Source organism: Bacillus sp. PAMC26543, from assembly GCF_014250375.1.
In the GTDB taxonomy this organism is placed as follows: domain Bacteria; phylum Bacillota; class Bacilli; order Bacillales; family Bacillaceae; genus Bacillus; species Bacillus halotolerans.
Genome location: NZ_CP060193.1, coordinates 3515655 through 3630997 on the forward strand (window position 1 = coordinate 3515655; position 115343 = coordinate 3630997).

Sequence of the window (115343 nt, forward strand, 5' to 3'; positions counted from 1 at the left end):
ACGTAGTTAGCCGTGGCTTTCTGGTTAGGTACCGTCAAGGTACCGCCCTATTCGAACGGTACTTGTTCTTCCCTAACAACAGAGCTTTACGATCCGAAAACCTTCATCACTCACGCGGCGTTGCTCCGTCAGACTTTCGTCCATTGCGGAAGATTCCCTACTGCTGCCTCCCGTAGGAGTCTGGGCCGTGTCTCAGTCCCAGTGTGGCCGATCACCCTCTCAGGTCGGCTACGCATCGTTGCCTTGGTGAGCCGTTACCTCACCAACTAGCTAATGCGCCGCGGGTCCATCTGTAAGTGGTAGCCGAAGCCACCTTTTATGTTTGAACCATGCGGTTCAAACAAGCATCCGGTATTAGCCCCGGTTTCCCGGAGTTATCCCAGTCTTACAGGCAGGTTACCCACGTGTTACTCACCCGTCCGCCGCTAACATCAGGGAGCAAGCTCCCATCTGTCCGCTCGACTTGCATGTATTAGGCACGCCGCCAGCGTTCGTCCTGAGCCAGGATCAAACTCTCCGATAAAGTAGTTTGACTGACTACGCACATCGCTGTGCGATTTATAATAAAACTTGAATTAACAGGTACGTTTTGTCTTGTTTAGTTTTCAAAGATCATTCAAGGAATAATGGAGCGGGTGATGAGAATCGAACTCACGACATCAGCTTGGAAGGCTGAGGTTTTACCACTAAACTACACCCGCATGTATATTATATTGGCGCGCCCGAGAGGAGTCGAACCCCTAACCTTTTGATCCGTAGTCAAACGCTCTATCCAATTGAGCTACGGGCGCTTATCGAGCGACTTAACTATCATACTATTAATTGATGTTAAAGTCAAGATGTTTTTTCGAATGTTTTTTCAAATCTTTTTGATTCGACTTTATCTATTATACACATTCTGAAGTGTTTGTAAACACCTTCGAAAAACTTTTTTGTTTTTCATTTTGTTCTGTGCTGTTCATCAGCGACGTTTAATAATATACCATGTGTTTTTTTATCGGTCAACACTTTTCTATGTTTTTGTTTCATTTTTCTCATTTTCTTTTCAGCTGTTGGTTAGTCCGTATAGTTTATCTGATTGTACAGATGATATAAAAAACAAAATAAATAAGAAAAGAGGCGTGTTATGTTTTACTACAAAGAAGAACTAATCAATATCATTAAACCCGATAAGCCAGATCCGGCCGCAGCTAAAGTACTGCAGGAAATATTAGGCGGACATTACGGAGAAATGCGTACAATGATGCAATATTTCTTTCAAAGCTCCAATTTCAGAGGAAAGCAGAAACAATATCGTGATTTGCTGCGCGGTATCTTCTTAGAAGAAATTGCCCATGTAGAGCTTGTGCAAAATACAATCAATGCTTTATTGGATGAATCAGGCGGTGCTGGAGTCGGCAGCCAGGGTATAGACCACGCCCCCCTTGATGAAGCAGTTAAACACGCTAACCCTCATCATTACATTATTGGCGCACAGAGTTCACTCCCGGTTGATGCGGGCGGCAATCCTTGGAACGCATCCTGGGTTTATAATCACGGAAACTTAATCACTGACCTGTTGGATAACTTGTTGCTTGAGTCTACTGGCGTTCTCCAAAAAACAAGAATTTATGAAATGAGCTCTAATCAGACGTTCCGGGAAACACTCGCTTTTCTTATTGTTCGTGACAATGCTCATCAAAATGCTTTCGCTAAAGCGCTTGAGACTTTGGGTGTTGACTGGGCTAAGCTTTTTCCAGTACCGAATTACGACATTAATAAATATCCAGAGTGCAGAAAGTATGTTGAATTAGGCTACCATAATGTACAGTTTAACTTTAGATTAGATGAAACAAGAATTGCAGAGATCTTTCAAGGGAAATCTCCAAGCAGAAATGGCGGCGAGCTGCAAGTAACTGAACCTCCGGCTGGATTTCCTGTTCCGGTTCTTCCGGACATGCCGAATGAACATAGTCCCGGCTTAGGGGATATGAACGCCTGATGAGCAAAAGGTTCTCAAGGATATCCTTGAGAACCTTTTATTAATGTAAAACGTTTTTTATTCAACTATAGGTGTTAGCGTATCACCGTTCCATACTTCTCCCTTATTTAATGTCCAGCTATCATTGTAGAGAGCAGAAGCGCCTCTGTTCACAGCCGGGCTCCATTCATCATTCCAGGCCAGAAAATAAGTGGTTTTAGGGTATTTTTGTTTTATCGCACTCATAAACAGGCTGTAATCAAAGCTGCCGTTTGCTGTTTGCGGACCAACTTCTGTGAAGGCAAATGGTTTATTAAGTGCTGTCAGCTGGTCGTATCCGCTTATCGAATATGGATCTTGAAAGTATGCATCTAACCCAACTATATCTACGTATGAAGCTCCAGGGTAAAAATCTGTTTTAAAATCTCGATTAGCGTCGGGAGAGTAAACCCACAATAAATGATCCAATCCTCTTTCGTCAGTCATATAATGATAGATTTTGATGTAGAGCTGTTTATATAAGCAGATTCTTTCATCATCCTTTTGATTATATGACGTAAGGCCCCACCAAAACCACTCGCCGTTCATCTCATGCAGCGGCCTGAACAGAACGGGCACGCCTTGCTTTTCCAGCTCTTGAAGTCCGTCAGCAATTTTGCTGAGCATGGCGTCCAGCCGCTTCCCCTCTGTTGTAGAAGAGTCTAACAGTTTTTTATACTGATCGTTGGTAATCGGTGTTTTATAGTGTCCTGACTGATAAGCAGGATTCGCTAGATGCAGACTGATCTGCGGAATCCCTCCGCTTTTCCAATACGAAATTAAATCACTGTTGCAGCTTACGTCTATAGAATCTTCAATGTTTGAGGTTTCAAGCCATCCCCTCGCGTAATCACAGCCGTAAATGGCAGGTGATTGTCCGGCTGAGCTTCGGATTCTTTCTGCTTCGGCCATGGAGAATGTGTCATGACTGTAACCGCCAAACGCACCGGAAAGCACTCTGTTTTCAGAACGATTCGGCAGGTGGACGAGCCAATTCATCACATCTTTTGTTGTCTGCTGTGCTTTAGGATTAACAGGTGACACAGTATGTGCTCGGATCGGCTCAGCCAAAACGGCAGGCGCAAATAAAAATAAGATGAACAAACAGATGATAGGTTTCTTTAACACAGAAATTCCTCCGTTCTTATTAAGGATGAGATATGATCAGCTCGCAAGTTCCTTCTATTGAAAAATCGCCAAAATGGGCAGGCAAAATAAAGTGTGAGCCTTTATTGCATTCATACTGCACACCGTTGTTTTCTATTATCCCTGAGCCTTCGACAACACTGCATAGCAAATAGGTTTGAGGAGAAGGAAAAACCGGCTTGCCGCTGACATTCCATTTGTAAACTGAGAAATAATCTGACTGAACATAAGACGTAATCACGGCATCCTTCATTTCTTTCACCGCCGGTATTGGTTCAGAATCCGCATGCGGTATGTTTACGACTTCCATAGCTTTTTCTATATGGAGATCCCTTTTTTGGCCATGGTCATTACAGCGATCATAATCGTATACTCGATATGTGGTATCAGAATTTTGCTGAATTTCAAGGACGAGGGTGCCCTCACACAATGCATGCAGCGTGCCGCTTGGAACATAAAAGAAATCTCCTGGCTTTATGTTGATGCGCCTAAGCAGTCCGTTCCAGTCACCGCTTTCTATAAGCTGTTTGAATTCTTCCTTCGTGCTTGCGTGATGTCCCAAAATCAGTTCTGCCCCTTCTTTGCAATCAATAATATACCAGCACTCTGTTTTTCCGAGGTCTCCGTTTTCGTGCACCATGGCATAATGATCATCAGGATGCACTTGTACAGAGAGGTCCATGTTGGCATCAAGTACTTTCACCAATAATGGAAACACGCTTCTTTGCGGAAAGCCGAAAAACTCCGGGCATTCTTTCCACACTTGATCTAGGGTTTTTCCTGCCAACCGGCCATTTTGAACAGTCGATGATCCATTGGCATGGGCCGAGACAGCCCAGCATTCACCAGTTTTTTCTGAAGGGATGCTATAGCCGAATCTATCACGAAGCGCTGTGCCGCCCCATATCCTTTCTTTAAAAATCGGCTCTAAAAATAAAGGATGCTTCATGATGGAACCTCCCCAGATGCTTCTTCTGCTTTTAATGCCTGATCGGCTAAAACAAACGTTCCGATGATTCCGGCATTTCTGCCTAAATGGGGAGCTACAATATACTCATTTATAATTTCTGATAATTCAGAAAAATTAAAGTAGCTTTTCATTATTTTAGGTACATATTGATATATATAAGGGAACAGCTGACTCTGATTCATGACGCCGCCGCCAAGAATCATTTTTTTTGGTGCCAGGATGAGGATATATTGTGCCAGCGCCTGCGCAATGTAATATCCTTCAAGTTCCCAGACCTCATTAACATGTGATAAATCTGCGGCCTTTTTTCCCCATCGTGACTCTATAGCAGGACCGGAAGCCAGACCCTCGAAGCAATCCTTATGATAAGGGCACTTTCCTTGATACGTGTCATCCGGATGGCGGCGAATATAGATATGGCCCATTTCAGGATGTGATAATCCTTGCAGAAGCCGCCCTTCTATAATCGCGCCTGCACCAATGCCAGTGCCGACCGTGATATATAAGCAGCTGTCGAAGTCTTTAGCTGCGCCGAAAAGAGATTCACTGAGCGCCGCAGCGTTTACATCCGTACTGAATCCGACAGGAATATTCATTTCTTCTTTTATTGTTTTCAAGAATGGATAGTGCCTCCAGCCTGGTTTAGGCGTGGCAGTAATGGTTCCATATGTTTTACTGTTTACATCTAAATCAACGGGACCAAAGGAGCCGATGCCGATTGCCTGTAGCGAGAATTGGCGAAAATATTGAATGACTTTCTCTATCGTTTCATCCGGCATCGCTGTTGGTATTTCTATTCTGTCAATGATCGTTCCATCTTCTGTTCCGACGGCACATACAAATTTTGTGCCGCCTGCTTCAATACCGCCAAGCATGCAGATGGCCTCCTTGTTATCTCCGCGATCAGCGCCTTACATTTACCGAAGTGACGACAAATTTGTCATGCCGATGACGTGAAAAGGAATATTCAAATGGAATACCGTTATCTAAAAAGCCCACGTGCTCAACTTCAAGAATGGGATCATCCTGTTTGCAGCCCAGATGCTGCTGATCCATCTCATCAGATTTACAGGCTCTGATTTTCCGGTGCGTTCCGGCAATCTTTAGCTGAAGCCCGTTTGTAATGTGTTCATAAATAGAGTGGTGCAGCACCTCATCATTAATGCCGGGTATTAAGTGTGTCGGCATATATGTTTTTTCCAATACATATGGCTCGCCTTCCACAATCCGCAGCCGTACAACATAATAAACCGGCGTTTTCTGATCAATTGATAAATGGGCAGCCACTTCCTCAGTGGGAAATTGCACCTCGAACTGAATGACCTTGCTTTTGATTTTTTTGTCTTTTAACAAATTGGTCAGTCCGAGGATTTCATTGCTGACGACATGGACATGTTCATCCTGTATCGCAGATTGGATGATAAAGGTTCCGTGACCGCGTTTTCTGAATAACAGTCCTTCAGCAACTAAATTATCTAGAGCTCTTTTCATCGTCATGCGGCTTGAATTGAACTCTTTTGCAAGAGATACTTCATCGGGAATCGGCTGATCGATGGGATATACATTATTTTTGATTCGTTTTCTCATTTCATTTGCAATGATTTCGTATTTATTCATTGGTATCCTCCGGCAGCTGTAAAAGTAAAAATTTTGATATCGAATAAACTTCTTTACGGATATCATAAGTTCTTTTCCCTGTTTCATCAATGTTATGGCTATTTGTTGTTTCTGTTAGGAATTTTGACCGCCGGAAGACCTTTTAGCTATAGCAACCTAAAAACCATTTTTCTCAGCAAGCTTTTTGAACCATTTTCCGCTCTTTTTGACGGTTCTTTCTCCGTCTTTCTTCAGATTGACTGAAACAAATCCGTATCGGTTTTTATAAGCGTTTGTCCATGACCAATTGTCCATAAACGTCCATAAGTGATAGCCTTTTACGTTTGATCCTTCCTGTATAGCGCGGTGAATCCATTTTAAGTGCTCTTTGATAAATTCAATTCGATAGTCATCTTGAATCATACCCTGCTCGTCTCTGAAACGCTCTTCCCCTTCAACCCCCATGCCGTTTTCAGAAATAAAGCACTCGATATTCCCGTAATTTTCTTTTAAATTGATCAGGATATCATAAACGCCTTTTTCGTAAATCTCCCAGCCTCGGTGAGGATTCATTTTGCGGCCCGGCATGACGTAAGGATCGAAATACCTGTCAGGCAAAAACGGCGCATCCGGATTTGGCAGGTGCTCTTTGGCTTTTACACGTCTCGGCTGATAATAATTCACACCTAATAAGTCAACCGTATGCTGTTTAATGATCTCAAGATCCTCTTTCTCATATTCAGGCATAAAGCCTTCAGTTTTTAAAATGTGTATTAGTTCCTTTGGAAACTCGCCTTTTACAGAAGGGTCTAAAAAAGATCGGTTAAAGAACGCATCTGCTATTTCACCCGCTTTTACATCCGCCGGGTGGCTGCTTCTCGGATAGGATGGGGTTAAATTTAAGATGATGCCGATTTTTCCATCCTGCTTCATCTCTCTGTAAGTCCGAATGGCCCGGGCGCTCGATAACATGGTGTGAAACCCGACTTGAACGGCTTCTTTAAAATCTACCTTGTTCGGATAATGAAAATCATATAAATATCCGCCTTCTACCGGTACGATCGGCTCGTTATGCGTGAACCATTTTTTCACGCGATCGCCAAACAAACGAAAGCACGTTCCCGCATAGTTTTCATAAGCATCCACCGTTTCTCTGTTTGCCCAGCCGCCGATGTTTTGAAGTTCCATCGGCATATCGAAATGAAACAAATTGACAAAGGGTTCAATTCCATTAGCTATGAACTCATCAATGACGCTGTTATAAAAGTCCGCTGCTTTAGGGTTGATCTCGCCTGTTCCGCCCGGTATTAAACGTGACCATGAAATCGACATACGGAACGAGTTGTGGCCAAGCTCCTTCATCAGCCTGATATCCTCTTTATAGTTATCGTAAAATTGCGATGTGGATGCAGGCCCTACATGATCAAAAAAGCGATGAGGCTCTTTTTCAAACCAGTAATCCCAAATATTCTTCCCTTTTCCGTCTCGATCGGAGGCACCCTCCGTTTGTGTCGCTGAAGCGGATGATCCCCACCAAAAATCTTTCGGAAAACGATACTGTTCTGTTTGAGTCAAGTTCTCTCTCTCCTTATGTCACATTTTGATGCTGTTATCATTTTGCTGTGCTGTTTCCTGAACAGCCTGTTCTTTTTCTTTTGCGAGATTTAATTTATCCATTGCTTTTAGGAACGGAAACCATATCACGAAGACAATTAATAGATTAACAAGCTGCATGACGCCACCCATGATTGAGTTCGTCGCCATAATGCCATTAATGAATAATGGAACCGTCCACGGCACCGTCACACCGGTCGGCGGCGGAACGAGCCCTGCTGACATGGCCAGATAGGTGACGAGCGTAACAACCATCGGTGCCAGCACCCAAGGCACGATAATGATTGGATTCATCACAATCGGAAGTCCGAAGATAATCGGTTCGTTTACGTTAAAAATCCCTGGAGCAAGGCCGAGTTTTGATACTTGCTTCATCTGCCTGCTTTTCATGAATATAAGAATCGTAAATACAATCGCCAGCGTCATCCCGGTTCCGCCCATCCCCACTGTATAAATCTCCATAAACGGTTTTGAGATGATGTGCGGCACTTCTTTCCCCGCTGTGTAGGCTGCCAGGTTTTCCACCTGAAGTGTATTCCAAATCGGGTCCATCACAGAGTTGATAATGATTTGCCCATGCAATCCGAAAAACCAAAGAATTTGAATAAAAAATACAGCAATCAGCGTCGGAATGATACCGCTTCCAAGTCCGACAAGCGGAGCCTGAATCGCATGATAAATGACATCATGCATGTTGGTTTTGAAAAGCTGGGTGACCAGAACGTTAATCAGCAAAAACACAGTCAGTGTGATAAAAGCCGGAATAAGTGCGGCAAATGATTTTGCTACAGCCGGCGGAACCCCGGCAGGCATTTTGATCGTCAGATTTTTTTGAACGATTCTTCTGTAGATTTCACCAGAAAGAAATGCCGTGATCATACCCAGAAACATTCCTTTGGCACCGAGGCGGTCTACCGGAATGACTCCGGTTATGGCATCTCCTGTTTCCGGCTGAACGATAAAAGGCGTCAGCAGCAAAAAGGAAACCAAAGCGATCGCACCGCCAAACACAGCTTCAACCTGATAGCTTTTTGAGAGATAATAGCCTATACCAAACACGACGAAGACAGACATAATCCCCATGGTCGCCGTAGACGCAATGCCAAAATTGGACTGAAACGATGTGAGCATTGAAGCATTCATGATTTTATTTAAAAACGGCAGGTTCGTTAACACCACAAAAATGGACCCGAATATCGTAAGCGGGAAGGCCAGCATAAACGCATCGCGCAACACCTGCAAATAACGGTTATTATTTAACCTCCCTGCAATTGGAACAAGGAACTGGCTGATTTTCTCGAACACCCTATCCACCCCGATTTTTATATATTCTTTGTTTTAAAGATGCCAAGCAGCTCTTTTACCAATTCTTTCATAGTCAATGTTGACATCAGATGATCTTCCGCGTGCATAAGCAGCAATGAGAAATTGGCTGCCTCGCCGCTTGATTCTTTCTGTATCATTTGAAAGTGAATGTCATGGGCTGCAGATAGAGCATCCTCAGCCTGGGCAATAAGGGCATCTGCCTCCCCCCTGATTCCTTCCTTGTAGGCGCGCAGTGATTGAATGATGCAGCTTCGGGCATTGCCGCTGTGGAGAATAAGCTGAAAGCTGATTTGTTCGTCTGTTAAATCGGTGATTTTTATCTGCTCCATCATTGTTGCCCCATTAATGACAAAGCCTGTTCATAAGCTTTTTTGCCATCAGCCATTCCGTAAGCCATCATGTCAATGACCTCAACCCGAATGTTGTATTGGTCGGCTTCTTTTTGCAGTTCGCTTTTCAGAAAGCTCATTTGCGGGCCGATTAAAACCGCATCTGCCTTTTGCATATCTTCTTTCGCTTTATCCTGGCCGACTGCCCAGATCTCCGCTTCCTCTCCAATTGATTGCGCGTATTCTTTCATTTTTGTCACCAACAAACTCGTGGACATTCCCGAACTGCACGCCAGTAAAATTTTCTTCAATGGATGACCCCCTCTTTTATTTAAAACGCTTACAAAATTTATTATAGTCATTTAATTTAAATTGTCTATACTTTTGTAAAAATAAATATACTCATATTTTTTCAGTTCAACTATTTATCAAAATTTTCTATGGAAGATTCGCTCACAATATGTTAAACTCATCCTCGGAAACTAAATCAATTCAATAGCTATTTTTACTTGTATAACCTCAATAATATGGATTGAGGGTGTCTACCAGGAACCGTAAAATCCTGATTACAAAAATTGTGTATCACTTTTTTTGTAATCAGGATTTTTTTATTTGTCAAAAAATTTATGTAAAGGAGTTTGTTATGAATTTTAAAGTTTTTCTGCTTGCAGCTTCTACGATTGCAGTCGGATTGGTTGAGTTAATTGTGGGTGGGATTCTTCCTCAAATCGCAAATGATTTACACATTTCCATTGTTTCGGCCGGACAGCTGATCAGTGTGTTTGCGCTGGGATATGCTGTTTCAGGGCCGCTGCTTTTGGCAATGACCGCGAGGGTTGAACGGAAGCGTTTATATTTAATTGCGTTATTTGTTTTCTTTTTAAGTAACCTTGTCGCCTATTTCAGCCCTAACTTTGCGATGCTGATGGTATCAAGGGTATTGGCGGCGATGAGCACAGGACTGATTGTGGTCCTTTCCTTGACAATTGCGCCGAAAATTGTGGCGCCTGAATACAGAGCCCGCGCAATCGGCATCATTTTTATGGGATTCAGTTCTGCCATCGCATTAGGTGTGCCGCTTGGAATATTGATCAGTAATTCCTTCGGATGGCGCATTTTGTTCCTTGGCATCGGCCTGTTGGCGCTGATCTCCATGCTGATTATTTCAATCTTCTTTGAAAGAATACCAGCGGAGAAAATGATTCCTTTCCGGGAACAACTCAAGACAGTCGGTAATCTGAAAATCGCGAGTTCACACCTCGTCACGATGTTTACATTAGCTGGCCATTACACGCTTTACGCTTACTTTGCGCCGTTTTTAGAAGAGACTCTTCACCTGAGCTCTTTCTGGGTCAGCATTTGTTATTTCCTTTTCGGGATATCTGCTGTATGCGGAGGTCCTTTCGGAGGAGCGCTATCTGACCGGCTTGGTTCCTTTAAGAGCATTTTGCTGGTGACCGGTTCCTTTGCCATCATTATGTTCTTACTGCCGCTGTCTACATCGTCTATGATTTTCTTTTTGCCTGTTATGGTGATTTGGGGTCTTCTGAGCTGGAGCCTCGCCCCGGCTCAGCAAAGCTATTTAATTGAAATTGCACCTGATTCGTCTGACATTCAGCAAAGCTTTAACACGTCGGCCCTCCAAGTCGGAATTGCCCTTGGCTCAGCCATTGGCGGTGTTGTTTTGGATCAGACGGGTACTGTGGTGTCAACAGCATGGTGCGGCGGGTCGATTGTGATCATCGCTGTCCTGTTTGCTTTAATTTCTTTAACAAGACCTGTTCAGACAGCAAAAAAATCCTCCTTGTAAAAGGAGGATTTTTTTATGATTTAGCTGAAAGCTCGTCTTCGGTGACCCATTTGTGGTTTTTCACTTTTTCTCCGCTTGTTTTCGATGTATAGTCCACCATGTATACCGTTGTTTTTTCTGCAGAGTCGATTTCAGCAGTTGCTCCCTTCATGCCTTTCATGTGAGAGGCCTCTAAGATCGCCTGATCTCCGGGGTTGAGGGGTTTATCTCCTGCATCTTTTATCTCTTCTTGGATCACCCATTTGTGATGATCAACTCGCTGTCCTCCGGTTGTCGGTGTATAAGAAACAACATATGCCGTAGTATCGTATGCGCCTGTAACTGTTGCTTCGGCGCCCTTCATACCTTTCATATGAGAAGCATTGATGATGACCTGGCTGCCTATCTTATATTTAGGATGTTTCGATTCCGTTAATCCCTCTGGAACTTCAGCAGATCCGGAATGATCCATTTCTTCGTGTGAGCCGGAGTCCGAATGACTTTCATGAGTGCTTTCTTTTTTGCTGTCGCTATTGCCGCATGCTGATAAAACAAAAATAAGTGACATCAATAAAATTCCAAGTGCCTTTTTCGAAATCTTCATGTTCATTCTCCTTTGCTTCATTTTTTGGTGTGAACCACATCTGCCTGTCATACATGATCTTTTCAATAATACTGTACCCCCGAACGGTATGTAAATGCGCTGATATTCTCATAAAATATGCTGCTGTTTGTCCTATTCCCCGTGATCCGCAGAATAAAACGCGGTGGATAAAAGCCGCGGTTGCGCGGCTTCGGTTAGTTTTCGATTACTTTGATATACACGCCTTTTTTTGCTTTCTGATAAGCGGTCTCTCCCATTTTTCTGATGTTTTCAGATACTGATGAGGATGTGATCCATTCATTATGATGGAAAACAGAAGGGTCGATGAGACGCATTTTCTTTTTTCGATGAAAATCGTAATGAAAGTCATCCTCTTTTACTTGTATGTGAGGATGTATTTTTTCAAGCAGTCTCAGTACTTCTTCATTTTCTGATGAATGCAGGATGTCTAACACCTCTTGGTCTGTTTTCAGCAAATCTTCGGCGGCAATGACATTGTGCTGCAGCGCAGCCTTCAGCGTTTGCGCTAAGTATTCATACCCATATACATTCACTGGGTTCATAAAGAAATCGATTACTTCCTTGTAATACACTCGCACGAACCATTCGGCTGTTCCGATACTATCTGGAAACACCCTTCCGTTTCTCACAATGAGGCAATCTAAAAAGATTTCTGCTTCGCGGAGCGTGATTTGTCCATATTGATACATGTCACGCAGCGTGTAGTCTATGCGATCAGCACACAGCTCCGGTGCGGGCTGTTCGAGCAGTGTCCATCTTGTATCATTTAATAAAAGATCGTCGGCATCATAACCGTGTTTTTTTAGAATTCCAGGGATCTCGGACTGGTCAATGACTTGTTGAAAAATGTTTTCATGATAATCTTCCGCTTCATTTTCAAATACAAAATCGATTACATGAGAAAATGCTGTGTGCGACACATCGTGGAGAAGACCCGCGATCTGCTCTTCTATGGTTCCCCCCAGCCTTTTGATTAGAAGCATAACGCCAATGGAGTGCTCATACCGGGTCACATTCCACTTTGGATTGACTAAAAAGCTGGCGCCGCCTTGATAAACCCCTTTTAATCTTTGCACGGGTGCGCTTTTTATGAGTTCTTCCAGTACTCCGTCTATTTGATGCCTGCCGTAAAGCACATCGTTTATTTCCATACTGTCACCTCAAAATCTATTTTCTTCTTTCTATTTTTTGTATATATTGTTAGTAAACAAAAGAAAGAGGTCAAGTTGAAGATCATCCCAAGTAAAGAATTAGCCAAGCAAAAAGGACTGATTTCTTTGTCGCGCATTGGGGTACGCCTCAGATGAAAATGTCCAGCGATACATTTCAATGTGATGAATTGGACGGTTATGATGCTTTAGATGAGGATGGTACATCATCGGTTGATTACATACATCATAAATGGAAAAGACTTCAATATTTTTTCATTGGACTGATTGAAAAGAAAGGAATTGCACAGCTTTGCTGAGAAAGGCTGAAGAAACAGCCAAGCAATGGCTGTGTAAACAGATAAAGCTCATCACAACAAATGATAACATACACGCGATGGCATTTTACCAAAAGCGAGGCTATCAATTCACCGCATTGTTTCAAAACACAGTTGAAAAAGCAAGGCGGATTGAACCAGAAATTCCCGAAAAAGCTGAAAACGGGATTTTGATTCGGGATAAAAATCTTTTTTTCAAAGGAAATTGATTTAGGATAGGAGTTTTTTATGTTTCATCATTATAAATACTCGCTCATTTTTACGGTTCCATATTATGCGCTTTTTGCGTGATATATTTTGCCTATCAATTCATTCATCAGGCCAGATTAGAATACTCAAATTACCTAGGAGAAAGCGAGGACAAACATTGGAGGCTGTTTTTACTAAGAACGAAGAAGCACCAATTGAATACAGCGGCAATCTTTATTGGATTAGTGATCAAGCTAAAGCAGATAACACTTATTTGAAATCGCTCATTGTGAAGAAAGATGATGAGGTGCTGCTCCATTCTAATACAGAAACACCGGTAAGAGATTTTTCCGGCGGCAGTTTTCGTGACGGAAGCAGGGTAAGCAACATTTTGATACCGTATTTTCGCTTGATGAAAAAACTTTATTTCATCATTAAAGATTCACAATCCGGAGTCCAGCCTGAGCCGTAATGGTTGCTGGTTAAAAATAGTCAACAATATATTTAGCTAGGGCTAAGAAAGCACCTGTAAAATCAGGGAAGGCAGTTGCATCGAGTACACTTTCAAACGTCTCATTGGCTGTTTCCATCCTCTTTCAAATACCAATAATAGGTATTCAGTTTTATTTTTTCGGCAGAAATGACTCCTTCTGTATAAAAACGATTTTCTCGAAATATCTTATTGTATACAAATCATTCCATACTTTTGCGAAACCGCGCTAATCGAAAGCATCTGATTAATCCTCTCTGAATTAAAAACAGTTCACTCAAAATCAAGGGAAGAAGAAAAATAGAAAGAACCTGTCTCAAATTCCTTTTTGGCTTTCCAATTGATAAACAATAATCAACTTCTTACAGTTCACTTTTCCACCATCACCATAGTTAGTCATCTTGTAAACTCAATCTTTAAAATCGATTAATACTAGCTTAACACTTTAAAAATATAATGGGTTTGTCATTGAGGATCATATTTTTAGGAGGTTATTCAGTTGAAAAAATTCCCGAAGAAGCTGCTGCCTATTGCGGTGTTATCATCTATTGCGTTCAGCAGCCTAGTCAGCGGCAGCGTGCCTGAAGCCAGCGCCCAGGAAAAGAAAAAGGGGAATCAAAACGAAATTAAGAATGTCATCGTCCTGATCGGTGATGGGATGGGGGTGTCTTATACGTCCGCTCATCGTTACTTAAAGGATAATAAAAAGACTAAGGTTGTTGAGCCTACAGCTTTTGACCAGTACCTTGTCGGACAGCAGACCACTTACCCTGAAGACCCTGAACAAAATGTAACGGATTCCGCTTCTGCCGCAACGGCTATGTCAGCTGGGGTTAAAACATATAATAATGCAATTGCAGTGGATAATGACGGTTCAGAGGTCAAAACAGTTCTTGAAGCGGCAAAAGAAAAAGGAAAATCGACCGGCCTTGTCGCCACTTCAGAGATTACTCACGCCACTCCGGCTTCTTTCGGCTCACATGATCACAGCCGGAAAAACATGAATTCTATTGCAGACGACTATTATGATGAAATGGTGAACGGCAAGCACAAAATCGATGTCCTTCTAGGCGGTGGAAAAAGCAATTTTGACCGCAAGGACCGTAATTTGGTAAAGGAATTCAAAAAAGCGGGATACAGCTATGTGGATAACCGCAAGGACATGCTGAAAAACAAGGACAGCCAAGTTCTCGGCCTGTTCGCTGACGGCGGCCTGCCTAAAAAGATCGACCGCACGAAGGATATTCCTTCATTAAAAGACATGACAAACACAGCTCTCAAAAAATTAAGCAAGGACAAAGACGGTTTCTTCCTCATGGTTGAAGGAAGCCAGATTGACTGGGCGGGGCATGACAATGATATTGTCGGCGCCATGAGTGAGATGGAAGACTTTGAACAAGCCTACAAGGCAGCGATCGATTTCGCTAAAAAAGACAAGCATACATTGGTTGTCGCAACGGCTGACCACTCAACCGGCGGGTACTCCATCGGTGCGGACGGCATTTACAACTGGTTCAGTGAGCCAATTAAAGCGGCAAAACGCACGCCTGACTTTATGGCAGAAAAAATCGCCGGCGGCGCAGATGTTGAAAAAACATTAAAAACGTATATTGATCAAAAGAAATTAGCTTTAACTGCATCTGAAATTCAATCTGTTGAAAAAGCGGCAAAATCGAAGGAAGTCCTTGATATCGATAATGCGATTGAGGAGATTTTCAATAAACGCTCCCACACAGGATGGACAACAGGCGGACATACCGGCGAGGATGTTCCTGTCTATGCGTACGGACCGTCCAGTGAGAAGTTTTCCGGCCAAATCGATAATACTGAAATCGCCAAAAATGTTTTCGACGCTTTACAATACAACATTAAGATTAAAGATAAGTAAGAGAATACAAGATGTCCCGTTGCTTGTATAAGGAACGGGCTCTCTTTTTAATGGAGGACTCATGATGAAAAAGATTCTATCGATCTTATTTTTTATCGTCATGCTTGCGGGCTGTTCATCAAACGCCGATTCTGAAAAACAAAATACAGCCGGAGAGCAAACAGCAAAAGCCACACCGCAAAGCACTTCGTCTCAAAAGGACAGTATAGATGAGTATCAGCCTAATGCACAGGTAACAGATGACCGGTCATTGCAGAAGGTAAATCAAACGTTTTCTGATGACAAAGGTGAAGCCGTCTTAAAAGATATCAAACAAGTCAATCAAACTTATAAGGTTGGAAACGTAGAGTTAACGGTAAAAGAAATGAAGCTGATCCACTTACGTCCGGATTACAGCATGATTGATTATTTTCATGTATTAACACACGATGAAGAGTTTGATTTCGTTAAAGTTTTCGTTGATATCAAAAACACTTCTTCCGAGAAAGTGAATTTTGCCCCGATTGCATTGATGAAAACAAATACAGGTGAAACCTTTGATTGGAATAAAGATATGTACCTCGAAGAGTTGAATGGTGAATTAGAAGGCGGCGCCGAAAAATCCGGCAATCTCGGCTTTATTGTAAACGCAGCAAGCGGACATGCTCATGATGAACCATCAGCTGAGAAGAAGAAAAAAGAGATCAAATGGATTGAAATCACAACAAGTGACGTTTTTGACCAAAACCATAAGAAAATCACTGATTCTCAAAAGATCAAAATTGCATTTTAATAATTGCCTTCCAACACGGAAGGTTTTTGTATATCGGAGAAGTTAAACAGTCACCTTGTATGCCAATTTGATATGATCTTATTTTTTGCGAAAACAGAATACTTTATCTGTCGTCAAACCCTAACTTTTGAGCTGGTTTTACCGATGATAAATTGTTAATATCACTAGCCCACCTTGGTGATGGCATACCCAAAACCTTTAGTTGCCACCGAATATACACCATTAAATAACGAGCTGTTTGTAATCGTTTCTTCGTTAATTCTTTAGATGCTGCAACCCTCCGAAGAATCGTTTAACCGATAAAATAAGGTATGTCTGCTCATTTGTACGATATCGTTTTTTTGTTTTACACATCCTATCCCAGTTATCCCATACAAAATAAATATCTGAGATAAAAAGAACTTGGAGCGTTTGTATGATCACATAAATAGGTCAAAAAAAGCACTGCTGAAATATAAGTACTAGTAAGATCAATAGAGTACTTTTTGTTTGTTCATGACACAGTGCTAATTGTTAATCTAATTTTTTAATTACAATTGAAGCGTTTACGTTAGGTTGTGTGCCTCCTGCCAAAGTCTGGAGAGTCACTGCGGCAGCGGACGTATGATTTCGAAGAGTTAGAACATCGCCGGCTGCTATGGCTATAATAGCCTGACCGTTGTTTTGCTGAGTACCTGCACCTGAACCGTAGACTGTATTCGTAATCGGCGCACCATTTAAAAATAGTGTGAATTGGTTAGGCTCTACTCCCGAAACAGAAAAAGTGACCTCATAGTCTCCCGGAGTGGTAATTGCAATTTGAGAAGTTCCGGGGGCATGTGTAATTCCAGGGGTGGTTATCCCTGTTGAATCAAAAATGACATCAGCCTCTATAGCTACCGTTTGAGCGCTTAAGTTATAAATATACCCGTATTCGGATAACCCAGCTGCTCCTGTTCCTGTGGCTCCCGTTGCTCCCGTTGCTCCCGTCGCTCCGGTGGCTCCGGCGTCCCCGGTTGCTCCTGTGGCTCCCGTGGCTCCTGTGGCTCCGGTGGCCCCTGTTGCTCCCGTGGCTCCTGTGGCTCCGGCTGGTCCGGCGTCTCCTGTGGCTCCGGTGGCCCCTGTTGCTCCCGTGGCTCCCGTGGCTCCGGCTGGTCCGGCGTCTCCTGTTGCTCCCGTGGCTCCTGTGGCTCCCGTGGCTCCGGCGTCCCCGGTGGCTCCTGTGGCTCCCGTGGCTCCTGTAGCTCCCGTCGCTCCGATTGCTCCGGCTGGTCCGACGTCCCCTGTTGCTCCCGTGGCTCCTGTGGCTCCCGTGGCTCCTGTGGCTCCAGCTGGTCCGGCGTCTCCTGTGGCTCCCGTTGCTCCCGTGGCTCCGGCTGGTCCGGCGTCCCCTGTAGCTCCCGTCGCTCCCGTCGCTCCGGCTGGTCCGGCATCCCCGGTAGCTCCGGTGGCTCCCGTGGCTCCTGTGGCTCCAGCTGGTCCGGCGTCTCCTGTTGCTCCCGTGGCTCCGGCTGGTCCGGCGTCCCCTGTTGCTCCCGTCGCTCCCGTGGCTCCGGCTGGTCCGGCGTCTCCTGTTGCTCCCGTGACTCCTGTTGCTCCGGCCGGCCCTTGTGGTCCTGTGGCTCCCGTAGCCCCGGCCAGTCCTGGTGGTCCTGTGGCCCCTGTTGCTCCGGGCAGCCCTGGCAGCCCCGGTGGTCCTTGTGGTCCTTGTGGTCCTTGTGGTCCTGTGGCTCCAATACTGCCTGGAATACCGCGTAATCCGCGTGGTCCCTGCGGCCCTCTTACTCCCCTTACGCAGCAGCAGCACATACATGAATGTTTAGGCTCAGGATTTTTTTTAGGGCCTACTCTACAACTGGGGCTTGAAGAGTTAGATCCACAGTAAGGGCACCTATGTGACGGCTTTCGAGACATAATTTATATCCACATCCTTTCGATTCATAATTTTCCATACACTTATTCATAATATGAAAAATGATTTTGAGTGTGAATGAATGCGAAAGTATTCCTCCTGCTGCCCTGCCGTTCCCAGAAAATGAGCCCTTACAAATTTATAATCCTTTTGCTAAAATCTCTGATCCCGCAAAATGAATCCGGTTATTGTCACAATGCCTGTAAGACCCTATCAGTAAAAAAGAGTGAGACCATTTTCATCTCACTCTTTTCTCTTATATCATCCGAATGTATTTTTTGCTGTTTATTTTCTCTGATCTATAAATTGATCAATCCGCTCCATTACCTCTTCCATATTCATGCAATCCTGAAAGCTTTGATTGATTTTTTGAATCCCTTCCTTATACCGGTCGTTATTCAACACTTCTTCCACTGCATGTTTTAAAGACTGCGCGGTTACATGATCTTTAGATACTGTATAACCTGATTGTAATTCAGTCAGCCGCTGGGCCACCATTGGCTGGTCCTTATCGTGCGGCATTACAACTAGAGGAACGTTAAAATGAATGCCTTCATTTACACTGTTCATTCCTCCGTGAGTGATGAAAACATCTGATTGTTCCAGCACTTCCAATTGAGGCACATATGAAGCAATGATAAAGTTCTCTGGCGCTTGCTTTAATCTTGTCAGATCAGCTTTTTCTCCCGCAGCTATCACGACCTTGCCCTCGACATCAGAAAAAGCATCTATACATAAGTTGAAAAACTCTTCAGTTTCGTCTAATACAGTCCCCATTGAAATATAGATGACTTTCTCATCTTTCAATTTCTCAATTGGGAAATCAGTTTTTTCCGCTCTCTTTGGAAAGCTTGGACCGATAAACAGAAATTCATTGCCGAAACGATGGCTTTCAGGCTGAAAATATCGGCTTGTGTACACTACATTTAATTCACCTTTATTATTCATGAATTGAACCATATTTTCAGGTGATACACCATAATTTTGTTTCATCTCTAATAATAGATCTTCACACTCTTTATCCAATTGTAAAGGCACTTCTGAATCCGGATGCAGAGGCAATACCTTTAAATGCTCTTCATCGAATAAGAAGGAAGCAGATGAAGAGATGCCCGGGATGTTGAGATAATCTCTGACCAGCTCTCCCGCACCGAATTTATCATAATAAACAAAGTCAAATTGGATGCTTTTTGACAACTCCTTTACGACATGTAAAATGTCCAGTGAGGTTTTGATATGTATTTTCAGGAAATCAAGAATGCCATTTGGCGAAGCGACATGAATAGGTGTTGTTCTCAGCAAATCCTGATGAAGGTGGACAGTCGCTCCCACCGCTTCTAATCTTTCTTTATATTTTTCAGTGGATATATAGTGGACATCATATCCTCGATCGGCAAAGGCTTTCGTAATGCCTAATGTAGGATTTACATGGCCTTCAGCTGGGAAATTCAGGATCAATACTTTTTTCATTCTGACAACTTCCTCTCACTCATATTCCGTAAGCGTTCATAAGATGATATGCAATTTGTGCCTGATTAGACTGATGATAGTTCTCACTATCGATCATAATGGGGGAGACTGACGCCATGCAAGTGACAAATGATCGAATTATTCTGCCGCTTTAGGCTGATGCGATTTTACGGCTATCAATCCGTTACGATAAAGGATATCACCAGCGCTGCCAGCCAGTGAAATGACAATATGTCGGGAACTCAGGGCTGCTCGAAGCACCGCAGTCAAAAAATACGCCTATATCCTCCTTTTTGTGAGAATGGCATTTATCTGCTTCTTATATTTCAACACCGTTAACGATTATCATCTGACTTTAACAAAGCAGCTTAGAGATAATGCACGATGCGAGAAACAACGCAAGGCAGGCTGAGACGGTAAAAGCATTCAGCAGCCGCTTAAAACATCACTAAAAAGACACCGTGCCCGGTGCCCTTAAACCTTTCTGATCGTAAAAAATTTCCGCAGAAGCCACGGAGCTGGTGTGAATCCGAGTGTTAACTGCCAGGCGCCTATTGCTTGTAATCCATATTCGCGGACGATCAGCATCTTTTGGCTCATGCTCCTGACATCTTCAAACCATACCTCATGCGTCCGTCCCTGCTCATCTCTGTAGCGAAAAAACGGCGATTGATATTCGTTTGAATATTGAATAGGGGCTTGGTACCTCATCGCTGTTTCAATTGATTTTTGATTTGAGATAGCTGAAGCCACTGTTCCCGGCTGGTAAGGGATAATCCAATTGTAGCCGTAGAGCGGGACTCCGATGATGATTTTTCTCCGCGGCACCTGGGCAATCGCAAATTCAATTGTTCTTCTTATTTCAGTAATCGGCGCAACAGGCCCCGGCTCGCTTCCCGCATGATGCCAGTCATACGCCATGATAAACATATAATTGACAACCGCTCCGATCCCTCCGTAATCATAGCCCCTAAGCCACGGAATATCATCGCTTGTTTTTGCCGGAACCGCTATGGTCAGCACATACCCTCCCGGCTGCAGACGATCTCTCAGCTGACGCAAAAATCCTGTGAACAGATCCCGATCTGCGGCGCTCACTTGTTCAAAATCGATCGTCACGCCGCCATATCCCCTTGTGGATACCAAGTTATAAATATTGTTAACCAGATTGGTTCTTGCAGTTGGATTGTTTAACACTTGGTGTACGAGTTCCGTGCTGAAGCCTGCTGAGGTCAGATTTGTTATTGTAGCAAGCGGCGTCACCCGTCTTCTCCATGTGGTTTCAATAGCGGCTGCGTCATTCAATTGATTTGCAATGTCGCCATTAGGCGCAATATGGTATTCGAAAATGGAAATCGAAGACGAATACGGGGCGTAATCATTGATTAAATCGCGATCTAGATCCGGATTGCGGAGCACGTAAAAGCTTAACGTTCCCGCAATATAGTTTGAGATATTAGGAATCGTCAGTCTCATTCCTGCTTGCAAGGCATTTGGATTTATAGCGGGATTTGCGGCTCTTAGCCGTTCTGCCGGAACAAACGCTTTTGCTGCAATAGCTCCGAGCGTGTCTCCCGGCTGTACTGTATATACATAAAGAGGGATGAGCAGAGCCTGCCCCGGCACGATATTCGTTTCTTCTAAACCATTCACACCACGTATTTGATCAACAGAAGCACCGTATCTTCTGCCTATGGAAAACAAAGAATCACCCGGCCGGACGATATGGATAAACATGTCTAACCCCCATTATTCGTTAGTCAATCATCATAGAATCTTATTAATGGGCTTCCTTATATATGATTTTCAATTTATTAAAGTAATGAGAGCAATAAAAAATACCAAGGACTCATCCTCGGTATCTGTACATGTCATTTAATTTTCTTTTCCTTCTTCAAGCACACGCTTCAAATGTTCTGAATCATGATTGAAATGAGCCATCATATATTCTTTGGCTGCTTCTTTGTTTCTCTTTTTTACTTCTTCAAATATGCTGCGGTGTTCACGCAGGATCGTTTCAGGGCGGTTGTCCCCTTTATAATTAAGGATTCTGCAAAAGTGAATCAGATCGTTTACATGCTCAAGCAAGTTTTTTAAATGTCTGTTATGGCTAAAATCGACAAGCAACTGGTGAAACTTTTGGTTTAAGCTGATCATTTCAGTTTCTTCCGCTCCGTTACGAATAGCGTTTTCTGTTTCTTCAAGCTGTTTTTCAAGCGTTTGAAGCTCTTCGTCATTCGCTTCGTCTATGACCAATTCGACAGCAAGCAGTTCGAGAGGAATTCTGATTTTATAAATTTCATCTACATCTTTAGCCGTTAAAGAAGCGATTAAAAATCCATTCCGGTCATCTGCTCTTAACAAGCCGTCTTTCTCAAGCAGCCGCATAGCTTCCCGTATCGGAGAGCGGCTGACGCCGAAACTTTTAGCCAGCTGTGTTTCATTGATCCGTTCCCCCGGCTTAAAAGTCCCGTTAAAAATCATTTTTTTCAGCTGGAAATAAAATTGCAGGTAATAAGGAGTCGGCTTGTCTAATTTAAAATCATCCATATAAATAATACCTCTTTTGAATAGATTCAGGGGCTGTTCTTCATCAAAATCATATAACAGATGATAAAGGGAAGCAACAAACTGCCTTGTCAAATTCCAAAATTTGCGGTACGATATTTTTACTAAACGACGGTCGACAGACTACTGTAAACCAGTGAGATAATCCTCTCATCGGCTGCCGGACACTTCGCCTCAGCTACAATCACTCAGATTCATTACATTTACAGCTCAGAATATAATGGAGGAAAAAATATGCTCATTATTCTTGTTATGTTTCTTCTCGGAATCATTTTAGGCTTTATTGGTGCCGGGGGAGCCGGCTTTGTTATTGCTCTTTTAACTCTTGTTTTCCATATTCCGATTCATACAGCTTTAGGCACTTCCCTCGCCGGCATGGCTTTCACCAGTTTATCAGGGGCCTACAGCCATTACCGAGAAGGCAACATCCAATTAAAAATCGGTTTAACGGTCGGATGCTTTGCTGCCGTCGGGTCATTTTTCGGGGCAAAGCTGACATCTTTTATTCCCGCCGATTTGCTTCATTATTTGACAGCGGGAATGTTATTTTTATCAGCGATTCTCATTTTAATCAGATTATTTATTTTAAAAGAAAAGCCTCAAGGGAATCAAAGCAATGTTTCAATGTACACAAAAGCCGTGATTTTAGGAATCGTATCAGGCATACTTTCCGGCACATTCGGCATCGGTTCTGCTCCTTTTATCCAGATCGGTTTAATGATTATGCTGAACCTTTCCATCCGTCATTCTGTCGGAACAACGATGCTTGTCATTATCCCTCTTGCTGCAGGAGGAGGCATAGGGTATATCACGGAAGGATTTGTTGATTATGTATTGCTGGTCAAAGTCTTGATCGGAACCATGTGCGGTGCGTATGTCGGCGCGAAATTCACCAATCTCATGCCAAAGGCCGTCTTGAAATCCGCAATCTTTTTGACTCCGGCCATCGCCGGCCTGCTTTTGCTATTTTAATAAAATCAAAAAAACCTGACATGCCGTCAGGTTTTTTTTTGATTAATTCTGCTTCACGCTCTCTTTAGTTAATCTAAAAAAGGCGAGCGAACCGATAACTGCTGTAACAAACATGATCGCTCCCATCGGAACAGCTGTCGTCTCATCAATGCCCACAAGCGGCGAAACAATGGAGCCAAGGAGCAGCGGGAGCATTCCCAGCAGCGCACTTGCACTTCCGGCGCGGTGCCCCTGTTTTTCCATGGCCAGCGTAAATGTGCTCGTCAGAACCATGCCGATCGTAATCATATAGACAAAAATAGAGATGACCAATGCAGCGAGAGGACCGTGAATCATCGTCATCGTTAAAAGCACGGCAGTCGCAATCATAGCTGTAATGACCGCCATGCGGAGCAGGCTTTTTTCATGAATGATTCCGCCAAAGCGCCCGATAATAAAGCTTCCCGTAATAATCGCCAGGCCGTTAATGCCGAATAAAATACTAAATACCTGCGGCGACACCCCGTAAATATCCTGGTACACAAAAGGCGTACCGGATACATAAGCAAAGCTTCCCCCGTGAACAAATCCGACAGTTAACGCGTAGCCCATAAAAGAACGATCCTTCAGCAGGCTCCCCATTGTTCTGACAGATGTTCCAATTGAGCTTGGAATCCGCTTTTCGGGCGGCAATGTTTCTTTTAACCTCAGCGCAATAATCAGTACAAGCACAAATCCGATGATCGTTAAAAAGTGAAAAATCGTATGCCACGTTGCAAACGGCAGCAATAAAAGAGCACCGCCTGTCATTGGCGCAATCATTGGCGCGACTGCGGTAATCACCATTAACAGTGAGAAAAATTTAGAAAGCTCTCTCCCTGTGAACACATCCCGCACGATTGCCCGAGACAGCACAAGTCCTGCAGAGGCCGTAATCCCCTGTAAAAAACGGGCTGCCACCAGTGTTGTAATGTTTGGTGAAAGCGCACAGAACAGAGAAGATAACGCAAATAAGAAAATACAGATTAATAGCGGTTTCCGTCTTCCCTGCGCATCACTGACCGGCCCGACAATCACCTGGCCGATGGTAAGCCCGATCAGACAGGCTGTTAAACTTAACTGTACAAGCGAGGCACTGGCCGATAAATCATCGGCAATGTCAGGAAAACTAGGCAAATACATATCTATATTAAGCGGGCCCAATATAGCAAGCATGCCGAGCATAAACGCCAATGCCAAACGCTCTTTTCCAGTTGGATTTTGCAGCATTCTATCAAAACCTTCCCTTCAATCTATTATTTATCTGAAACAGATGTCACTCCAACAATTGATTGAAGCTGTAAAACATTTGTATATTGTACCATAACTTTCAGCCAGTGAAAGCCGCTTAAAGATTGAATCAGAGACACAAAAAATACCAGGGTTTGCTTCCCCCTGATATCGTGAGTTTTGATGTAAGCAGCTGTTTTATACCCATAAGCGCAAGCCAGCCATAAGAACAACACCGCTGATGACTGTCATAGATAAACTTTTTGTTTTCAGTGCAATCAATAGAGTAGGAATCAATACAACTGCTGCCTGCCAATTCAATTTCAGAGAATCATTGGATTGAATCATGCAATCCTTCACAACAAGTGCCGTCAATATACAAACCGGCACATAGGAGAGCCATTTCAGCACAGGCTCCGGCAAGGAAATATTCCGTACAACTAAAAATGGAATTACGCGGGGAATCATTGTGACCAGCGCGCAGCCGATAATCACCATCAGGATGTATGTATTTATGCTCATTTATCTGTCACCACCCCGATTGTCGCTACGATGATCGTTGACATGATCACAGCGAGATGTGACGGCATAAAGAAAGAGAAAACAATCATCGCAATCACCATATAAATAATGAGAGATACATAGTGTTTAATCTTTGCAGGCACAACATGTTCCATCTGCAAAATCAGCAGTGCTAAAAACATAGCCGTCACCGCAAAATCGAGTCCGAACGTTTCCGGATCGGTAATCCATTTACCAAAGACTGCCCCTGCCACACAAGAGAGCACCCAGCACGCATATGCAGTGAGATTTAATCCGAACATCCATCGATCACTAATTGGTTCTTTTTTTACAATCTTATTTGAAGCAACACCGAATGACTCATCTGTCACCATCATGCCGATCCCCACATTTTTCACTAGCGAATACTTTGAAAAATGAGGAGCAAGTGCGGCACTTAATAGAAAATTGCGTAAATTCACGATAAACGTTGTCAGGATAATAGCGGACATCGGACTGTTCGCTGCTAACAAAGCACAGATAACGAACTGGGAGCCGCCGGCAAAAACCAAACCTGACAACAGCGTAATCTCAAGGACGCTTAAATGCGAGGCAATCCCCACGATTCCGGCGGCCAAACCTATACTGATGTAGCCGATCAGCGTCGGGACACAATCTTTAAACCCTTGTAAGAACGATGGCTCGCAAGTTTGGGCATGAGTGGTTTCTTTCTCTGATATCATTCTGTTTCTCCTCCTCGTCTAACATATTATACACATATATGTTATAGCTTACAACTGTATGTAATAGCTGATTTTAATATGTTATAATAAAGCGAATATGACGTAAGGAGATACATGTATGGATGATATCCAAGCCATTATCGCAAAGAATCTTGTCAAACTCAGAAAAAGCAGAAACCTGACTCTTGATCAAGTTTCTGAGTTAACGGGCGTCAGCAAAGCGATGCTCGGACAAATTGAGAAAGAAAAATCGACCCCGACTGTCACCACTCTCTGGAAGATCGCAAATGGACTGCAGGTATCTTTTTCTGTTTTTCTGAAAGAAGACAAGCCGAAAGTAAGAAAAATTAATCTTAAAGATATTGAACCTGTTACAGATAATGAAGAAAACTACATTGTTTACCCCTTTTTTCCGTACAACCCTGAAACAAAGTTTGAAATTTATGTTGTCGATCTGAAACCGGGATGCATACATGAAGCAAAAACACATTTAGGAGAAGAATACATTTTAATCAAAGAAGGCGAGTTAACCGTCAATCTGCAGGATCAGGAGCATTCGCTGGTACCAGGAGACGCCATGCAGTTTACGGGATCCACACCGCACAGCTACATCAATTCATCACAGAAAACGGCCAGCTTTTTTCTGCTGATGTTTTATCCTGAGCCGCAAGGATAACAAAAACCTCCCAACTTATATGTTGGGAGGTTTTTCAAATATGCAAAAGGCTTGCAAAATGAAATCAATCGTTGTATATTAATTGACGTGTCAATCATTGATATATCAATTATTTTTTTGACAAGAAAGAAGGGATGGGTTTTGGCATCATTTTGTTCTGAGGAAGCCGAGATTTTATATCAGCTGCAAGGCGTGAACAAAGTGATTGGCGTGAAGTTCGAGGCATGCACGGGCATCAGCCAATCTCGTTTGGAATTGCTGACATTGCTTTATCATGCGGATGAGATCAGTCAAAGCGACCTTCAAAAGAAAGTCAATATCGACAGCGCGGCCGTCACAAGACACCTAAAACAGCTTGAAGCCAAAGGCATGGTATCAAGACGGCGCAAGCCCGAAGACAACCGGATTACCCTTGTGCGGTTAACAGATCAAGGAAGAAAACGAATCGAGTCTTCTAAGAAAGAAAAGGAGCGTTTCATGAAGGAAATGCTCGCAAATGTAAGTGCTGAAGAGCGCAGCTTGCTTATTGATGTGCTTGGGCGCATGCGAAACAACATAGATAATATCGAAGCTTAAAAGGAGTGTATCAACATGATCAAAACAAACGATTTTATGGACATTATGAAAGGACGCCGTTCCATTCGCAATTATGATCCGACAGTGAAAATCAGCAAAGAAGAGATGACAGAAATCCTAGAGGAAGCTACAACTGCGCCATCCTCTGTCAACGCGCAGCCATGGCGTTTTCTCGTCATCGACAGCCCGGAAGGAAAAGAGAAGCTCGCGCAGCTAGCAAGCTTTAACCAAACACAGGTCACAACTTCATCTGCCGTCATCGCTGTTTTTGCAGACATGAACAATGCAGACTACTTAGAAGAAATTTATTCAAAAGCCGTGGAGCTCGGTTACATGCCGCAGGAGGTCAAAGACAGACAAATCGCTGCCCTGACAGCACATTTTGAAAAGCTTCCGGCTCAGGTGAACCGTGAAACGATCCTGATTGACGGCGGCCTTGTTTCTATGCAGCTTATGCTGACTGCACGCGCGCACGGCTATGACACAAACCCGATCGGCGGCTACGATAAAGAAAACATTGCGGAAACCTTCGGATTAGACAAAGAGCGTTATGTGCCTGTTATGCTTCTTTCCATCGGAAAAGCTGCGGACGAAGGATACGCTTCCTACCGTCTGCCGATTGATACTATTGCAGAATGGAAATAAAACAAAGCTCCCAAGAATGACTCTTGGGAGCTTTTTCATTTTAAATAAATCCGCCATTCACACGGATCGTCTGGTCTGTGATCCATTGGATTGTTCGCTCGTTAAAAATTCAATCACATTTGCGATATCTTCCGGTACCGCATTAATGGTGATTTGTTTCACGGCTAATTCTTTGGCAAGCTGACGGGTGAATTGCCCAAGCCCTTTTGTTCCCGCATATGCTGTATGTCGGAAACATTTGACCGACAACAGATGTAGGGAAAGTTGATGATTCTCCCCTGTTCCTCCATTGCTTGCTGACAGGTGAAAAACGTGCCTTTTACATTTACAAAAAAGAGTGATGAACAAATGAATTGTCACCACTCTTTTTTTCTATTCTTTATTTTTCTTTCTGCCAAACGGCCACCAGTTTCCTTCTCCAAATGTCACAATGATTGCCGGCATCAAGAGCGGAAGAATGACAAGGCCGTACAGCAGCAGCCCGATAATGACGACACTTGCCACCTGCATCAGCGTATTAACGCCCGATGGCATCATCGCCGCGAATGTACCGGCCAAAATAATAGCCGCGGTGATGATGACAGAGCCCATTTTGCTCATTGACCTGATGACACCTTGATGAATGCCAAGCTGAACCTCTTCTTTAAAGCGGTCAAGCAAGAAGATCGAGTAATCTACCCCTAACGCGATCAATATGACAAAACTGAAGAACGGTACCGCCCAGCTGACTCCATCATTGCCCAAGATATTCACAAAAATCAATTCCGTCATTGATATTGAAGTGTAATACGTAAGCAGCAGTGAAGCGATCATATAAATCGGCATCACCATTGAACGGAACAAGATTGTCAAGACGATAAACAGCCCGAGAATCATGATGACCATCGTTCTGGAGAAATCCGTTGTAGACAGCTCTTTTAAATCGGCATTGACGCTCGTTACCCCGCCGTAAACTATTTGAGTGTCCTCCAGAGGCGTGCCGCCGACTTCGCCGGCTACCGCTTTTTTGATCTGGTTTATGGTCGTAATCGCTTGTTCTGAATACGGGTTTGACTCCAAGGCGACGCTTAATTGCACTCCCTTGCCGTCTGCAAAGGAATACCGATCAATTGATTTCTTAAAATCCTTATCTTTCATGACTTGATCAGGAATAAAAATCCCCGTATCCCGAACGGTTGAGCTTTTGCTCATGTCCTCTAACATATCACTGGATGCCGTAATCCCGTCGGTGATTTTTGTCAGTCCATTATTTGCGCTCTTCACACCTTCGGCAAGCTGATTCAGGCTTTCTGTCAGCGTTCCGGCTTGTTTCTGCTGGCCTGAAAGCTGCTCATTTGCTTGCTCAAGGCCGGTTTGAATTTGTCCAAGCTGTCCGCTGATTGCTGTGAGCTGCGGCACCGCCTGTGCGGTATTGCCGGTTTGAGAAAGCTGTTTGCTGACAAGCTGCAGCTGCTGATTGATTTTTCCCAAACCGTCAGCTGCATCTGACAGTGAGCCTCCGGAGCTGCCATTCGCGGCTGTTCCGGTTTGCCCGGACATTTGATTCAGCCCATCTTCAATATCCGTTAACCCGCTTTGGACATCAGCAATTCCCTTTACTGTCTTATCCAGCCCGTCTGACACAGAGCCTAGCTGTTTATCAATATATAAATCTTTGATTTTTTCACCCGTCGGCTGGGTAATGGTCATGACGGAATCAACATGTTCGACTTTCTCAATGGCTTTGCTGATATTTCCGAGATAAGGGATCGTCTCAGCGGTAGTGAGATCCTTGTCTCCTTTTATCACCACATTCACCGGAAATGCTTTTCCTTCACCAAACCCATCCTTAATGGCTTCAAGACCTTTGATGGATTTGTAATCGCTGCTGATTTCCGCCGTTGAATCAAATGAAATCTGGTCATCATAGGTCAAAATGAACGGAAGCGTAATGATGACTGTTATGACGAGAAACAGAAACGGACGGGCAACAGAATGTCTGCCGAGAAACGCCCACAATTTATTGTCATTGTGCGACAGCACTTTCTTAGACGGCCAGAAGAGCTTTTCACCGAGCGTCACCATAAATAAAGGCAGCAGAGTGAAGAGGATGATCATTAAAATGCCAACCCCGACAGCAACTCCCACAGCTGATTGGAAAATGGCAAACTTTGCAAAACCAAGGGCAGAAAACCCGATCAATACCGCAAACCCACTGATAAACAATGTTTTTCCGCCTGTACGGTAAGCAATAAGGGTTGCCTCTTTTTTGTCATGCCCGTTTGCCAGTTCTTCACGGAAACGAGTCAGAAGAAGAATACAGTAATCTGTTCCAATCCCAAACAGGATGGCAACTAAAAAGGTTTGGGTAAATGTCGAAATAGGAAAATCAACCTTATAAACTAAAATGCCCAGTATAGATTGACTGATTACATACGAGAAACCGACAATCACAATTGGGATAAAAGGCGTCACAACAGAGCGGAACACGATCAGCAGCAAGCCGATAATCAAACAGACTGTGATCACTTCCGTTTTCTTAAGCCCATCCTCTGAGCTGTGCGCAAAATCCTGATTGATAAGAGACGCTCCCGTAATATATGCCGTCAAATCATCGGGAACGATTTGATAAATATCATCGGCAATATTTTCCGCTTTCTTATCAGATCCGGTGATCGTTACGGGAATAAGAATGGTTTTCTTATCCTTTGAAATCAATTGATCTTTGATTTCTTTTTCACCTGTCAGCGGAGATGTTACCTCTTCAACACCATCAATCTTTTTGATGTTATCGATCATGCTGCGGAGCTGACCCTCTGTATCTTTATTTAGCGCACGATCTAATGGAAAGACAATGCTTATCGAATTATTGTTTTCTCCGGCTTTTTTCAGAATAGCATTTGCTTTTTCTGAAACGGAATCAGCCGGCAGCTGTGCCTGCCCCTTTTGATTGGCCAGCTCCGTTAAGTTGGGAGAAAATAAATTCAATATAACAGTCAGCGCTAAGATAACCGCCGCAATGGCCCATTTGAATTTGACAATCGATTTCATTCCGGAAGATCCCCTCCTTTAAATTTGCTTTTTAGAATGGTAAATATGTCAATGAATGATTGTAAGTGCTCCTCATCTATATCGTGCATCAGCTCTTTGAGCGCGTTAAAGATAGCTGAATCCAATTCTTCGATAATGCTTTCACCGTTTTCTGAAATTTTGATTCGTTTCGTGCGTTTATCACTTTTTACCGGACAGTCATCCCACTCAACCAATCCCTTTTCCAGCAGCTTCTTCAATCGGTTAGAAATCGCGCTCTTATGCACGTTTTGATACATGGCCAGGCTGCCGGGAGAAGATGGGCCCTTGACTTTTAAAATTTTTAACAGGTCGGCCTGTTCTCTGGAGATGTGTTTGAATATATCCTGATCGACTTCATGATGTACAAACTCTGTACCTTCAAGTAAAACTTCTACGAAAAGATTTATCGCTTGGCATAGCTTCTGTTCATTCAACGTCTTTCCTCCTGCATTTTAGTTTACACCTCTAAACTTTCGATCGATGCTACATAGTTTATCCCTCTAAACTATGTTCTGTCAATACATTTTATTCACAGAAAATTCCCTAAAGAATGTTTGTTCGTATACAATAGAAACAATAAACGCGAAAGGGGAAAATTCACATGTCTGATCTAGCATTACAATTGTATGAATATAACGTATGGGCTCATCAGCAAATGTTTAATCGATTAAAAGAGCTTCCACAGGAGGTTTATCGTCAGGAGATCCAAAGTGTGTTCCCGTCAATATCCCATGTGTTGTCCCATGTTTATCTTTCTGATCTCGGCTGGATTGAAGTGTTTTCCGGAAAAAGTATGAACCATGCTTTGGCATTAGCTGAACAGCTTACAGAACAGACAGTGGCGAAGGAGCTAGCGGAAATGGAAGCCCTGTTTCTAAAGTTGTCCGAGCGATATACAGCTTTTTTCAAGCAAAAGGAACAGATCCATAAACCCCTTCAGATTGAAAATCCCGCCGGCGGAATCATGAAAACGACTGCTTCTGAACTGGTGCCGCATGTTGTAAATCACGGGACATATCACCGCGGCAACATAACAGCGATGCTGCGTCAGATAGGGTACGCATCTGCTCCGACTGATTATGGGCTTTATCTGTATATGAAAAAATCATAAAATGGCGTAAACAAAAGCGGCTCCCACGATTGAGCCGCTTTTTTCGTATCTTGTGATGAATCGATAAACCTTAAAATTTCCTTCCATATTTCCTGTATAGTAAAAAAGATAGAAATTTTAGTGTTATAATAGTATCTAAAAACATGTTTAAACAATTTTCAATGGAGGAACACACAAAGTGACAGACGACATGACGCAAGATCCTAATATAAATCAGCAGAAACTGTCGAGAGGCCTGAAAAACAGGCACATCCAGCTTATTGCGATCGGCGGAGCCATTGGGACAGGCCTGTTTCTCGGCTCGGGAAAATCGATACACTTTGCAGGACCGTCAATTTTATTTGCTTACATGATCACGGGGATCATTTGCTTTTTAATTATGAGATCGCTTGGAGAACTGCTGTTGTCTAATCTGAACTATCACTCTTTTGTTGATTTTGTTCAGGATTATTTAGGCGATATGGCCGCATTTATCACAGGCTGGACCTACTGGTTCTGCTGGATTTCAATCGCGATGGCCGATTTAACTGCGGTCGGGCTATATACACAGTATTGGCTTCCCGGTGTGCCGCAATGGGTTCCGGGCTTAATCGCTCTTATTATTTTACTGATTATGAACCTGGCTACTGTCAAGCTGTTTGGAGAATTGGAATTCTGGTTTGCATTAATTAAAGTCATTGCCATCTTGGCGCTGATTGTGATCGGTCTTTTTATGATTTTCAAAGGCTTTTCCACAAGTTCAGGTGTTTCCAGTTTCTCAAATCTCTGGAACCACGGAGGCATGTTCCCGAATGGAATACACGGATTTATCCTCTCGTTCCAGATGGTTGTGTTTGCCTTTGTCGGCATTGAACTCGTCGGGCTTACAGCGGGTGAAACAGAAAACCCTGAAAAAGTCATCCCTAAGGCGATCAACAATATCCCTGTAAGGGTGCTGCTTTTCTATATTGGGGCGCTTCTTGTGATTATGAGCATCTATCCATGGGATGTCATCAATCCCAGCGAAAGCCCATTCGTACAGGTCTTTGTTGCAGTGGGCATCGTCGGTGCGGCAAGTATTATCAACTTTGTTGTATTAACGTCAGCTGCCTCAGCCTGCAACAGCGCTGTATTCAGTACAAGCCGCATGGTCTATTCACTGGCGAAAGACAAGAATGCGCCGGAATCAATGGCAAAACTGACACCGCGCAAGGTACCGAGAAATGCATTGTTCTTTTCAGCTATCGTGATTTTAATCGGTGTCACATTGAACTACATCATGCCGGAAGGCGTATTCACCTTGATCACAAGTATTTCCACCGTATGTTTTATCTATATTTGGGGAATTACTGTTATCTGCCATATGAAATACCGTAAAACAAGACCTGAATTGGCGAAAGCAAACAAATTTAAGCTGCCGCTTTATCCATTTACGAATTACTTAATTTTAGCGTTCCTGGCGTTTGTCCTTGTTGTACTGGCATTAGCACAGGATACTCGGGTTTCCTTATTTGTTACACCGGTTTGGTTTATTTTGCTGATTGTGATTTATAAAGTAAGAAAATTAAAGCAGCCATAACCCTTTTAAGCTCCTGCCTCAGAAATGAGAGCAGGAGCTTTTTTGATTGGATATCCAGAGGAATTCCAATTTCCCTTTGCTTTCGAATTAAAAAATATGCTATATTGTTTGTAATAAATTGAGAAGGGATGATGGGTGGACAATGATTAACTAATCTTATTTTTAACGTTTGAAATCGCATATTTCAAATCATAAAAAATAGGATTAGTCTGCCCATTTTCTAAATACGTACGCGCTATTTCTGAAGAATAGCTTATTTAATCATGGCAAAGGCACGGCTAATCCTTCCAAAACATTTGGGAGGATTTTTTTGTTCTCCCTTAAAGCGAGGGATATAGATGAAAGAACAATTAAAACTTATAAACGTCAGCTATGAAGTGAAGGATCTTACCGTTTTTAAAAACATAAATGCCAGCGTTCAGCAAGGCGATATCATTGGGATTATCGGCAAAAACGGGGCTGGAAAATCGACGCTGCTTCACCTGATCAACAAGGACTTAATTCCGTCACAGGGACAAATCCAATGGATGCAGCACGGCTTAAAAACGGTGCTGGTTGAACAGGAGACTGAATCGTATTCCTTTGAGAATCAGACACCTGCCGAAGTGAAACTGCTGGAGAAATGGCACGTGCCAGCCCGTGATTTCAGCCAGTTAAGCGGCGGAGAAAAACTGAAAGCACGGCTGGCAAAAGGGCTATCAGAGGATGCAGACCTTTTCCTGCTAGATGAACCGACAAACCATCTTGATGACATAAGCCTGCAATTTCTCATTCAGCAGCTGAAAAATGTTAGCGGCACTGTCATTCTCGTTTCGCACGATCGGTATTTCTTAGATGAAGCTGCCACGAAAATATGGTCAATCGAGGACCACACGCTGACTGAATACAAAGGGAACTACTCTGGTTACATGAAGTTCCGGAAAGAAAAAAGACTGACACAGCAGCGCGAATATGAAAAACAGCAGAAAATGATTGAACGGATTGAAGCACAAATGACAGAACTCACTTCATGGTCGAAAAAAGCCCACGCACAATCGACGAAAAAGGAAGGGTTTAAAGAATACCATCGTGTAAAAGCAAAGCGCACAGATGCCCAGATCAAATCGAAACAAAAGCGGCTTGAAAAAGAACTCGAAAAAACAAAGGCTGAGCCTGTCGATCCGGAATATACTGTTCGTTTTTCAATTGATACAACTCATAAAACAGGAAAACGGTTTTTGGAGGTTCAACATCTGACGAAGTCATTTGGCGAAAAGACACTGTTTCAAAACGCCCGCTTTACGATTCAGCACGGAGAAAAGGTTGCCATTACAGGCCCGAACGGCAGCGGAAAAACAACCTTATTGAGAGTCATTCTTGGACAGGAAACGGCTGAGGGAAAGGTGTGGATATCACCATCAGCAAAAATCGGTTATTTAACACAGGAAGTATTTGATTTGCCTTTAGAACAAACACCGGAGGAGTTATTTTATCAAGACACGTTCGAGGCGAGAGGAAATGTCCAGAATATCATGACGCGATTGGGATTTACCGCTTCTCAATGGACAGAACCAATTCAACATATGAGTATGGGCGAACGTGTAAAGTGCAAGCTGATGGCTTATATCTTAGAGGAAAAAGACGTGCTGATATTAGATGAACCGACCAATCACCTCGACCTGCCGTCACGCGAACAGCTGGAAGAAACACTGTCACAATACAGCGGCACACTGATTGTGGTATCGCACGACCGTTATTTTCTCGAGAAAACAACGAACAGCAAACTCGTTATCTCAAACAATGGCATCGAAAAGCAATTGAATGACGTTCCTTCAGAAAGAAATGACCGGGAGGAGCTTCGTTTAAAGCTTGAGACAGAAAGACAAGAAGTGCTGGGAAAGCTCAGTTTTATGACGCCAAATGATAAAGGGTACAAGGAGCTGGATCAGGCCTTCAATGAGCTTACGAAACGGATGAAAGAGCTTGATCATCAAGATAAAAAAAACTGAGCGGGAATGTTCAAGCGGCATTAAAAAGGACAACAGCCGTTGTCCTTTTTTCTTTATATTTTCAAGCCTTCCCATGACCTTAATGTCTCTAATGATGACCTATAATACCCTGCCGCTACTTCCAAATAGGCATTTCCTTTCATCGGAGTAAACGGATCCGGTCCAGCCGCCACCATCTCCATAATTATCGGGCCTTTATAACCGATAAAATTAAGCGCTTCGATTTGCTCTTTGAGATTCGCATGGCCGTTTCCGATCGCCTGGCGATTTGAATCAGCCACGTGATAGACTCCGAGTTTCTGCCCTGCCAATTTAATGGCCTTTACAGGATCAGCTTCTTCTATATTCATATGATACGCATCGAGAAGTACTTCGAGATTGGGGCTGCCGACATCGCGAATGAATTGTAAAGCTTCTTCACAAGTGACCACTTGGTGATTTTCGTATCGGTTCAGTACTTCAAATACCACCTGAATCTGTAATTCCTCCGCTTTAGCCATGATCCTTTTAGCGCTTTTGACTAGTAAACTCCAATCCCTTGTATCATCACCGCTCCCTCTCACTTTACCGACATCGCCGTGAAGACAGATACGAGGAGCCCCTAAATCCACAGCCCAATCCAGTAAATCTAAGAAATACTGCACAGCCTTTGAACGAACTTCTTCATTCGCACTTGAAATATCCACATTCCTTGGCGTTATCGATAAAACCTTTACTTGATGAGCAGCCAATGTTTCGGCAATGTCTTTCGGATTCAGCGAAATATCCCCTTCGACCTCAACCCCATCTACTCCGATTTCTGCAGCCAGCCGGCATTTTTGTTCAAATGGAATGCTGCCGAAAGTCCATAAGCATAACCCATATTCTCTTCCCATATTGAAATCCTCCTTTTAGAAAGATGAAGCTGTATTCTTTGACATGATTTCTCCTTCAATCTGTTCCAATGATTTGCCTTTTGTCTCTGGCACATATTGATAAACAAAGAGAAAGGCAAGTACACCAATGGCGCCGTACATGAGAAATAAAGCACCTGTACCTATCAGATCTAAAAGCAGCGGGAAGGACAGCGACACTGCAATATTTGCCAGCCACAGACAGGTACTAGCAATTCCCAGCGCCGTTCCCCTGACCTGCAACGGAAAAATTTCAGCCAGCACAACCCAAACGACCATTCCCCAGCTCGCTGAATACGCTACCATAAACAAGCATAAGCAGGATAACAGCAGCCAATCGGGTGCATGAAAGAACAGCGTACTGATGCCCAAAATACCAAGTGCCAAAGACATTCCGACATTGCCGATCAGCATGAGCTTTCTTCGCCCTATCATATCAATCAGCAGCAAGCCGATGATCGTAAATAAGACATTGATAATGCCGATGCCAATGGTTCCTGCAATGGCACTGGAAGCGCCGAACCCCGCATTTTCTAAGATGGTCGGTGTATAATAAATAATCGTATTCGTGCCTATTACTTGCTGAAAGATGGCGACCCCAATACCTAAAAATAAGATCGGCCTGATTGCCGGGGATAATAATGTTGATATGGAAACACGTTCCTTCGTCTTAATCTCCTTCATACTGCGGATCTCAGCATCGATTGTTTTCGGATCTCTCGTCAGAAGCAAAATATGGCGTGCTTCATCCTCACTTCTTTTCTGCAGCACCCATCGCGGGCTTTCAGGCATAAAAAACATGCCGGCCATGAGAATGAAGGAGGGAATCACTGCTAATAGAAGCATCAGATCCCACCTGCCCGAAGATGAAAAAACAAAGTTTACAATATACGCCATGAGAATTCCGAAAGAATTCATCAATGTATTCAATGAAGCGATTCTGCCTCTGATCGCGGCAGGCGCCATTTCTGACAGATACAAAGGAACAATTGCCGAAGCTCCTCCAACTGCTACACCTAATTCTATTCTGAATAGTAATAATATTCCGATATTATGAGCTAAGCCTGTTCCAATGGCTCCAATTGTAAAAAGCACACCCAGCCAGATGATTGTTTTTTTCCTGCCATAGCGGTCGGAAAATCTTCCGCAAAAGGCTGCCCCGGCTAAAGCGCCAATCAGTACTCCGCTGACAACCAATCCTTCTAAAAATGGAGTCAGCTCCATGTCTTCTCTAATAAACAGCAGCGCGCCGGATATTACACCCGTATCGTACCCGAACAGCAAACCTCCTAATGCCCCGAAAAAATAAATAAGACTGATATAGGCCTTTTTGGATGTCATTAAGACACCTCCGACTGATTGTATTTAACGTTTAAGAGGGGATATCCCTTCGTTTAAGAGAAAGATCCCCCAAAATACAGGGTCATAACAGTGACGCCGTTGAATTCCGCACGATTAATGAAGGAGACAGCATCACACGCTGTATCACTTTCTTTTGTTTTGAATCGGCCATGCCGTCCATCAGCAGTTCGATTGCCTTTTCTCCCATTTCTTCAGTCGGCTGTGCGATAGTCGTCAATTGGGGATCACTGATCTTTGCAAGGATGCTGTTGTCAAACCCAACTAGAGAAAGAGATGAAGGAATAGAAATGTGAAGCTGCCTAGCAGCCTGTAAAACGCCTAAAGCAAGCAGCTCAGTCGTCACAAAGACAGCTGTCGGCCTATGTTTTTGATTAAGCAGCTTTAAACTGATGTCTTTACTGGCTGACAAGTCATATGGACAGTCCAGAATGGCTGATTCATCGATTTGGATTCCTGAAACCTGCAGTCCTTCTTTAAAGCCGATGACACGATTTTTAATGGATGTATTGTTAATCTTTTCTGCTATGACAGCTATATTTGTATGCCCTAAATGGGCTAAATGGACAGCTGCCTCGTATCCCCCTTTAAAATCATCCGCCACTACAGTGTCTACAGGCAGATGCGGTATATCTCTCGACAGCATGACAACCGGCATGTCGCTTTCAATCAGCTCGCGTATCGCCTGACTGTTCTTGAGACCCGTCGCCACAATAATGCCGTCTACATGCTTTTGCTTCAGCATGGTGATATATTCTTCTTCTCTCAGCGAATGATTGTCCGTACTGCATATGATGACACTGAAGTCCTTTTTACGGCCGCTGTCCTCCACGGCTCTGGCCAGTTCGGCCATAAACGGATTGGCGATGTCAGGAATGAGCAGCCCGATGGTCTTCATCATTTTTCTGGCTGAAGTCACAACACTTGGCTGATATTGAAGCTCCTCAATCACTTTCCAAATTCTATTTTTCGTTTTTTCACTTATATTGCCGGTGTTATTAAGAACCTTTGAAACCGTAGAGATTGAAACGTTTGCTTCCTTAGCAACATCATAAATGGTTGTTTTCATAAGAAGGCCACCTTTATAAAATAGATCCTCTCTAGTATAAACGAATGCTTACCAGAATTTCTTTTTAAAAAGGAGCTTCTTCTATCAAAAACTCAAACCGTTTGCGGCACTCCGTTTTTTAGTGTAACAGGCCGCTTCGTTTTGTAAGATTCTATACAAGCTGCGGCAATGGCAAGTGCCGCACGCGCATCTTCGCCTGTAACTAAGGTTGGCTTATGATTTCGAACGGCATCCACAAATGATTGTAACTCATCAACATAAGCATCAAATAATAAGTCCTGATCGTAGCGAATCGTGTTGTAGCTGACTCCGTCTTTATTATACCTTGTCATGTTTGTATAGCGGATATCTCCGATGGTCAGCATACCTTCAGATCCGAACACTTCTCCGCGGACATCATATCCATAAACGGCTTGGAAGTTCGCTTCCGCTGTTGCAATCGCTCCGTTATCAAATTTGATCGTGACAACTGCAGTATCCAAAAATCCTTTGTCTTTAAAATCAGGTCTGACAAGAGCATCGGCCGCGGCATAGACTTCAATTGGCTTTGCATTTGGATTGAGAAAGAGTAAGGTATCAAAATCATGAATCAGCGTCTCTAAAAAAATCGTCCATTGAGGAATTGAAGTCGGATCGCCGAGTGCCGGATCTCTTGTGATGGAACGCATTAACTGTGGTGTGCCGATTTTTCCTGCACGGATTTCTTCATATGCACTGCGAAAGCCTTTAGCGAAACGTCTGTTAAAACCGACCTGGAGCGGAACAGATTCTTCATTTACTGCTCTGATGACCTCATCCGCTTCTTCCAGCGTAACAGCCATCGGTTTCTCGCAAAATACAGCTTTCCCCTTCTTTGCCGCTGCAATAATGTTTGCGGCATGCGTCCTTGCTGGCGACGCAATGATGACCGCATCAATAGCCGGATGCTCCAGCATGTCTAACGGATCCGTAAACGCTTTAATATTTGAGCCGAGCTTTTTTGCAAATGCCTCTGCATTCCCCGGAACCGGATCTGCAACCGCATACAAATCTGCTCCTTTCACACGGAACGCAATACTTTCTCCGTGAAAAGCTCCCATCCGTCCCGCACCTAATAGCCCAACCTGTACATTCCCCATCAGTACCACTCCCATTCTGCGAAAATAAGGAAAGTCTTTCTCTTTAAATATCATTATAGAATAAAAAATAATCCCTAAAAATATTTTTAAAAACGTTTAAGATAGGGAAAGTCTTTCCTAATTGGTTTCAATTGTAACCCCTTACATTTTTGAGGTCAATCTTTTTTTGCTGTGTGTAAAGCAGACCTCTCCTTTAGCCGTCGATTAAGCCTGCAATGACTAAGGGTTCAGGGGCAAAAAAATACCAAGGGTGTGCGGCCCCTGATCGTTCAGATGGAAACTTCTCATATATAGAAGAGAGGTAATGAAGAAAAGCCGAAGAGAAAATGAAATAAAGTGAGGATGGATCATATGACTGAAGACTTTTACTGTGATGACGTATTTAGCGGCAAAACGGAGCAAATAAGGTATTAGAGGCAGATAACGTATTGGCTTACTATCATACAAACCCTTTTTATCCAGTCCATATTGTGGCTGTCCCGAAGAAACATATCTCCTCATGATCACCCTGGAAGAGAACGACCATGATCTGAATGGGTGTCATTCAAAAGGTCGCTTCCATAGTGACGGAAGAAAAAGGTGCATGCCGTGTGATCACCAACTTAGGAGCTTACCAGGACTCTAAACATCTGCATTGGCATATTGTGTTTGGGAAACCGCTTAAATAAGCAGCTATTATCAGCACAGCTGTTTCCGCATACGTATATTGGTCATGGCATATCCCATCTTCTGATAAAGATAAACGGCTGTCTCGTTATGCGCAAACACATGGAGAGCAAGTCTTTCCGCCCCAAGCTCTCTTGCTCTTTCATCCAGACTTTGAAGCGCCAATTGAGCCAGCCCTTTACCGCGAAAGGCTTCATACAATCCAAAGGAATAGATAAACGCTTCCTTTTGCGGATGAAGCGGATCAGCATACAGCCAGAGCCAGCCCATCCTTTCCCCTTCTTCATTTATGATGTTCCAAAAGAAATGATTGCTGCTGTTTCGTCCATTCGGAATCATTTTCTCATATGCCTGCTCCGATTTCTCAAACGCCTCTTTTTCCGTCCAAGTTCCCGATTGTATGTTTTGTTTCGCATAATTTTGCACGGACATCCCGCGAAATGCTTCGAACTCCTCCACAGTCATGTCTTCCAAAGTTAATGCCATCCTGTATTCCTCCTTTATGAAAAAAAGTCCAGCTGGTGCCGGACGAATAACGTACAAATGAAGATCTATTTTCTATTATTCGATAAGAGAAGGGGGTTTCCTGCAAATTGGTTTGTTAAGTGAATAGCTTACGTGGACTCCCAAATGATTATAATGATAGAAACAATCAAACAGATCATTGCAGGGATCGTCATGAGTACTGATTGGCGCGCTCGAACAATGTGCGCATGAACCGCTCCCGCCATGAGAACGACAAACAGGACGCCTGCCCCAAATGCTGCATACCGATTCCAAATTCCCGCTGTCATAGCAAATGCCCCCGCTATTTCAAGAATACCAGTAACAGTCAGAAACCATAACGGATATTGATAATGCCGCCAATGCTCCACTTGAAAGGGCACGCGGAACACCTTTATGATGCCTCCTGCGAGCATAAAAGCTGCCAAACTGACTTTCATGATCATAGATATCATCTTGCGTCACTCCCTTTTGGAAGCATCCCGTATATTAAGAGATTGACAACCGGCTCGGCGAGACTTGCCGGATCTTTGATTCCGGTTAACAAATATGAATCGGTCAAATGTTCAATCATGCCGATCAAGCATTCCGCCACGGTTTCCATTTCCAATTCGGAACGAAAATAGCCAAGGCGCTGTTCTGCTTCTAAGTTGTCTTTCAAAACCATCGCCACATCTTGTTTCAATTGTTTCGCTTCTGGATTGAGAAAAAAACCGATCCTTGTTAAATCCTTGTCCTCCGCCAGAAACTGAAAAACAGCTTCCACAGCAGAGAGCACTCCGTTTGTTACATCGTTCGCATGTAATCCGGTTTCCAGGAGAAGTGATTCTGTCAGCTTTCTTAAGCGAGAGTGGAAATCGTTGATTAACTCCTCAAAGATGGCTTCTTTACTTTGAAAGTACAGATAAAAGGAAGGCTGCGTCAGTCCAGCTCTTTTCACAATGGCACTTACCTTCGTTTCATGAAATCCCCGAATCGAAAATTCATGTGCAGCAGCTTTGAGCAATCGTTTCCGGCTCTCCTCCCCTTTACGTCCTTTTCTGCTTTTCACATCGGATCAGCCTCCACAAAAAGATACTTTTCAGTAACGTTACTTATGAGTATTATTTCATGAATTTGGATTTTATGTCAATGAATTTCATATCCATCTGCTTCCTTCATAAAAACATAACGAACATGACTTGAAGCCATGTTCGTTTAGCTGCACATTTTATTCCTCATATAATTGATAAACTCTTTTTAATTTCTGTTCCAGCTGTTCAAAATGCACGAAACGCGCTTCTCTCAGAAATTCAGTACCCTCAATAAATAAAAGAAGAACGGGGACGGTGAAGACCGAAAATCTGCCGGCAACCTCCTCCACACTGTCAGCATTAACGTGTCCTAGTTTGATATGCGGAAACTGCTCCAGCAATTCTCTGAGCTGCGGCAAAACTGCGTGGCATACTGTACAGCTTGGTCTTGATATATAGATAAAACTTAACTGGTGACGGTTTATAAAATTCTCTATTGCATTCAGTGATAGTAATTCAGTAACCTCTTTCATCCCATTCCTCCTGCTGATTGGTATTTACCTGCCTGAAATATACGGGACCAGACTTAAGAATGTCCATATATCTGCTTTATTTTTATACAACCTGTCCAAAATTGTAAGACAAATCTTTTCACCTGCTCTAAGCCGCTTGGAACGCGAACCGCTGTAAGGCAACTTTATCGCTGTTTATTCTCATGCGGGCAGCTTGGCAACATACAAAGTCATTCATCATGCTGAATGAACAACCAGGCTTTCGGATATATTAACGTTCAAATGGTCAAAGACGCTCTGCACTTAGCCTCCGGCGTTATAATCCTTTACATTACTGGTCAGGTGGTAGGATGAGTTTTACTTGGGAAGCATTTGTCCTCATGATATCTGGGGTGATTTTGCTTAGAATTTCAGGAAGAAAATCAATTGCGCAAATGACCTCGGCACAAACGGTTGTCATGATTTCGATCGGAACCATCATTGTTCAGCCGATCATCGAAAACAGCCTATTAAAAACACTAGTTGCAGCTGTCATTTTTACGCTCTCACTCCTTTTTATGGAATGGATTCAGCTAAAGTCTAATTTGATTGAAAAGCTGTTAACCGGGAAAGCGACAATTATCATTGAAGATGGCGAATTACATTTAGACAATTTAAAGAGAATGAGACTGACGTTAGATCAGCTGGAAATGCAATTGAGGCTGCACGGCGTTTCTACTTTACAGGATGTCAAAAAGGCGACGTTAGAAGCAAACGGCCTATTAGGCTTAGAATTAATTGATGAAGCCAAGCCTTTAACAGTCAGGGATTTAAAAAAGATCATTCACCCCGACTTTATCAAAGAAGATGTTCAGCCATCCCATTCAAATAACCGAAATTTATTTGATGAAATCGATCATGAAAATGTAAATCCCAGTCCTAAAAAGCTGCATTAAAAAAGGCGCCTGTGATTGGACGTCTTTGTGTGCCTTTTTTCATCAATTGTCGGCCATTCAGTTGAACAGCTGGTGCAGCGCCTCCCTGTTCCAAAGAACCCCACAGATCCAGATGATATTCGTAATTTGTTAATACTAATTGGAATAAGAATGGATTCCAATTACGGATGATTCGCCACAGTCTGATTAAATGTCTTCATCAAACTTCATTATCCTTCCGCCTTATAACAAAAACCAAAGGCTGACACCCTTGGTTTTTTTAGCATTTATATATTCTTACTTTATGCATTTTTATTGTTGCATGTTATTAATAATAATAGACAATTTATAGTTTACATGCTGATTTAAGCCTACCAAAAATTCATCCAGCAATTCGTTAGAGGGAAATCTGCATTCCAGAAGATAACAGCCATCCCCGCTGATTTTATAATTATTGATGACGTATGTCTCTTGCGTTTTGATAAAGGAAAGATAAGGCTGATGGTGCGTGCTTTTTGTATAGATATTAATCAAGGCATGGATAGAATATCCCAATTTGTCTTGATTCACTTTAATGGTATAACCCTCAATCACTCCGTTATCTTCTAATTTAGCAACCCTGGATGCAGCGGCTTGGCCCGTCAAATGAACTTTCTCCCCTAATTCTTTCATTGTAATGCGGCTGTTTTTAGATAACTCTTCTATTATTTGCATATCCGTGTGATCCAACATCATATCCTATCCTTTCAAAAACAAATGAAAACATCGTATGCGCTAAGTAAATTGGCACCTATGTCCGAGTTCCAAAAATACATTCACTTTTTTAAAACCCGCGTACTATTTTGGTTGTCCGCATTCTCTTCAATCAGGATGCACTCTAGCCCGTTCGATGTTCATGTGTAATAGGTTCTTTCAACATTCAAGTAAAACGGCAAAAAGACTTGATTTCATCCATGTATTTGGCGATTGGTCATAGTATAAGCTATACGTATATCAAAGAAAAGGAGTTTTAATATGAACATTCAACAAATTCGTAATGCCACACTTGTTGTCGAATATGCAGGCAAAACGTTTTTAATAGATCCAATGTTAGCAGAAAAGGGCACTTATCCTCCATTCCCAAATTCACCACGACAAGACCAAAAAAATCCTTTAGTCAGCTTGCCGACATCAGCGGATCATATCATCAACAATCTTGATGCAGTCATTGTCACTCATTTGCATTTGGATCACTTTGATGATGCAGCCAAAGAAATGTTGCCAAAAGACATAAAAATGTTTGTACAAAATGAAGAAGATGCGAAAGAAGTCAGAAACGCCGGTTTTCAAAATGTCGAGATTCTCACAACCGACACAGACTTTGATGGTATTCAATTAATCAAAACCAAAGGCGAACACGGCAGAGGAGATATTTTAAAACTTGCCGGTCTTGTATGCGGTGTCGTGTTCAAACACCAAAGCGAGAAAACGTTATATGTAGCCGGAGATACAGTTTGGTATGATGCGATCCAAGAAGAGATCGATACACACCAGCCAGAAATCATTGTAGTGAACGGAGGAAACAATCAATTCTTTGAGGGCGGCTCTCTCGTCATGGGGAAAGAAGATATCTATGAAACGCATCAAGCTGCCCCTCATGCAAAAATAATCGTGAGCCATATGGAAGCGGTCAACCATTGGGCATTATCCAGAGAAGAATTAAAAGGCTTTATTCATGAAAAAGGCATGTCATCTCATGTACTAGTGCCGGATGATGGCGAATCATATTCATTTTAAATGGCGAAAAGAGTTCATGTGAATAAGCATGATATTCTCCGTCAGCTTGGTGCTCAAGAAAAGGCCCTTCCTTGGAAGGGTCTTTTTTAACCTGATTTTTTAAAAAAGATGGAGTATTTGGTTGATATCTTAAATCCTAGTTTTTTTGCTAAATGAATAGATGATTTGTTGCTGACATCACAATCCCAGCAAGGGCTGACGCCATTTTCGAGACAATCATTTATAAACTTACTCCCAGCAATATAAGCGAACCCCATCCCTCTATATTCTTCGTGAGTATAGATATCCATTTCTGCACGATCGCCGCCTAGAAATATAGAAGTGCACTCACTGACAACATAATTGTCATACAAAACAGCAAATCCAAATCCGTTTTTTAAAAAATTCGAGACTGAACCCCAATATTCCTCATAATAAGCTTTTTGAAATTCAGTGCTGCTTGAAATGATATCCTCATTTATTCTTTTTAATGTAACCCCCTTTGGAAGCTGAAAAGCCTTTTTGGCAGAAATTTGTTGAAAAAACGAATATCGCATCATTTGATTCAATTCATCATGCAGTACAGTTTTTACTACGCTGTCCCATGAGCGATTGGGAGAAAACAGAGTAATTCTTTTTTGGGATTTAGCTCTCTTTTTGTATAATTCAACGATAAATTCATTTACATTTTGATTCCTTTCATCCCCTGCAACATAATAAATTCCTGAGCTGGTTCCTATCAGAAACGATTGATCATCTGCATAAACAACTCCCGGAATTGTTTGTTCTAATATTGAATAAACAAATGTCGGGCAACATGTTTCTTTATGATGTATCAATGTTTTGGCATCACTATATTGTTCTTCTTTTATCTCCTGCAAACTGTCCCCCCCTATCACTTTCTCTCTTTTATTCTATCCGTAAAAGAATTCCCCTCTTTTAACGACACTTCTGTAAAGAGCTCTCACCATGATTCAGTATGATACTTCAGCCTGATAAGGTTTGTTCTTAACGTTTCTAAAGGTATTTGTTGCATGTTTGTTAAAGTACTGCGACTTTCTCGGAAACGATTGATTTCTGTTATATGTATTCTTAGACTTCTGTATCAAATTATTTATCCCCAATTTCATTTAGTATTTGATGCAAAACGAAAACTGTATTATATTGTAAATAGTTCTGTTATAATCAATTACTTTACTTTTCTGCACGTAACAATACATTCTTTTAAAAAGGACGGGAGGAAATTTGCATGTCAAACCATTCACCAATGTTTCCCCAATTAAGTGACAATGGCATTCACTATTTTCAAACTTATGATGAAAGCCTCGGTCTTTGGCCAGTTCCCTACAAAGCATATTATGTATCCACTCGTTTCGGTCAAACGCATGTGATTGCAAGCGGACCAGAGAATGCGCCGCCACTCGTATTGCTTCACGGGGCACTATTTAGCTCCACGATGTGGTATCCCAACATTGCGGATTGGAGCAGCAAATACCGAACTTATGCAATCGATATCATAGGTGATAAGAATAAAAGTATTCCTGCAGATTTATGTGGTACAAGAACGGGTTACGCCGATTGGCTTCTTGATGTGTTTGATTATCTAGGGGTCGAAAAGCCTCACATGATTGGACTCTCACTTGGCGGACTTCATACTATGAATTTTATTTTACGTGCGCCAGAGAGAGTAAAAAGTGCAACTCTTCTTAGCCCAGCGGAAACATTTTTACCATTTCATCACGATTTTTATAAATATGCGCTTAGTCTCACAGAACCAAATGGAGTTGAGAGTTTCTTAAAGTGGATGATGATAGATCGCAATGTGTTACATCCACTTTTTGTGAAGCAGTTTCATGCAGGAGTTATGTGGCAGGATGGAGCAAGACAGCAAACCCCTAAAGCCGACGGATTTCCGTATGTTTTCACCGACGAAGAATTAAAATCAGTAAAAGTCCCGATTCTATTATTACTAGGTGAACATGAAGTCATTTATGATCCGCATTCAGCCTTACAGCGCGCATCTTTATTAGTGCCTGGAATTGAAGCAGAAATCATCAAAAATGCGGGCCATGTTTTATCATTGGAACAGTCTGAAACCATAAATGAACGAGTTCTGAGCTTTTTAGAATAGCCAGTAAGATGAGGAGACACCCACCACTCTACATATTCATCTTATAATTTCTAAGAACCTATCTATCAACATTGAATGCATTTTTATTTACTGGCCAGCTCCTTAATGATCAAACTTAATTCATAAATTCCCTTTTGAAGATCTTCAAGGGATGCATAAGCGTATGACAAGCGAATATAATTGCCTTTTTCCTGAGCATAAATACTGCCAAGATTGAGAAGAATCCCTTTTGTTAAGGCTTTTTTATAAAGTAATTTCATAGAGATCGAAGGCAATATTTTTAACCAGATAAAGAATCCCCCTTTAGGAATAGTCCAAACAGCTGCATTCTTCATATTGGTTTCTAAAGCGCTCGTAACAAATTGCCTTCTTATCTTTAATTGATGTCTCACCCGTTCTAAATGCCGCTGATATTGGCCAGATGTAAACCATTCCGCCGCTACTCTTTGAGACAACGAACTCGATCCGTAATCTGTCTGCATTTTAATGTCAGATAAACGTTCAATCACTGGCTCTGGTCCGACTATCCATCCAATCCTTAAGCCCGGGCTTAGCGTTTTCGATAAACTTCCTACATATAGCACATGGCCGTTTTTATCTATTGTTTTAATAGGATATGGCGGAATGTCATCTATCCACAGCTCACGATATATGTCATCTTCAATAATGGGAAGCTGCGTTTTTTCGCTTGCGGCAAGGATTTCTTTCCGCCGCTCTTCTGACATTAAGATACCAGTCGGATTTTGAAAACAAGGGTTTGTATATAATATGGCTCTTCCCCGTTCCCCCTTTGTCATATGAATATGGTTTGGCAAAAGCCCCTCTTTATCCATAGGAAGTCCGGTCAGATTCATTCCGGCTGATTGAAATACATGTAATGAATAAAGATAAGATGGCTGATCAAGAAAAACAGTTGAACCTCTTTGCAAAAGCCCCATTGATATAAGCTGTAAGGCTTGCAGTGCTCCTGAAACTATAAGAATGGATGAAGGTGAAGCCTGAATCCCGATTGTTTTTAAATAATCACTCAATGCCTCTCTTAAAGGCAAGTATCCTTTTGGTTCCTCATATCCGAACGCCTCTATGTTTTGAGATACCTTGCCCATAATCTCTTTCATAGCAGACAAAGGAAAAATCTCATTTGAAAGTTCTCCTTTGCTTAGCTGTATAAGATCAGAATTTGATTCTGATTTATTGATCTCTTGAACAATTCTTCGGCTTGGCTGCTGGATTCCCGAAGTTACATATTTCTCCCAATTGGGTGCAGAATTCTTAGCCAACAGTGTCCAAGTATTGTTGATGACAACTGTCCCTTTGCCCATTCTGCCTTCAATCAACCCATCTGCCATCAATTCCTCTAATGCTGTGATAACCGTGCTTCGATTTACATGAAAGTCTTTTGCAAGCGTTCGCTGGCTTGGAATCTTACTTCCAATCGGCCACTCTCCATTTCCTATTTTCTCTTTTATATAATCAATGATTTGTAAGTACTTAGGAAGCTTTCTAACCGTTTTTTCTTCTGTAACGCTCATCAAAAGCAGTCTCCTTCAACTAAAGTGGTTGGGTCAAAAATTGTGTAACTGGTTGAAGCCATTTTATCAAATCTCTATTAGTATAAAACACACTAAATAACTGGTTGGTTTTTGTAAAGAAGGAGTGAAGATCATGAAAAAGAAAACTGTGCAACTCATCATATCTTACAGTCTTATGATCGGTTTGTGGGCATCAGCTTTTCCGGGAATTCGTGTAGGTCTGGAATATTACACACCCGAACACCTTGCTTTATTTCGTTTGTTAATCGGATCTATGGCATTGTTGCTTTTTGCTGTGCTGACTAAAATGCGCTTACCTGACATGAAAGATATCCCTGTCATCTTATTATTAGGGTTTTTAGGTTTTGCACTCTATCACATTTTGCTTAATATCGGCGAAAAAACAGTTAGTGCCGGGATTGCAAGCTTACTCGTAACCACAGCACCAATCTTTTCTGCGGTGTTGTCTCGACTGTTTTTTGGTGAACATTTTGGTTTTTCTAAATGGATTGGCTCTATCATTAGTTTATTGGGTGTGTCATTTATTTCATTAGGGACAGGAGATCATACGCTTTCAATGAAAGGAATTCTGTTCATTCTGCTGGCAGCTTTTGCAGAAAGTATTTATTTTGTTTTTCAAGCCCGTTATATAAAAAAGTATGGTTTTATTCCATTTGTAACGTTCACGATTTGGGGTGCATCCTTACCAATGCTTGTTTTTCTTCCAGGCTTATGGGGGGAGTTTGTAAATGCCTCAATGAACTCCACATTGTCTATCGTTTACTTAGGTTTATTCCCGACGGTCATCCCATACTTTGCGCTTGCATATGTAACTTCAATCGTCGGTGCTTCTGAAGCAACGATTTCACTTTATGTAACACCGGCTTTGACGCTGGTGATTTCCTGGGTGTGGATAGGCGAAATGCCTTCACTTATTTCACTGCTAGGCGGAATGGTTACTGTCAGCGGGGTATGTTTCACCTACATAAAAGGAAGCAAAATAAAGATGTTAAAGGAGATTAAAAAGTTCTAATTTCCTTTCTGTCTTGATGCACGGTATCGGTACCCTGCTTCATGTCATTACATGAATGAATAAAAAAACATACCAATCGTATTTGGTATGTTTTTTTCTAAGATGAGCTCTTAACATTGTAAGTCCAAAAAGCATATCTTAATTATACTCTCATCGTTTGATCAATTGGTGATCACAAACCTTTAATGTTACATTATTTATTGCTTAATCAATACTGATAACTCACCTTCGAATACTTTTTCTTCTTTATGATTATAAGTAAATAACAATACAGTAAGTATTCCCGTTCCACTTTTCTTTGGTTTTTTATCCACTACCTCAACAACTGTATGCAATTCATCATCTGGATACACGGGTTTTATGAATTTAATATGATTCATCTCTGTTCCAGCAATAATATCGTCGCCATAGAACCCCTCTTCAATCCAGAGCTTAAATGAAATGGCTAACGTTTGTATGCCAGAAGCGATGATTCCATTAAATCTGCCTTTATTCGCTTTTTCCTCGTCTACATGCATATATTGAGGGTCAAATTCTTCCGCAAACCTCATTACATTTTCTTTTGTTACCCTAAAAGACTTTGTATGAAATACTTGTCCAATCTCAAATTCATCCAACTTCATAAATACACCTCTTATCAAAATATTCTTTCATCAACTATCACATAAAAAATACTTTATCATATTTCATGTAGATCATCCTTTACATTCTTACCTATAAAACTTGTCAGATCAAATGTTCAGTTTGGGGAAAGAAACATTTGAAATAGCGAACGTGACAGCCCAAAGATGATTTTGCACATGAAATAAAATGGGTTTTAATAGGATAGCTTGTTTTTTATAAACAAATCATTCAGAAACACATTTCGTTTTCTTCTCTTTTGGTCCATATAAAATTGAAGCAGCTTTTATAGGTTGTCTTTAGCAACGTGATTGTTGTCTACAGTTAGTCTGCTGGACATCATACTCCCAATAGCAGATAAGATAAAAGAAACCAACGAAGGGGTGTCATAGTGAGTGAATGTGAAAAAAGATACCAGCTGGTATCTTTTTATATTGAAACATTCAATTAGCTCAAAATGAGATCACTTTGGTTCGTTCTTTATATCAATCTTAAAAAATGAAACTGGTATAAAGTTTTATTTTACAGATGAGATACGATACACTCCGCATCCCCTGTGAGTTTGAATTCCCCAAACCCGTAAGGCAGCAACATATGATCTCCTTTTTTAAAGTCATATGTACGCTCGCCGGAGATTATCCGGCCTTCTCCTTCGAGGACGCTGACAAGAAGGAATGATTTTTGCTGTTTTAAATTTGCTGATCCTGTTAACTCCCACTTCTCCACTGAAAAATAAGGGCACTCAATCAATACGGCTATGTGCAAATCATCTGTTTGTTTATATTGAACCGTTTGCTGCTCTGGCGCAAATGGTACGTCTATCACTTCTATGCTTTTTTCCAAATGGAGCTCACGCAAATTGCCTTCTGTATCTTTCCGGCCATAATCATACAATCTGTAGGTTGTATCCGAATTCTGCTGCGTCTCTAAAATGAGAATTCCTTTCCCAATCGCATGAACGGTGCCGCTTGGCACATAGAAGAAATCCCCCGGTTTTACCTTTACGCGGCGCAGGAGCTTGTCCCATTTTCCACCTTCTATCATCGAGATGAGTTCTCCCTTTGTTTTTGCGTTGTGGCCATAAACGATTTCTGCATCTTCTTGGCAGTCTATGATATACCAGCATTCTGTTTTTCCGAGCTCTCCTTTTTCACGCGTTTTTGCATACTCATCTTTCGGATGCACCTGAACGGATAAGTCTTGATTGGCATCCAAAATTTTCGTGAGAAGAGGGAAGCGGTCCCCCTTCAGATGTCCGAATAAATGCCGGTAATGTTCCCATAATTCGCTGAGCGTGAGCCCCTTGTATATCCCGTCTTGAACAATACTTTGCCCATTTTGATGTGCTGCAAAAGCCCAGCATTCCGCCGTTCGTTCTGACGGAATGTCATAGCCGAAAGCAGCCAAAGCGGTGCCGCCCCAAATCTTTTCTTTGAAAACAGGCTTGAAAAATAACGGTTCAGTCATCATGAAAATCCCCCGCTTTATATGATTTCATCCAGGAGTTTGTATGCTTCTTCTTTTGTCTGGACAGAAAGCAGCCTTTCCCTATAGTTGTCATCCATCAGTTTTCGAGATAGCATTTGCAGCAGTTTCAGATGCTGGTTCCCTCCGCTATCTTTCGGTACAGCGATCATAAAGATTAACTTTGCTTCTGATCCATCAAGACTGTTCCAGTCAATGCCTGATCGTTTGATTCCAAACACTATACTAGGCTTCTTGACGGCATCAGACTTCCCGTGCGGGATCGCAATATTCATGCCAATCGCCGTTGTCCCCTCTTGTTCGCGATTCATGATCGCTTGTTTAAAACCGCTCTCTGAATGCAGCATACCTGTGCGGGACAATTTTTGAATCATTTCATCGATAATGTCATCTCTGGTTTCGCCTGATAATGTTGGTTCAATAAGATCTATACTCATAATGTCTGTCAGCTTGTTAATATCCGTCTTCTCCATCTGTCTGCTTTCCGCTTCATTGTACTGTTGGGGAGCGTCATTCGATGCTGCAGCTTCACTCAGCCCGGCGGGTGAAGAAACCGGAATATCTTTTTTTAGTACATTAACTAAAAGAGCGGTGGTAAGAGATCCGGCAATCACTGCAATAAAAAACATCAATACATGATCAACGGCGCCTAGTACTGCCACTATAGGCCCGCCGTGCGCTACTCTGTCTCCGACATTGCCGATCATAGCGATCACAGAACCAATCATAGAACCTGCCATAATCCCCGGAATGACGCGAAGCGGATCTTGTGCCGCGAATGGAATGGCTCCTTCAGTGATGCCGAAGAGTCCCATGGTAAATGATGCTTTTCCCATTTCTCTTTCCGACTCCTGAAATTTCCTTTTTCCGAAAAACGTGGCAATCCCTAGGCCGATCGGCGGTATACAAATGGCGACGGCAATCGGTCCCATAATTTCATAGTTTCCTTCTCCGATCATGGCCGATCCGAACAGGAATGCCACCTTGTTTACGGGGCCTCCCATATCAAATGAAATCATTGCGCCTAAAATCAATGCCAGCAGGATGGAGCTCGAACCTTTCATACCCGCCAGCCATACCGTTAAAGATTCGAAAATTTGGGCTACAGGTGCACCGATCAAAAACACAAACGCCAAACCTACAATTAGTGAAGCGAACACTGGAATAATAATAATCGGCATAATCGGCTGAATCGCTTTTGGAACCTTTAATTTTTTGACCCAAAGGGCAGCATACCCCGCCAAAAAACCGGCGATGATGCCGCCGAGAAAACCGGCGCCGCTTGCACTTCCGTAAAAGCTTCCCGTCGCTGCAATATATCCGCCGATCATTCCTGGTACAAGCCCGGGCTTATCAGCGATGCTGTACGCGATATATCCGGCCAAAATCGGGATCATGAATGAGAATGAGGCACTTCCGATCTGTTCAATCGTTTTCCAAAAAGATTCATCCGGAATGACTAAGCCTTTCGGTGTTTTCTCACCTCCAAGCGTTAATGCAACCGCTATCAATAATCCGCCGACGACGATGAATGGAACCATAAAAGAAACACCGTTCATTAAATGACGGTAAATCGGATTTTGTTTTTTCTCCTGTTGATTGCCGGCTTCCGATTTTGAAGCTGAACGGTAGACCGGCACATCGCCGCTAAGTGCTTTTTGAATCAATTCTTCCGGTTTGCGGATACCATCCTGAACCCCGACAGACAACAGCTTTTTTCCTATAAATCGGTCTTTGTTTACCGAGCGGTCTGCAGCGATAATGATCGCGTCTGCTTCACGAATCTCCTCTTCGGTCAGCTCATTTTCCACCCCGATTCCGCCTTGGGTCTCGACTTTCATTTGAACGCCTAATCTGTCGGCAGCTTTTTGAAGATTTTCCGCCGCCATATATGTATGGGCAATTCCATTCGGACATGATGTAATCGCTAACAGTTTCATACGAGTCCTCCTTTAAAGTATGATTCATAAGGCCTGTAACAACTGTATATCAAAATCATGCTTGTAAAAGCGCTGTTTTTTACCGTTAATTCCGGAAAAACCGGCATTTTTCCATATACAAAAAAAGCAGGGCATCAAAGCCCCGCTTTTAATAATTCAAATAAGATAAAAATGTCATAACATTTGTTTCTTTCGTCAGCTTATGAATGAATGCCGGCTGCTCGCATAGATATGACAGTTCATGGAACAATTGCTTTGTCATGTTTTGATCCTCGTGTTTGACAGCCAGCATAAAGACGAGCGACACTTTTTCAGCCCCCCAATCAAGCGGCTCTTTTAATGTGGCAATCGCAATGGCTGATTGTTTAATCAATTTAGAGTTTGCATGAGGAATCGCAATGCCAGCCCCAATGTTTGTCGCCGACATTTTTTCTCTCATCACAGCATGAATGGCATACTCCTTCTCCACATAGCCTTTCTCGTATAAAACCATTGCCATCTGTTCAATCAGCTTATAGCGATGAACTGACTCTTGCTGCAAAAAAACTAAGAAAGGAGTCGTATTGTTCAGCATCTTAAACGTTTTTTGTGTTTGGCGTTGGGATTCGTCAACCTGATCCATAAATACACTTAGTTTCTTCTCATCAGAAGGCTCCAACAGCGGTGATACAACAATATGAGGAATCGGCACATGTTCCAGCGCTATCGTGGAAATGACAAGATCTATGTCCCCATGCTTTGTTGTGTAATCTGCTAAATCAGCTTTTGCAATACAGGCCTTCACAGCGATTTGATGAAATTTCCGTTCAATTTTTGTCCGCAGCAATTGTGACATTCCAATGCCCATGTGGCAGACGATGATTGCCTTTTTACGCTTCTCGCTGCTGTGGTGCAAACGTTCGACCGCAGCTTGAAAATGCAATGTCAGATAAGCGGCCTCTTCCTCAGGAATAGAAAGAGCAAACGTTTGATTGATGTCTTCCAGAACGTCAATGATCATATGAAACAGATAGGGGTACATTTTTTTTATGTCATTTAGCATTGGATTTGATACAGAAAGATCGTAATTCAGCCGGTTTAGCACTGTGTTAAGATGGATGTTCAATCCATTGACCAAATCCTGATCATTATGAAAATCAAGCATTTTCAGCTCTGACACACGATCGATTAAATACCGCACAACCATGGGAAGTAAGGGATTTTCTAGAACCTTTTTTTCTTCTCCCCGAGATCGAAAACGAACTTTTCCGCCGAGTATATGGAGCGTTAAATACACGGCTTCTTCTCTAGGGAAGCGGATGGCAAAAACCGCTTCCAGCCGTTTTAAACATGTCATTGCCCATTGATATTCTATCTTCTTTTCTACTGCTGCCATTTCTGTTGGCGAAATCGAGATGGGCTGCTTCATTTTGATCCGGCGTATCATCAGCAATGTATGCAATAATAGATTCTCGAACGTTTCATCTGTGAAATAGATAGAATGGTGCTTTTGCAATGTTTTGAATTCATTCGACACACATTTCACTTCATGACTTAAGAACTTGCTTTTGATAAATTGACTTGTAAACTCTGAGTTATCAATCAAATCAGAGATTCTGGCTAAGGCTTTTCTTTTATTTCTTTCATTTCCTTCAATCTTTAAACCGAGCCGCTGCTTTGACACCAATTTGAGATCAAATCGCTTCAGCCACTCTTCAATTTCATGTAAATCCCTTTTGATGGAAGACTTATTCAAAAAATGCTGAGCGGCAATTTCTTTTGCTGAAACATGTTTTGGGTTCATTAATAATTGATAAGCGATTTGCAGAATTCTTTCTTCATCGGACTGGTGCTTTGAGCCAAAATGTTCAGTACCTAATTGTTGAGTTAACCGGGCCCTTTCATGTTCTTCTATATTTAAATAGACACCTAACCCTGGTTTGCGAATGAGCTGAGCAGGAGAATGTTCATGCAGATAACCTTCGATCGTTTTCAGATCGTTCCTGATCGTTTTTTCAGAACACTTTACCCTGTCGGCGAAATCTTGCACGACTAAATAGTCATCAGGTTCAGATAACAACAGATACAAAATGTCTTTTTGTCTAGTATTCATGTATCTCATCTGTTTTTCTATCCTTCCTGTGTTTCACTCAAATGATGTACGATAGTATAAGTATACTACATAGGAAACCGCTTACATTATAAAGTAAAATAACAGCGCTAAAAGTTTTGTTTTTTACCGAAACTTCCGGAAAAATTGGATTTATGCGCAGAAAATTCACCTGTTCATTCATTAAAAAGAAGATACTCTCCATAAAAGATTGCACAGGACAAGCTTCAATCAAGATGAATTTCATTTAAGTAAATAAGTACTAATTTATGAACGAGCACGTAGTGTATTGCATGACCTCCCATACAGGTTTACAAAAAAAGACAGCTCCTCAGCTGCCGCGACAAAAATATAAAATTACAAGAATTCTTCTACTGAAAAAGTGATGTTAGATGAGTATCAGGGCTATGAAAAGTATTTAATTAAAGGTTTTGTGCAAATTGTAAAGTAAGGGGATTAACTACAGAACTCATTGTTCCTTACAAGACTACATGATGTGGATGAAAGCGTAACAATTTATCTGAAAAATCTTATATCCTTACCAGAAAAAGAGAAAAAAGGGGAATGACTATGAATATTGAGATAAAGGCGGTAACTGAAGAGAATCGTGAATCTATTCTGTCTCTTCATGTTCACAAAAGCCAAATATCATATATAGAATCAACCAAGCAATGTCTAGAGGATGCATCAGAATGTCAGTATTATAAACCTGCTGGACTTTATTACGAAGGAGAGTTAGTCGGTTTTGCTATGTATGGATGGTTTCCTGAGTTTGATGAAGAAAATAAAAACGGCAGAGTGTGGCTTGACCGATTTTTCATTGACGAGCGTTTTCAAGGTCAAGGATTAGGGAGCATGATGCTTGAAGCTCTTATTCATCACCTTGCTGAGCAATATACATGTAACAGAATTTATTTAAGCATTTTTGAGAACAACATTCATGCTTTGCGCCTGTATCAAAAATTCGGTTTTACATTTAATGGTGAGCTCGATTTTAACGGCGAGAAGGTCATGGTAAAAGAGCTATAAGTACTTAAGCTGTTGAAAAGCTATATTGACGAGACTTCGGTTCATGTAACATTATGGCGTTTTATGCAAATGAAAAAGCATACGATGTTCTTGGTATGCTTTTTAAATCCTCTATGTTATTCTTTCAGCACTTTCTCTTTATTTCAGTAAACGCAGCTTTCCGATTTTATTACACTCTAATGCGAACCATACGCAGCCTTCTTTGTCACAGCCAATTCCGTGAGGTTCGCCATTAGAGGTTTTGATTGTATATTCTTCAAAGGTTCTCTCTTTCGTCAATCTTCCTATTTTATTTGCTCCCCATTCAGTGAACCATAAATCCGATTCGACTCCCGCCGCAATAGCATGAGGCCGGGCATTTGGTGTAGGAATATCATATTCCGTTATTTCGCCGGACATCGTGATCCTTCCTATTTTATTTCCCATTATTTCTGTAAACCAAAGGGCACCATCATTTCCGTTGGCAAGACCTACTGGCGCTGCTCCCGGTGTTGGGATTGGGTATTCCGTTATTTCTCCTGAACGGGTTATCTTGCCGATCGCATTGTTTTGGTTTTCAGTGAACCAAAGTGAGTCATCGGGCCCCAACGTAATAAAAGAAGGATATGATTCTTTATTCGGCAGTTCGTATTCATGAATCACCCCTTCTGCTGTCAATCTCCCTATGCGATTTCCATTCATTTCAGTAAACCAAATATCACCGTTAAGACCTTCAGCAATTCCATATGGCGCTGAATTTGGATGAGGTAATGGGTACTCTGTAAATACGCCCGTTTCTGAAAGCCTTCCAATTTTATCAGTCCCATTTTCAGTAAACCAAATATCACCTATTGAAGATATGGTCAAACACAGCACTCGTGCATCAGGAGTTGGAACAATACATTCTTTGATTGTTCCATTTTGATGAAGACAACTGATTTTATTTGCTTTATGTTGAGTAAACCATACATTTCCTTCACGAGAGACCGCTATCCCATAAGGACCAGAATCCGCCTGTAACATATCTATTTCTTGCAGCTCAATATTCAAATAAATCCCTCCATTTAAGCATAACCTTATACAAAAAAAGCCCCCTATTCTCATTATACGAGACAGAAGGCAATGGAATTCCAGTACAGACTTTAACATACTGACTTGCTTGCTACCTTATTTTCTGAGCGTAAAGACAAAAACAATTTAATATAAAAATTCTGAGGTATCTCGCTTTCGGGTTAGAAGTTGTGTTCTTCTCTAATGACTCGTATGTCTTCTAAAATTACTGCCCTTCACTTCAGCTACGTCATATACGGTAACAAAGGCATTTTTATCAATTTCATTAATAATTTCCTTTAGTTTTGTTTCTTCAAGGCGGTTGATGACACATGTGATTTCTTTAAATTTCTCGTTGGAAAAACCGCCATAAGCTTCTTTATAGGTAGCGCTTCGACCTAACTGATCACGTATTGTCTCTACCATTAATTCAGGCTGGGTTGAAATAATTTGAAAGGTTTTAGAACCGCTTAAGCCTTCCTCAACGATATGTATGACTTTGGACGCAATGTAGTAAGCAATGACTGACAGTAATGCCCCTTGTAAGCCAAATACAAGGGATACAAAAATAAACACAAAAAGGTTTAAGAATAAAATGAGATCGCTCGTTCCAAATGGCAATTTTCGAGACAGCAGCACAGCGAGCATATCAATTCCATCCAATGCGCCGCCGTTACGTAACGCTAACCCCATTCCCAATCCAAGGATAATCCCGCCAACAACGGTTATTAACAGGGTATCCCCCTCTATGATGGCTGGAGTGTGGTGGAAAAACATTGTGCCAGCGGCAAGTGATACGATTCCGATAATGGATAATAATGCAAAGTCTTTCCCGATTTGCTTATATCCTAACCAGACAAACGGGATGTTTAATGCTGCAATAAGGACCCCTAGCGGCAAATCAAATAGCTGTGAACCAACGATACTAAGGCCTGTCACCCCTCCATCAGATACACTGTTTGGAATGAGCACTGTTTCCAGTCCATATGCCGCTATAATTCCTCCAATAATAACCATTATGACTTGCAGAATCATTTTCGCTTTAAATTTTTTATGTTTTTTGACTGTATACATACCATTCCTCATTTCTCAAATATTTCGTTATATTTAACTATACCATAATAGATATTTTCAGCTAAAAACATCGTTTTTTTCAAATAAAGTAATTAACAGTAAGATTACCCTCTTTGACTTGGAACATTCAATTTGCCCGTGCCGTCTGTCGAACAAATCGCCCTTTCAGTTCAGATCGTGAATCAGGTCACAAATATCATTTGATGCAAGCTCTGACAGATTATGCTTCAACCCTGGCCAAATAACTAGCAAGATCCTTGGTTTCATGTTCGCAGCCGAGAGAACGTGAGCCGCCTCAGATTTACCCGCCAGGCCCTTTAAACTTCAACACCGAAATTCCTGATTTATTCTGTTATTATACTTTAAAAAGGAGGTTTGATTACAATGAATAGCCTGTGCCGCAGTAAACAAGCCCCATTTGAATACACCTTATCTCTTATAGGGGGCAAATGGAAAATGAGAATTCTCTATGAGTTAGGGTGTGAAAAAACGATGAGATACGGCGAGCTGAAAAGGGCTATGCCCTTCATCACCCATAAAATGTTAAGCGCACAGCTTAAGGAATTACAAATTGACGGCCTTATTCATCGGTCTGAGGTCTCTCAAGTCCCACTGAAAGTAGAGTATTCGTTATCTGACAGAGGGCGATCTTTGTATCCCCTCATAGAAGAAATGTGTAAGTGGGGAATGGCACAAGGAATGTCTCATATGTAAAAGCTACTTACAAAAAAGTGCGTACTTGTTTCCCAATGAGAGGAATTTTATACTGAATGAAAATACTTCGTTTGGAGGAAAAAATGACAAAACAAGTCTATATCATTCATGGCTACAGAGCCTCCTCAACAAATCATTGGTTCCCTTGGCTGAAAAAACGTCTGCTCGCAGATGGGGTCCAAGCAGACATTTTAAACATGCCTCATCCGCTCGAGCCAAGACTTGAGGATTGGCTGGATACACTCTCTTTTTATCAACACACTTTAGATGAAAATACGTATTTGGTTGCGCACAGCCTAGGGTGCCCCGCCCTTTTAAGATTTTTGGAACATATTCAATTACGAAAACAGCTTGGCGGAATCATACTGGTTTCCGGCTTTGCCAAATCATTGCCCACTTTAAAGATGTTAGATGAATTTACACAGGGATCGTTTGATCATCAAAAAATCATCGAGACCGCGAAGCACCGCGCCGTCATTGCTTCTAAGAACGACCAAATTGTTCCATTTTCATGGAGCAAGGAGCTGGCACAACAAATTGACGCTGCGTTATACGAAGTCCAGCACGGGGGTCATTTTTTAGAAAATGAGGGTTTTACTTCTTTGCCTATTGTTTATGATGTGTTAACCTCTTATTTTTCAAAAGAAACTCGCTAAAGTCTTTCACACATCAGCTTATTCAATCGAGCCCGCTTTAGGAAAGCGGGCTTTCTGAGTTATTGCTTCATCAATACCGATAACTCACCTTCAAATACTTTTTCTTCTTTTTGATTATAAGCAGATAACAATACAGTGAGGATTCCCAATTCATTTCTCTTTGGCTGCTTATCAAGCACCTCAACGATTGTATGCAGTTCATCATCTGGAAAAACGGGTTTTATGAATGTAATATGATTCATTTCTGTTCCGGCTATCACATCGTCTCCATACAAACCTTCTTCAATCCAAAGTTTAAAAGAAATGGCCAGTGTTTGTGTGCCAGAAGCGATAATTCCATTAAATCTGCCCTTATTCGCTTTTTCTTCATCTACATGCATATATTGAGGGTCCACTTGCAAACCGCATAATATCATCTTTTGTTAATGTTAAAGATTTCGTTTTGAATACCTGACCGATTGTAAACTCATCTAACTTCATTCTTACACCTCTATTTTGTCATTTGTGTACTTGTTTATTGTAGCACTGACATGAGCAAATAAAAAAATCTCACTTAAAGCTTCATCAATTGCCTATCATCTGAAGTATTTGATGCTGAAGAAGGTTCATATAGGAGTATCCAGTCAAAAAGCATTCAAAACTTATCAGGAGCGGGAGACTGAGGGCCACTTATATCTTCAGTATTTTCATTCATAGCTGGGGATATTTTAAAAGCCATCATCTCCTAATGACTCCTGACCTCTCATATCCTCCAAGCAGCTTTCAGCTTTTTTATGCCTTCTCGTATGTCAACTTCAGAAACCCCTGCAAATCCCAGTGAGACAGTTTTTGCAGGAGGATGTTTTTTATAAGAAAGAGAAACCGGATAAATTTTCACTCCATATTCCTTTGCCTTCTCAATTAACTCTTTTTCACTGAATGGCAAGAAAACGTCCAGTATGATACGAAGGCCAGAATTTTCCCCGCGAATCCTGACATGTTTTCCTAATTCTTTTTGCACAGTCTCTAATAAAACTTGTCTTTTTTTTCGATATAGCTTTCTCATTCTGTTGATGTGTTTTTGCCACTCTCCATTTTTTATAAATTGAGCCAGCGTCAGCTGACTGTGGCAGGACACTGTTTGCTTATATAAAGAAGTGATGTCATGGCCTTTTTTTAAAAGAGGCGAAGGGAGAATCATATAGCTGATACGCAGCGAAGGAAGAAGAGATTTGGAAAAGGTGCCCATATAAATGACACGGTTATGCTGGTCAAGCCCTTGTAAGGATGGGACCGGCTGTCCTGTGTATCTAAATTCCCCGTCATAATCGTCCTCTATGATGAATGATTGATTTTCTGCCGCCCATTTGAGCAGCTGCATTCTTCTGTTAATCGTCATGATTGTTCCCAGCGTAAATTGATGAGAAGGTGTGACATATACAAGGTCTGGCTGCTGTTCTTTGATCTTCTGTATACAAATCCCTTCATCGTCGACCGGTATAGGAACGATATTCATACGATTGGCTTCAAAAATCTTCCGAGCTCTTGGATAACCCGGATCCTCATATCCTATGAAAATATCCGGTTCAAAAACCTGGCACAAGATTTGCAGAAGAAAAGGGTTTCCGGCACCTATGATCACTTGTTCAGGGACACAATGAACTCCGCGTGATTGATACAGATACTCTGCAATAAGTGTCCTCAGCTCAAGCTCCCCTAAGACATTTCCTGGCCGATAAAGCTCGTGGCCATATTGGTCTAAACTATTGACCATACTTTTTCGCCAAGCGGAAAAAGGGAAGTGAGAAGAATCTACATTTCCATAGTGAAAATCAATCCATTGTTCATTTTCTTGCGCTTTTTGTCTCGCTGGTGATGTGCTAAGCATTTTACTATGGACAAAATCAGCATCATTATAATCAGCAAACCATCCGCTTCTTGGCTTGCTCACAATATAGCCTTCAGCAGTAAGCTGTTCATAGGCACGTTCTACAGTCGTGTGACTGATGGAAAGCTGACTCGCCAGGAGCCTCTTTGATGGCAGTTTCATTCCTTTTCGAATACGCCCCTGATGCATGTTTTCTTTGAAATACTGATAAAGCTGCTGATAAAGCGGAATATCCAGATTTCTATTTAAAAAAGGTGTGATATCCATTTGCGCGTTTCCCCTAACTGGTATGCAATTTTTTAAGAAAACTGGCTGTTTTTAAAAGGTCAATTACAGTTTATAGTCATTGTAATCCTTAGATACTGGTTTTGTTAAGAACATCCAGATCATGAAAAAGAAATATATTTGGAGTGATTGCAATGAACAAAACAACAAATGGCTGGATAAATGGTTTTATAGGCGTACTCATTTTCAGCGGATCGCTGCCTGCGACCCGCTTGGCTGTGGCAGACTTCGATCCGTTGTTCCTCACCGTATGCCGCGCTGCAATAGCTGGTGTATTGGCCGGGGCGCTCCTTCTCATCTTCCGGCAGCAGCGACCCGCCAACGGTGACATAACTGCGCTATTGGTGGTAGCGTTCGGCGTGGTGGTCGGTTTCCCATTGCTGACAGCCTTGGCGCTTCAGTATGTCACATCCGCCCATGCCATTGTTTTCATTGGGCTTCTTCCGCTCGCGACGGCGATCTTCGGCGTACTGCGGGGAGGGGAACGCCCCCGGCCAGCTTTCTGGATTTTCTCCGCTGCAGGCAGCTTACTAGTAGCAGGATTCGCCCTCATCCAAGGCGGAGAATCTTCCCCGATCGGTGACGCGTACATGCTGGCTTCTATCGTCGTATGCGGGCTCGGTTATGCAGAAGGGGCCCGGCTCTCACGGCGCCTGGGAAACTGGCAGGTGATCTCTTGGGCTCTCGTTCTGTCACTTCCTCTTATGCTGCCATTGTCATTCTATTTTACGCCAGGCTCATGGTCGGGCGTCGGCGTTCCTGCACTGCTCAGTCTTGCGTATGTATCCTTATTCAGCATGCTGATTGGCTTCGTGTTCTGGTATCGTGGTCTCGCACAAGGCGGTATTGCGGCGGTTGGACAGCTGCAGCTTCTCCAGCCCTTCTTTGGACTGCTGCTTGCCTCAGTGATTCTGCACGAGAAAGTGGGCTGGGCACTCGTAGCAGTGAATATCGCCGTTATATTGTGCGTGGCAGCTGCTCGGCGATTCGCAAAGTAAGATAGACTCTTCAAAAACGGGGAAAACCTTTGTTTATTCCATTTCACTTTAACGAGTGAAACAAAAAGAAAAAAACTGCAAAACTAAAGAGAACATTAAAAAATACCAGGGGTCTACAACCCTTGGTATCTTTGATGCGGCCGAGAGACTTGAACCTTCATGGATTATTCACCTACTAGGCCCCTAAATCAAAGCTTATTTTCTTTACACTCCGTATATTCACTTTCCCATCATTTCTATATGTTTATATGAAATGCGATTTAAAAAATGGAGTCGGTAACGGGTATTTAATCAGTAAAATACGTTTACTGTTACGTCATTTATTGCTTCATCACCTCATCTAAAAGCATATATTGAGGGTCAATTTCTATCGCAAACCGCACATAGTGGTGTTATGAGCATGTATGCCACGTAACAATGAAGGTGGAGGAACCTGATTGTTTCAATCAGCTTTGGAATCAAATGCGTGCTGACGTTCCTCTGCTTTACAATTTAATATTCGGTAGCTGGACTTTCCAATATGAAGCGGAATATCCAACTTTTCTAAATTTGGCATTCCATTTCTTAAGAAAAGCTCTTTATCTTGATATCTCTGTAAAACTTCTCCCACAATCCACTCTTGATCGCCCAAAGTGGACATACTGTGTACTTTACACTCATAAGCAAAATACGCATCAGTTAAAATCGGTATCTCAGCTTTTAATCCTTCTTCGGATTGAATATTAAATTCTTCAAACTTATTGATATCTCTGCCACTATGGGTGCCTAAAGCTTGAATTAATTCCGAACATCTCCCTGGAAGAAAATTCACACCGAAAACACCACTTTTCTCAATCATTTTGTACGTATATGTCTCTTTGTTTACTGATATCCCATACATTCCTGGAGAAGATCCGATATACGTATGCCACCCGGAAGCCATTGCGTTTTTTTCGCCTTCATATTGAGCCGTAACTACAGCTACCATTCCAGGGTAGGCGTACCAAATTGGTTCATCTACCGGTGCTCTCATATTCATCGCTCCTTTTTTCAGATTCATTTTTTATTAGGATTTTAGATACGATAAAACGTGTTTCAACGTAAAGCTAAAGCAGCATGCACAGCTCTAATATGATTCACTGCATTGTTATGATGAATCTATCTTCCTTCACTACAGCCGTAGCGATAACGTCAGGGTGTGAATCAACCCATAACAAAGCAGTATCTCCATCGTATGTTTCGTTTAAGGATGCAAAAGGAGCAAGTTCTGCACCTCGCCGCCAAGAACGATAATACGATCAAGCCTGTGCTTATGAATTAAGCTTTTGGCAGATCAAGCTCGCTTTAATAAAACACTCCTACCAACAATCCCCTGCTCTTTTTCAAGGCTCGCATCAAAATCGACAGGCACTTCTTCAAATGGACCTTTCGTTTTAAGGTGCAAGCCAGTTAATAAATGGGCTCTCAGTACATGACGGTTGGTTTCCGCCTTGCCATTGCGTCACGAGTAACCGAAGCATCTTGTCATCTTATACATCCTCCCTTTCAAATATTCATAAGAAGATGCACAAATCATAAACCCTATAGCAACTATAGGGTCAAGAATTAGTTATTTTTTTAGCACTCTTAATTCTGTAAGGAAGTTTTCTTCTCTTAATGAGTGAAAGTCGATTGGAAGAGAAACTTGATATACTTTTCCATCTGTTTGGATGCCATGAGATTCAATATATTGATAAAGCTTACGATAATATTCATCATAATTTTTTGCAGACCAATCAAATGCGATACATACATATTCACCGGACGGGATCGTGTCAGCGTTATGTTTTTTTCTCCTATGTCTATCTCTTTTCCATTGCGAACAGTCGTATAAATACTGTTGCAATAAATTTCACGAGAATCCTTATAGGGCTTGAAAGCATAAATGAATCCATAATAGTTATCTACTACATCTCCTATTTTTTCTACAACATCAGCCAGCTTTCTGTAATACAAATCTGATTGATGATGAGGATTAACTCGAGGCGTCTCCACTTTTATTATTGTTTGTTCATCTATATAACGAAAATAAACGAAACCTTCATCTTTTTTATTGCATATGTCTACTTGTTCATTAAGCTGATTCCTTCTTCTATGAAGTAATTGCCGGGCACGTTCGAGTTTTTCCATTTCTTGCACAATCATGTTTTCTTGCTCCTCAAGAAAGTGTTGCATATATTCAGGGGTACAAGTATTTGAGCTGAAACGCTTGATTTCTTCCAGAGGTGTTCTAATATATTTTAGATACTTGATAATATCTAAATAAAAGAACTGTTTCACATGGTAATATCGATAGCCATTATCCTGATCTGTATAATGAGGCTTGAAAACTCCGATCCTATCATAATAGCGCAATGTTTGAATTGAGATGTTATTGAGACGGGCTGTTTCTCCAATTGTAAAATATTCCTTCATCCATTATCATCCTTTCTATCTGTTAGCTCTTTAGAAAATCTTTCATTTACCTATTCACAAATACGACCTAAATCCTAAACGAACTAACTCGAGAAAATAGAAATCCCTAAAATCTGCTGAAGACGGTTTTATACCAAACTGTTATGAATGAATACATGTATATCCGAAAGCCAATATTAGACTTTAGAAAAAAAGCCTAATCTCCCAAAAAGATTAAGCTTTTTCCCTTTACTATACTTAAACTAAGCCCTCAACATTGCTTTGTTTTATGAAAGCTTGTTTTCATTACAACATCACTTCTGAGTATTGTTAAAACATGTTTGTCATCGTCTCAAGTATATAAAACTCAGTTGAATGATTCGCTCATCTCTCTATTGAATTCATTAATTCGTAGAAGTATTCAGGCTGATGTGTCTTATTGAGGTTATACCATGAATGTAATGTATCTGGCGCAAATACATCTAATGTTTTCAATACTTCCATCGCAAATTCCAGAGGAGCTACTCCTGACGCAGTAATCAAATTCTCACCAGATACCGCAGGCCCCACCTCATAAAACGTTTCTCCTTTATAATGAGGACAGACCATTTTAAGATACTCTAAGTCATTGCTAGTATGCTTTCTGGAATCTAGGTATCCCATATTGGCGAGGCCCTCCGTTGCACCGCAAATTGCAGCAACAATAGTGCCAAGCTCTAAAGCTTCGCCAACAATTTTCAAGATAGGCTGATGAATATCTTCTCCCCAAGTATTCGCTCCAGGTAAAATGAGAAGATCTTTACTCTCAAGAGTGCACTCACCAACGGAAATATCTGGTTTTATGCTCAGACCTCCCATTGTAGTAATCATTTCTTGATTAACTCCTACTGTAACTACTTTTAAAGGTACTGCATCTTTTTTGAAATATCTTCCTGAGTTTAGTTCAGCGATTAAATATCCATATTCCCAATCTGACATTGTATTACATACATAAAGATAAACTTTCTTCGTTTGCATCCAATCACACTCCGATCACAATTGATATAGCCTATTATATAACTTCCCTGACAGAAGTTATCGTACTTGATGACATTAATTCTGACAGAACATCAATAAATCTTTTCTTTAAGGCTTATTCGCTAAAATAGATTTACCGTATAAGTAAAAGTAAATAAGGTAAAGGGCCTTAGCAGAATCATTCTGCGATAAGAGTTCCTTTTGTGTGGTGTTCCGAGTAGAGATATTACCTCTAAATCTGTTATTTTATGAATTACCAGGAAGTCACAATTAATATAAAACATTTATAAGGTTTCATGTATAATCTATCTTGAACCAACTTTTTCGCAATATCAAAACTTTTTAAAAAATTAATATAAATAGGGGGATTAACATGCTACTCTCAAATACAAATCTATACACTTGGAAGCCATTTTCTACTTCACCGCCACCGCCGTTTACTCCAGCTGTTGAATCAGCAGTGAATAAGCTTATATTTAAAACAGATTAAGAATCTGCGAAATATAAGCTGTTTCGCAGATTCGAAGGAGTAGACAATGAAATCTAAGATTCAGTTTATATTATCAATGATCATTTTCGGCACAATGGGTTTAGTTGTAAGATACATTGATTTATCTTCGAGTGAAACAGCTTTACTAAGCAGTTCAATTGGATGTCTATTTTTAATAGTCGTGTTTATGATGATGAAGAAAACCATTCCATGGAAATTAGTGAAAGCGAATGCTTACATCTTATTTCTTTCTGGTATTGCATTAGGAGGGAATTGGATCTTTCTTTATCAATCGTACGATCATACAACACTTACTAATGCAACACTAGGGTATTACTTTGCACCTGTGTTTGTCATGATTCTCTCACCATTTGTTCTTAAGGAACAATTATCTGTCAAAAAATGGTTTGTATTGGTGTAGCGATTATAGGCATGTTATTGATTGTTGGAAATGGCATAAATGCATCTGGAACAGACGATCTGCTTGGGATCTTTTTCGGATTAGTTGCGGCTGCATTTTACGCTGCATTGATGTTACTAAATAAATTTATACACCGCATGGGCAGGCTGGAGATTACAATCATCCAACTTGGATTAACAGCATTCCTGCTCTTGCCATATGTGTTTTTCACCGAAGGATTCGGTATCTTTGGAGTATCTGGATCATCCGTTCCTTTTATCATCATTTTAGGGATTGTAAACACTGGAATTGGATTTTGGTTATTTTTCTCGGGGATGCAAAAATTAAAAGGACAGAGTATTGCTATGTTAAGCTATGTAGACCCATTTGTAGCTATATTAATTTCTGCCATTATCCTGCAAGAACAAATGACCATTGTTCAAATGCTAGGTGGCGCACTCCTTTTAGGCTCAACATTTGTTAGCGAGAATAAATCAATCACATTTTCCAAAACGATTAAAGAAAATATCAGCTAAGTAACGTACAAAACAGTGGGGAGCATTCGTTCCCCACTGTTTTGTTTCTTTTGTTTACAACTTGACCCAAACTAGCCTGACGATTACTGCCATTACCCTATTGTTCCTTGATTATTATATAGGGCGTATCCTGTCAGCATTTTATTAAGTCCTCCTGAGTAATACGGCATTCGTTCATTTGCCTGTTCAATGTCAACCCATTCAATTTGCAATATCTCGTTTGGCTTTTTAATCGCTTCGGTTCCTCCAACAATTCGTGCTTCAAATGTAAAAAGGATAGCGTGATGATTCCTCTTTACATATTTCGCTTCGTTAACAGCAATTAAATTCCCTATTTCTACTTCAAAACCTGTTTCTTCATACACTTCACGTATAGCAGCTTCTATTAACGTCTCATCAGGTTCAACTCTTCCACCTGGAAGTGACCAGTGTCCTTCATGATTATCCACCATTAATATCTGATTACATTTACTTTTAATCAACGCATACACAACTTTTACTTCTTCCATGGGAATCTCCTTTATAGAACAAAATTCATCCTCGGTTGATTTGTTGATTTTCTATATATTACTATAAATGATAACTGGTTAGTTTTAGTAAAAAGTCTCTCATAGCTGTATTTTCTGCATAAAAAAATAATACCAAAGGCAGTTAAACCTTTGGTATCATTGGGATGCGGCCGAGATGACTTGAACCTTCACGGGTTATTCACTAACAAGCCCTCATTCTGAAAGCTAATTTTCATTACAATCCGTATATTCATTTTCGCCATTTCTATAAGTTTTTATGAATTGTGATTAGAAAACCGAAAGAGCCCCGCCAGAAGCCTCTGCTAAAAACAGCAAGTGTTCCTTGAACTTTCACACGAATTGAAGGCTCTGTAGAATCAAAAATTTGATTACTATTCATTAATCCAAATTTCGCTAATAAAAGTGGACTTATATTTCATCTTTTAATCGCTTTTCCATCAGTTCTGCCATTTGCTTTGAATTTGGATTTCCTTCATGTCGTAATTGATCAATGATATTCATATAATCCTTTTCATTTCGGTTCTGACTTAATTTATATGAAGCCTGAATTTCTCCCACCTTCATCTTAAATCCGACAATACCTTTCAGCTGACTTTCTAAGAGCTGAGGCGAAAGCTTATCCCATAAAACTGGATTCTTACGGTGTTTTTCGTATTTTTGCAGCAGCATTGTCAGGTCATGTTTTAACTCTTCTTCGTTCAAAATGCTGGCTGTACCGTATACATGTACGGCTTGATAGTTCCATGTTGGGACGTTTTCCTTTTCATACCAAGAGGAAGAGATATAAGCGTGCGGTCCCTGAAACATAACAAGCACATCTTCACAGGTTTCAAATGTTCTCCATTGAGGATTCCCATAAGCAATATGCCCCGTTATATAGTAAGTATCTCCCTCTTTCATTAACTGCAATGGCAAATGAGTTGCAATTGGTTTCCCTTGGGCTGTCGTGACAATTGTGCCAAATGAGTTGTTTTGAACAAAGTCCCAAATGTCATCGACATTTGTTACCTTATAGTATTTTGGAATATACATATAAACCCGCCTTTCATAAAAAGTTATACGAGTGTTTTGATCATGATAAAGTCTATTTGTTCTTCATCACCCATATAAAAAGAGTGGGCTCCAGTTTGAACAAACCCCATTTTCTCATAAAAAGCAATAGCATTTTCATTTTTTTCCCATACGCCTAGCCAGATTTTCTTTTTCTTAGATTCCTGCGCAATTTCCACAGCTTTATTGAACAGGTATTTACCAAGGCCATGTTTTTGAAATTTGTTCTTGATATAAATCCTCTCGATTTCTAGTGATTCATCACCCATTTCTTCAGATTGAGCCTCATTGGTATTGACCTTTAAATATCCAGCGACTTCATGATTAAAATAAACAAAAAAGAATTGTGAAGAGATATTAGATAATTCCTTTTCCAACTGTTTAGAATGAAACGCACTTTCCAAATAAGCTTTCATATTTTCAGGTGAATTATGGTCTTTGAATGTATCATTGAATGTTTCAATACTTATTTCTTGGAGTATTTTTAAATCTTCAAGGCTGCACTTTTTTAGTTTTACACTCATGCTCATATATGCTCCTTTTAAAATTAATAATCTCTCTTGTTCCCTTTTTTTACATATTCCCAGTCAACTTCTACATTTTTTCTCATTCTTTGAAGAAGGTGAAAAATGGTTTCTTCTTCTTTTTCAGAAAACCCCGCTAATGCGACACTATTCGAATGATCATTTTCTCTTTTTATAACGGGAAACACATCTTTCCCTTTTTCTGTTGGAAAGAGTTTTTTTATCTTTTTGTTATGTTCATCATCCATCTTTTCAATAAAACCGTTTATTTCGAGTTTTTTTATCGCACGAGCTGCGGTTGTTCGGTCTACTTTAATCATTTCAGCTAACTTTTCTTGAATGATTCCTGGGTTTTCACATATTCGGACAAGGTACAAATACTGCCCTTTTGTGAGGTTATATTCTTTAAATTCTATATTGCTTATCGAATCTAATGCCCTGGCAATCATTCCGATTTCGCGAAGAATTTCCTTCATCATGACCTCCTTAGTGCATATCTTTGTTGCAAATACAACAAAAATGACTTATATTGAATATATCTTAACTTTGTTGTATTTGCAATAAAAATAACAAAAAAGAGGTCGAGTAAAGTGAAATATACTTTTTATGTATTAGGAATTTTCATTTTAACCCTTGGTATTTCCTTCACTATCCAATCAGACCTTGGAACTTCACCCTTTGATGCAGTTGTGGTAGGACTGTCTAAAAATGTGGGGCTTACAGTGGGAAGCTGGGAAATCATAATAGCGTTCATATTGATATGCTGTAATTCAATTTTAAATAGACAAAGACCGGAAGTTTTGGGGATGTTAACAGCATTTCTAACGGGGATTGGGATTGATATGTGGCTTTTTTTATTGCACAATTTGATAACACCTGACCTATGGTTCAGCAAAGTGATTTGTTTTGGAATCGGCTTAGTCGTTATAGGATTAGGAACTGCAACCTATTTGCACACAAATTTTGCACCAATTCCAGTTGACCGATTAACATTAATCATTAAAGACTTAACTAGAACAAATATCTTTTTTTCGAGAACGTTCATTTATGTCGTATTCTTGATAGTTGCAATGATTTTAAATGGGCCAGTTGGCGTAGGGACTTTATTAACCGTTTGTTTAGGAGGAATAATCCTTAATGCCTTTATGCCATTTACAGAACAAATATTAGACCGCATATTCACACACTCTAGTACATCACCACATGATGACAAAAATAAAAAGCATTCAATATAGTCTGCTTCATGTAAAGAGAAAGTGTTTTTTTATTTTCGCAGTTTCTAGACCACAAAGATAAGATAGGGGATTCCTCAATGAAGTCACCCGCATACAGTGTGGCCATCATTTCAAAAAGCTGTCTAGATTTATTCGATTGAGCTAACATTCGTTACCTCTCCTTGAACAATTTTTTCGAACTTTCATATCTATTCCATGGTAATATTTAGATATAACTAACTGAAAGGATTGGACAATGATGGGATTTGAAGCTAAGTCTTTGTTATCTGAAGCTGAAAACCGAAAAAAAGATTATAAAAAACTGATTAAGCTAAGAAAAGCATGTAAGGCTGTTGATAATGGTGAGGGATGAAATAATGAAGAAACTGAGAAATATTTTTTATTGCAATGTTGTCCTGATGCTGCTCGTCTTATTGCTCGTTGGATGTACGGGCGGTAAGGAAGAAAAATCAAATAATGATTCTGCTTTACAATCTGAAGAAAATAATAATGAGACTGACGATAGCAACCAAATAAGCAAGGATGAATCAGAGACAACAACAGGATCAAAAGAATCCGCAACAAATGATTCAAATGAAAATGCTTCAAAAGAATCCTCAACAGATGAATCACAAGAAACCTCTTCAGAAGGAGCAAAAAACGAGGCGAACAGCGAAAAAGACAATGTATTGGCGGAATATTCTTCTGAGCAAATCGAATATGCCAGAGTTTGGTTGCAGCTTGGAGCAAATCAAGAGATAGATGAACTGAATGTTCGACATATTTCGGCTGGCGAACCAATCAATCCGAATGATGACACCAGTGCTGGCTATCCGGAAGATGTTATCCAGTTAGCAGGCTCTCGTTTAGTGGATGGATCAGTAACTTATAGCGGTAATGGCGATGGCAACATTAAAGTATACAATGTTCCTTTACGCTGGGATTCCTCTGATGATGTAAGTAAAGGCGTAATGCGGGAAGTGACTGAGGATATAATAAAAAATGTAAAAACAGTGCACGTTGATACAGGAGACAGTGAAAAAATAAAACGCCTCATTGACATAATGGCTATTCATTAATCAGTAATCGTTTTATTCTAACGAAAATGCCAAACAAAATAAGGGACGGTTCTTTCATGCATTGAACCGCCCCTCTGTATTTTTTTCTGACACAAGAAATACCAAGGGACTCAAAATTCTTGGTATCACGGTTGCCTTCACCCTTCAATGCTTCTTTCATGTAGGTTCATTGAAATTCACTTAGCAAAATGCCTTCCTGACGAATATACTAATCCTTTAATCCCTTTCCATCGAGAATCTTCTTCATATATTTTTCAACCCTTGACTCTCGAGTTTTGGATTGTTTGGCTTGAGAAAAATAAAGAATGTATGCTCTTTGCCGTCCCGGGGTCAATGCTTCAAAAGCCGTTTTCAAGGCAGGGATTTCATCGAATTTATGTTGAAGTTCTTCTGGAATGATGTATTCCGTATTCTTTTTAATATTCACCTCCAAACCGGCTTTTTCAACTTCAATGGCTTCATTAATATAAGCTTTCAAGATGGGTTCCATTTCAGCTATTTCCTGAACATTGGTGAACCGAATTTGGCGCGCCGCCTGTACATTCTCCGTTTGTTGGATGAGAATCCCATGAGGATCCTGTAACAAGGCGCCTTTGTGAAACAGAAGCGCACAATATTCTTTAAATCCATGTATTAAAACGACGTTTTTTTTATGAAACGTATAACAAGGATGCATCCACTTAAATTCTTCAGTCAGCTCACAGTCAAGAACGATATTTCTCAACCGCTCATATTCTTCCTTCCACTTTTCAGCTTTACTTAAAAATTCATCAACCTTAGGATTCGTTCTGCTATTTGTCATCAGGACCCCCTCTTTTCCAAACAGTTTGTTTTTTCATTACGTTAGATTCACCGGTTTAATCGGCTCTTCGCCCATCACGCTCTTGATTTTTCTTCATCCCCTTCCCCTTAATTGGTATTTTTGACATCACGGTATTTGTTTTATTCTCCTATCAGCAATGATATAGGTTCCGTCTTTATATGTATTCATAGATTAAGCTTAAGACGAAGTTTATGCAACAATAAAAAAAGACTCGGACAAGCTATTATAACAACGACAATAGATGTTTATGTTTCCCCAACAAACAAAGAGAAACTGCTGACCGTTTAAATGACTTACAGGTTAGGTATGTCCGGCAGTAGACAATTGCAAAACAAGCACAAAAAAATACCAAGGCAGTCAAAGCCCTTGGTATCATTGATGTTTACTTAGGAACAACCCTCAGTTAAGGTGAAAAATTAAGATGAAACAAGAAAAAAGCAAACGCTTTTACTTGATTTGAATATTTTTCTATTCCTATGAGAGTATTTTAGCTTTATCCTAAACTTAAAATTCTTTTTATTACATTAGGAATAACAAATGACCGTTTGATTTCTTTATTTACTTGAATAATGTCTTTTTGTGTTTTCCCATTCTCTTCCCAAGTGACTTCTACCTGATAATCATTGGTCGTATTTGGTGGATCTGCCATTATCGCTACTGCTATTTCTTTTGCATTCTTTGGTTCATCTGTTGCGTCACCTGATGCCTCAACAACACCATTTTCTTTAAACACAACCTCTTTTACTGAAAACTCAGAATCCCTTTTCCATGTAATATGAACCGCCCATAAGTCTTGCCTTGCAAGATCTATGTCTTTTTCAGGAGAATAGATAACACTCCATTTTCCATCTTTTGAATTACCCTTCAATATAGGAGGTTGGTGGCTGCCAGCATAAATAAACCATGCTAAAAAAACTAACAGTGCAGCAGAAAAAATAATTGTTAAAATAAACTTACTTTTTTTCATTTTTAACTCCAATCTTTCTATGTAATAAATAGGATGTAAACTTATTATATTCTAATATGAATAATTAATAGTAACATTAGGATATAAACTCATAGAAAAGATTGGACCAATGAAAGGATTTGAAGCAGATTCTTTGTTATCTGAAGCTTAAAATCGAGCAAAAGATTATAAAGAATTTGAAAAATCAAATGATAAAGCTAAGAAAAGCATTGGAGACTGTTGCTGATTTGCATGACAATGAGTTCTCTGGCAAAGGAACAGCATTTTATCACGATCATGTTGGTGATCAATGGAAGGCCTCTTTCCTCGACATTAGGGATAAAGCTTTTCAATAAAAGCAACTATTCTATTAAGATTTAACTTCTTTATTCCTATCAATTAATAAGGTTACTACAACACTAATTATGCTGACTAACGTTCCTAAAACAGAAACAAGAATGGTCAAAAAGCCATTGGGAATAAGAAATCCAATTGGAATCATCCCCAGAAAAGTGAAAACGATAAAACATTGATATACTCCAGATATTATTCTTACAACCATGTTGCCAAAAAAGGACATGGCTAATGGAGGGATGAATAAAAATACAACGATCCCAATGGATATCATTAAGATCATAGGCTCATCAAATGAAATGACATTATCTCCAGGGGAATCTTTAGCAGCCACTAGTATAACAACTATAGACATCATCAGTGTGAGTAAAACCAGAAAAAATCTTTTTAACATCGTTATGACTCCTTTTTTTATAAATGTGACTATAAACGGGTATCCTGCCTTTTTTCATTTTCATAACCACTTTATATATTTAATGAAAAAATATGCAGTCAAAACGCAGCTATCAATAATATTTATCACCACTTACTATTTAGACATAAATTTACATAATAGTAAATAACCACATTATATTCATATGTGACATTGCAATGCTTTACGTTTTTCTTTGCAGCTTCAAAGAATTTAAAAATTGTTCCTAAGCTCTTTCATATTTTCTAAAGAATCGATCAGGTTTCCTGCGACAATAAATTGGCAACGTATAATTTGGACAGTTTCTTACACTCCAAAAATGTTGAGTGCACGATTTGCATAATTCATGGAGAAATACGTTTGTTTCATATAATATACATAAGACACTTTGAAAAAAGTCGGAACAGGACTTCTGACAAATGTGTGGGTTGTTTTGCTTGCAGCCAGTATCATGCGTCATAAATATCAAAGGAGGCAAAAACAGTATGAAAATCATTGTTACCAGTATATTCGTACAAGACCAAGACAAGGCACTGGAGTTTTATACAGAAAAGCTGGGGTTTGTAAAAAAGGAAGACGTTCCTATGGGGAAATTCAGGTGGATAACACTTGTTTCTCAAGATGATCAAGATGGAACCGAACTTTCACTCGAACCGAATGAACATCCTGCTGCTAAGGAGTATCAAAAGAAGATATTCGCCGAGGGCTTCCCAGCAACAATGTTTGGCGTTACAGATATACGAAAAGAGTACACACGATTAATGGAAAAAGGCGTGAAGTTCACTATGGAGCCGACCATAATGGGAGAAGTCACAATAGCTGTCTTCGACGATACATGCGGCAACCTTATTCAGATCATACAGAAGTAACTTCATGACGTTCTTATATTAACACCTAATAGTCAAAACGATTAAAACAGATTTTACTTTGATATATAATGATCTTGGAATCATTGGCTCATTTATCTATACTCATAAATTATAATGGCGGTGGCTTATTATGACTCTGAATGAAATAATTGATTACTGCCTGTCTTATCCAGACACCTATAAAGACTACCCTTTTGGTGAAGGATGGACTGTGATGCGTCACAAAGGTAATAAAAAGTTGTTTGCGCTTATCTTTAATCTAGATGGTCATCTATGCATCAATCTTAAATGCGAACCTGAGCGCGCCAATTTTCTGCGCAGCATCTATAAGGAAGTGAAACCCGGTTATCATATGAATAAAGACCACTGGAATACCATTATTTTAGATGGTGCCCTCTCGAAAGAAACTCTAGGTGATATGGTGCAACATAGTTTCGAATTGACAAAGCCGAAGAAGTCTCATAGCTAAAACGAAAAACTGATCTATGTTAATTAGTCGAGGTTTCAGGATATACACGGACCAATTGACCTTTCCTTTATTGGAAATAATACACGTTCCGTATTGTTTTTGCTTGATCTGATTTATTAAAAAAAGTTATTGACAACAAAAATATTATCATGTTATTATTAAATATTTTGATTATCCACCTCCATGTATGGTAAGCTTAAGAAGGTTACCATACATGGAGGTGGATAATATGTTTCAAATTGGCGATAACATTGTTTATCCAATGCACGGAGCAGGTATAATTGAAGCCATAGAAGAAAAAGAATTTTTAGATGAAAAACAACAGTACTATGTCATAAAAATGTCAATCAGTAATATGACAGTTATGATTCCAACACGTAAAATATTGAGTTCAAGTATACGACCAGTTACTGATATACTTGCATTAAAACGCATTATACACATTTTTCAGCATGGAGAATCAGATAGGTTACTGCCGTGGAAACAAAGGTATCAAGTAAACACGAACAAAATAAAAACGGGTGAAATACTCGAAGGTGCTGAAGTCGTACGTGATTTAATGCGTATGAAGAAAGAAAAAACACTTAATTCAAGCGAAAAAAAAATGTTGGATAATGCATATGAATTTTTGATCAGTGAACTGGAAGTAATTAAAGGAATCACTGAAAATCAAATAAAAAGCTTCTGTTAAGGTTGATATTACATTCCAAAAACATTCTGAATTTTTCAGGAATATCATGATTAAAAGTAAATCATTTCAAAGACGTTCAACTTACTTTTAGAACATTAACCTCTTTTGTTATACCTACAATCTAATCCAGTTTTATGATTTACATTTCTTCTACGAACATTTGAAGTTTTATCAAAAAATTCGAAAAATAATCGCTTGATTTTTGTACCTGATTCACACTGGCACGGACAAGGAGCCGTAAGGATGGAAGAGAGGTAGGGCTTTCATTGTGTTAGGTATATCTAATTGATTATTTCTAGAAAAAAAATCAATCAATCTCCCCTCTTATCTAGAATTTCTATATCCACTGCGACAGTCACGAGTTAAAGAAACCTACTTCTAATAAGGATCCGTCTTATGAAAAAATTGAAGTTGGTGGAATTTTTGTAGATGGACCAGCTGTTATTTTAATTAATCAACAATACATAAAGATTGTTGAATGAACGAAGAAAAGGATGATTCTTTACGAAAAGGAATGATCCTTTTTGTTTACTGCTGGTCATGAATTAAAAAAAGAAGAGTGTCGGAATGATCATGGTTGACTCCCGTTTAGCGTGGCGCTTTTGGCGGTTGGTACACGACACATGTAGAGTTGGCTATTATTTTTAACATTTCGTGAAAGTTTGCTTCCTAATAAGATGTAGGTGTGTTCGAAAAGAAATAAATAACTTATATACATTACCGCATATTGTCAATCCAGTATGTTATACTTGTAAAGAAACCTTTGAAGCGTTAAATCTTTTTCTATTACCTGTACCATCTCCCTACTCGAACGTTGAGTAGGGTTTTTTATTGAGTTTTATACAGAGAACGCAAAAAAACAGGCCCCTATATTAAGAGCCTGTTTTTATCAACGAGTTTAGATTAAGAAGCTTTTTGAACGTTAGCAGCTTGAGCTCCACGAGCACCTTGCTCAACGTCAAACGTTACTTTTTGACCTTCGTCTAACGATTTGAATCCGTCACCTTGGATTGCAGAGAAGTGTACGAATACGTCGTCTCCATTTTCACGTTCGATAAATCCAAAACCTTTTTCTGCATTAAACCATTTAACTGTACCTTGTTCCATTTTTGTTGCCTCCTAGTGTGTTACCACACATTTTAATTACTATCCCTGCCCAAAGTATCATCTAGACGAAAAGTCAATATTCATACTATCCTTTACACGAACAAAAATAATCTTTCTTTATCATAGCACGAAACGGAAATAATGGCAATCATATTATCGTTTTAATCATGGCATATTTGATAAAGGTGTGGATACTGTGCAGAAGCGGTAAGCGAAATAAAAAATGTCAATAATCCCGTATCGAATTTGTAACATGATCTAAGAGGGCTTATTAATATCTACGGTTTGATACTCCCGTGAAAATGAATCACGAGTGTGTACTTCATTATTGATTGTTTAAAAAATTTCTTAAAAAGCTCAGCTGTTTCTTGTTCAAGTGCAAGATATTCTTTTAAAAGCAGGGCTGTTCACTAGTAAAGCTTTGTTTCTACAGACGTCTCCAAACTGTCACTCATTGTTTAGTCCCGTTTGCCAAGAATACTTGGACCACAAATCATCTTCCTTTTCTTCATTACCACTTTCCAAAGCCTTTTAATCATTTTGACACACAACATTCAATCCATATTTACGGTAGTATTTCCTTACTTGTAATGTTTTGCTCCTCAATCAAGGTTCACGGTCGAAATAAACCGATTCCCACAGGTTAGTGAAAAAAGAAAGAATAGTATGTAGTTGTATTCGAAAAGAAAAATAAATAATTTATATACATTCCGCATATTGTCAATCTAGTATGTTATACTATAAACAAACCTTTGAAGCGTTAAATCTTTTGCTATTACCTTGTAACATCTCCCTACTCGAACGTTGAGTAGGGTTTTTTATTGAGTTTGAGTATTATACAGAGAACGCAAAAAAACAGGCCCTATATTAAGAGCCTGTTTTTCTATAAACATTTAAGATTAAGCAGCTTTTTGAACATTAGCAGCTTGAGCTCCACGAGCACCTTGCTCAACGTCAAACGTTACTTTTTGACCTTCGTCTAACGATTTGAATCCGTCACCTTGGATTGCAGAGAAGTGTACGAATACGTCGTCTCCATTTTCACGTTCGATAAATCCAAAACCTTTTTCTGCATTAAACCATTTAACTGTACCTTGTTCCATTTTTGTTGCCTCCTAGTGCGTTACCACACATTTTAATTACTATCCCTGCCCAAAGTATCATCAAGACGAAAAGTCAATATTCATACTATCCTTTACACGAACAAAAATAATTCTTCTTTATCTTAACATGAAACGGAAATAAATGCAAATTAATATTATTGTTTTATTTATGGCATTATTTGTTAAAAATGCAGAATAAGAGGCCTTCATTAACGATGGTTTGAAAACACCTTGAAAATGAATCACGAGTGCCTTCAGCCCTTTTTCTTTGCTTAATCGTACTTCATTATTGATTGTTAAAGATTTCTTTACAAAGCTCAGCTGATTCTTATTTAAGTGCTAAAAACAGGGCTGTTCACTGGTAAAGCTTTATTTCTGCAGATGTTTGCAAACGTTACTCATTGTCTACCCCCATTTGCCAATATGCTCAAAAAAATAAAACTTGATCTCAAATCATCTTCCTTTTCTTCATTACCACATTCCAAAGCCTTTTGAATTAAGCAACTAGGAAATTCAAGGTCTTCCAGCTTACTTTATTTTGACACTCAAAAATCAATCCATATTCTACAATTGTAAAGTTTGTTCCTCAATCAAGGTTCACGGTCTAAATAGATCGATTCCCATGGGGGAACAGGAGAGAGTTTGGTCCGATAAAGAGATGGGTATAATCTTTATACGACTTTTGTTTCCTGGCTGTCTCTGCTAATTAAGATTTAATTAAGCTGGAAATCAGTTTTACATTTCCAATCATTTTACAGAGGGATAGGAAAACCGATTCATTTAACAGCTTTTGAAAAGGATCCTTAGCTGGCTGGCGAGTTATAACAAAACCATGATACGTATCATATATGGAGTATGACAGCTGGGACTTCAAAGGGAATAAAACGTTTTCTATACTGAGCTTAAGAACATTAGGAAGGGGAAACTTTAATATATGAGTAAAGAAAACCTAAGGACTTTGAGAAAACTGGTTACCCCTTACGAAAAGTCCGATTTACAAAAAAGTATTTGTCAAATCATTAACACATTGGGACCATTTTTTCTGTTATGGTTTTTGGCATATAAGAGCTTGTCGATTTCTTATTTTCTTACATTAGCAATTTCTGTCGTTGCGGCAGGGTTTTTAGTGAGAACCTTCATCATCTTCCATGATTGCTGCCACTATTCCTTTTTTAAGAACAGAAGAGCGAATCGAATCCTTGGAACAATAACAGGAATTCTGACTCTGCATCCTTTTGATCATTGGGCACACGATCACTCTGTCCATCATGCGACAAGCAGCAACCTGGACAAACGCGGTACAGGCGATATTTGGGTACTGACCGTTGAGGAGTATAAGGAAGCCTCAACCAAGACAAAAATCATGTACCGTTTGTACAGAAATCCGTTTGTCATGTTTATTATTGGGCCGATTTACGTCTTCGGGGTGACCAATCGTTTTAATCGTAAAGGGGCAAAACGCAAAGAACGGATGAATACGTATGTAACGAACCTGGGGATCGTCGCTTTGGCAGCACTTTTATGTTGGGCTATCGGCTGGCAAAACTTCCTGCTGGTTCAAGCGCCAATTTTTATGGTATCGGGATCCCTCGGAATTTGGATGTTTTATATCCAGCATACGTTTGAGGATTCTTATTTTGAAGAAGATAAGCATTGGGAATATATAAAAGCAGCAGTGGAAGGAAGCTCTTTTTATAAGCTGCCAAAAATCATGCAATGGCTAACAGGCAATATCGGTTTCCATCATGTTCATCATTTAAGCCCGAGAGTCCCAAACTATAAGCTTGAAGAAGTACATAACAGCACTGAACCACTGCAAAACGTTCCGACCATTACACTGGCAACAAGTCTGAAGTCGTTAAAGTTCCGCCTATGGGATGAAGAAGGCAAAAAATTTGTAGGTTTTAGCCATTTAAAAAAAGCTCCTAAAAGCCAAGTATCAGTGCGGCTAAAAACGGATTAAATAAACTCCCCTTAATCGAGATAAGGGGCAGTGTATCTTGCAAAATAAAAGTGCAGACTCGCGCAAAGGTTTTGTGCAGAGGTCAGCACTTTTTTAATGCCAGGATACACTTGTAACAAAAAAATAATACCAAAGGTGATTAAACCCTTGGTATTATTGGGATGCGGCCGAGAGGACTTGAACCTCCACGAGTTATTCACCCACTAGACCCTCAACATAGTAAATCCATATCATTGATTATGAAAGCTTGCTTTCATTACACTTTCTAACTCCACTTTACATCATTTCTATAAGTTTATATAAATATGGTTAATAATTGGTGAGCAAAAAAAACGCCCTATACTTCCCCACTTCTCCAAATCTCATTATAAATTGATTTCATATTCGTTCCCTCTCCTAAAACAATTAAAACTACAGAGCCACTATCTTTCTCGGTAATTGAATTTACAAAAAATCTTTTTTATATCGAACGGCTAGATAGATTGCTGAAGCGAAGAATGCAATAGAATACTTAAATAAGAAGAAAACTTGCCACATATATTCTTTTGGGAAAATCAAGTCGCACAAAATTAGTGCATATAACATACAGAGGCAACCTTTTAAAGCGATTTGGTTTGTTCTCTCGTCAGTCTTACCCATTTTTTTATGAAATACGATTGTCAGAATCAATCCGACTACAAGCAATACAAATCCGCTGCCAATGAGAATACTCCAATTTCCTTGAGAATGTTCAGCCCAGGACTTTAAAGGGGAAAAAATTGCGTTAGTGATCGTATCTGAGATCGAATTCATTTTCATTTTTGATCATTTCCTTTCTCATAAGTAAAAATCTCGTTTACATCCACATTAAAAAATTCGGCAATTCGAAAAGCTAACAGAAGAGTCGGAACATAATTTCCCTTTTCCATTACAAAGATGGTTTGTTTGGAAACCCCGACTTTCTTTGCTAATTCTTGCTGAGACAATCTGGCAAGTACACGATATTCATAAACCTTATTTGAGATCGAATCACCAAAATCTTTCTTCATGACCATCACCTCTTGAGCCAAATTATAAACTGACCTTATACAAAAGTAAAGTAAACTTATACAAAAATATAAAATACCTTTATGTTTACCTAAATTACTTTGATTTAACATGAACCTGATCGCATAAAGAACCTGATAAAATTCATGATTTTGTTAGGTTCGATCTGGTGTAATTTATGTTTTATAAGTTCACGGTTTTGGTGTCGCATACGGAACAATGATTATTGGTTATGACTCTGAAGGCGCTGAAGTTGTAGAGCAAACCAAAGAATACAGAGCGTTCTACAATCTTATACCAGGTCTTGTTGTTATTGAGTATATAGATAAATTTTCTTATTGTCTTGATACAAACAGAATGGTAGATGGAGAGTGTCTAGTTATTCTTTGGGATAAACATAAGGATATGGATATACAGCTGCAAGTAATTTTCTAGAATTTCTTCTTCAGCGACTAGAAAAGGGTAAAGAGGATTTAAATGAAGATGAGGATTGGGAAGATTAATCTTTACACTCCCTCAAAATAAAGATTTTCCTCGAAATTGAATGATTACAACATAAAAAAACCGTACCAAGATGTTTTGGTATGGTTTCTAAGATAGACCCTCAACCTAGTAAGAACGTATCATGGGTTACAAAAGCTTTTAATCAAAGCATCTGTTTATTTTATTTACACCAATTTTCATCATTTTTTATGAATTCTGGGCACAAATGAGGTACCTATTAGAGACCAACGGAACTCTACATTTCATCAAGTGTTATGTCACTCATTGCCCTGTCGTAAAAAAATAATTCTAACTTTAATATTGCTCCCATTCTTGCTGTGTATGCAGGTATCTCTCCGCATCAACTTCCTTCAATATCTGAACAATTATCTAGCTTGGTTTCAAGTGTTAGAATCCATCAACATTAGATTATGAAACTTATTCTTTAATTTTCCGTATATCAATATAAAATGGTATCTAATGCAGGGAGGAATATTAGTTGGCTGAAAAGCAAAAAAGTGTTCCATTTTTGAAAAAATATTGGGTTTCTCAAATTGGTGTATTTTTATTGTCACAGATAATTTTTATTACATTTGAAACAACAGGATGGTTACCTAATTATAGAGAGATTGATGGAACACTATTTGGGAGAATTACGGAATCGTCAATTTTTATAGACTGGTTTACTTTTTATGAAACACCACAATTAAATTTACTTACTGTCTTTTTTGGCGTCTTCTTTCTTGTGCCTGGAATAATAAGTGCATTAAAAAACGTATTTTCGCCTAGACACTATAGTAATAGCTCTAAATAACCGTGATTAAAAATAAATATGGTTTATTAAAATGAATAAAGTTTGAGAAGAGTTGTACTTAAAGTAACGGGTGCGTTAGTTGAACAATTCAATGTTATAAGAATGGAACTTCCATATATTTGGGGTTCTATTTTTTATAAGTAAACCAACATTAAACCACAACCATTTAAAAAAAGCTTAATCAAAAAGAGTAAGCTTTTTCTAATTATTTTAGTAACCTATGCCCCTACCCTATCTGCAGCCACTTTGACTTCTGTACTATGATCACTTTGCAAATAGTTTTCTTGAATTTCTTCTTCAGCAACTTAAAAAAGGTAAAGAGGATTTTGACGAAGATAAGGGTTGGGAAGATTAATCTTCCCATTCCAAATAAAGTTGTTTTGGGGATTGAATAATTATAATATAAAAAAACCATACCGAGATGTTTTGGTATGATTTTCTAAGCTAGACCCTCAACATAGTAAATCCATAACATTGGTTATGAAAGCTTGTTTTCATTAGACTCTTTATATTTATTTGCCATCTTTTCTATACGTTTACATCAATTATGGTTTAAAAAATGGTGAGCCAAAACAATGAATGACCTTGCATTTTTTCATCTATATTGATTAAGAATTCCAATTTCTTCCTTACGAATAAAAGTTTCACCTTCTTCCTCAATTCTAATCAAATCAAACTCATTAAGAAGATACTTTATCACCAACTTTAAATAATAATGGAATAAGTGCTAATAAAATAATTCCTACAACCAACGTAGATATTATTAACTCCTTCCATACAATCAAATTCTTTAAAAACATTTGATAAATAACTAATGAGTTTACTGGAATGTTAAGCAATAAGCCCGTAAGAAGTCCAGGTGCATACTTTTTCATTAAAACAGTTGCAATAAGATGTGGAAAAATAGCGTTGATAACCATAGAACCTAGAAAGCCAATGAAAATCCATTTTGCAATATCTGATTCTGGCATATATAAAAAACCAAATGCAGATAAATAAGCCAACATAGTTATAACAATGACAGCAAAATGAAATTCATTTGAGGTTACTGGCTTTTGAAACTTTGAAGGTTGTTGTGACCACTCAGGTAACCAAATAGCTTCCTCAATATTATGCAGTGTAATAGCAAAACAAAAAAATACTACGAAATAAACCATCTTTCATTTCCTCCTCGGTGCCACGTCTCTTAAAGGAATCAACCAATATGGTTTGGCAACATTATACTACATATGAGGGTGATCTGATTGGTGTTAAAAGACAGAAGAAGCTGCCTAAGTAGTTGCTTCTTTTTTATATGTGCAATAACGTGTTGTTGGTGTCAAGTTCGTATAGCTACACATACTTGATAGTCCAAGAGGATATCAGCATAGAATGATTAACAATTTCTGAAAACATCCCTTTGTTTAAACATAAGCAAAATCCCCATAAGTAACAGTACTTCCTATTGCTATGAGAAAAACTGAAAAACACCGTTCTGATGAGTAGAACAGTGTAAAAAAATATTCCTTATAGAACGGTTGTAATCTTTTATTTTATTATCTTATTTTTTTAATGACTCTGCTAATTTTAAATGTTGATTTCCTACTCAGGTCTATCCAATTTTAGTTAGAATATAGCTTTAATAGTTCTTGTACTGGAAAACTATTTGTATTGTTCACCTCAACAAAATATGCTAACTGCCATTTTTGTGTTTCGATAGCTTGTTTGCTAGTGGGATTATCCCATCTAGGGTAAACTCTAATTGCCATTTTTCCTTTTGTAGTAGCTGTTTTAAGGATATTTTGTTTTACAAGAACTTCTTTTGGAAAAACGAATTGCCCAAAATTATTACTAGTAAAAGTATTGATAACCAATAAATCAGTAGCCTTTTCATATGAAAAGGCTTGGTTTTTATTATCCCCATCTTTTTCCCAAAAAGCAACAAACTGTCCTATCTTGTTAGGTGTTTTTTTTGCTACTCTAAATCTAACCGATTTTGAATTTAGTTGAAATATACCAGCCCCATAATCTGAATTTTGAGCTTCTTCTCGAATAGCATTTATAGTTAAGTGATTTGGTTCATAAAAAATTTTATTTACATATGCTAACGCCTTATAAAATTCATCCACTGCTTTGTACTCCTTATTTTTTATACTACATAATCCAATACCTTCTTGAATAGAATGGCTAATCATTGAAGTTATCTTTCTTATAAGTGAAATCCCAATATAACTCTCCTTTCAGACTCAACAACAAAACTTTATGTTTAATTAAGGCTACGCATCGATCGACAAAAGGTTTCGAAATAATGAAGTTCCTCAAAAAAAGGTAAGTAAATCATGACTTGCATTTGGTGCCATGTCATGAACTCCTAAAGGAGATTTAATAACTCCAACAACAAAAAAAGATACCAATATGTTTTGGTATCTTCATCTAAATCGAGTCCCTCAACCTAGTAAAAACATATCATGAGTTACAAAAGCTTTTATTCAAAGCATCTGTTTATTTTATTTATACTTATTTTCATCATTTTTCATGAATTCTGGGCACAAATTGGGCACCTATTAGAGACCAAGGAACTCTACATATCATCAAGAAATATGTACTCATTGCCCTGCTGTCATTAATGTTAAGCCCTCGCTCTATGCCCCCCTGCATTCAGTATTCGATGTAACTTTGAAATAAAGTTTGATTAAAATCTTACACAAACCCTTATTTTTACAACACTTCATTTGTTTCAGCTTCCCTCGCGAATACCGGATCAATGCTCAGCTTTAAGATAGTCAACCAATTTCTCCGCACTGTTCTTAACATCTTCTTTTGAAAGGTGAAGTGTCCCATATTGTGTAAACGCAGGAAGAAAACGCATTCCTATATAGTTAGCAGTGACTTGAAACGGTCTGATAAGCTCGCTAATCGTGATATTATAGTCTCCGCCTGCTTGATAATCAGATTCCTGTGCGCCTAGGGAGATAGCTAAGAGTAGTTCTTTTCCATGCAATTTCGTTCCTCCAGTTCCAAAAGCCCAGCCATGTGTTAACACATCATCTTCCCATTGTTTGAGTAACGCGGGACTGCTGTACCAATACATTGGGAACTGAAAAACGATACGCTCATGATCTAACAGGAGCTGCTGCTCTTTTTCTACATCAATGATAAAATTAGGGTATTCACCGTACAGGTCATGAACCGTAATGTCATTCTCTTGTTTTAAACGATTCATCCAGGTTTTGTTGACAACAGACGTTTCCAAATTAGGGTGTATAACGATAACTAATGTTTTCATTTGACTGATCATCCTTTCTTCGCCGATTAGTTATTATTGCTTTTACGATAATGAATTGATTCTAATTTTAAAATATCAACTTTATTTACACTTATTTTATCATTTTTCATGAATTCAGGGCACAAATTGGGCACCGATTACATTTATAGCCCAAAAAAAGCTTAACCTTTTAAAAAAGATTAAGCCTTTTTAGTACCCTCATGCGCCTACCCTATCTGCAGCCACTTTGACTTCTGTACTATGATCACTTTGCAAATAAGTTATTGAAAATACACTACTTAAAATCACTGCTGCCAATAGAATCCGGCTGATTTTCATTAATAATCTCCCCTTTTTTAATTTTTCGTCTTGCTTCTATACTCATACGATAATATTCATTAGAGAGCATTAAATTTCCTTGTTCATGAAGATAATCAGTGACTTCAATCGAGTTTTCTGGGTCAGTTATGGAGTTAGGAGGTAAGCCAATACTTTCGGAACTTTGCATAATATCTAAAGAACGCCCACCACTTTCTTGCATGGTGAGCGCCATAATAATATTCACTTGGTCAAAAACACCTTTCTGACGGGCATATTTTTCGTACACAGCCCTAAATTCTTTCCACTTCCCCGGTGCAATGCCAACCGTTTCATATTCGCCATCTCCGCCGCCTCCTGCTTTAGTGAAATGGTTATAACCACTATTGCATGCGGTGAATAATAAATTATTTAAGTATAAACAAATAAACCATCATCATTGTAGAGACACCAGTAGATCATTTAAAAATAAACAAAATAATACCAAAGGTCTATAACCCTTGGTATTATTGGGATGCGGCCGAGAGGACTTGAACCTCCACGGGTTATTCACCCACTAGGCCCTCAACATAGTAAAATCATATCACTGGTTATGAAAGCTTGTTTTCATTACACTTTCTAACTTTGCTTTACATCATTTCTATAGGTTTGTATGAATTATGGTTAATAATTGGTGAGCAAAAAACACCCTTACTTCCTACTTCACTAACTCTCATTATGTTCACATGATATGCAATTAAGTTGTTAATTTTTCAGGAGTAAAAATGGAGTAAGTTTTCATTATAGCTACTATTCAATAATCCACCATAACGGTTTTTTATACAAAAAAAAGAACTAGTCATATTAAGCAACTAGTTCAATTTTTGTTAGGATTAGAATTTGATAACTCTATATTTATAATACTTTGATTTCCAGTCTAATTCTAAATGTGCATATAAGTGTGCACTAGAATGTGCAGAATATCTTGGATACCCTTTATAAACATCATAGATAACTGCAGTATGCTTCCATTTTTTAGACGATTTAGAGTACATCTGAATAACGTCACCTGTTTTCACATACTTTGAAACATCCTTAGGACTTGTTAAATTGTATACTTTATGTTTTTTTGTACCGGCCCAATATGTATAAAAATCCGAAACAACAGTCCACGAAGTTGAATATGTTCGTGCGGCACTTTTAGGCACTGATTGATTGTACCAACCTTTTGTTGTTTTATGATGACCACGATTAAAGCTGAATCCAGTAGTATTCATAGGCATTCCACCAGCTAAAACTACCTGTGAAGCATAGTTGGTGCAATCTCCTCCACCACTACTTTCGCCATAATATCCATATTTACTCGTCTTCTTATTCCAATTGTTAACCATGTATTTTTTTGCAGCCGATCTACTGTAACTAGACCCCAATTGAGTTACAAAAAAGGAATTAGAATTAGTACTTGCCATATAGTCAATTGGAATCTGACCTGATTCTTCTTTAATTTCTTCAACTTTTGCTTCAGCTTGTTTGTCTTCTTTTATATTTTCTTGTTGTACTTGTTTAACCGTTTCATTTTCAACTTGTTTAGGAAGATCAAAGTTTTCAACCTCTACTTCACCATTCTCATCCTTTTTTTCTTCTTGGGCGGCGTACTTAGCCAATTCCTCTAAATAAGTATCTGAATAGACTTCCATTAAAGAAAAGTTATAACCTGATTTTGTTATCTCATCGGCTTTTTCATTTATACCTTGAAGAAAATTAATGTAATCCTGAGAATTAATGTTATAATTCAAATGTTGTGCTTTTAAATACTTTTGGACTTCGGTTTCCCCTTGCTTAACTGTTAAGTTCTCATTTTCAGCTTCAGCTGCATGAGCATTATTAAGGAAAGTGAAACTCAAAGCTGATGTTACTATAAGACTAAGTGCAATTTTTTTCATTTGTTTCTCCTTATTTGAATTTATGGTACTATCATATAGTAATTACTTTATGAGGAAAAATCAATACATTTTTTGGAGGTTATTTATGAAAAAGGAGTATAAAAGACCTGTTTTATTTACAATTTTTGCTTTGGTTATTATTTTCCTAGTGTTTTTCTCATTAAAAATCTATAACCATTACAATCTCGTATATCCTAACTGGGAAGGTAAAAGTAAGGATCACAACTGGGAAGTAGTTTTTAAAAAGAATGAAGATGCTCCAAAAGAGTTTAGCGGGGAGATTCTTTGGATTGGTGATAAAGATAAAACTGATAAAACTTATATAGAATCCATAACAATAATGAAAGATAATAAAACACTTCTTGATACTTCAGATTTTAACAGCGATATCCCTATGAAAGATTATTCAGGTGGTACCTCTAGCGATGGATCAGCTAAAGAAAAATCATTTTCATTTTTAGAACGTTTAGAAGAATCTGATCTAAAGGGATCTAAGATAACGGTTCAAGTGAAATGGAAACAAGAGAAACAATCATTCAGTACTGAAAAGTTCGTTCTTTCAAAGAAAACTTTATTTAATCATTAATTCTTTGAATTTATTCTAACCAGTTCTTTATCTGAACTGGTTTCTTTTTATGAAATTCTTCAGTATAAAGGTTTTTTCGGAATTGAATGATTACAACATAAAAAACCATACCAAGATGTTTTGGTATGGTTTTCTATGATTGACCCTCAACATAGTAAATCCATATCACTGGTTATGAAAGCTTGTTTTCATTACACTCCTTATATTGATTTGCCATTTTTCTATACGTTTATATGAATTATGGTTAAATATTGAAAGAGTGATGAACATTTACACTTCAAAAAGTATAAAACACAAAGCACAAGAAATTATTAAAAAAAATAAAACAAACAATGTAAGTATCATTTGTAACAATTTAAGAATTTTTCATTTAGAAAGTGATCTAGGCAACGTAAATGGCTTCCTTCAATACTGTGAAGAGGAAGATGAGTACATTATTCACATCAATGAAAATGCCAGTTACAGAAATTTTATTATTGCCCATGAACTTGGGCACTTTTTCCTTCACAAGAAATTGAATTCTTTTAAATTGTCAAATTGTTCACTTATCTTGGAAGAAAAGTTAGAACATCAGGCCAACATATTCGCTTCTGAACTTTTGGTGACTGATAAAATGATTCGAGATGCAAATATCAACTTCAATGAATATACGTTAAACGACATTGCAACCTATTTTAAAGTCCCTACTTTTGTAATCAGACATAAAATTGAGCAGCTGAAATTTTCTTCTTCAAGAGGTTTCAACGTTTTCGATAATAAACTAATAGCACAATTCTAAGGAGCAAAATAATGTCTATAAGGAAAACTAAAGATGGGAGATATAGAATCGACGTTAGTCTTGGTTTTGATCCAGTAACAGGAAAACGCAAAAGAAAAACAATGACCTTAAAAACGAAAAGGCATGCTGAAGAAATGTATCATGCAATAAAAAAAGCACACAGTGATGGTTTGCTAATAAGCCATAAGGAAGTCAGTTTCCCTACACTAGTAAGTATTTATTTGGAGCAATGTAAGCTTCACCATAAGCCTAATTATTATAATATTGAAAAATACACAATAGAAAAACATATCATACCTCATTTTGAAAATTGTATTGTCAAAAAAGTTACTCATAATGAAATTCAAACTTTCAAAAATCACTAATTGATAAAGGACTTGAAAATAAGACAATAAACAATACAATGATTATTCTCAGCAAAATTTTTGATATAGGCATCGTAGAAGATGTTTTAATCAAAAATCCATGTGCAAAGGTGAAAAATTTAAGTGTCGTCAAAAAACAGATGAAGTTTTGGACTCCTGATCAGTTCAAAGAATTTATTAGTCTCATAGAAAAAGATGAATTTATTTTTAAAGTGTTCTACACTACCGATTATCTGACTGGGATGCGCTTAGGAGAAATTTTAGCGCTTCAATGGAAAGATTTAGACAAGTTTAGAAGAGAAATCAATGTATACAAAGCTCTAACATATATAAACCAAGAATATATAATTACAGCTCCCAAAACTAAAAATTCTATTCGCCGTATAAGTATCAATTCAAAACTTATAACATTGCTTGATGAGTGGAGACGATATCAGAAGGAAATCTTTGATGAACTAGGAATTCATCAATCAGAAGAAACTTATATGTTCCAATACAAAGATAGACCGCCTACCAAAGATATTTTCAGCAGAAAAATAAAACAGATTTGTCAAAGAGGAAATGTTGAGCCTATCCGTTTCCATGATTTGAGGCATTCACATGTAGCCTTGCTTATCCATCAAGGGGAAGATTATTTAGTAATAAAAGAACGGTTAGGACATAGTTCCGTATCTTTTACAATGAATACTTACGGACATCTTTTTCCTAATAAACAGAAGGAAACTGCTGACCGTCTAGATGACTTTCTCTAAATCACTCGGATTTCAAAGGAGTAAAGATTCCCAATGAATTGAGACTTATTCATATCCCCAGCAAGGTTTCAAATGATTAATCTTCTTCAGATTATGAATCTCATTACAATTTGAGTTTTTTTAATATTTATCAGAGTAATCAAACCAATTTTCCTCAAAGAAAAAAGAGATAAGAATAAACTCATCTCTTTTTTCTGACTAGTTAGACTATTAAACTCATTATTTAAAACTTAATGTGAGAAATGGTATTATACAACCTCATTTAATCCGAGTAAAGTTCTCCATGACAACCATTAAGTTCGGATTGATAACCCAGTTTGACGTAGGGGGATATTCCCACATCTCAGCTTGATCTCCTAAAATTTTTAGTTTAACCCCTCCACTAAAATAGAACGCTTGATATACAAATTTGGAACAATAAAGATCTTTCCAATCTCTTAAAGCAGAAGAAGAAACAATCCTATAGTTATACTTTGCTCCTACATTATAACTCGCCCAATATCCAGCACCTGTTGCTATGCTAGAATTCTTGTAACGCATTACATTATATCCTCCGTCTTGCTTTTTAAACCAATCACTTAACTTAGAGCTTTTTACAGTGCTTCTTCCTTTATATACTTCCACTGCAGTAGCACCATCTCCCCCAACTATTGCAGCGTGTCCAACAAAGTAATTGTCCAATGACTTTTTCGAGATCAATACATCTCCAGCTTTTGCTGTTTGACCATTGCTGTATTTTACTGCTTGTGCTGAATGCAATCCGTTAGTAAACAAACATCCTAAAGCAACAAAGAAAATAGTTAAAATCCTAGCAAACAAAACGTATTTCCCCCTTCGATTTGTCATTCATTTTTATTAAGAATGGGATCTTTGGCTTTACTAAGATCCTCCTTTCCTTCAAACGTTATTTTGCCGTTATTCGAAATGTAGAAATAATGTATGTTAGGCTCGTTTTTATATATAACTCTAACCAAAATCCCATAATCTCCAACCTTAGATCGAATACCTTTAACTTCTTTGATATCTTCTTTTTTCTTATCCTCTTCATTGATCAAATAATTTTCAGTTTCAGATGCAATTTTCTTGGCTTGATAATCATAGAAATAGTTTACTGAAAAGAACCCAATTACAATTAACGCAACTATTACAATAATAATTAAAGCTATTTTCTTATTCATTAAGTGATCCATCTCCTTTTCCAAACATTAAGAGTACTTGTATAAAATGGGATGTTGAGACAATTGTACACTATATCTCTATCAATGTTAACCCTATTCCTAAAAATGTTTACATTGTTTTCACAAAGGATTCAGTTTTAAGACCTTTCGAAGAAAATGCAAGAATAAATAACACTTTCCTACTAAAGATGGAAAGTTGCTTCTATTCGATTATTTTTTCTAAGCAACTGAACTAAAAGGGGAAATAATCTTTTTTTAGGCATATGGATTCAGTTTCTCTCCCCCTTCCCCTTGCTTCTGCTTATATTGTCACTAATCCTGTATGAGAGGCCTTCCTCTATAAATTATCTGTTATAATAAAACTTTCCAAAACTTTTTAAAAGGGGATGAGTAATGATGACACTCTGGCTAATGACAGCTATTTTCTGTGTTATTATTGTGGGCATTTCTTTATTATTTAAAAAAAAGAAATCTCCTCTACAGTATGGTATCCCATCAATTTTAATGGTGCTCAGTATAATCTTATTTATTGTAAGTTTCATTGTTGGTAGATGGGAAGGAATAGGGATAGGGGCTATCAGTGTCTCTCTGTTTGTTTCATCAGTAATCGCTTTGATCGTTATAAGCGTTTTAGGATTTTTGAAGGATTAAAGAAAAGCCTGGCTAAATCAATAGCCAGGCACTCTTTTAACAGCCTTTAGGTCCAAAATACATTTTAATTCCAAATGCAGCCCAGGTTACTTCATTTCTTACACATTCAACTAGCATTGTGTCACACTTACACTTCCTCAACCCATTACCATAGCATCTATCGTGTAACACACAGCAACTATCGGTATAATTGATTGTTTTTCCGCCGCCATGATCTCCGTTGTAGCCACAATTTCCACCGCAATGTTGATATCCCCCTGGCAAACATCCATTTGAATTCCACCATTTTTTTGTTTTGAAATCCCCTGAGGTTTCCCCCGAATCCATAAAGTTTCCCGTATCTTGAGGAATATAATTAGGATCATTAGGCAAAGGCTCAGTTATATCTGGTAGTTGTGATTCTGGATAATCAGCAGAAAGTGTATCTATTTCAATTTCTCCTTCTGTATTAAATGTAATACCTAGTAGATAATGCGAATCAGTTTTATCTGTTATTAAAACCTGAGCCACTTCTTTATACTCTACTGGTAATTCATAATCATTTAGTTCATGATACGCAATTCGTACAGTTTTTGGCTCATTAATAAAGACAATTTGTTTACCTGAGACCACATATCCTTCCTCAAGTTCAATGTCACTTTTATAAGCATTGTCAACTTTTAAATTTTCTTTTGAAATTGTTTGTTCATTATTGAACTGCTGGTTAACCACTACTAATAGATCATCAAATGAACTGTCATTAAATGCCCTTTCTTTAAATTCTTGCAGTTCTTGACCCTCCATGTAAACACCATTTAAAATTTGCAAATATCCCAACTCCTTTATAATTTTTAGAGGCACTAACTGCTCTTGCTGATTATTGCCTCCTGATCTACAAAGTGAATTGAGTATATGAAAAGTAAACTCTTTTTAAAAATTATTCAAGCTCATTTTCATGGATAATTGCAAACTCCCAAAAACCAGGAACATCTTGAAGGCAGAGCCAGTTTAATTTACTCAACATTTTAGCTATTATTTCTTGTTCAAAATCTTCTCTTTCTTGAAAAGAAACATTATATAAACATTTTTTGATAAGGGGTGCCATCATCTTTATTATTTCTTCTTTCTCTTTTTGAGAAAGAACATTTTCATCTTTACACAAAAAATCCACTTCAATTTCCTCCTAATCTTCTTGATTACAAGTCTGTTTCAATTTATTAAGGCTTCTTTTGTAGATATTAAAAACGTTTTGCCTTGAGTCTCCTAGAAAAGTAGCTATGTCTTGGAGAGTTAGACCTTCTATATACATTAAATTTAGAATTTTTTTCTGTTTTTCATTGAGATTTGTATAAGCCTGATGTAATTGTGGATCTGTGATACATTCATCCAAGCTGATACAACACTTTGTAAGAGTATCGACTTCAGTCTTATCTGGAATAGTTTCTATTCTAGATGCAGTTATTTCTTCATCTTGTTTTAATGGAGCATCTAGTGTAAGTAAAAATCTTTGCTGCATTCTGCGGTTTCGCTTGTCAAAATCAATTGAAGATACTTTAATCATTGTGGTTAGGTACTTAAGGATACGCGCTTTTTTATAAAACTTTTTGAATCTCTGATCTAATAACTGTTGATTTTGTAGAGTAGGATGTTCGGTGGCCTTTTTAAAAACTTTTTTGTTTGTAGAGTTTGTAAGAAATTTTTTAACGATTGGTTCATTCAAAAATTGAAAATTTAACAATGTTTGTTTGCTCATGAAAAATCACCTCTACCTATTTAGTGAAATTAAATTAGAAGAAGTAAACGATTATGTAAAATTAGGGAACGTATGTTCTATTTTAAACTAATGATTATATTTTTTCAATTTTTCATGAGAAATTTAGGAAATAGTTAAAAGTTTATAAAGAACGTTTACATCCATGGTGGATTTTTCACTTTATTTGGTACAGATGGCAGTATAGCCAAGTGGTAAGGCAAAGGTCTGCAAAACCTTTATCATCGGTTCGAATCCGATTGCTGCCTTTAATTTCAATTTAGGAAGGTGAATATTAATGAAACCAAATATTATTGTTTTTACAGCTGCTAATTGTATTTTTTGCAAGAAACAAAAAGAATGGTTAGATAAACTTTCTATTGAATACCTTGAAAAAAAAGTAGAAGTTGAAAAACACAAACGAGAACTATTAGAAAGAAAGGTTTTAGGGGTACCCTTTACCATTATTACTTTTGAAAGAGAACCAAAAGAAATTACTGTTGCAGGATTTAATGTTAATAAATTAGAGAGTCTTCTATTGGGGGATTAAAATGAAACAATTTGATAATTCACTGAATCAGTATTATCAATTGAAAAAAGATTTATTGTTAGTTGCTCAAAAGTTAAACTCATGCAATATTGAAGATAAAGAGATGTATCAAGATATTGTGCTCTGTTACAGTAAACATTTGAAAGAAATAAATAGGTTATTAGAGAAAAAGTATGGTCTGAAGTTGTGTTCTGATGAGGAGTGACTTTGAATGCCTAATATAGTTTTAGATGCGGGTCATGGAGGTAACGATAGTGGGGCTACAGGCAATGGTTTGATTGAGAAAAATTTAACTTTGGACTTAGTGTTAAAAGTAGAACAACATCTAAAAACAAAGCAGAGCGTGATAGTTCATCTAACTCGAAATACTGATGAATTTGTGTTTTTAAATAAACGATCACAGATTGCAAACAAACTAAATAGTAACCTCTTTGTTTCTCTTCATCATAATGCAGGTGGGGGAACAGGATTTGAATCATACATCTATCCTGGTCTAAAGAATACTATCACAGGACAAATCCAACAAGAGATGCATAAAGATATTATAAACTTTTTAAAACTGCAGGGTATGAATGATAGAGGACAACGTGAAGCAAATTTTGCGGTTTTGAGGCAAACTAAAATGCCAGCTATTTTGTTGGAGAATCTTTTTTTAGATTCCAAAAAAGACGCGTCTCTTTTAAAGAAACCGACATTTATTGAAGAATTGAGCCAAACAATGGCTAATAGTATTGCCAGTATCGCAACTAACCTTTAAAAAGGAGGGAGTTGCTTGAATTTATCTACTGAAACGCTTATTGCTATCATTGGAAATTTTGGTTTTCCTATATTAGTTGCTGTTTATTTACTAACACGGCTAGAGAGCAAATTAGATGCATTGACGGAAGCAATTATTGAACTCAAAAACAAAAAATAATTAAGAAAACCAGTTCGGGAAATGCTTACTGTGGCGGCTAACATTTCAAAGAACTGGTTTTTTTGCGGATATATTAAAGTACTATACGTTTATATGAATAATTCCCCTAGGAAACACAAACCGCAATACCAACTTACTTTAAGTAACTGGTGAGTATTGGTGAGCAAGCCTTCTTCCCTAGCCATATTTTCCGCATAAAAAAATAATACCAAAGGTGGTTAAACCTTTGGTATTATTGGGATGCGGCCGAGAGGACTTGAACCTCCACGGGTTATTCACCCACTAGGCCCTCAACCTAGCGCGTCTGCCATTCCGCCACGACCGCGTGATCATTAAATTGTGTTTGTGCTGGTTTATTAGGCTCTTAACCTAGCAAAACCTATTTGCGTGCACTTTGTAATTAAAGTGCGGGTGAAGGGACTCGAACCCCCACGTCGTAAGACACTAGATCCTAAGTCTAGCGCGTCTGCCAATTCCGCCACACCCGCAAAAAGACAAATGGTGAGCCATGAAGGACTCGAACCTTCGACCCTCTGATTAAAAGTCAGATGCTCTACCAACTGAGCTAATGGCTCTTACTATTTAATTTCATAAAATAAAAATGGCTGGGCTAGCTGGATTCGAACCAACGCATGACGGAGTCAAAGTCCGTTGCCTTACCGCTTGGCTATAGCCCAACGAAAATGGAATGACCCGTACGGGATTCGAACCCGTGTTACCGCCGTGAAAGGGCGGTGTCTTAACCGCTTGACCAACGGGCCGATGGTTGAGAACTTATATCGCAATCTTATGGCGGAGAAGGAGGGATTTGAACCCTCGCGCCGCTTACGCGACCTACACCCTTAGCAGGGGCGCCTCTTCAGCCACTTGAGTACTTCTCCAAATATGGCTCCACAGGCAGGATTCGAACCTGCGACCGATCGGTTAACAGCCGATAGCTCTACCACTGAGCTACTGTGGAATAATGAGACAAGATTCATTATATCAGGTTTGTCATTCAGAGTCAAGAGGTAAATATTTTTTGTTTATCTCTCGTGACGACTTTTATAATGTAACATAGGCTTGCCAGTTTCGTCAACCTTTTTTACGAAAAAATTCTTTTTATTTTCCCGCGGCATTTTCCGCATCTGTATCTGTCAGGATTCATGGCGCGTCTCTTTATATACTGTTGGCCGCAAGCCGTACATATATACCTATATGTTTTGTTGCTTTCTGTTTTTTTCTTTAGAGGCGTACAGAAGCGAGGCGCATTGACTTGCTGGAGAAGCGCTCTGAAATCTTTGTCCCTGTGCTTGTATCCTTTTCCTTCAAGGTGAAGATGATAATGGCAGAGCTCGTGCTTAATAATGCCAATCAGTTCCTCCCTCCCATGTTCAATCAAATATTTTCTGTTCAATTCGATGTTATGAGAGGTTAACAGGTATCTTCCGCCAGTCGTTTTGAGTCTGTCGTTGAAAACAGCCTGATGGCGAAACGGCTTTTTGAAATATGTGTTAGAAATATCCTCTGTAAGCTTTTGCAGCTCTTTGTTATCCATGGTGCACCTCACTAAAAAAACATTGAACGGGACAATTCACTGTTCGCATACAATAGGGTAATCACCGCCCCTCTTATGATAAAAGCTGAGGAGGAATGAGCCTATGCCAAATTGGCTGAAAAAGCAGATGCAAAAAGCGTTCCTTGAAAAAGATAATTACCAAATTAAACTGCTGAATCAATGCTGGTATTTCTATAGGAAAAAACACTGCTCGTAAGCAGTGCTTTTATTTTACCATAGACAGTGACACTCTGCCTTTTTGTACATCGACACCGTCAACCCAAACCGTCACGATGTCACCGACGGATACAACATCAAGCGGATGCTTGACGAATTGATTGCTGAGTTTTGAAATGTGCACAAGCCCGTCCTGTTTGACTCCGATATCAACAAACGCTCCGAAGTCCACTACATTGCGCACGGTGCCCTGCAGCTCCATTCCTTCTTTCAGATCCTCCAGCTGAAGAACGTCTGTTTTCAGCAGAGGCTTAGGCACCTCATCACGCGGATCACGTTCAGGTCTTGTCAGCTGTTCACAAATGTCTTTCAGCGTAATTTCACCGATTCCCAGTTCTTTTGCTGTTTCAGAAAGCTCCAGTTTGTTGATTTTATCCTTCAATTCCGCTGTGCCGATTTGCTCTGTTGAAACACCAAGCTTTTTCAAAAGCGTTTTTGTTTCTTTATAGCTTTCCGGGTGGATTCCTGTTCTATCCAAAGGCTCTGTCCCTTCCTGCACTCTTAAAAAGCCGATACATTGTTCATAGGTTTTCGCGCCGAGCCTTGGAATATCTTTCAGTTCTTTTCGATTCGAAAATTTACCGAGCTCTTCCCGCTTTTTGACAATGTTGCCCGCTACGGACTTTGATAATCCCGCTACATACTGAAGCAGCGCCGCGGAAGCTGTGTTGACATTTACTCCTACCTGGTTTACGACTGTCTCGACAACAAAGCGCAGGGATTCATTTAAGCGTTTTTGGCTGACGTCATGCTGATACTGCCCCACTCCTACAGATTTTGGGTCGATTTTGACGAGTTCCGCAAGCGGATCTTGAAGTCTCCGTGCGATGGATACTGCACTGCGTTCCTCGACCTGAAGCTCAGGGAATTCTTCTCTGGCAAGCTCAGAAGCCGAATAGACGCTTGCCCCCGCTTCATTGACAATCACATAATAAATATCACGCGGCGTGTCCTTCAGCACATTCACAATGAATTGCTCTGTCTCCCTGGAGGCCGTGCCGTTTCCAATCGCCACCATTTCCACTTGATACTTTTCAAGAATCGCTTTCACTTTCTCATGAGCTTCCTTCGTTTTTTTGACAGGTGCATGCGGGTAAATCACATCAATTTTTAAGACTTTCCCGGTTTCATCTGACACTGCCAGCTTACAGCCTGTTCGGAAAGCCGGATCTACACCGAGAACCGTCTTGCCTTTCATCGGCGGCTGAAGGAGAAGCTTTCTGAGGTTCTCAGAGAAAATATGAATCGCCTGTTCATCCGCTTTTTCCGACAGCTCTTTTCTGATTTCACGTTCAATGGCAGGCTGAATCAGTCTTTTGTAGCTGTCTTCAATCGTTTCCTGCAAGATTTCTTTTACAGACGTTGAACGGTTTTTGATGATTTGCTTTTCTAAGTAAGCCTTAATGTGATCTGCTGGCGGTTCGATAGACACCTTTAAAATGTCTTCTTTTTCGCCGCGGTTCATGGCAAGCACTCTGTGCGGAACGACCTTTGCGATTGGCTCTTCATACTCGTAGTACATTTCGTACACGTTTTTTTCATCTGTGTCTGCTGATTTTCCGGCAGCTGACTTGATCGTTCCTTTTTTAAAGGTTTCCTGGCGAATCCATTTTCTGAAATTCGGTTCGTCTGAAATTTGTTCCGCAATAATGTGCTTGGCGCCTTCAATGGCTTCTTCTCTGGTGAACACTTCTTTTTCTTCACTGATATATTGGTCTGCTGTTTCTGCAAGGCGGTTATCTTGCGGAAGGGTCATAATATAGTCGGCAAGCGGCTCAAGGCCTTTGCTTTTGGCGACTGTCGCTTTCGTTTTGCGCTTTTGTTTATACGGACGGTAGAGGTCTTCTACTTCCTGAAGTTTTACGGATTGGTCAATTTTGCGTTTTAATTCATCTGTTAGTTTATCCTGCTCGGCGATTAGCCTGATGACTTCTTCTTTTCGCTGATTCAGGTTTTGTATGTATTGCCATCGTTCAGAAATGGTCTGAATCTGAACCTCGTCCATTGAACCCGTCTGCTCTTTTCGATATCTGGCGATGAACGGAACTGTGTTGCCGTCCTCAAGCAGGCGGATGACGCTTTCAACATGTTTTTGTGATAAACCTATTTCTTTCGCAATTTGCTGTTTCAAAAGGGCTGACGTTTCCATGTAACCATAGCCTCCAATTTTGTCGTTCTTTCTCTAGTGTATCAAAAACAGAAAAAAACACATAAAAAAAGACAGCTGCCGCTGCCCGTATTTTTATTCATTTTTCAAGAGTTCCTGTAAGCCGCTTAGAAAGTTCTCTTTTATCATGGCTGCTTCAAAAAAAGATTGGTCAATCCGCTCGACAATCGGCAGAGCAGAGGTTACTCTTTCCTCTCCTGTTTCTGTTAATGACAGAAGAACTTCCCTTTTATCCTGAGGATTTTTGCTTCTTTGGATAAATCCCTTTTTCTCAAGCGTCCGCACAACCTCTGATACCATCATGATATTGGTCTGGCTGAAGCCTGCGAGTTTTTTTTGCGTGACGGTTTCTCCATGAGCAATCATATACTTGCATGAGGTCAGGAGAACAAATTGAACGTGGGTAAGGTCATGCTCAGCCAATGCTTTCCCTACTTTCCGCTGCCAGCTTTGTGTGACCTGCCATAATAAAAAACCTGGACTTGTGTTCGGTCCGCTAAATTCAGAGTGCCATTTCACTTATATTACTCCCATCGCTTGTGATATTGTCAAAAAATCATTTTTGCTGATTTCAAAGTGCCCTCTTCGAAATAAAAGCCCGAGATGATTTGTTTCCTGAACAAATTCCAACTGAGATTTAATATCGTAAAAACCTATTTTTTCACACGGAAAGTAATCAATGTCTAACCGGTATGGGATAAAGTCCGGAGCCATTTGATATTGATAGACGTTTCCGCTCTTCACTTTTCCGATAGCGGTAAAACATCGCAGCAGCCTGCCGTCCGGATATGCATCTCGCGGAGAATAATAAATAAGCCAATCATTCTCTTTCATCCTGGCAAGAGGCGCTTTTTTACCGTGGCATACTTGGGCAAATCCGCCGGCGGTCCCTTTTAAAACATGCTGCTCTGACACGACGCCAATCCAATATTTTGTGTTCATCTTAGCATTCCTTTGCAAAGACGGACAAGGCAGTTGACTGACTCTGGGATGTCTTTAGACAGTTCCTGCCCGATTTTTCCTCCCCATTTTTTTGCTTCTGCGCCTTCCAATACAACCCCATGCGTGATGTTTAGTCCCTCTTGTCGCTTTTGCAGTACATGATAAAATTCCATTTTTACATTTGTATTCGGAAGGTGGGATATGACAGAAAATGATTGATGCTTCTCCACATGTTCAAGCCAAAATGGAACTGTATTTCCTCGCAAAAGCAATGCTCCTTCCGTTTCATTTTGAAACGGTCCTTTCAGAGAAGCTGATGTGATGCCCGCATCCCACTGTTTCCAGGATTCTGGGTGCTGATAATATTTCCAGATTTCTTCTGGTGCCGCATCTGATATTGCAGTGTATTCATATTTCCACATTTGTAATCCCCCTAGATAATAAGTACACTTATCAATTATAATAAGTGCGCTTACTAATAGTCAATCACAAAAAAAGAAGCCGGCTTTCCCAGCTTCTTTTTTCTGCTCTTCTAGGACAGCTGCCCAAGAATATATGTCAGATCGTCTTTTCTTGATGTCGTGTACATTTTCAGTGAATTCGATATGTCTTCTACCGATTGGCCTTTTTTTAAGTGGGAGCGGATATCGGGTACGTTGAGTCCATCTGTATGTATAATGAACTTAGAACCCTTTTCATAGGTAGCGGTGTGCGTTTTGTATTTTTGCGGCTTGCCTGATAAATAGCCTGAAATCGGCAGAGGATAAAAGCTTTCACCAGACGGGGAATGCAGGATAAAACGTACATTTCCGACGGAGCAGTACGTAAACTGCCTTTGTTCAAAGTTGATTTTTAAGATAGAAGCTGTCGCCCCTCTTTTGTTTCTCATCGCCTGATTACAGCGTTCGATAATGCTTTGTACGTCTTCGTTCGCATAGTTTTCCACTAAGTCTTTGATTGCTGAAGAAGATTCGTTGGCAAGCGATCCGCTTCCAAGACCGTCAGCTACCGCACAAATTAATTCTTTATCATCAGCTTTCATAAAAAAGCTGTCGCCGCAAATGGATTTTCCTTCTTTATTCAGTTGGTATACAAGGGTTTGAATATGCTGGTTTTCTTCAACCTGGATCATTACATTAACTCCATGGAGGGATCTTCAATCAAGGCCTCTCTGAGCTTCTTCACAGCTTTGCGCTGCAGACGCGAGACGTGCATTTGAGATATACCGAGAATGTCCCCAGTTTCTTTTTGGCTTTTGTTTTGAATGTACGTTAGGTCTATGATTTGTTTTTCACGGTCTGAAAGGACATGAAGCACGCTTTGCAGCATCATTTGCTGGTTCACCCGTTCATATCCATCCTCCTGTGATCCGACGATATCGAGAATGGTAACTGTGCTTCCGTCCGCATCTGCTTCAATGCTGTGATCTACAGATAAGGCTTGATAGCTTTTGCCCATCTCCATGGTTTCAAGAACCTCTTCCTCTGATACATCGAGGAATTCAGCAATCTCTTCCACTTTCGGCGACCTTTGTGTTTCTGTCGTCAGCTGATCGACCGCCATTTTGATTCTCGGGCCCAGTTCTTTGATTCGTCTCGGAACATGAACGCTCCACGTCTTATCTCTAAGGAAACGTTTAATCTCCCCGATAATTGTCGGAATCGCAAAAGCTTCAAACGATTTGCCCACCACGGGATCGTAGCGTTTTATTGCGCCGAGAAGCCCGATCATGCCGACCTGGCGGAGATCTTCGTGGAAGCTTTTGCCTTTTGAGTATTTCTTCGCAAGCATATCAACCAGATTTGTATACACCTGCACAAGCGTTTCCTGTGCCTGTTCATCTTGTTTTGTTTGGTAATCGCTTATGAGCCGATCGACTTCATCCTTAGTTAGTTTCGTAGTTTTTGATGGTTGTGTCATGATCAACTCGCTCCCCATTTAAATACTTTGTCATCGCTACGGTGACGCCGGAGTTGTTTTGCACTCTGACTTCATCCATGAGCGTTTCCATTAAATATAGACCGAGCCCTCCTTCTGATAATTGATCGACTGTGTGTGAAGGTGTGTACGGTCCAAGATCCTGCTGCTTTTCATCAAAATCAAAGCTGTCGCCTTCATCCGCCACAATGACCTCTAAACGATCCTCGAACACACCGAATCGGATTGACACTTCCCCGTTTTTGTCTTCTTTATATGCGTGCTGAACCGCATTTGTACACGCTTCACTCACTGCGATTTTCAAATCTTCAATCTCATCGTACGTATAGCCCATTCTGCTAGCGACGCCTGACAGAGTCAGCCGTATGATCCCTACGTATTCAGGCTGGGCCGGCACTTTCATTTCGATGTAATCAGCTTTGTTCTTCATTGCACTCCACCTTCTGACTTTGCAGAAATATCAATGATGTCCTTTAGACCTGTAATTTCAAACAGACGGATCAGGCGGTCAGACAGATTTTCAAGCTTGAGCGATCCGCCTTGTTTTTTCACTGTTTTAAATACACCTACAAAAACGCCAAGTCCGGTACTGTCCATGTAGCTGACATCCTTCAGGCAAATCCTTAAGTCAGCGCCTTGTTCTGCCAGAGGAACGAGTTTTTCTCTGAGAACCGGAGCTGAATACACATCAATTTCTCCTGCAATGTTTACTTGTATATCATTCACATTCTGTCGCACATCAACATTTATATTCATTCATATCACCTCAAAGTATCCTTTAAATCATAGTTGTTGTATACCCTCGGCTGGCAAACGCTAAACCTTTCTTCTTAAAACAATTAACGTAAAATCATCGTGAAGCTGAAAATCCTGCAATTTGAGGAGGCTGTCATATATGTTTTTGACCATTTCCTGCGCAGAGCAACACATATGTTCCTCAATGAGCTTCTGTATATCAAGACGCTCCAAGAAACCGTTTTCTGTCCTGCATTCTGTAACGCCGTCAGAAAATAAAACAATCATATCTCCCTTTTCGAGATACTGGTCAAATTGCCGGTAGTCATAATCCTGCGAGATCCCGAGAACCAGCCCTTTAGCTTCTAAATCGTAAAATGCATTGTCTTTTTGAGAATAGTAGAATCCCGGTTCATGTCCCGCTGAAGCGTATGTAAATCGATGACTGTCCGTATTGTAATTGGCATAAAACATCGTAATAAACATACTGGCATCAACGTTTTGTTCAACAACACGATTCAAGTTTTTCAGCACCTGTGAAGGGTGAATGCCCGTTTCCGGCAAAGAATCCATCGCGTATTTAATCATAGACATACATAAAGCTGCCGGAATTCCTTTGCCGATGACGTCAGCAATGGCAATATTAATGGACTCTTTGTCTTTAACAAAATGGTAATAATCACCGCTCATCTGTTTGGCGGGCACACTGATCGCGCCGATGTCCAGCGCTTCTTCCTCCGGAATTTTTGTTCCCAGAAGCGTCTGCTGTACATTAGCTGCGATTTCAATTTCTGATTTAATTTCCTGCTGTATCCCTCTGAGGGTTTGATGCTCCTGATAAGCCATTCCATATCCAATCATGACTTCTATTAAAAAATCCAGCGAATGAAAAACATCTTCCGGGAGACTCGGATACAGCTCCTTCAGCACTTTTCGGTGAATACTGATGATTTCTTCCGGCGGAATTTGATGCTCGATTGTTTTTCGGCTGAATTTTTGGGCTTGATATAAAGATGTTTCTGTTAATTCGGCTATATATCGGTTAAGCAGCTGATGGTACCGCTGCTCAATAACCTCCCTAAAATCCACTTTCTAACCTCCTACCGAAGCCATTTTATGGCTTGTATCTCTGTTCCTTCCCCCGCTACGGAATTTAAGCTAAATTCATCCATCAGCCTTTTCACGCCGGGAAGTCCCGCTCCCAGTCCGCCTGACGTTGAAAACCCGTCTTCCATGACTTTTCGGATATCAGGAATCCCCGGCCCTTTGTCTTCCGCTATAATTTTCAGGCCCTTTTTTCCTCTGTCTGTGACCTGTTCAATTCCAATCTGGCCCTTGCCGGCATATAAATAAATATTTCTGGCTAATTCTGATATAGCCGTTGTGATCCTTGCCTGGTCTACTGTGCCGAAACCCAGCTCTTTTGCAACGTTTCGCCCAAGCTGTCTGGCGGCCACGATATCCCATTCTGTCATGATCTTTACACAGGATTGGTCGTTCATTCGCTATTCCCCCAATTCCCGCTTCAATGTCTCAAGCCCTTGCTCTAAGTCGAGCGCCGTTTCGATTTCCTCAAGCGCAATTCCAAGTTCAATCAGCGTCACCGCAACGGCGGGCTGAATGCCGGTTAAGACAACTTTTGCGCCCATTAACTTAGACATTGTGATGACATCACCCAGCACTTTGGCGATAAATGAATCAATCATATCCACAGATGTCAGGTCAATGACGACCCCGTTTGCACCTGTTTCGTATATTTTATTTAATAAGTCTTCTTGAAAGGTTAATGCGGTTTGATCATCTAGTTCCCATTGAATAGATACTAATAAGCAATTATACAGTTTCAAGATCGGGATTTTCGGATGTCTCACAATATTATTCCCCCAATGAAACGATTTTTCGATCCGTCATTTCCAATGCTGTTTGAATTCCTTTTTGCAGGGTATTCTTAGTAATAACTTGGGATAAATCAATGCCCAGATTGACGATGGTCTGAGCAATTTCCGGACGGATTCCGGCGAGCAGGCATTTCGCTCCGACAAGCCTTACCGCTTCAGACGCCTGAATAATATGATGGGCAACCATCGTATCGACGACAGGCACACCGGTAATATCGATCAGCACGACTTGGGAACGGTGTTTGACAACGCCGTTAAGCAGATTCTCCATAATTCGTTTTGCGCGTTCCGTATCAATCGTTCCGACCAGCGGCATGACCGTTATATTTTCAAAAACCGGGATCAGCGGCGCAGAAAGCTCCTGCAGTGCGATTTTTTGCAGGGATACTGTTTTTTCCCATGAGATGGAGTACTGATTAAAAATTTCTGTATTAATCGGACTGAAGAAGCGGTCAATCTGCCAGATTAATTCCGTACTCTCTTGATCTGGCAATCTCTTATCGTTCATCTTCGTGTAGAGACGCTTCCAGAATTCAGCAAGCGCCGTAGCCAGAAACTTCAAAGAAAGTCCGATTTGGACGGCTCTCAGCGCCAGTTCGCTGATTTGGCTTTCAGCAGCGCTCTCATCATTAACAGATGAAAGCAGAATGTCGATATATTCTTTAGATATATTTTCATAAACTTGGTCAGTCAGCTGATATGATTCTTGTTCACTTAATTCTTTTAGTGTGTCAGTCCACAATTGAAGCAGTTCATTTTGATTCTCGGCTATGAACTGATAGACAGTCTGATTCGACATCAAATTCGCTTACCTCCCGATAAAAAACAACATATTTTTTCTTATTCCACTATTATATCGTTAATGTTTTTTGAAAACAAAAAAAGTTGCTCTATTTGAGCAACCAGGTAAATATTACTAAAAATCAATGAGTGCCAAACTGATCTGTAAGGCTTCATCAACCTTATCCATCATTTCATCATCCAGATGAGTAATCTTATCCGTTAACCTTTGCTTGTCAATCGTCCGAATTTGCTCCAGCAAAATAACGGAATCTCTTTCAAAACCGTAGCGTTTTGCATCAATTTCGACGTGGGTTGGTAATTTCGCTTTCTGTATTTGGGCTGTTATGGCTGCAACAATAGCAGTTGGGCTGAAGCGATTTCCGATGTCATTTTGGATCACTAAAACCGGGCGCACCCCGCCTTGCTCTGAGCCAACAACAGGAGATAAATCAGCAAAATAAACATCGCCGCGTTTCACAATCAAATGATTATCCTCCGCTGACTAAGCGCTCAACTGTCGTTTCAGCCTCGCACTCCGCAAAGTGAGCCTCGGAAGAAATGTTCAGGTTGATTTTCGCCATTTCCATATAGCCGCGTCTCATCAAATCACGGTTGTGACGAGTTGTTCGTTCGCTGACATAGGCTCTCACTGCTTGTGATATCAGTTCGTTTCTGCTTCGTTTCTCCCGCATCGCTACACCATCCAATTCAGCTACTAGGTTTTCGGGCAAGCTGATTTTCATTTCGGTTCTTGCGCTGGATTCAGACAAAAAACATACACCTCCACCAAACTTACGGATACGACTCTTTTATCCATCCAGTGATAATGATACCATTATTCACTCTTCAAGCAAAGCTGTTTTAAAAATTCTCTATCGTGATATGAGCTATTCGCTTGCATTCCCCTGCAATAAAGGGTTTCTTACTTCCATTATACTCCCATTTTCCAAAAACATACGGGGAACGCGGGAACTTATTGTACAAGCCACCTCGTAGTTAATGGTTTCGAGCCTGCCTGCGACCTCATCCATGGAAATATATTCATCCCCCTGGCAGCCGATCAATGTGACTTTTGAGCCCGGCGGATATTCCTGATCCAGCTCCACCATAAATTGGTCCATGCAGATTCGGCCGGCGATTTTCAGCCGTTTTCCTTTCACGAGTATCTCTGTTCCCTTTAATTGGCGGAGCCAGCCGTCCGCATAGCCAACAGGTACCGTTCCGATCCATGTGTCTTTTTCCGCTGTGTATTCCGCCCCGTAGCTGACACTTTCCCCTTTATGTACCTTTTTGACATGCGACAGGGTCGAATGCAGGGTGAATGCGGGACGCAGTTTAAACGGGATTTCATCGGTAATTTCCGCTGACGGACGCAGGCCGTACATGCCGATGCCAAATCTGACCGCGTTAAAAAAGCCTTTTTTCAGACGCAGGCCGGCGGCGCTGTTGGCGCAGTGAACCATCATTTTCTTTAAAGGCAGAGGAGCAATCAATTCTTTAAAGCGTTCAAACTGCATCAGAAAGTAGTCTCTTTGTTTTTCATCAGCAGTCGCAAAATGAGTGAAGACCCCTTTGCATTTTAAGCCCGGGTTGCGCTCCAGAATTTTCATCACGTGATGAATCTCTTCTTCTGTTTTCACACCGAGCCTGTTCATTCCCGTATCGACTTTCAGATGAAAATGAAGGGAAGCTTTCTTGAGGTGGCGCGCAGCTTCCTGAAGCCATTCAACAGAATAACCCGTTAACGTCACATCGTATTCCGCCGCGATTTTCACATACTCCGGAGGAACCGCGCCGAGCACCAATATAGGCGCTTTCAGGCCCCGCTGGCGAAGAGAAATCGCTTCATCCAAGATCGCCACGGCTAAGCATGAAGCACCTGACTCAAGAGCCGCCTTCGCTACTTCTGCATCCCCATGTCCATAGGCATTTGCTTTCACAACCGCCATCAGGTGGACATGTTCACCGATGTGTTTTTTCATATTACTTACATTTTCTTTAATCGCGGACAGATCAATTTCCGCCCACGTGTCTCTGTAAAAAGGTTTTGTGCTCATTTATGACACTTCCTAGCGTTTATTCAATATCATTTACATATCATACTAAAATTATAGGGCAAAGTGAAATTCTGCCTGACGAAAAAAAGGCCAAATTTGATTCGGCCTTTAGGAGATTATTTGGATGATTGTCCCTTCATGCTTTTGGCGACTGTCACCATCTCCTCTTGTGAAAGATCTTTTGATGACAGAAGATAATCCACGCCTTCATAAGTCCATGTTAGCGAAGCATCTGACAAAGCGCCGATTGTGTAGCCGAGATTCACCGGTTCCGCGTTCAGCGTGACTGAGGAGGACGCTTTCGCAACCTGGGCTTTTTCCTGAATTAAGGTAAACGATTTTTCTCCGCCGTAAGTCATGATGACGCGCTTGCCATCTTCCGTTGAAATATCTTTTTCTTCAAGCAGTTTTACGCCTAGCGGCAGTTCAAGCGGCGTTTTGACGGCAAAAGAGTCGGAAGGCTTCGCGCTAGTGGCGACATCCATTTGAGAAAGGGTCATATTTTTCTTTTCATCAAAGGACTCTTTGTCAAATTGCTTATTGAATTGGAAGCTGCTGAACTCTACTTTCACCATCACTTTTCGGTCGGTATCCATGACTTTGACAGATAGCGGGCTCATGTCCTTCTTGTTAAATGTGATTTCTTGTGTCGGAAGCATTTTGTTATGCTGATAGTTGGTTTTTGTTTCAAATACGTATTCTGATTCTTTTGAAGTGAAGACTGCATCCGAATCGTTTTGAATATCCTTTACAAGCGATTCAAACAAATAGACTTGGCTGCTGTTGTTTGGCCAGTCGCTTTGAAACCTGAAGCTCTTATTTAAAGACGGTGTGAGAACAAATACTCCGTTTTCATTTCGTAAAATGACTTGGTTTTGGTCTTTTTTCGGATTTTCCAGATAGACCCGGTACAGAGACGGTTTTTTGTGCCAGATTTCCACATTGTATACTTGCGGGTCACTCCCTGTCTCAATGGTCATTTTTGCTTTTGCTTTGTACGAGGTATATTCTTTCGCCTTCTCGTCCAGCCCGGTAACGACATCTTCCTGTGATTTTTGTCCGCAGGCAGAAAGAATAAGGACAGCCAGCAGTCCCGTTAAAAGCAAAACAAAGCTTTTTCTCACCTTTTTCAACCCCTTTTTCTCAATTGATGTAAAAGGAAGAAATCGCTTGTTTGACTTTAACGGTACGCTCGGTACACGGTTAAACAGAACAGAGGCGTACCATAAAAGCCTCAAACAACTCGTCTCCCTTAATGCATTATCAAATATATGAGAGGGGTGTCCCTAATATGCAGACTAGCTTGACAACCTTTCAATAACAACCTGTGCAGCCGCATATTCCTTCGTATGAGTGATTGACACATGAACGGCGGCTTGGCTCAGCTTTGCGCAAACAATAAAAGGCTTGCCATTCGAATCTTTTGTCACTTCAATATCTTGAAAACTTAAATTCTTGCCTATTCCTGTGCCGAATGCTTTCGAAAAAGCTTCTTTTGCCGCAAATCTTCCTGCGAGAAATTCAATTTTTCTTTTCTCAGAAAGCTCATGATACTGAGCAAGTTCGCCGCCTGTTAAAATACGCTCGGCAAATCGTTTCTGGCGATCGGCCATTGAAGCGATCCGCTTAAGCTCCACGATGTCTAATCCTATACCGTAAATCATGTTTTACACCCTCCTTTGCGCTTGTACTATTTGAATGGTTTGTCTCATAAACGTGTTACTATAGAAATACCAAAATGATGAAATGGGGCTCAGCATGTTTATACGGACTGAAAACTTTCAAACCTTTATCAGGCTTTATCCCGTCGTCACCTTTATATTGGCTGCTCAGGCCGTTCTCTGGCTGTTCTTTTCACTTCCTGTTCCTTCAGTCGTGTTGTGGAGAGACGCTGTCACAGGCTATAACCTTGGCGTCGCTAACGGTGAATGGTGGCGGCTGGTCACGCCGATTTTTCTTCACGCAGGGTTTACCCATTTGCTGTTTAATTCAATGTCCATCTTTTTATTTGCGCCGGCTCTGGAACGAATGCTCGGAAAAGCGCGTTTCCTTCTTGTGTATGCAGGTTCCGGAATGATCGGAAACATCGGCACGTATTTTACAGAACCGCTTGATTATGTGCATGTCGGAGCTTCCGGCGCGATCTTCGGGCTGTTCGGCGTTTATCTGTTTATGGTTCTTTATCGTAAAGAGCTGATCGGGCAGGACAACTCCAAAATGATTATCACATTGCTTGCCTTTGCCGTTCTCATGTCGTTTATCAACTCCAATATTAACATGATGGCCCACCTGTTTGGACTTTGCGGCGGGTTTCTCCTGTCTTTTTTATGTGTGCAAAAAAAAGAGCGGCGGTATTAACCGTCCGCTTTTTCATATGAGTACCAATTTAAAATGAAATCTGCATCCTCTTCTCCCACATCTCTCACCGTTAATTCTTCCATATGGCTTGACGATTTTACCGAAGTGGAAATGGTATACAGCTTCCCCTTCTTTTGAAAATAAGATTGGCTCGCTTTGCATACCTGCATTCGCTTTCTCAACACAATTGCAGTCGTTCTGCCGATAAATCTCGATGTCAGCTGGAGACGGTCTCCGCTGATCACCCAGGCCGCATCTTTATAAGCAAGATACCCGAAAAACAATTCAATCGGCAGCAGGACAATCGAGAGATAACCCCATGGCTGAAAGAAAATACACAGCGGAATGATGAAAAAGATGGAGAAAATGGTTGAGCGGAATAAGTACCGCTTCAATGCGCGCCGCGGCAGATGGCGGCGATTTTCTTCCAGCGTGTATTCCGGCGTAAAAGTACGCAGCATGCCAGGAAGCTTTTTTTTGTGGATCATCGGAAACAGAATGGTCGAAGCGCCCTCTGCTTTTTCCGGGTCTCCTCCGCCGCCCGCGCTGACGATTGACACCGTCGCAAAACCGAAAAGCTGGCGGATGATGTTTTCTTTTATTTTGATGGCTTGTATTTTGCGAAGCGGTATGGTGACTTGGTGTTTTTCAATAATACCTCTTGAGATCACCAATTCCTGCTCTTTTTTCATGATTTGAAAGTTAGCATATTTGAACATCATGCCGGCTATGCTGAGAATCCAGGTGATAAATAAACCAATAAATATAAGTACGGCGTATATGCCTATATTGGCGTGCTGCAGAAAGGAGAATTTTTTGAAGAGCCAATCCATCGGCAGCACCTCATCCAGCTGAGAAATGAGCGCAAATACAGCAGAGATAATCACGCCGATTCCTCCGGATGTTGAAGCGGCCATAAGTAATTCTTTTGCATTCATGCTGTAGTTCACCTGCGGCTCCGCATCCGGGAGCGCCTCTTTATCTTCTGACAGGCCTTCATCGGTATCGATTGGATTTCTTTCTGCTTTTTTCTTAAATACAGCTTCTTTGATTCTTTCAGCTTCTTCAACTGAAATAGCCGACAATACCGCTTCCGCCTCTTTGCCGCCGCCAGCCGTTTCAATTTGCAGTTTGACAAGCTTGAAAATTTGCTGGACCACACCCGCACTCGTATTCATCGTTTGAATCCGGTCAATCGATATATACCTCTTTTTCGTCACAAACAAGCCTTCTTCGATTCTGAATTCATCATCTTCGATTCGATAGGAAAACTTTCTCCATTTGATGATGCTTGCTGCCACGAGCCAGATGAACAAAACGCCGAGCGCGATGGCTCCGTAAAAACGGACAGTGTGATTAGAGTTGACGATATACACAAAAAAGAATGGCAGAATAATATTTTTTATCGTTTGAATAATGGTATGGGATAAATTCAAAATGACTGCCGCCGGGTGAAGGCGTTTCGGTTCAGACATCATCGTCAGTCACCCTTGCCAGGCGCGAAATGGAGTCTCTCAGCTGATCCGCTTCCTCCATCTCTAAAGCAGGAATCGAATGCACAGTTGCCGCCGTGAAGATTTTCACTGTCGCCAGATTGTATTTTCTTAATAACGGCCCTTGCGAGGTGTCTACGTGCTGAACCCTGACCATCGGCACGATCACGCGTGTCACAACAAAGATACCTGATTGAATATCTATTTCGTTTTCATGAACTTCATAACGCCACACTTTGTGCCGGATCTTTGGAATCAGATAAATCGTCACAACCGAACCCAGCAGCCAAACTGCGCCGAGCACGCCGCTGATCCAGTACGGCCAATGGAAAAAATAACTTAACACTGCAACTGCTATGACAATAAGCAAGCAGACAGCGGATATGATTATCTCTTGAAGTCGCCAAACCTTTAATCCGTCTGGACTGATTTGGTTTTTTGGCTGCTTTCTCAAAATACCTACCTCCCGTTTTTCTCATCGTTACTTATACGCGCTTATGCAGAAAAAGTTTCATCTTTAAGCATACATAGAAAAAACGGTTCCGTCAGCTGAAAATTTGCTTAATGGCCATGAATTTTTGAACATAAAAAAAGCCCAAAACAACACATGTTTTAGGCTCTTAAATTCTTTACAGAATTAGTATGATTTTTTCTGGCGTCTGTCACCTGAAGAACGGCGATCGTTTGAACGCTTTTTATCATAGGAAGAACGGTTGCTGCTTTTCCCTTTACCGCCGCGGTAGCCGCCGCCTTGTCCGTCTCTGCGTTTGGAAGTGCGTTGGTTTTTGTAGCGTTTGCCGATCATCGGCGCTTCGTCTGTTAAGCGAACAGGTGTGCTATCCGGCTCTTTTGTAGCCATTTTGATAGCCGCTGCAACCACTGTCACTGCATCATGATCTTCAAGCAGCTCAGCTGCCGCTGTCATGTAGAAGTTCAAGTTGTTTTCGCTGATTGTCGTACGAAGACGATCAACTGTAACCTGCTGCTGGCCTTCTAACGCTTCATCAAGTGTCGGCTCTTTCATGCGGTCCATTTTGCGTTTCGTTGTTTGTTCAATTGCACGAAGCATGCTTTTCTCACGCGGTGTGATAAACGTCATCGCCATACCTGTTTTACCTGCGCGGCCTGTTCTTCCGATACGGTGAACATAGCTTTCAGGATCTTGAGGCACGTCGAAGTTGTACACGTGTGTAACACCTGAGATATCGAGTCCGCGAGCTGCAACATCAGTTGCAACAAGTACTTCGATTGCACCTTCTTTAAATTTGCGAAGCGCAACCATACGTTTCGCCTGCGTTAAATCACCATGAATTCCTTCAGCTGCATATCCGCGAAGGTTCAGGGCTTCTGCCAGTTCATCAACACGGCGTTTTGTACGTCCGAATACAATCGCAAGCTCAGGAGACTGAATGTCAAGAAGACGAGTCAGTGTGTCGAACTTTTTACGTTCCTGTACTTCCAAATAGAACTGCTGAATGTTAGAAACAGTCATTTCTTTTGCTTTTACTTTTACGTGTTCAGGCTCAGTCATGAAACGCTCTGCAATGCGTTTGATCGGCGCTGGCATTGTAGCTGAGAACAGAAGCGTCTGATGCTCGCTCGGCACATTTGAAAGAATAGATTCGATGTCGTCGATGAACCCCATATTCAGCATTTCATCCGCTTCATCCATTACAACAGTATTTACATTGTTTAAACGAATCGTGCGGCGGTTAATGTGGTCAAGAAGACGTCCCGGTGTTCCGACAATGATATGCGGATTTTTCTTTAACGCCCGGATTTGTCGTCCAATATCCTGCCCACCGTAAATAGGAAGAACTTTCGCACGTTTATCTTGTCCGATTTTATATAATTCTTCAGATACTTGAATGGCTAGTTCACGGGTCGGTGCGATTACGATTGCTTGAATATTAGGAGACTCGGGGTTAATTTTCTCAACAAGGGGTATACCAAACGCAGCTGTTTTACCTGTACCTGTTTGCGCTTGTCCAATGACATCTTTATTTGAAAGTCCGAGCGGAATCGTTTGTGCCTGAATCGGCGTTGCTTCTTCAAATCCCATACGGTTAATTGCCTTCATGAGATCAGAACTTAATTGAAAATCTTGAAACGTTATAGTCAAATTATTCAAACTCCTTCTAATTGCTGTTTCAGTAATGTCGTGATTTACCACTTAAAAACTGCCCTCCATGGAAAAAGGACAGGATCCTTACGTATACAAAGCCCGAATTACTTTAAGTTTTATCTTACCATTACACTACTTGTTTTTCAATAACGCGGTAAGCAGATCAGCATTTTGAATGCGCTCGCTGACCTGCTAACCAAATATGCCGGACGATGCCCAATCCCGCTCCTTGTGTCCGCGGAAAACCTAAGGTCAGCGGATGGCGGTCC

Annotated in this window: 115 protein-coding genes, 10 tRNA genes, 1 rRNA gene, 16 pseudogenes and 1 riboswitch (1 of these 143 only partly in view); of the genes and pseudogenes, 45 read left to right on the forward strand and 97 right to left on the reverse strand. The window is 40.2% G+C overall.

Annotated elements, in window-relative coordinates:
- The 3 genes from H7F27_RS17695 to H7F27_RS17705 form a co-directional block, all read right to left on the reverse strand.
- Positions 1-523: ribosomal RNA gene (locus tag H7F27_RS17695) — 16S ribosomal RNA — on the reverse strand; it reaches 1027 nt to the left of the window's first position.
- Between the two features lie 104 nt (positions 524-627).
- Positions 628-701, reverse strand: a tRNA-Gly gene (locus tag H7F27_RS17700).
- 13 nt (positions 702-714) lie between these two features.
- Positions 715-791: transfer RNA gene (locus tag H7F27_RS17705), tRNA-Arg, on the reverse strand.
- A gap of 335 nt (positions 792-1126) precedes the next feature.
- Between H7F27_RS17705 and H7F27_RS17710 the strand changes: the two genes are divergently transcribed.
- Positions 1127-1981, forward strand: coding sequence for a manganese catalase family protein (locus H7F27_RS17710; protein ID WP_101861411.1), 855 nt, complete (start codon positions 1127-1129; stop codon positions 1979-1981).
- 57 nt (positions 1982-2038) lie between these two features.
- Here the strand turns inward: H7F27_RS17710 and H7F27_RS17715 are convergent, their stop codons facing one another.
- The 8 genes from H7F27_RS17715 to H7F27_RS17750 all read right to left on the reverse strand — a co-directional run bounded on the left by H7F27_RS17715 (position 2039) and on the right by H7F27_RS17750 (position 9291).
- Positions 2039-3127: a glycoside hydrolase family 26 protein gene (locus H7F27_RS17715; RefSeq protein WP_185848230.1), complete on the reverse strand. Its 1089-nt coding sequence runs from the start codon at positions 3125-3127 to the stop codon at positions 2039-2041.
- Positions 3128-3146: 19 nt separating this feature from the next.
- A complete protein-coding gene (gene manA, locus H7F27_RS17720; RefSeq protein ID WP_185848231.1) occupies positions 3147-4094 on the reverse strand; it encodes a mannose-6-phosphate isomerase, class I in 948 nt (315 codons plus the stop codon).
- The gene (locus H7F27_RS17725; RefSeq protein ID WP_185848232.1) at positions 4091-4990 is read right to left on the reverse strand and encodes an ROK family protein; all 900 of its coding nucleotides are present in this window, start codon (positions 4988-4990) and stop codon (positions 4091-4093) included. The genes manA (H7F27_RS17720) and H7F27_RS17725 overlap by 4 nt, the downstream gene beginning before the upstream one ends.
- Positions 4991-5018: 28 nt before the next feature.
- Positions 5019-5732, reverse strand: a complete 714-nt coding sequence (gmuR, locus tag H7F27_RS17730; protein ID WP_024120398.1) for a transcriptional regulator GmuR — start codon at positions 5730-5732, stop codon at positions 5019-5021.
- A gap of 156 nt (positions 5733-5888) precedes the next feature.
- Entirely contained in the window at positions 5889-7286 is a 1398-nt protein-coding gene (locus H7F27_RS17735; protein WP_185848233.1) for a glycoside hydrolase family 1 protein, read from the reverse strand.
- An 18-nt stretch (positions 7287-7304) separates the two neighbouring features.
- Positions 7305-8630: a PTS cellobiose transporter subunit IIC gene (gene celB, locus H7F27_RS17740; RefSeq protein WP_024120396.1), complete on the reverse strand. Its 1326-nt coding sequence runs from the start codon at positions 8628-8630 to the stop codon at positions 7305-7307.
- A 17-nt stretch (positions 8631-8647) separates the two neighbouring features.
- A complete protein-coding gene (locus tag H7F27_RS17745; RefSeq protein WP_185848234.1) occupies positions 8648-8980 on the reverse strand; it encodes a PTS sugar transporter subunit IIA in 333 nt (110 codons plus the stop codon).
- Entirely contained in the window at positions 8980-9291 is a 312-nt protein-coding gene (locus H7F27_RS17750; protein WP_024120394.1) for a PTS sugar transporter subunit IIB, read from the reverse strand. The genes H7F27_RS17745 and H7F27_RS17750 overlap by 1 nt, the downstream gene beginning before the upstream one ends.
- A gap of 178 nt (positions 9292-9469) precedes the next feature.
- A riboswitch (purine riboswitch) is annotated at positions 9470-9569 on the forward strand.
- Between the two features lie 54 nt (positions 9570-9623).
- Here H7F27_RS17750 and pbuE point away from each other — a divergent pair.
- Positions 9624-10790 (forward strand): purine transporter PbuE, encoded by a 1167-nt coding sequence (gene pbuE, locus H7F27_RS17755; RefSeq protein ID WP_185848235.1) that lies wholly within the window; start codon positions 9624-9626, stop codon positions 10788-10790.
- Positions 10791-10803: 13 nt separating this feature from the next.
- Here the strand turns inward: pbuE and H7F27_RS17760 are convergent, their stop codons facing one another.
- Both H7F27_RS17760 and H7F27_RS17765 read right to left on the reverse strand, forming a co-directional pair.
- Positions 10804-11424 carry a YdhK family protein gene (locus tag H7F27_RS17760; protein ID WP_185848953.1) on the reverse strand — a complete coding sequence of 207 codons (621 nt, stop codon included), beginning with the start codon at positions 11422-11424 and terminating at the stop codon, positions 10804-10806.
- A 143-nt stretch (positions 11425-11567) separates the two neighbouring features.
- The gene (locus tag H7F27_RS17765; RefSeq protein ID WP_185848236.1) at positions 11568-12545 is read right to left on the reverse strand and encodes an HD domain-containing protein; all 978 of its coding nucleotides are present in this window, start codon (positions 12543-12545) and stop codon (positions 11568-11570) included.
- 75 nt (positions 12546-12620) lie between these two features.
- Between H7F27_RS17765 and H7F27_RS17770 the strand changes: the two are divergent.
- From H7F27_RS17770 to H7F27_RS17785, 4 genes and pseudogenes are all read left to right on the forward strand, one after another.
- Positions 12621-13089, forward strand: a pseudogene (locus tag H7F27_RS17770) (GNAT family N-acetyltransferase).
- A gap of 19 nt (positions 13090-13108) precedes the next feature.
- Positions 13109-13445 (forward strand): annotated as a pseudogene (locus H7F27_RS21085) (DUF4944 domain-containing protein); the annotation flags it as partial.
- Positions 13446-14058: 613 nt separating this feature from the next.
- Positions 14059-15447, forward strand: coding sequence for an alkaline phosphatase family protein (phoB, locus tag H7F27_RS17780; RefSeq protein ID WP_185848237.1), 1389 nt, complete (start codon positions 14059-14061; stop codon positions 15445-15447).
- 64 nt (positions 15448-15511) lie between these two features.
- Positions 15512-16219 (forward strand): membrane lipoprotein lipid attachment site-containing protein, encoded by a 708-nt coding sequence (locus H7F27_RS17785; protein ID WP_185848238.1) that lies wholly within the window; start codon positions 15512-15514, stop codon positions 16217-16219.
- A 513-nt stretch (positions 16220-16732) separates the two neighbouring features.
- Here H7F27_RS17785 and H7F27_RS17790 read toward each other — a convergent pair.
- The 4 genes from H7F27_RS17790 to H7F27_RS17805 all read right to left on the reverse strand — a co-directional run bounded on the left by H7F27_RS17790 (position 16733) and on the right by H7F27_RS17805 (position 22130).
- Positions 16733-18007 (reverse strand): BclA C-terminal domain-containing protein, encoded by a 1275-nt coding sequence (locus H7F27_RS17790; protein ID WP_185848239.1) that lies wholly within the window; start codon positions 18005-18007, stop codon positions 16733-16735.
- A gap of 388 nt (positions 18008-18395) precedes the next feature.
- Complete coding sequence (locus H7F27_RS17795; protein ID WP_024120385.1) at positions 18396-19580, reverse strand: macrolide family glycosyltransferase; 1185 nt, start codon at positions 19578-19580, stop codon at positions 18396-18398.
- A gap of 474 nt (positions 19581-20054) precedes the next feature.
- Positions 20055-21317 carry a glycoside hydrolase family 18 protein gene (locus tag H7F27_RS17800; RefSeq protein ID WP_101864978.1) on the reverse strand — a complete coding sequence of 421 codons (1263 nt, stop codon included), beginning with the start codon at positions 21315-21317 and terminating at the stop codon, positions 20055-20057.
- Between the two features lie 138 nt (positions 21318-21455).
- Positions 21456-22130: a GntR family transcriptional regulator gene (locus H7F27_RS17805; protein ID WP_185848240.1), complete on the reverse strand. Its 675-nt coding sequence runs from the start codon at positions 22128-22130 to the stop codon at positions 21456-21458.
- A gap of 252 nt (positions 22131-22382) precedes the next feature.
- Here H7F27_RS17805 and H7F27_RS17810 point away from each other — a divergent pair, with 252 nt between their 5' ends.
- Positions 22383-23120, forward strand: coding sequence for a sulfite exporter TauE/SafE family protein (locus H7F27_RS17810; protein WP_024120382.1), 738 nt, complete (start codon positions 22383-22385; stop codon positions 23118-23120).
- A 42-nt stretch (positions 23121-23162) separates the two neighbouring features.
- On the opposite strand, the gene H7F27_RS17815 is transcribed toward H7F27_RS17810, so the two are convergent.
- The 3 genes from H7F27_RS17815 to H7F27_RS17825 all read right to left on the reverse strand — a co-directional run bounded on the left by H7F27_RS17815 (position 23163) and on the right by H7F27_RS17825 (position 25612).
- Positions 23163-24368 (reverse strand): Bcr/CflA family efflux MFS transporter, encoded by a 1206-nt coding sequence (locus H7F27_RS17815; RefSeq protein ID WP_185848241.1) that lies wholly within the window; start codon positions 24366-24368, stop codon positions 23163-23165.
- A gap of 198 nt (positions 24369-24566) precedes the next feature.
- Positions 24567-24890, reverse strand: a complete 324-nt coding sequence (locus H7F27_RS17820; protein WP_059291864.1) for an AzlD domain-containing protein — start codon at positions 24888-24890, stop codon at positions 24567-24569.
- Complete coding sequence (locus H7F27_RS17825) at positions 24887-25612, reverse strand: AzlC family ABC transporter permease (RefSeq protein WP_185848242.1); 726 nt, start codon at positions 25610-25612, stop codon at positions 24887-24889. Before H7F27_RS17825 ends, H7F27_RS17820 begins: the two co-directional genes overlap by 4 nt.
- A gap of 118 nt (positions 25613-25730) precedes the next feature.
- Here H7F27_RS17825 and H7F27_RS17830 point away from each other — a divergent pair, with 118 nt between their 5' ends.
- From H7F27_RS17830 to H7F27_RS17840, 3 genes and pseudogenes are all read left to right on the forward strand, one after another.
- Positions 25731-26288: a helix-turn-helix domain-containing protein gene (locus H7F27_RS17830; protein WP_044161601.1), complete on the forward strand. Its 558-nt coding sequence runs from the start codon at positions 25731-25733 to the stop codon at positions 26286-26288.
- A gap of 82 nt (positions 26289-26370) precedes the next feature.
- Positions 26371-26864: pseudogene (locus tag H7F27_RS17835) on the forward strand (MarR family transcriptional regulator).
- Between the two features lie 15 nt (positions 26865-26879).
- Positions 26880-27509 (forward strand): nitroreductase family protein, encoded by a 630-nt coding sequence (locus H7F27_RS17840; RefSeq protein WP_185848243.1) that lies wholly within the window; start codon positions 26880-26882, stop codon positions 27507-27509.
- Between the two features lie 40 nt (positions 27510-27549).
- Here H7F27_RS17840 and H7F27_RS20960 read toward each other — a convergent pair.
- The 3 genes and pseudogenes from H7F27_RS20960 to H7F27_RS17850 form a co-directional block, all read right to left on the reverse strand.
- Positions 27550-27844: pseudogene (locus H7F27_RS20960) on the reverse strand (SDR family oxidoreductase); the annotation flags it as partial.
- A 37-nt stretch (positions 27845-27881) separates the two neighbouring features.
- The gene (locus tag H7F27_RS17845) at positions 27882-30539 is read right to left on the reverse strand and encodes an MMPL family transporter (protein WP_185848244.1); all 2658 of its coding nucleotides are present in this window, start codon (positions 30537-30539) and stop codon (positions 27882-27884) included.
- Positions 30536-30994, reverse strand: a complete 459-nt coding sequence (locus H7F27_RS17850) for a MarR family transcriptional regulator (protein WP_095714188.1) — start codon at positions 30992-30994, stop codon at positions 30536-30538. Before H7F27_RS17850 ends, H7F27_RS17845 begins: the two co-directional genes overlap by 4 nt.
- A 167-nt stretch (positions 30995-31161) precedes the next feature.
- Between H7F27_RS17850 and dinB the strand changes: the two genes are divergently transcribed.
- From dinB to abc-f, 3 genes are all read left to right on the forward strand, one after another.
- A complete protein-coding gene (dinB, locus tag H7F27_RS17855; RefSeq protein ID WP_024120372.1) occupies positions 31162-31671 on the forward strand; it encodes a damage-inducible protein DinB in 510 nt (169 codons plus the stop codon).
- Positions 31672-31849: 178 nt separating this feature from the next.
- Positions 31850-33229, forward strand: coding sequence for an amino acid permease (locus tag H7F27_RS17860; RefSeq protein WP_095714186.1), 1380 nt, complete (start codon positions 31850-31852; stop codon positions 33227-33229).
- A 338-nt stretch (positions 33230-33567) separates the two neighbouring features.
- Positions 33568-35217 (forward strand): ribosomal protection-like ABC-F family protein, encoded by a 1650-nt coding sequence (abc-f, locus tag H7F27_RS17865; RefSeq protein ID WP_185848245.1) that lies wholly within the window; start codon positions 33568-33570, stop codon positions 35215-35217.
- A 53-nt stretch (positions 35218-35270) separates the two neighbouring features.
- On the opposite strand, the gene H7F27_RS17870 is transcribed toward abc-f, so the two are convergent.
- The 4 genes from H7F27_RS17870 to H7F27_RS17885 form a co-directional block, all read right to left on the reverse strand.
- The gene (locus tag H7F27_RS17870; RefSeq protein ID WP_024120368.1) at positions 35271-36092 is read right to left on the reverse strand and encodes a sugar phosphate isomerase/epimerase family protein; all 822 of its coding nucleotides are present in this window, start codon (positions 36090-36092) and stop codon (positions 35271-35273) included.
- A gap of 15 nt (positions 36093-36107) precedes the next feature.
- Positions 36108-37451, reverse strand: coding sequence for a sugar porter family MFS transporter (locus H7F27_RS17875; protein ID WP_024120367.1), 1344 nt, complete (start codon positions 37449-37451; stop codon positions 36108-36110).
- An 82-nt stretch (positions 37452-37533) separates the two neighbouring features.
- Positions 37534-38538: a LacI family DNA-binding transcriptional regulator gene (locus H7F27_RS17880; protein WP_101860709.1), complete on the reverse strand. Its 1005-nt coding sequence runs from the start codon at positions 38536-38538 to the stop codon at positions 37534-37536.
- Positions 38539-38630: 92 nt separating this feature from the next.
- On the reverse strand, positions 38631-39656 hold the full coding sequence (locus tag H7F27_RS17885; protein ID WP_024120365.1) for a Gfo/Idh/MocA family oxidoreductase: 1026 nt from the start codon (positions 39654-39656) through the stop codon (positions 38631-38633).
- Between the two features lie 351 nt (positions 39657-40007).
- Between H7F27_RS17885 and H7F27_RS21165 the strand changes: the two are divergent.
- Positions 40008-40324: pseudogene (locus H7F27_RS21165) on the forward strand (HIT domain-containing protein).
- Between the two features lie 10 nt (positions 40325-40334).
- Here the strand turns inward: H7F27_RS21165 and H7F27_RS17895 are convergent.
- From H7F27_RS17895 to H7F27_RS17910, 4 genes are all read right to left on the reverse strand, one after another.
- A complete protein-coding gene (locus H7F27_RS17895; RefSeq protein WP_185848246.1) occupies positions 40335-40808 on the reverse strand; it encodes a GNAT family N-acetyltransferase in 474 nt (157 codons plus the stop codon).
- 128 nt (positions 40809-40936) lie between these two features.
- The gene (locus tag H7F27_RS17900; protein WP_024120363.1) at positions 40937-41281 is read right to left on the reverse strand and encodes a DoxX family protein; all 345 of its coding nucleotides are present in this window, start codon (positions 41279-41281) and stop codon (positions 40937-40939) included.
- Complete coding sequence (locus H7F27_RS17905) at positions 41278-41877, reverse strand: TetR/AcrR family transcriptional regulator (RefSeq protein ID WP_101860711.1); 600 nt, start codon at positions 41875-41877, stop codon at positions 41278-41280. The genes H7F27_RS17900 and H7F27_RS17905 overlap by 4 nt, the downstream gene beginning before the upstream one ends.
- A gap of 159 nt (positions 41878-42036) precedes the next feature.
- A complete protein-coding gene (locus tag H7F27_RS17910) occupies positions 42037-42372 on the reverse strand; it encodes a thioredoxin family protein (protein ID WP_024120361.1) in 336 nt (111 codons plus the stop codon).
- A gap of 329 nt (positions 42373-42701) precedes the next feature.
- On the opposite strand from H7F27_RS17910, the gene H7F27_RS17915 reads away from it, so the two are divergent.
- Entirely contained in the window at positions 42702-43286 is a 585-nt protein-coding gene (locus H7F27_RS17915) for a DUF421 domain-containing protein (protein ID WP_185848247.1), read from the forward strand.
- A gap of 291 nt (positions 43287-43577) precedes the next feature.
- Here the strand turns inward: H7F27_RS17915 and H7F27_RS17920 are convergent, their stop codons facing one another.
- Positions 43578-43997 carry an Lrp/AsnC family transcriptional regulator gene (locus H7F27_RS17920; protein ID WP_024120359.1) on the reverse strand — a complete coding sequence of 140 codons (420 nt, stop codon included), beginning with the start codon at positions 43995-43997 and terminating at the stop codon, positions 43578-43580.
- A gap of 282 nt (positions 43998-44279) precedes the next feature.
- Between H7F27_RS17920 and H7F27_RS17925 the strand changes: the two genes are divergently transcribed.
- Positions 44280-45041 (forward strand): MBL fold metallo-hydrolase, encoded by a 762-nt coding sequence (locus H7F27_RS17925; RefSeq protein WP_185848248.1) that lies wholly within the window; start codon positions 44280-44282, stop codon positions 45039-45041.
- A gap of 86 nt (positions 45042-45127) precedes the next feature.
- Here the strand turns inward: H7F27_RS17925 and H7F27_RS17930 are convergent, their stop codons facing one another.
- Positions 45128-45901 (reverse strand): GNAT family N-acetyltransferase, encoded by a 774-nt coding sequence (locus H7F27_RS17930; protein ID WP_185848249.1) that lies wholly within the window; start codon positions 45899-45901, stop codon positions 45128-45130.
- A gap of 368 nt (positions 45902-46269) precedes the next feature.
- On the opposite strand from H7F27_RS17930, the gene H7F27_RS17935 reads away from it, so the two are divergent.
- Entirely contained in the window at positions 46270-47151 is an 882-nt protein-coding gene (locus tag H7F27_RS17935) for a carboxylesterase (protein ID WP_024120356.1), read from the forward strand.
- An 83-nt stretch (positions 47152-47234) separates the two neighbouring features.
- Here H7F27_RS17935 and H7F27_RS17940 read toward each other — a convergent pair whose 3' ends face one another.
- Complete coding sequence (locus H7F27_RS17940; protein WP_103671988.1) at positions 47235-48683, reverse strand: MocR-like pyridoxine biosynthesis transcription factor PdxR; 1449 nt, start codon at positions 48681-48683, stop codon at positions 47235-47237.
- A 133-nt stretch (positions 48684-48816) separates the two neighbouring features.
- On the opposite strand from H7F27_RS17940, the gene H7F27_RS17945 reads away from it, so the two are divergent.
- The gene (locus tag H7F27_RS17945) at positions 48817-49716 is read left to right on the forward strand and encodes a DMT family transporter (protein ID WP_103671987.1); all 900 of its coding nucleotides are present in this window, start codon (positions 48817-48819) and stop codon (positions 49714-49716) included.
- Between the two features lie 197 nt (positions 49717-49913).
- Here H7F27_RS17945 and H7F27_RS17950 read toward each other — a convergent pair whose 3' ends face one another.
- From H7F27_RS17950 to H7F27_RS17965, 4 genes are all read right to left on the reverse strand, one after another.
- Positions 49914-50339, reverse strand: a complete 426-nt coding sequence (locus tag H7F27_RS17950) for a MaoC family dehydratase (RefSeq protein ID WP_095714176.1) — start codon at positions 50337-50339, stop codon at positions 49914-49916.
- Between the two features lie 520 nt (positions 50340-50859).
- Positions 50860-51807 (reverse strand): mannose-6-phosphate isomerase, class I, encoded by a 948-nt coding sequence (gene manA, locus H7F27_RS17955; RefSeq protein ID WP_103671986.1) that lies wholly within the window; start codon positions 51805-51807, stop codon positions 50860-50862.
- A gap of 14 nt (positions 51808-51821) precedes the next feature.
- Entirely contained in the window at positions 51822-53762 is a 1941-nt protein-coding gene (locus H7F27_RS17960; RefSeq protein ID WP_103671985.1) for a PTS fructose transporter subunit IIABC, read from the reverse strand.
- Between the two features lie 148 nt (positions 53763-53910).
- Complete coding sequence (locus H7F27_RS17965) at positions 53911-55863, reverse strand: mannose transport/utilization transcriptional regulator ManR (protein ID WP_185848250.1); 1953 nt, start codon at positions 55861-55863, stop codon at positions 53911-53913.
- Positions 55864-56421: 558 nt separating this feature from the next.
- On the opposite strand from H7F27_RS17965, the gene H7F27_RS17970 reads away from it, so the two are divergent.
- Positions 56422-56880 carry a spermine/spermidine acetyltransferase gene (locus tag H7F27_RS17970; RefSeq protein ID WP_024120349.1) on the forward strand — a complete coding sequence of 153 codons (459 nt, stop codon included), beginning with the start codon at positions 56422-56424 and terminating at the stop codon, positions 56878-56880.
- Between the two features lie 138 nt (positions 56881-57018).
- Here H7F27_RS17970 and H7F27_RS17975 read toward each other — a convergent pair whose 3' ends face one another.
- Both H7F27_RS17975 and H7F27_RS17980 read right to left on the reverse strand, forming a co-directional pair.
- On the reverse strand, positions 57019-57909 hold the full coding sequence (locus H7F27_RS17975) for a Vgb family protein (protein ID WP_185848251.1): 891 nt from the start codon (positions 57907-57909) through the stop codon (positions 57019-57021).
- 201 nt (positions 57910-58110) lie between these two features.
- Entirely contained in the window at positions 58111-58983 is an 873-nt protein-coding gene (locus H7F27_RS17980; protein WP_105955123.1) for a YitT family protein, read from the reverse strand.
- Positions 58984-59367: 384 nt separating this feature from the next.
- On the opposite strand from H7F27_RS17980, the gene H7F27_RS17985 reads away from it, so the two are divergent.
- Positions 59368-59697: a winged helix-turn-helix transcriptional regulator gene (locus H7F27_RS17985; protein ID WP_105991439.1), complete on the forward strand. Its 330-nt coding sequence runs from the start codon at positions 59368-59370 to the stop codon at positions 59695-59697.
- An 83-nt stretch (positions 59698-59780) separates the two neighbouring features.
- On the forward strand, positions 59781-60353 hold the full coding sequence (locus H7F27_RS17990; RefSeq protein ID WP_105955125.1) for an alpha/beta hydrolase: 573 nt from the start codon (positions 59781-59783) through the stop codon (positions 60351-60353).
- Between the two features lie 59 nt (positions 60354-60412).
- Here the strand turns inward: H7F27_RS17990 and H7F27_RS17995 are convergent.
- Together H7F27_RS17995 and H7F27_RS18000 are read right to left on the reverse strand one after the other, a co-directional pair.
- Positions 60413-60833 (reverse strand): annotated as a pseudogene (locus tag H7F27_RS17995) (MaoC family dehydratase).
- A 262-nt stretch (positions 60834-61095) separates the two neighbouring features.
- Positions 61096-62487, reverse strand: a complete 1392-nt coding sequence (locus H7F27_RS18000) for a MocR-like pyridoxine biosynthesis transcription factor PdxR (RefSeq protein ID WP_185848252.1) — start codon at positions 62485-62487, stop codon at positions 61096-61098.
- 152 nt (positions 62488-62639) lie between these two features.
- Here H7F27_RS18000 and H7F27_RS18005 point away from each other — a divergent pair, with 152 nt between their 5' ends.
- Positions 62640-63503 carry a DMT family transporter gene (locus H7F27_RS18005; RefSeq protein ID WP_185848253.1) on the forward strand — a complete coding sequence of 288 codons (864 nt, stop codon included), beginning with the start codon at positions 62640-62642 and terminating at the stop codon, positions 63501-63503.
- A gap of 442 nt (positions 63504-63945) precedes the next feature.
- Here the strand turns inward: H7F27_RS18005 and H7F27_RS18010 are convergent, their stop codons facing one another.
- From H7F27_RS18010 to H7F27_RS18020, 3 genes and pseudogenes are all read right to left on the reverse strand, one after another.
- On the reverse strand, positions 63946-64515 hold the full coding sequence (locus tag H7F27_RS18010) for a flavin reductase family protein (RefSeq protein ID WP_185848254.1): 570 nt from the start codon (positions 64513-64515) through the stop codon (positions 63946-63948).
- Positions 64516-65091: 576 nt separating this feature from the next.
- A pseudogene (locus H7F27_RS18015) lies at positions 65092-65936 on the reverse strand (MerR family transcriptional regulator).
- A gap of 363 nt (positions 65937-66299) precedes the next feature.
- A complete protein-coding gene (locus H7F27_RS18020; RefSeq protein WP_095714164.1) occupies positions 66300-66932 on the reverse strand; it encodes a type 1 glutamine amidotransferase family protein in 633 nt (210 codons plus the stop codon).
- 536 nt (positions 66933-67468) lie between these two features.
- Between H7F27_RS18020 and H7F27_RS18025 the strand changes: the two are divergent.
- Positions 67469-68358 (forward strand): annotated as a pseudogene (locus H7F27_RS18025) (DMT family transporter).
- Between the two features lie 92 nt (positions 68359-68450).
- Here the strand turns inward: H7F27_RS18025 and H7F27_RS18030 are convergent.
- The 4 genes from H7F27_RS18030 to H7F27_RS18045 all read right to left on the reverse strand — a co-directional run bounded on the left by H7F27_RS18030 (position 68451) and on the right by H7F27_RS18045 (position 70938).
- Positions 68451-68867 (reverse strand): NUDIX hydrolase, encoded by a 417-nt coding sequence (locus H7F27_RS18030; protein ID WP_185848255.1) that lies wholly within the window; start codon positions 68865-68867, stop codon positions 68451-68453.
- 429 nt (positions 68868-69296) lie between these two features.
- Positions 69297-69920 (reverse strand): FMN-binding negative transcriptional regulator, encoded by a 624-nt coding sequence (locus H7F27_RS18035; protein WP_185848256.1) that lies wholly within the window; start codon positions 69918-69920, stop codon positions 69297-69299.
- A 23-nt stretch (positions 69921-69943) separates the two neighbouring features.
- The gene (locus H7F27_RS18040) at positions 69944-70462 is read right to left on the reverse strand and encodes a spermidine/spermine N(1)-acetyltransferase (RefSeq protein ID WP_185848257.1); all 519 of its coding nucleotides are present in this window, start codon (positions 70460-70462) and stop codon (positions 69944-69946) included.
- A 23-nt stretch (positions 70463-70485) separates the two neighbouring features.
- Positions 70486-70938, reverse strand: coding sequence for a MarR family winged helix-turn-helix transcriptional regulator (locus H7F27_RS18045; protein WP_095714159.1), 453 nt, complete (start codon positions 70936-70938; stop codon positions 70486-70488).
- Between the two features lie 114 nt (positions 70939-71052).
- Between H7F27_RS18045 and H7F27_RS18050 the strand changes: the two genes are divergently transcribed.
- From H7F27_RS18050 to H7F27_RS18060, 3 genes and pseudogenes are all read left to right on the forward strand, one after another.
- Positions 71053-71697, forward strand: a complete 645-nt coding sequence (locus H7F27_RS18050) for a YczE/YyaS/YitT family protein (protein ID WP_095714158.1) — start codon at positions 71053-71055, stop codon at positions 71695-71697.
- Between the two features lie 235 nt (positions 71698-71932).
- Positions 71933-72031, forward strand: a pseudogene (locus tag H7F27_RS21170) (hypothetical protein); the annotation flags it as partial.
- 22 nt (positions 72032-72053) lie between these two features.
- On the forward strand, positions 72054-72755 hold the full coding sequence (locus H7F27_RS18060; protein WP_185848258.1) for a hypothetical protein: 702 nt from the start codon (positions 72054-72056) through the stop codon (positions 72753-72755).
- Positions 72756-72963: 208 nt separating this feature from the next.
- Here H7F27_RS18060 and H7F27_RS18065 read toward each other — a convergent pair whose 3' ends face one another.
- Positions 72964-73557 carry a YdeI/OmpD-associated family protein gene (locus H7F27_RS18065; RefSeq protein ID WP_185848259.1) on the reverse strand — a complete coding sequence of 198 codons (594 nt, stop codon included), beginning with the start codon at positions 73555-73557 and terminating at the stop codon, positions 72964-72966.
- Positions 73558-74071: 514 nt separating this feature from the next.
- Positions 74072-74545, reverse strand: a complete 474-nt coding sequence (locus H7F27_RS18070; protein WP_185848260.1) for a hypothetical protein — start codon at positions 74543-74545, stop codon at positions 74072-74074.
- Between the two features lie 109 nt (positions 74546-74654).
- Here H7F27_RS18070 and H7F27_RS20970 point away from each other — a divergent pair.
- Positions 74655-74838: pseudogene (locus tag H7F27_RS20970) on the forward strand (T7SS effector LXG polymorphic toxin); the annotation flags it as partial.
- Between the two features lie 56 nt (positions 74839-74894).
- On the opposite strand, the gene H7F27_RS18075 reads toward H7F27_RS20970, so the two are convergent.
- Both H7F27_RS18075 and H7F27_RS18080 read right to left on the reverse strand, forming a co-directional pair.
- Complete coding sequence (locus H7F27_RS18075; RefSeq protein ID WP_181000326.1) at positions 74895-75272, reverse strand: hypothetical protein; 378 nt, start codon at positions 75270-75272, stop codon at positions 74895-74897.
- A 205-nt stretch (positions 75273-75477) separates the two neighbouring features.
- A pseudogene (locus tag H7F27_RS18080) lies at positions 75478-75686 on the reverse strand (tetratricopeptide repeat protein); the annotation flags it as partial.
- 89 nt (positions 75687-75775) lie between these two features.
- Between H7F27_RS18080 and H7F27_RS18085 the strand changes: the two are divergent.
- From H7F27_RS18085 to H7F27_RS21090, 4 genes are all read left to right on the forward strand, one after another.
- Positions 75776-76159 carry a VOC family protein gene (locus H7F27_RS18085; RefSeq protein ID WP_095714154.1) on the forward strand — a complete coding sequence of 128 codons (384 nt, stop codon included), beginning with the start codon at positions 75776-75778 and terminating at the stop codon, positions 76157-76159.
- Positions 76160-76289: 130 nt separating this feature from the next.
- Positions 76290-76628, forward strand: a complete 339-nt coding sequence (locus tag H7F27_RS18090) for an MmcQ/YjbR family DNA-binding protein (protein WP_024120329.1) — start codon at positions 76290-76292, stop codon at positions 76626-76628.
- Positions 76629-76857: 229 nt separating this feature from the next.
- Positions 76858-77319: a CarD family transcriptional regulator gene (locus H7F27_RS18095; RefSeq protein WP_024120328.1), complete on the forward strand. Its 462-nt coding sequence runs from the start codon at positions 76858-76860 to the stop codon at positions 77317-77319.
- A 341-nt stretch (positions 77320-77660) separates the two neighbouring features.
- Complete coding sequence (locus H7F27_RS21090) at positions 77661-77801, forward strand: BC1881 family protein (protein WP_103672005.1); 141 nt, start codon at positions 77661-77663, stop codon at positions 77799-77801.
- Positions 77802-78222: 421 nt separating this feature from the next.
- Here H7F27_RS21090 and cspC (H7F27_RS18105) read toward each other — a convergent pair whose 3' ends face one another.
- Positions 78223-78426 (reverse strand): cold shock protein CspC, encoded by a 204-nt coding sequence (gene cspC / locus H7F27_RS18105; protein ID WP_010333137.1) that lies wholly within the window; start codon positions 78424-78426, stop codon positions 78223-78225.
- Positions 78427-79325: 899 nt separating this feature from the next.
- Complete coding sequence (gene cspC / locus H7F27_RS18110) at positions 79326-79529, reverse strand: cold shock protein CspC (protein ID WP_010333136.1); 204 nt, start codon at positions 79527-79529, stop codon at positions 79326-79328.
- 934 nt (positions 79530-80463) lie between these two features.
- Here cspC (H7F27_RS18110) and H7F27_RS18115 point away from each other — a divergent pair.
- A complete protein-coding gene (locus H7F27_RS18115) occupies positions 80464-81492 on the forward strand; it encodes a Delta(5) desaturase DesA (RefSeq protein ID WP_101860328.1) in 1029 nt (342 codons plus the stop codon).
- 444 nt (positions 81493-81936) lie between these two features.
- On the opposite strand, the gene H7F27_RS20980 is transcribed toward H7F27_RS18115, so the two are convergent.
- A complete protein-coding gene (locus H7F27_RS20980; protein WP_024120326.1) occupies positions 81937-82290 on the reverse strand; it encodes a hypothetical protein in 354 nt (117 codons plus the stop codon).
- Positions 82287-82520, reverse strand: a complete 234-nt coding sequence (locus H7F27_RS18120) for a helix-turn-helix transcriptional regulator (protein ID WP_003240464.1) — start codon at positions 82518-82520, stop codon at positions 82287-82289. The genes H7F27_RS20980 and H7F27_RS18120 overlap by 4 nt, the downstream gene beginning before the upstream one ends.
- Before the next feature lie 190 nt (positions 82521-82710).
- Between H7F27_RS18120 and H7F27_RS18125 the strand changes: the two are divergent.
- Together H7F27_RS18125 and H7F27_RS18130 are read left to right on the forward strand one after the other, a co-directional pair.
- A pseudogene (locus tag H7F27_RS18125) lies at positions 82711-83021 on the forward strand (SMI1/KNR4 family protein); the annotation flags it as partial.
- A 479-nt stretch (positions 83022-83500) separates the two neighbouring features.
- The gene (locus H7F27_RS18130) at positions 83501-83815 is read left to right on the forward strand and encodes a YfzA family protein (protein WP_101860327.1); all 315 of its coding nucleotides are present in this window, start codon (positions 83501-83503) and stop codon (positions 83813-83815) included.
- Positions 83816-84495: 680 nt separating this feature from the next.
- On the opposite strand, the gene H7F27_RS18135 is transcribed toward H7F27_RS18130, so the two are convergent.
- From H7F27_RS18135 to H7F27_RS18165, 7 genes and pseudogenes are all read right to left on the reverse strand, one after another.
- A complete protein-coding gene (locus H7F27_RS18135) occupies positions 84496-84972 on the reverse strand; it encodes an HXXEE domain-containing protein (protein WP_101860326.1) in 477 nt (158 codons plus the stop codon).
- 444 nt (positions 84973-85416) lie between these two features.
- On the reverse strand, positions 85417-85923 hold the full coding sequence (locus tag H7F27_RS18140; protein ID WP_041482140.1) for a MepB family protein: 507 nt from the start codon (positions 85921-85923) through the stop codon (positions 85417-85419).
- A 632-nt stretch (positions 85924-86555) separates the two neighbouring features.
- A complete protein-coding gene (locus H7F27_RS18145) occupies positions 86556-87080 on the reverse strand; it encodes an NAD(P)H-dependent oxidoreductase (RefSeq protein WP_101860325.1) in 525 nt (174 codons plus the stop codon).
- A 198-nt stretch (positions 87081-87278) separates the two neighbouring features.
- A complete protein-coding gene (phrI, locus tag H7F27_RS18150) occupies positions 87279-87398 on the reverse strand; it encodes a phosphatase RapI inhibitor PhrI (protein ID WP_076983188.1) in 120 nt (39 codons plus the stop codon).
- Positions 87355-87522, reverse strand: a pseudogene (locus H7F27_RS20985) (tetratricopeptide repeat protein); the annotation flags it as partial. The gene phrI and the pseudogene H7F27_RS20985, both read right to left, overlap by 44 nt.
- Positions 87499-87732 (reverse strand): annotated as a pseudogene (locus tag H7F27_RS18160) (lysozyme family protein); the annotation flags it as partial. The pseudogenes H7F27_RS18160 and H7F27_RS20985, both read right to left, overlap by 24 nt.
- Positions 87733-88249: 517 nt before the next feature.
- The gene (locus tag H7F27_RS18165; protein ID WP_101860324.1) at positions 88250-89299 is read right to left on the reverse strand and encodes an amidase domain-containing protein; all 1050 of its coding nucleotides are present in this window, start codon (positions 89297-89299) and stop codon (positions 88250-88252) included.
- 85 nt (positions 89300-89384) lie between these two features.
- Between H7F27_RS18165 and H7F27_RS18170 the strand changes: the two genes are divergently transcribed.
- The 3 genes and pseudogenes from H7F27_RS18170 to H7F27_RS21095 all read left to right on the forward strand — a co-directional run bounded on the left by H7F27_RS18170 (position 89385) and on the right by H7F27_RS21095 (position 91780).
- A complete protein-coding gene (locus tag H7F27_RS18170) occupies positions 89385-89885 on the forward strand; it encodes a DUF4944 domain-containing protein (protein WP_101860323.1) in 501 nt (166 codons plus the stop codon).
- A gap of 262 nt (positions 89886-90147) precedes the next feature.
- On the forward strand, positions 90148-90663 hold the full coding sequence (locus H7F27_RS18175) for an ImmA/IrrE family metallo-endopeptidase (RefSeq protein ID WP_024120318.1): 516 nt from the start codon (positions 90148-90150) through the stop codon (positions 90661-90663).
- A gap of 11 nt (positions 90664-90674) precedes the next feature.
- A pseudogene (locus H7F27_RS21095) lies at positions 90675-91780 on the forward strand (tyrosine-type recombinase/integrase).
- 258 nt (positions 91781-92038) lie between these two features.
- On the opposite strand, the gene H7F27_RS18185 reads toward H7F27_RS21095, so the two are convergent.
- Positions 92039-92599 (reverse strand): C40 family peptidase, encoded by a 561-nt coding sequence (locus tag H7F27_RS18185; RefSeq protein WP_024120316.1) that lies wholly within the window; start codon positions 92597-92599, stop codon positions 92039-92041.
- Positions 92600-92622: 23 nt separating this feature from the next.
- Positions 92623-92958, reverse strand: a complete 336-nt coding sequence (locus H7F27_RS18190; protein ID WP_024120315.1) for a DUF3139 domain-containing protein — start codon at positions 92956-92958, stop codon at positions 92623-92625.
- Positions 92959-93351: 393 nt separating this feature from the next.
- On the opposite strand from H7F27_RS18190, the gene H7F27_RS18195 reads away from it, so the two are divergent.
- Entirely contained in the window at positions 93352-93609 is a 258-nt protein-coding gene (locus H7F27_RS18195; protein WP_024120314.1) for a YesK family protein, read from the forward strand.
- A gap of 36 nt (positions 93610-93645) precedes the next feature.
- Here H7F27_RS18195 and H7F27_RS18200 read toward each other — a convergent pair whose 3' ends face one another.
- The 3 genes from H7F27_RS18200 to H7F27_RS18210 all read right to left on the reverse strand — a co-directional run bounded on the left by H7F27_RS18200 (position 93646) and on the right by H7F27_RS18210 (position 95341).
- Positions 93646-94416, reverse strand: a complete 771-nt coding sequence (locus H7F27_RS18200; RefSeq protein ID WP_101860321.1) for a phospholipase A2 family protein — start codon at positions 94414-94416, stop codon at positions 93646-93648.
- A gap of 109 nt (positions 94417-94525) precedes the next feature.
- Positions 94526-94759, reverse strand: a complete 234-nt coding sequence (locus H7F27_RS18205; RefSeq protein WP_024120312.1) for a hypothetical protein — start codon at positions 94757-94759, stop codon at positions 94526-94528.
- Between the two features lie 12 nt (positions 94760-94771).
- Positions 94772-95341, reverse strand: a complete 570-nt coding sequence (locus H7F27_RS18210; protein ID WP_024120311.1) for a sigma-70 family RNA polymerase sigma factor — start codon at positions 95339-95341, stop codon at positions 94772-94774.
- A 195-nt stretch (positions 95342-95536) separates the two neighbouring features.
- Between H7F27_RS18210 and H7F27_RS18215 the strand changes: the two genes are divergently transcribed.
- The 5 genes from H7F27_RS18215 to H7F27_RS18235 all read left to right on the forward strand — a co-directional run bounded on the left by H7F27_RS18215 (position 95537) and on the right by H7F27_RS18235 (position 96804).
- Positions 95537-95607 (forward strand) — tRNA-Cys (locus tag H7F27_RS18215).
- 29 nt (positions 95608-95636) lie between these two features.
- Entirely contained in the window at positions 95637-95888 is a 252-nt protein-coding gene (locus H7F27_RS18220; RefSeq protein ID WP_024120310.1) for a glutaredoxin family protein, read from the forward strand.
- Position 95889: 1 nt separating this feature from the next.
- Positions 95890-96093, forward strand: a complete 204-nt coding sequence (locus tag H7F27_RS18225; RefSeq protein WP_024120309.1) for a hypothetical protein — start codon at positions 95890-95892, stop codon at positions 96091-96093.
- Positions 96094-96099: 6 nt separating this feature from the next.
- Positions 96100-96645, forward strand: coding sequence for an N-acetylmuramoyl-L-alanine amidase (locus tag H7F27_RS18230; protein ID WP_101860320.1), 546 nt, complete (start codon positions 96100-96102; stop codon positions 96643-96645).
- A gap of 15 nt (positions 96646-96660) precedes the next feature.
- On the forward strand, positions 96661-96804 hold the full coding sequence (locus tag H7F27_RS18235) for a YvrJ family protein (protein WP_081638236.1): 144 nt from the start codon (positions 96661-96663) through the stop codon (positions 96802-96804).
- Positions 96805-97045: 241 nt separating this feature from the next.
- Here the strand turns inward: H7F27_RS18235 and H7F27_RS18240 are convergent.
- The 8 genes from H7F27_RS18240 to H7F27_RS18275 all read right to left on the reverse strand — a co-directional run bounded on the left by H7F27_RS18240 (position 97046) and on the right by H7F27_RS18275 (position 98341).
- A tRNA-Leu gene (locus H7F27_RS18240) sits at positions 97046-97129 on the reverse strand.
- An 81-nt stretch (positions 97130-97210) separates the two neighbouring features.
- Positions 97211-97292, reverse strand: a tRNA-Leu gene (locus H7F27_RS18245).
- An 11-nt stretch (positions 97293-97303) separates the two neighbouring features.
- A tRNA-Lys gene (locus H7F27_RS18250) sits at positions 97304-97379 on the reverse strand.
- A gap of 27 nt (positions 97380-97406) precedes the next feature.
- A tRNA-Gln gene (locus H7F27_RS18255) sits at positions 97407-97481 on the reverse strand.
- A 12-nt stretch (positions 97482-97493) separates the two neighbouring features.
- Positions 97494-97565: transfer RNA gene (locus H7F27_RS18260), tRNA-Glu, on the reverse strand.
- 29 nt (positions 97566-97594) lie between these two features.
- Positions 97595-97685, reverse strand: a tRNA-Ser gene (locus H7F27_RS18265).
- Positions 97686-97690: 5 nt separating this feature from the next.
- A tRNA-Asn gene (locus H7F27_RS18270) sits at positions 97691-97765 on the reverse strand.
- Positions 97766-97888: 123 nt separating this feature from the next.
- Complete coding sequence (locus H7F27_RS18275; protein ID WP_024120307.1) at positions 97889-98341, reverse strand: SprT family protein; 453 nt, start codon at positions 98339-98341, stop codon at positions 97889-97891.
- 103 nt (positions 98342-98444) lie between these two features.
- Here H7F27_RS18275 and cmpA point away from each other — a divergent pair, with 103 nt between their 5' ends.
- Entirely contained in the window at positions 98445-98558 is a 114-nt protein-coding gene (gene cmpA, locus H7F27_RS18280; protein ID WP_003225207.1) for a cortex morphogenetic protein CmpA, read from the forward strand.
- Positions 98559-98567: 9 nt separating this feature from the next.
- Here cmpA and H7F27_RS18285 read toward each other — a convergent pair whose 3' ends face one another.
- From H7F27_RS18285 to acpS, 17 genes and pseudogenes are all read right to left on the reverse strand, one after another.
- Positions 98568-100727: a Tex family protein gene (locus tag H7F27_RS18285; protein ID WP_101860319.1), complete on the reverse strand. Its 2160-nt coding sequence runs from the start codon at positions 100725-100727 to the stop codon at positions 98568-98570.
- A 93-nt stretch (positions 100728-100820) separates the two neighbouring features.
- Complete coding sequence (locus H7F27_RS18290) at positions 100821-101264, reverse strand: MarR family winged helix-turn-helix transcriptional regulator (RefSeq protein ID WP_024120305.1); 444 nt, start codon at positions 101262-101264, stop codon at positions 100821-100823.
- Positions 101248-101687, reverse strand: a pseudogene (locus H7F27_RS18295) (EVE domain-containing protein). The gene H7F27_RS18290 and the pseudogene H7F27_RS18295 overlap by 17 nt, the downstream one beginning before the upstream one ends.
- Positions 101684-102109, reverse strand: a complete 426-nt coding sequence (locus tag H7F27_RS18300) for an SRPBCC family protein (RefSeq protein WP_101860317.1) — start codon at positions 102107-102109, stop codon at positions 101684-101686. Before H7F27_RS18300 ends, H7F27_RS18295 begins: the two are co-directional and overlap by 4 nt.
- Before the next feature lie 110 nt (positions 102110-102219).
- Positions 102220-102819, reverse strand: a complete 600-nt coding sequence (gene rsbX / locus H7F27_RS18305; protein ID WP_024120304.1) for a phosphoserine phosphatase RsbX — start codon at positions 102817-102819, stop codon at positions 102220-102222.
- Entirely contained in the window at positions 102819-103607 is a 789-nt protein-coding gene (gene sigB, locus H7F27_RS18310) for an RNA polymerase sigma factor SigB (RefSeq protein ID WP_024120303.1), read from the reverse strand. The genes rsbX and sigB overlap by 1 nt, the downstream gene beginning before the upstream one ends.
- Positions 103573-104055, reverse strand: coding sequence for an anti-sigma B factor RsbW (gene rsbW, locus H7F27_RS18315; RefSeq protein ID WP_024120302.1), 483 nt, complete (start codon positions 104053-104055; stop codon positions 103573-103575). Before rsbW ends, sigB begins: the two co-directional genes overlap by 35 nt.
- The gene (gene rsbV / locus H7F27_RS18320) at positions 104052-104381 is read right to left on the reverse strand and encodes an anti-sigma factor antagonist RsbV (protein ID WP_024120301.1); all 330 of its coding nucleotides are present in this window, start codon (positions 104379-104381) and stop codon (positions 104052-104054) included. Before rsbV ends, rsbW begins: the two co-directional genes overlap by 4 nt.
- 60 nt (positions 104382-104441) lie before the next feature.
- Positions 104442-105449, reverse strand: a complete 1008-nt coding sequence (rsbU, locus tag H7F27_RS18325; protein WP_024120300.1) for a phosphoserine phosphatase RsbU — start codon at positions 105447-105449, stop codon at positions 104442-104444.
- An 11-nt stretch (positions 105450-105460) separates the two neighbouring features.
- On the reverse strand, positions 105461-105862 hold the full coding sequence (gene rsbT, locus H7F27_RS18330; RefSeq protein ID WP_024120299.1) for a serine/threonine-protein kinase RsbT: 402 nt from the start codon (positions 105860-105862) through the stop codon (positions 105461-105463).
- Between the two features lie 3 nt (positions 105863-105865).
- Entirely contained in the window at positions 105866-106231 is a 366-nt protein-coding gene (gene rsbS / locus H7F27_RS18335) for an RsbT antagonist protein RsbS (protein ID WP_003225190.1), read from the reverse strand.
- A 4-nt stretch (positions 106232-106235) separates the two neighbouring features.
- Positions 106236-107060, reverse strand: a complete 825-nt coding sequence (gene rsbRA / locus H7F27_RS18340; RefSeq protein WP_081638235.1) for an RsbT co-antagonist protein RsbRA — start codon at positions 107058-107060, stop codon at positions 106236-106238.
- 114 nt (positions 107061-107174) lie between these two features.
- Positions 107175-107525 carry a type II toxin-antitoxin system endoribonuclease NdoA gene (gene ndoA, locus H7F27_RS18345; protein WP_003156187.1) on the reverse strand — a complete coding sequence of 117 codons (351 nt, stop codon included), beginning with the start codon at positions 107523-107525 and terminating at the stop codon, positions 107175-107177.
- A 4-nt stretch (positions 107526-107529) separates the two neighbouring features.
- Complete coding sequence (gene endB, locus H7F27_RS18350; protein ID WP_003225183.1) at positions 107530-107811, reverse strand: type II toxin-antitoxin system antitoxin EndoAI; 282 nt, start codon at positions 107809-107811, stop codon at positions 107530-107532.
- Positions 107812-107928: 117 nt separating this feature from the next.
- Positions 107929-109098 carry an alanine racemase gene (gene alr, locus H7F27_RS18355; protein ID WP_024120297.1) on the reverse strand — a complete coding sequence of 390 codons (1170 nt, stop codon included), beginning with the start codon at positions 109096-109098 and terminating at the stop codon, positions 107929-107931.
- 116 nt (positions 109099-109214) lie between these two features.
- The gene (locus H7F27_RS18360; RefSeq protein WP_082687822.1) at positions 109215-110231 is read right to left on the reverse strand and encodes a LolA family protein; all 1017 of its coding nucleotides are present in this window, start codon (positions 110229-110231) and stop codon (positions 109215-109217) included.
- 165 nt (positions 110232-110396) lie between these two features.
- Positions 110397-110762 carry a holo-ACP synthase gene (acpS, locus tag H7F27_RS18365; RefSeq protein WP_024120295.1) on the reverse strand — a complete coding sequence of 122 codons (366 nt, stop codon included), beginning with the start codon at positions 110760-110762 and terminating at the stop codon, positions 110397-110399.
- Between the two features lie 94 nt (positions 110763-110856).
- On the opposite strand from acpS, the gene H7F27_RS18370 reads away from it, so the two are divergent.
- On the forward strand, positions 110857-111456 hold the full coding sequence (locus tag H7F27_RS18370) for a rhomboid family intramembrane serine protease (protein ID WP_024120294.1): 600 nt from the start codon (positions 110857-110859) through the stop codon (positions 111454-111456).
- Here H7F27_RS18370 and H7F27_RS18375 read toward each other — a convergent pair.
- The 3 genes from H7F27_RS18375 to cshA all read right to left on the reverse strand — a co-directional run bounded on the left by H7F27_RS18375 (position 111453) and on the right by cshA (position 115071).
- Positions 111453-112934, reverse strand: a complete 1482-nt coding sequence (locus H7F27_RS18375) for a PH domain-containing protein (protein ID WP_024120293.1) — start codon at positions 112932-112934, stop codon at positions 111453-111455. The genes H7F27_RS18370 and H7F27_RS18375 overlap by 4 nt on opposite strands.
- Positions 112924-113403: a PH domain-containing protein gene (locus H7F27_RS18380; RefSeq protein WP_095714124.1), complete on the reverse strand. Its 480-nt coding sequence runs from the start codon at positions 113401-113403 to the stop codon at positions 112924-112926. Before H7F27_RS18380 ends, H7F27_RS18375 begins: the two co-directional genes overlap by 11 nt.
- A gap of 183 nt (positions 113404-113586) precedes the next feature.
- Entirely contained in the window at positions 113587-115071 is a 1485-nt protein-coding gene (gene cshA, locus H7F27_RS18385) for a degradosome RNA helicase CshA (protein WP_024120291.1), read from the reverse strand.
- Positions 115072-115343: the final 272 nt, after the last annotated feature.

Bases quoted from the DNA above. Each gene is read 5' to 3' on its own strand.
- H7F27_RS18040 (WP_185848257.1), bottom strand. From the start codon at position 70,462: ATGAGTGTAAAACTAAAAAAGTGCAGCCTTGAAGATTTAAAAATACTC.
- H7F27_RS18085 (WP_095714154.1), top strand. From the start codon at position 75,776: ATGAAAATCATTGTTACCAGTATATTCGTACAAGACCAAGACAAGGCA.
- H7F27_RS17920 (WP_024120359.1), bottom strand. From the start codon at position 43,997: ATGTTGGATCACACGGATATGCAAATAATAGAAGAGTTATCTAAAAAC.
- H7F27_RS17800 (WP_101864978.1), bottom strand. From the start codon at position 21,317: ATGTTTATCCATATCGTCCGGCCGGGTGATTCTTTGTTTTCCATAGGC.
- cspC (WP_010333137.1), bottom strand. From the start codon at position 78,426: ATGGAACAAGGTACAGTTAAATGGTTTAATGCAGAAAAAGGTTTTGGA.
- H7F27_RS17710 (WP_101861411.1), top strand. From the start codon at position 1,127: ATGTTTTACTACAAAGAAGAACTAATCAATATCATTAAACCCGATAAG.
- H7F27_RS18075 (WP_181000326.1), bottom strand. From the start codon at position 75,272: ATGTTAAAAAGATTTTTTCTGGTTTTACTCACACTGATGATGTCTATA.
- H7F27_RS17970 (WP_024120349.1), top strand. From the start codon at position 56,422: ATGAATATTGAGATAAAGGCGGTAACTGAAGAGAATCGTGAATCTATT.
- H7F27_RS17935 (WP_024120356.1), top strand. From the start codon at position 46,270: ATGTCAAACCATTCACCAATGTTTCCCCAATTAAGTGACAATGGCATT.
- cspC (WP_010333136.1), bottom strand. From the start codon at position 79,529: ATGGAACAAGGTACAGTTAAATGGTTTAATGCAGAAAAAGGTTTTGGA.
- H7F27_RS18065 (WP_185848259.1), bottom strand. From the start codon at position 73,557: ATGACAAATAGCAGAACGAATCCTAAGGTTGATGAATTTTTAAGTAAA.
- H7F27_RS17825 (WP_185848242.1), bottom strand. From the start codon at position 25,612: ATGATATCAGAGAAAGAAACCACTCATGCCCAAACTTGCGAGCCATCG.
- H7F27_RS17960 (WP_103671985.1), bottom strand. From the start codon at position 53,762: ATGAAACTGTTAGCGATTACATCATGTCCGAATGGAATTGCCCATACA.
- H7F27_RS18090 (WP_024120329.1), top strand. From the start codon at position 76,290: ATGACTCTGAATGAAATAATTGATTACTGCCTGTCTTATCCAGACACC.
- H7F27_RS18120 (WP_003240464.1), bottom strand. From the start codon at position 82,520: ATGAAGAAAGATTTTGGTGATTCGATCTCAAATAAGGTTTATGAATAT.
- H7F27_RS18210 (WP_024120311.1), bottom strand. From the start codon at position 95,341: ATGAGCAAACAAACATTGTTAAATTTTCAATTTTTGAATGAACCAATC.
- H7F27_RS18005 (WP_185848253.1), top strand. From the start codon at position 62,640: ATGAACAAAACAACAAATGGCTGGATAAATGGTTTTATAGGCGTACTC.
- H7F27_RS17785 (WP_185848238.1), top strand. From the start codon at position 15,512: ATGAAAAAGATTCTATCGATCTTATTTTTTATCGTCATGCTTGCGGGC.
- H7F27_RS17725 (WP_185848232.1), bottom strand. From the start codon at position 4,990: ATGCTTGGCGGTATTGAAGCAGGCGGCACAAAATTTGTATGTGCCGTC.
- H7F27_RS17925 (WP_185848248.1), top strand. From the start codon at position 44,280: ATGAACATTCAACAAATTCGTAATGCCACACTTGTTGTCGAATATGCA.
- H7F27_RS17910 (WP_024120361.1), bottom strand. From the start codon at position 42,372: ATGAAAGAGGTTACTGAATTACTATCACTGAATGCAATAGAGAATTTT.
- H7F27_RS17745 (WP_185848234.1), bottom strand. From the start codon at position 8,980: ATGGAGCAGATAAAAATCACCGATTTAACAGACGAACAAATCAGCTTT.
- dinB (WP_024120372.1), top strand. From the start codon at position 31,162: ATGTCTGATCTAGCATTACAATTGTATGAATATAACGTATGGGCTCAT.
- H7F27_RS17815 (WP_185848241.1), bottom strand. From the start codon at position 24,368: ATGCTGCAAAATCCAACTGGAAAAGAGCGTTTGGCATTGGCGTTTATG.
- H7F27_RS17880 (WP_101860709.1), bottom strand. From the start codon at position 38,538: ATGAAAACAACCATTTATGATGTTGCTAAGGAAGCAAACGTTTCAATC.
- H7F27_RS18375 (WP_024120293.1), bottom strand. From the start codon at position 112,934: ATGATGTCTGAACCGAAACGCCTTCACCCGGCGGCAGTCATTTTGAAT.
- rsbV (WP_024120301.1), bottom strand. From the start codon at position 104,381: ATGAATATAAATGTTGATGTGCGACAGAATGTGAATGATATACAAGTA.
- H7F27_RS17980 (WP_105955123.1), bottom strand. From the start codon at position 58,983: ATGTATACAGTCAAAAAACATAAAAAATTTAAAGCGAAAATGATTCTG.
- H7F27_RS17900 (WP_024120363.1), bottom strand. From the start codon at position 41,281: ATGATATCTATGATCATGAAAGTCAGTTTGGCAGCTTTTATGCTCGCA.
- H7F27_RS17945 (WP_103671987.1), top strand. From the start codon at position 48,817: ATGAAAAAGAAAACTGTGCAACTCATCATATCTTACAGTCTTATGATC.
- H7F27_RS18115 (WP_101860328.1), top strand. From the start codon at position 80,464: ATGAGTAAAGAAAACCTAAGGACTTTGAGAAAACTGGTTACCCCTTAC.
- rsbT (WP_024120299.1), bottom strand. From the start codon at position 105,862: ATGAACGACCAATCCTGTGTAAAGATCATGACAGAATGGGATATCGTG.
- H7F27_RS17765 (WP_185848236.1), bottom strand. From the start codon at position 12,545: ATGGAAATAAACGATGTGCTTTACGGCAGGCATCAAATAGACGGAGTA.
- H7F27_RS18165 (WP_101860324.1), bottom strand. From the start codon at position 89,299: ATGAAAAAAATTGCACTTAGTCTTATAGTAACATCAGCTTTGAGTTTC.
- H7F27_RS18010 (WP_185848254.1), bottom strand. From the start codon at position 64,515: ATGAGAGCACCGGTAGATGAACCAATTTGGTACGCCTACCCTGGAATG.
- rsbX (WP_024120304.1), bottom strand. From the start codon at position 102,819: ATGATCCAGGTTGAAGAAAACCAGCATATTCAAACCCTTGTATACCAA.
- H7F27_RS17805 (WP_185848240.1), bottom strand. From the start codon at position 22,130: ATGGATGATTTTAAATTAGACAAGCCGACTCCTTATTACCTGCAATTT.
- H7F27_RS17990 (WP_105955125.1), top strand. From the start codon at position 59,781: ATGACAAAACAAGTCTATATCATTCATGGCTACAGAGCCTCCTCAACA.
- H7F27_RS18070 (WP_185848260.1), bottom strand. From the start codon at position 74,545: ATGAAAAAAAGTAAGTTTATTTTAACAATTATTTTTTCTGCTGCACTG.
- H7F27_RS17985 (WP_105991439.1), top strand. From the start codon at position 59,368: ATGAATAGCCTGTGCCGCAGTAAACAAGCCCCATTTGAATACACCTTA.
- H7F27_RS17950 (WP_095714176.1), bottom strand. From the start codon at position 50,339: ATGAAGTTGGATGAATTTGAGATTGGACAAGTATTTCATACAAAGTCT.
- H7F27_RS18225 (WP_024120309.1), top strand. From the start codon at position 95,890: ATGAAACAATTTGATAATTCACTGAATCAGTATTATCAATTGAAAAAA.
- H7F27_RS18190 (WP_024120315.1), bottom strand. From the start codon at position 92,958: ATGAATAAGAAAATAGCTTTAATTATTATTGTAATAGTTGCGTTAATT.
- H7F27_RS18045 (WP_095714159.1), bottom strand. From the start codon at position 70,938: ATGAAGGAAATTCTTCGCGAAATCGGAATGATTGCCAGGGCATTAGAT.
- H7F27_RS17840 (WP_185848243.1), top strand. From the start codon at position 26,880: ATGATCAAAACAAACGATTTTATGGACATTATGAAAGGACGCCGTTCC.
- sigB (WP_024120303.1), bottom strand. From the start codon at position 103,607: ATGACACAACCATCAAAAACTACGAAACTAACTAAGGATGAAGTCGAT.
- H7F27_RS18060 (WP_185848258.1), top strand. From the start codon at position 72,054: ATGAAGAAACTGAGAAATATTTTTTATTGCAATGTTGTCCTGATGCTG.
- H7F27_RS18370 (WP_024120294.1), top strand. From the start codon at position 110,857: ATGTTTATACGGACTGAAAACTTTCAAACCTTTATCAGGCTTTATCCC.
- H7F27_RS18170 (WP_101860323.1), top strand. From the start codon at position 89,385: ATGAAAAAGGAGTATAAAAGACCTGTTTTATTTACAATTTTTGCTTTG.
- H7F27_RS18275 (WP_024120307.1), bottom strand. From the start codon at position 98,341: ATGGATAACAAAGAGCTGCAAAAGCTTACAGAGGATATTTCTAACACA.
- H7F27_RS18175 (WP_024120318.1), top strand. From the start codon at position 90,148: ATGAACATTTACACTTCAAAAAGTATAAAACACAAAGCACAAGAAATT.
- acpS (WP_024120295.1), bottom strand. From the start codon at position 110,762: ATGATTTACGGTATAGGATTAGACATCGTGGAGCTTAAGCGGATCGCT.
- H7F27_RS18230 (WP_101860320.1), top strand. From the start codon at position 96,100: ATGCCTAATATAGTTTTAGATGCGGGTCATGGAGGTAACGATAGTGGG.
- manA (WP_185848231.1), bottom strand. From the start codon at position 4,094: ATGAAGCATCCTTTATTTTTAGAGCCGATTTTTAAAGAAAGGATATGG.
- pbuE (WP_185848235.1), top strand. From the start codon at position 9,624: ATGAATTTTAAAGTTTTTCTGCTTGCAGCTTCTACGATTGCAGTCGGA.
- abc-f (WP_185848245.1), top strand. From the start codon at position 33,568: ATGAAAGAACAATTAAAACTTATAAACGTCAGCTATGAAGTGAAGGAT.
- H7F27_RS17790 (WP_185848239.1), bottom strand. From the start codon at position 18,007: ATGTGCTGCTGCTGCGTAAGGGGAGTAAGAGGGCCGCAGGGACCACGC.
- H7F27_RS17795 (WP_024120385.1), bottom strand. From the start codon at position 19,580: ATGAAAAAAGTATTGATCCTGAATTTCCCAGCTGAAGGCCATGTAAAT.
- cmpA (WP_003225207.1), top strand. From the start codon at position 98,445: ATGCCAAATTGGCTGAAAAAGCAGATGCAAAAAGCGTTCCTTGAAAAA.
- H7F27_RS17830 (WP_044161601.1), top strand. From the start codon at position 25,731: ATGGATGATATCCAAGCCATTATCGCAAAGAATCTTGTCAAACTCAGA.
- rsbW (WP_024120302.1), bottom strand. From the start codon at position 104,055: ATGAAGAACAAAGCTGATTACATCGAAATGAAAGTGCCGGCCCAGCCT.
- H7F27_RS17965 (WP_185848250.1), bottom strand. From the start codon at position 55,863: ATGAGATACATGAATACTAGACAAAAAGACATTTTGTATCTGTTGTTA.
- H7F27_RS18030 (WP_185848255.1), bottom strand. From the start codon at position 68,867: ATGGAAGAAGTAAAAGTTGTGTATGCGTTGATTAAAAGTAAATGTAAT.
- H7F27_RS17810 (WP_024120382.1), top strand. From the start codon at position 22,383: ATGCTCATTATTCTTGTTATGTTTCTTCTCGGAATCATTTTAGGCTTT.
- H7F27_RS20980 (WP_024120326.1), bottom strand. From the start codon at position 82,290: ATGAAAATGAATTCGATCTCAGATACGATCACTAACGCAATTTTTTCC.
- alr (WP_024120297.1), bottom strand. From the start codon at position 109,098: ATGAGCACAAAACCTTTTTACAGAGACACGTGGGCGGAAATTGATCTG.
- H7F27_RS18135 (WP_101860326.1), bottom strand. From the start codon at position 84,972: ATGGTTTATTTCGTAGTATTTTTTTGTTTTGCTATTACACTGCATAAT.
- H7F27_RS17875 (WP_024120367.1), bottom strand. From the start codon at position 37,451: ATGACATCCAAAAAGGCCTATATCAGTCTTATTTATTTTTTCGGGGCA.
- H7F27_RS18220 (WP_024120310.1), top strand. From the start codon at position 95,637: ATGAAACCAAATATTATTGTTTTTACAGCTGCTAATTGTATTTTTTGC.
- H7F27_RS18000 (WP_185848252.1), bottom strand. From the start codon at position 62,487: ATGGATATCACACCTTTTTTAAATAGAAATCTGGATATTCCGCTTTAT.
- phrI (WP_076983188.1), bottom strand. From the start codon at position 87,398: ATGAAAATCAGCCGGATTCTATTGGCAGCAGTGATTTTAAGTAGTGTA.
- H7F27_RS18020 (WP_095714164.1), bottom strand. From the start codon at position 66,932: ATGCAAACGAAGAAAGTTTATCTTTATGTATGTAATACAATGTCAGAT.
- H7F27_RS18095 (WP_024120328.1), top strand. From the start codon at position 76,858: ATGTTTCAAATTGGCGATAACATTGTTTATCCAATGCACGGAGCAGGT.
- H7F27_RS17895 (WP_185848246.1), bottom strand. From the start codon at position 40,808: ATGGCATTAACTTTGGAAGACATGACTGTGGAGGAGTTCGAAGCATTT.
- H7F27_RS17820 (WP_059291864.1), bottom strand. From the start codon at position 24,890: ATGAGCATAAATACATACATCCTGATGGTGATTATCGGCTGCGCGCTG.
- H7F27_RS17845 (WP_185848244.1), bottom strand. From the start codon at position 30,539: ATGAAATCGATTGTCAAATTCAAATGGGCCATTGCGGCGGTTATCTTA.
- H7F27_RS17915 (WP_185848247.1), top strand. From the start codon at position 42,702: ATGAGTTTTACTTGGGAAGCATTTGTCCTCATGATATCTGGGGTGATT.
- H7F27_RS18145 (WP_101860325.1), bottom strand. From the start codon at position 87,080: ATGAAAACATTAGTTATCGTTATACACCCTAATTTGGAAACGTCTGTT.
- H7F27_RS17870 (WP_024120368.1), bottom strand. From the start codon at position 36,092: ATGGGAAGAGAATATGGGTTATGCTTATGGACTTTCGGCAGCATTCCA.
- H7F27_RS18285 (WP_101860319.1), bottom strand. From the start codon at position 100,727: ATGGAAACGTCAGCCCTTTTGAAACAGCAAATTGCGAAAGAAATAGGT.
- H7F27_RS17940 (WP_103671988.1), bottom strand. From the start codon at position 48,683: ATGAGCGTTACAGAAGAAAAAACGGTTAGAAAGCTTCCTAAGTACTTA.
- H7F27_RS18035 (WP_185848256.1), bottom strand. From the start codon at position 69,920: ATGTATATTCCAAAATACTATAAGGTAACAAATGTCGATGACATTTGG.
- gmuR (WP_024120398.1), bottom strand. From the start codon at position 5,732: ATGAATAAATACGAAATCATTGCAAATGAAATGAGAAAACGAATCAAA.
- H7F27_RS17885 (WP_024120365.1), bottom strand. From the start codon at position 39,656: ATGGGGAATGTACAGGTTGGGCTATTAGGTGCGGGACGGATGGGAGCT.
- manA (WP_103671986.1), bottom strand. From the start codon at position 51,807: ATGATGACTGAACCGTTATTTTTCAAGCCTGTTTTCAAAGAAAAGATT.
- H7F27_RS18300 (WP_101860317.1), bottom strand. From the start codon at position 102,109: ATGTGGAAATATGAATACACTGCAATATCAGATGCGGCACCAGAAGAA.
- H7F27_RS18195 (WP_024120314.1), top strand. From the start codon at position 93,352: ATGATGACACTCTGGCTAATGACAGCTATTTTCTGTGTTATTATTGTG.
- H7F27_RS17760 (WP_185848953.1), bottom strand. From the start codon at position 11,424: ATGACAGGCAGATGTGGTTCACACCAAAAAATGAAGCAAAGGAGAATG.